Origin of the sequence: Nonomuraea coxensis DSM 45129 (assembly GCF_019397265.1) — a bacterium.
Classification (GTDB): domain Bacteria; phylum Actinomycetota; class Actinomycetes; order Streptosporangiales; family Streptosporangiaceae; genus Nonomuraea; species Nonomuraea coxensis.
Genome location: NZ_CP068985.1, coordinates 6214007 through 6327028, shown reverse-complemented (window position 1 = coordinate 6327028; position 113022 = coordinate 6214007). Strand labels below are relative to the sequence as shown.

The 113022-nt window shown below is 73.1% G+C and carries 104 protein-coding genes (2 of these 104 only partly in view); 58 read left to right on the top strand and 46 right to left on the bottom strand.

The genetic code is table 11. From position 1 onward, the window contains the following. The 3 genes in view from Nocox_RS29640 to Nocox_RS29630 are tightly spaced (each overlapping or abutting the next) and all read left to right on the top strand, a layout consistent with a single transcriptional unit that may run on beyond the window. Nucleotides 1-1425: the 3' portion of a hydantoinase/oxoprolinase family protein gene (locus tag Nocox_RS29640; RefSeq protein ID WP_026213830.1), read on the top strand. Its footprint begins 594 nt before the window's first position; only the last 1425 of its 2019 coding nucleotides appear in the window; the start codon falls outside the window, past its left edge; it ends in the stop codon at nucleotides 1423-1425. Beyond that, complete coding sequence (locus tag Nocox_RS29635) at nucleotides 1418-3226, top strand: hydantoinase B/oxoprolinase family protein (protein ID WP_020540704.1); 1809 nt, start codon at nucleotides 1418-1420, stop codon at nucleotides 3224-3226. Before Nocox_RS29640 ends, Nocox_RS29635 begins: the two co-directional genes overlap by 8 nt. Continuing rightward, the gene (locus Nocox_RS29630; RefSeq protein WP_020540703.1) at nucleotides 3223-3897 is read left to right on the top strand and encodes a histidine phosphatase family protein; all 675 of its coding nucleotides are present in this window, start codon (nucleotides 3223-3225) and stop codon (nucleotides 3895-3897) included. The genes Nocox_RS29635 and Nocox_RS29630 overlap by 4 nt, the downstream gene beginning before the upstream one ends. 4 nt (nucleotides 3898-3901) lie before the next feature. Here Nocox_RS29630 and Nocox_RS29625 read toward each other — a convergent pair whose 3' ends face one another. Beyond that, nucleotides 3902-4432: a uridine kinase family protein gene (locus tag Nocox_RS29625; RefSeq protein WP_020540702.1), complete on the bottom strand. Its 531-nt coding sequence runs from the start codon at nucleotides 4430-4432 to the stop codon at nucleotides 3902-3904. Between the two features lie 39 nt (nucleotides 4433-4471). Here Nocox_RS29625 and Nocox_RS29620 point away from each other — a divergent pair, with 39 nt between their 5' ends. Then, nucleotides 4472-5665, top strand: coding sequence for a CaiB/BaiF CoA transferase family protein (locus Nocox_RS29620; RefSeq protein ID WP_051112414.1), 1194 nt, complete (start codon nucleotides 4472-4474; stop codon nucleotides 5663-5665). Nucleotides 5666-5675: 10 nt separating this feature from the next. Continuing rightward, the gene (locus Nocox_RS29615; RefSeq protein ID WP_157382777.1) at nucleotides 5676-7223 is read left to right on the top strand and encodes a carboxyl transferase domain-containing protein; all 1548 of its coding nucleotides are present in this window, start codon (nucleotides 5676-5678) and stop codon (nucleotides 7221-7223) included. Between the two features lie 28 nt (nucleotides 7224-7251). Here Nocox_RS29615 and Nocox_RS29610 read toward each other — a convergent pair whose 3' ends face one another. From Nocox_RS29610 to Nocox_RS29585, 6 genes are read right to left on the bottom strand one after another with little or no spacing between them, the layout of a single operon-like run. Further along, complete coding sequence (locus tag Nocox_RS29610) at nucleotides 7252-7803, bottom strand: GNAT family N-acetyltransferase (protein ID WP_026213828.1); 552 nt, start codon at nucleotides 7801-7803, stop codon at nucleotides 7252-7254. 5 nt (nucleotides 7804-7808) lie between these two features. Then, entirely contained in the window at nucleotides 7809-8204 is a 396-nt protein-coding gene (locus Nocox_RS29605) for a hypothetical protein (protein ID WP_020540698.1), read from the bottom strand. Continuing rightward, nucleotides 8201-8647: a hypothetical protein gene (locus tag Nocox_RS29600; protein WP_245774846.1), complete on the bottom strand. Its 447-nt coding sequence runs from the start codon at nucleotides 8645-8647 to the stop codon at nucleotides 8201-8203. Before Nocox_RS29600 ends, Nocox_RS29605 begins: the two co-directional genes overlap by 4 nt. Before the next feature lie 26 nt (nucleotides 8648-8673). After that, a complete protein-coding gene (locus Nocox_RS29595; protein WP_020540696.1) occupies nucleotides 8674-9450 on the bottom strand; it encodes a carbon-nitrogen hydrolase family protein in 777 nt (258 codons plus the stop codon). Continuing rightward, nucleotides 9410-10339 carry a DUF418 domain-containing protein gene (locus Nocox_RS29590; RefSeq protein ID WP_020540695.1) on the bottom strand — a complete coding sequence of 310 codons (930 nt, stop codon included), beginning with the start codon at nucleotides 10337-10339 and terminating at the stop codon, nucleotides 9410-9412. The genes Nocox_RS29595 and Nocox_RS29590 overlap by 41 nt, the downstream gene beginning before the upstream one ends. Continuing rightward, nucleotides 10336-12042: an alpha/beta hydrolase gene (locus Nocox_RS29585; RefSeq protein ID WP_157382776.1), complete on the bottom strand. Its 1707-nt coding sequence runs from the start codon at nucleotides 12040-12042 to the stop codon at nucleotides 10336-10338. Before Nocox_RS29585 ends, Nocox_RS29590 begins: the two co-directional genes overlap by 4 nt. A 25-nt stretch (nucleotides 12043-12067) precedes the next feature. Here Nocox_RS29585 and Nocox_RS29580 point away from each other — a divergent pair, with 25 nt between their 5' ends. Continuing rightward, nucleotides 12068-13234: a pyridoxal phosphate-dependent aminotransferase gene (locus Nocox_RS29580; protein ID WP_211212513.1), complete on the top strand. Its 1167-nt coding sequence runs from the start codon at nucleotides 12068-12070 to the stop codon at nucleotides 13232-13234. A gap of 4 nt (nucleotides 13235-13238) precedes the next feature. Here Nocox_RS29580 and Nocox_RS29575 read toward each other — a convergent pair whose 3' ends face one another. Further along, the gene (locus Nocox_RS29575; protein WP_020540692.1) at nucleotides 13239-14321 is read right to left on the bottom strand and encodes an FUSC family protein; all 1083 of its coding nucleotides are present in this window, start codon (nucleotides 14319-14321) and stop codon (nucleotides 13239-13241) included. Nucleotides 14322-14526: 205 nt separating this feature from the next. Here Nocox_RS29575 and bar point away from each other — a divergent pair, with 205 nt between their 5' ends. The 10 genes from bar to Nocox_RS29525 all read left to right on the top strand — a co-directional run bounded on the left by bar (nucleotide 14527) and on the right by Nocox_RS29525 (nucleotide 22008). Next, on the top strand, nucleotides 14527-15627 hold the full coding sequence (gene bar, locus Nocox_RS29570; protein ID WP_020540691.1) for a barbiturase: 1101 nt from the start codon (nucleotides 14527-14529) through the stop codon (nucleotides 15625-15627). A gap of 33 nt (nucleotides 15628-15660) precedes the next feature. After that, the gene (locus tag Nocox_RS29565; protein WP_211212512.1) at nucleotides 15661-16002 is read left to right on the top strand and encodes a PadR family transcriptional regulator; all 342 of its coding nucleotides are present in this window, start codon (nucleotides 15661-15663) and stop codon (nucleotides 16000-16002) included. Further along, nucleotides 15999-16808, top strand: coding sequence for an HD domain-containing protein (locus Nocox_RS29560; protein ID WP_020540689.1), 810 nt, complete (start codon nucleotides 15999-16001; stop codon nucleotides 16806-16808). Before Nocox_RS29565 ends, Nocox_RS29560 begins: the two co-directional genes overlap by 4 nt. Nucleotides 16809-16818: 10 nt before the next feature. Beyond that, the gene (locus tag Nocox_RS29555) at nucleotides 16819-17346 is read left to right on the top strand and encodes an SseB family protein (RefSeq protein ID WP_020540688.1); all 528 of its coding nucleotides are present in this window, start codon (nucleotides 16819-16821) and stop codon (nucleotides 17344-17346) included. A 90-nt stretch (nucleotides 17347-17436) separates the two neighbouring features. Continuing rightward, nucleotides 17437-18027, top strand: coding sequence for a prepilin peptidase (locus Nocox_RS29550; RefSeq protein ID WP_157382775.1), 591 nt, complete (start codon nucleotides 17437-17439; stop codon nucleotides 18025-18027). A gap of 46 nt (nucleotides 18028-18073) precedes the next feature. After that, on the top strand, nucleotides 18074-19255 hold the full coding sequence (gene aroC / locus Nocox_RS29545; RefSeq protein WP_026213824.1) for a chorismate synthase: 1182 nt from the start codon (nucleotides 18074-18076) through the stop codon (nucleotides 19253-19255). After that, the gene (locus Nocox_RS29540; RefSeq protein ID WP_026213823.1) at nucleotides 19252-19755 is read left to right on the top strand and encodes a shikimate kinase; all 504 of its coding nucleotides are present in this window, start codon (nucleotides 19252-19254) and stop codon (nucleotides 19753-19755) included. Before aroC ends, Nocox_RS29540 begins: the two co-directional genes overlap by 4 nt. Then, nucleotides 19752-20825, top strand: coding sequence for a 3-dehydroquinate synthase (aroB, locus tag Nocox_RS29535; protein WP_020540684.1), 1074 nt, complete (start codon nucleotides 19752-19754; stop codon nucleotides 20823-20825). The genes Nocox_RS29540 and aroB overlap by 4 nt, the downstream gene beginning before the upstream one ends. Next, complete coding sequence (aroQ, locus tag Nocox_RS29530; RefSeq protein WP_020540683.1) at nucleotides 20822-21256, top strand: type II 3-dehydroquinate dehydratase; 435 nt, start codon at nucleotides 20822-20824, stop codon at nucleotides 21254-21256. Before aroB ends, aroQ begins: the two co-directional genes overlap by 4 nt. After that, nucleotides 21253-22008, top strand: coding sequence for an SGNH/GDSL hydrolase family protein (locus Nocox_RS29525; RefSeq protein ID WP_020540682.1), 756 nt, complete (start codon nucleotides 21253-21255; stop codon nucleotides 22006-22008). The genes aroQ and Nocox_RS29525 overlap by 4 nt, the downstream gene beginning before the upstream one ends. A 9-nt stretch (nucleotides 22009-22017) precedes the next feature. Here the strand turns inward: Nocox_RS29525 and Nocox_RS29520 are convergent, their stop codons facing one another. Beyond that, nucleotides 22018-24039 carry an ATP-dependent DNA helicase gene (locus Nocox_RS29520; RefSeq protein ID WP_026213821.1) on the bottom strand — a complete coding sequence of 674 codons (2022 nt, stop codon included), beginning with the start codon at nucleotides 24037-24039 and terminating at the stop codon, nucleotides 22018-22020. A gap of 230 nt (nucleotides 24040-24269) precedes the next feature. On the opposite strand from Nocox_RS29520, the gene Nocox_RS29515 reads away from it, so the two are divergent. Then, the gene (locus Nocox_RS29515) at nucleotides 24270-25529 is read left to right on the top strand and encodes a hypothetical protein (RefSeq protein ID WP_157382774.1); all 1260 of its coding nucleotides are present in this window, start codon (nucleotides 24270-24272) and stop codon (nucleotides 25527-25529) included. Between the two features lie 76 nt (nucleotides 25530-25605). Further along, nucleotides 25606-27189, top strand: a complete 1584-nt coding sequence (locus Nocox_RS29510; RefSeq protein WP_020540680.1) for a Na+/H+ antiporter — start codon at nucleotides 25606-25608, stop codon at nucleotides 27187-27189. A 12-nt stretch (nucleotides 27190-27201) separates the two neighbouring features. Here Nocox_RS29510 and Nocox_RS29505 read toward each other — a convergent pair whose 3' ends face one another. The 3 genes from Nocox_RS29505 to bla are packed head-to-tail and all read right to left on the bottom strand — an operon-like array spanning nucleotide 27202 to nucleotide 30575. Beyond that, a complete protein-coding gene (locus Nocox_RS29505) occupies nucleotides 27202-27459 on the bottom strand; it encodes a UBP-type zinc finger domain-containing protein (RefSeq protein WP_026213819.1) in 258 nt (85 codons plus the stop codon). Between the two features lie 54 nt (nucleotides 27460-27513). Further along, complete coding sequence (locus Nocox_RS29500) at nucleotides 27514-29646, bottom strand: transglycosylase domain-containing protein (protein WP_020540678.1); 2133 nt, start codon at nucleotides 29644-29646, stop codon at nucleotides 27514-27516. Further along, nucleotides 29646-30575 (bottom strand): class A beta-lactamase, encoded by a 930-nt coding sequence (gene bla / locus Nocox_RS29495; protein ID WP_020540677.1) that lies wholly within the window; start codon nucleotides 30573-30575, stop codon nucleotides 29646-29648. Before bla ends, Nocox_RS29500 begins: the two co-directional genes overlap by 1 nt. 174 nt (nucleotides 30576-30749) lie before the next feature. Here bla and Nocox_RS29490 point away from each other — a divergent pair, with 174 nt between their 5' ends. From Nocox_RS29490 to Nocox_RS29470, 5 genes are all read left to right on the top strand, one after another. Next, nucleotides 30750-31142 (top strand): hypothetical protein, encoded by a 393-nt coding sequence (locus Nocox_RS29490; RefSeq protein ID WP_063711588.1) that lies wholly within the window; start codon nucleotides 30750-30752, stop codon nucleotides 31140-31142. 57 nt (nucleotides 31143-31199) lie between these two features. After that, on the top strand, nucleotides 31200-31526 hold the full coding sequence (locus Nocox_RS29485; protein WP_020540675.1) for a YidH family protein: 327 nt from the start codon (nucleotides 31200-31202) through the stop codon (nucleotides 31524-31526). Nucleotides 31527-31538: 12 nt separating this feature from the next. Next, nucleotides 31539-31883, top strand: coding sequence for a DUF202 domain-containing protein (locus tag Nocox_RS29480; RefSeq protein WP_020540674.1), 345 nt, complete (start codon nucleotides 31539-31541; stop codon nucleotides 31881-31883). A 74-nt stretch (nucleotides 31884-31957) separates the two neighbouring features. After that, nucleotides 31958-32260, top strand: coding sequence for a hypothetical protein (locus Nocox_RS29475; protein ID WP_157382773.1), 303 nt, complete (start codon nucleotides 31958-31960; stop codon nucleotides 32258-32260). 146 nt (nucleotides 32261-32406) lie between these two features. After that, nucleotides 32407-32805 carry a hypothetical protein gene (locus tag Nocox_RS29470; RefSeq protein WP_157382772.1) on the top strand — a complete coding sequence of 133 codons (399 nt, stop codon included), beginning with the start codon at nucleotides 32407-32409 and terminating at the stop codon, nucleotides 32803-32805. Between the two features lie 4 nt (nucleotides 32806-32809). Here the strand turns inward: Nocox_RS29470 and Nocox_RS29465 are convergent, their stop codons facing one another. From Nocox_RS29465 to Nocox_RS29455, 3 genes are all read right to left on the bottom strand, one after another. Continuing rightward, the gene (locus tag Nocox_RS29465) at nucleotides 32810-34651 is read right to left on the bottom strand and encodes an ABC transporter ATP-binding protein (RefSeq protein WP_020540671.1); all 1842 of its coding nucleotides are present in this window, start codon (nucleotides 34649-34651) and stop codon (nucleotides 32810-32812) included. Next, nucleotides 34648-36372: an ABC transporter ATP-binding protein gene (locus Nocox_RS29460; protein ID WP_020540670.1), complete on the bottom strand. Its 1725-nt coding sequence runs from the start codon at nucleotides 36370-36372 to the stop codon at nucleotides 34648-34650. The genes Nocox_RS29465 and Nocox_RS29460 overlap by 4 nt, the downstream gene beginning before the upstream one ends. 194 nt (nucleotides 36373-36566) lie before the next feature. Beyond that, nucleotides 36567-37361, bottom strand: a complete 795-nt coding sequence (locus Nocox_RS29455; protein ID WP_020540669.1) for an MBL fold metallo-hydrolase — start codon at nucleotides 37359-37361, stop codon at nucleotides 36567-36569. A gap of 73 nt (nucleotides 37362-37434) precedes the next feature. Here Nocox_RS29455 and Nocox_RS29450 point away from each other — a divergent pair, with 73 nt between their 5' ends. After that, nucleotides 37435-38037 (top strand): TetR/AcrR family transcriptional regulator, encoded by a 603-nt coding sequence (locus tag Nocox_RS29450; RefSeq protein ID WP_020540668.1) that lies wholly within the window; start codon nucleotides 37435-37437, stop codon nucleotides 38035-38037. Here Nocox_RS29450 and Nocox_RS29445 read toward each other — a convergent pair. Then, on the bottom strand, nucleotides 38034-39152 hold the full coding sequence (locus Nocox_RS29445) for a ferritin-like domain-containing protein (RefSeq protein WP_020540667.1): 1119 nt from the start codon (nucleotides 39150-39152) through the stop codon (nucleotides 38034-38036). The genes Nocox_RS29450 and Nocox_RS29445 overlap by 4 nt on opposite strands. Before the next feature lie 85 nt (nucleotides 39153-39237). On the opposite strand from Nocox_RS29445, the gene Nocox_RS29440 reads away from it, so the two are divergent. Beyond that, nucleotides 39238-39900 carry a TetR/AcrR family transcriptional regulator gene (locus Nocox_RS29440; protein ID WP_020540666.1) on the top strand — a complete coding sequence of 221 codons (663 nt, stop codon included), beginning with the start codon at nucleotides 39238-39240 and terminating at the stop codon, nucleotides 39898-39900. A gap of 22 nt (nucleotides 39901-39922) precedes the next feature. On the opposite strand, the gene Nocox_RS29435 is transcribed toward Nocox_RS29440, so the two are convergent. Both Nocox_RS29435 and Nocox_RS29430 read right to left on the bottom strand, forming a co-directional pair. Continuing rightward, complete coding sequence (locus tag Nocox_RS29435; protein WP_020540665.1) at nucleotides 39923-40408, bottom strand: aggregation-promoting factor C-terminal-like domain-containing protein; 486 nt, start codon at nucleotides 40406-40408, stop codon at nucleotides 39923-39925. Between the two features lie 337 nt (nucleotides 40409-40745). Beyond that, nucleotides 40746-41141 (bottom strand): aggregation-promoting factor C-terminal-like domain-containing protein, encoded by a 396-nt coding sequence (locus Nocox_RS29430; protein ID WP_020540664.1) that lies wholly within the window; start codon nucleotides 41139-41141, stop codon nucleotides 40746-40748. 201 nt (nucleotides 41142-41342) lie between these two features. On the opposite strand from Nocox_RS29430, the gene Nocox_RS29425 reads away from it, so the two are divergent. Then, on the top strand, nucleotides 41343-41831 hold the full coding sequence (locus Nocox_RS29425; RefSeq protein ID WP_020540663.1) for a glutathione peroxidase: 489 nt from the start codon (nucleotides 41343-41345) through the stop codon (nucleotides 41829-41831). 93 nt (nucleotides 41832-41924) lie between these two features. Then, nucleotides 41925-43196 carry a 2,5-dihydroxypyridine 5,6-dioxygenase NicX family protein gene (locus Nocox_RS29420; RefSeq protein WP_020540662.1) on the top strand — a complete coding sequence of 424 codons (1272 nt, stop codon included), beginning with the start codon at nucleotides 41925-41927 and terminating at the stop codon, nucleotides 43194-43196. On the opposite strand, the gene Nocox_RS29415 is transcribed toward Nocox_RS29420, so the two are convergent. Next, nucleotides 43165-44220 carry a LacI family DNA-binding transcriptional regulator gene (locus Nocox_RS29415; RefSeq protein ID WP_020540661.1) on the bottom strand — a complete coding sequence of 352 codons (1056 nt, stop codon included), beginning with the start codon at nucleotides 44218-44220 and terminating at the stop codon, nucleotides 43165-43167. The two genes, Nocox_RS29420 and Nocox_RS29415, sit on opposite strands and share 32 nt — an antisense overlap. A 181-nt stretch (nucleotides 44221-44401) precedes the next feature. On the opposite strand from Nocox_RS29415, the gene Nocox_RS29410 reads away from it, so the two are divergent. Further along, nucleotides 44402-45616 (top strand): ABC transporter ATP-binding protein, encoded by a 1215-nt coding sequence (locus Nocox_RS29410; protein WP_020540660.1) that lies wholly within the window; start codon nucleotides 44402-44404, stop codon nucleotides 45614-45616. A 109-nt stretch (nucleotides 45617-45725) separates the two neighbouring features. Here the strand turns inward: Nocox_RS29410 and Nocox_RS29405 are convergent, their stop codons facing one another. Together Nocox_RS29405 and Nocox_RS29400 are read right to left on the bottom strand one after the other, a co-directional pair. Then, nucleotides 45726-46475: an SDR family NAD(P)-dependent oxidoreductase gene (locus Nocox_RS29405; protein ID WP_020540659.1), complete on the bottom strand. Its 750-nt coding sequence runs from the start codon at nucleotides 46473-46475 to the stop codon at nucleotides 45726-45728. A gap of 17 nt (nucleotides 46476-46492) precedes the next feature. Continuing rightward, nucleotides 46493-46828, bottom strand: coding sequence for a carboxymuconolactone decarboxylase family protein (locus Nocox_RS29400; protein WP_246649588.1), 336 nt, complete (start codon nucleotides 46826-46828; stop codon nucleotides 46493-46495). Between the two features lie 246 nt (nucleotides 46829-47074). Between Nocox_RS29400 and Nocox_RS29395 the strand changes: the two genes are divergently transcribed. Together Nocox_RS29395 and Nocox_RS29390 are read left to right on the top strand one after the other, a co-directional pair. Then, nucleotides 47075-47752 carry a hypothetical protein gene (locus Nocox_RS29395; RefSeq protein WP_157382769.1) on the top strand — a complete coding sequence of 226 codons (678 nt, stop codon included), beginning with the start codon at nucleotides 47075-47077 and terminating at the stop codon, nucleotides 47750-47752. 10 nt (nucleotides 47753-47762) lie between these two features. Next, on the top strand, nucleotides 47763-50780 hold the full coding sequence (locus Nocox_RS29390; RefSeq protein ID WP_020540656.1) for an AAA family ATPase: 3018 nt from the start codon (nucleotides 47763-47765) through the stop codon (nucleotides 50778-50780). A gap of 36 nt (nucleotides 50781-50816) precedes the next feature. Here Nocox_RS29390 and Nocox_RS29385 read toward each other — a convergent pair whose 3' ends face one another. Then, complete coding sequence (locus tag Nocox_RS29385) at nucleotides 50817-51992, bottom strand: TerC family protein (RefSeq protein ID WP_026213817.1); 1176 nt, start codon at nucleotides 51990-51992, stop codon at nucleotides 50817-50819. A gap of 155 nt (nucleotides 51993-52147) precedes the next feature. Here Nocox_RS29385 and glnII point away from each other — a divergent pair, with 155 nt between their 5' ends. Next, entirely contained in the window at nucleotides 52148-53167 is a 1020-nt protein-coding gene (glnII, locus tag Nocox_RS29380; protein WP_026213816.1) for a glutamine synthetase, read from the top strand. Nucleotides 53168-53219: 52 nt separating this feature from the next. On the opposite strand, the gene Nocox_RS29375 is transcribed toward glnII, so the two are convergent. The 3 genes from Nocox_RS29375 to Nocox_RS29365 form a co-directional block, all read right to left on the bottom strand. Continuing rightward, nucleotides 53220-54773 (bottom strand): aldehyde dehydrogenase family protein, encoded by a 1554-nt coding sequence (locus Nocox_RS29375; protein ID WP_020540653.1) that lies wholly within the window; start codon nucleotides 54771-54773, stop codon nucleotides 53220-53222. A 135-nt stretch (nucleotides 54774-54908) separates the two neighbouring features. Beyond that, complete coding sequence (locus Nocox_RS29370) at nucleotides 54909-55178, bottom strand: DUF1876 domain-containing protein (protein WP_020540652.1); 270 nt, start codon at nucleotides 55176-55178, stop codon at nucleotides 54909-54911. Further along, entirely contained in the window at nucleotides 55175-55783 is a 609-nt protein-coding gene (locus tag Nocox_RS29365) for a hypothetical protein (RefSeq protein ID WP_020540651.1), read from the bottom strand. The genes Nocox_RS29370 and Nocox_RS29365 overlap by 4 nt, the downstream gene beginning before the upstream one ends. A 170-nt stretch (nucleotides 55784-55953) precedes the next feature. Between Nocox_RS29365 and Nocox_RS29360 the strand changes: the two genes are divergently transcribed. The 9 genes from Nocox_RS29360 (at nucleotide 55954) to Nocox_RS29320 (ending at nucleotide 67108) form a co-directional block, all read left to right on the top strand. Further along, a complete protein-coding gene (locus Nocox_RS29360) occupies nucleotides 55954-56805 on the top strand; it encodes a universal stress protein (protein WP_020540650.1) in 852 nt (283 codons plus the stop codon). 85 nt (nucleotides 56806-56890) lie between these two features. Next, nucleotides 56891-57547: a CBS domain-containing protein gene (locus Nocox_RS29355; RefSeq protein WP_026213814.1), complete on the top strand. Its 657-nt coding sequence runs from the start codon at nucleotides 56891-56893 to the stop codon at nucleotides 57545-57547. Between the two features lie 136 nt (nucleotides 57548-57683). Further along, nucleotides 57684-58214, top strand: coding sequence for a hypothetical protein (locus Nocox_RS29350; RefSeq protein ID WP_020540648.1), 531 nt, complete (start codon nucleotides 57684-57686; stop codon nucleotides 58212-58214). A gap of 293 nt (nucleotides 58215-58507) precedes the next feature. Then, entirely contained in the window at nucleotides 58508-59428 is a 921-nt protein-coding gene (locus tag Nocox_RS29345) for a sigma-70 family RNA polymerase sigma factor (RefSeq protein WP_020540647.1), read from the top strand. A 203-nt stretch (nucleotides 59429-59631) separates the two neighbouring features. Next, nucleotides 59632-60915 carry an SWIM zinc finger family protein gene (locus tag Nocox_RS29340; protein ID WP_026213813.1) on the top strand — a complete coding sequence of 428 codons (1284 nt, stop codon included), beginning with the start codon at nucleotides 59632-59634 and terminating at the stop codon, nucleotides 60913-60915. Between the two features lie 115 nt (nucleotides 60916-61030). Continuing rightward, nucleotides 61031-62425: a DUF5691 domain-containing protein gene (locus tag Nocox_RS29335; RefSeq protein WP_063711587.1), complete on the top strand. Its 1395-nt coding sequence runs from the start codon at nucleotides 61031-61033 to the stop codon at nucleotides 62423-62425. Beyond that, the gene (locus Nocox_RS29330) at nucleotides 62422-63486 is read left to right on the top strand and encodes an ATP-binding protein (RefSeq protein ID WP_020540644.1); all 1065 of its coding nucleotides are present in this window, start codon (nucleotides 62422-62424) and stop codon (nucleotides 63484-63486) included. Before Nocox_RS29335 ends, Nocox_RS29330 begins: the two co-directional genes overlap by 4 nt. Next, nucleotides 63483-65945: a DUF5682 family protein gene (locus tag Nocox_RS29325; protein WP_020540643.1), complete on the top strand. Its 2463-nt coding sequence runs from the start codon at nucleotides 63483-63485 to the stop codon at nucleotides 65943-65945. Before Nocox_RS29330 ends, Nocox_RS29325 begins: the two co-directional genes overlap by 4 nt. A gap of 11 nt (nucleotides 65946-65956) precedes the next feature. Then, complete coding sequence (locus Nocox_RS29320; RefSeq protein WP_020540642.1) at nucleotides 65957-67108, top strand: VWA domain-containing protein; 1152 nt, start codon at nucleotides 65957-65959, stop codon at nucleotides 67106-67108. Nucleotides 67109-67112: 4 nt separating this feature from the next. On the opposite strand, the gene Nocox_RS29315 is transcribed toward Nocox_RS29320, so the two are convergent. Together Nocox_RS29315 and Nocox_RS29310 are read right to left on the bottom strand one after the other, a co-directional pair. Then, entirely contained in the window at nucleotides 67113-67661 is a 549-nt protein-coding gene (locus Nocox_RS29315) for a hypothetical protein (protein WP_020540641.1), read from the bottom strand. Between the two features lie 53 nt (nucleotides 67662-67714). After that, the gene (locus Nocox_RS29310; protein WP_020540640.1) at nucleotides 67715-69163 is read right to left on the bottom strand and encodes an MFS transporter; all 1449 of its coding nucleotides are present in this window, start codon (nucleotides 69161-69163) and stop codon (nucleotides 67715-67717) included. A 106-nt stretch (nucleotides 69164-69269) separates the two neighbouring features. On the opposite strand from Nocox_RS29310, the gene Nocox_RS29305 reads away from it, so the two are divergent. The 6 genes from Nocox_RS29305 (at nucleotide 69270) to Nocox_RS29280 (ending at nucleotide 75068) form a co-directional block, all read left to right on the top strand. Continuing rightward, nucleotides 69270-70010: a TetR/AcrR family transcriptional regulator C-terminal domain-containing protein gene (locus tag Nocox_RS29305; RefSeq protein ID WP_020540639.1), complete on the top strand. Its 741-nt coding sequence runs from the start codon at nucleotides 69270-69272 to the stop codon at nucleotides 70008-70010. A 78-nt stretch (nucleotides 70011-70088) separates the two neighbouring features. After that, entirely contained in the window at nucleotides 70089-71585 is a 1497-nt protein-coding gene (locus Nocox_RS29300; protein WP_063711592.1) for an MFS transporter, read from the top strand. A 22-nt stretch (nucleotides 71586-71607) separates the two neighbouring features. Then, complete coding sequence (locus Nocox_RS29295; protein ID WP_026213812.1) at nucleotides 71608-72612, top strand: enolase C-terminal domain-like protein; 1005 nt, start codon at nucleotides 71608-71610, stop codon at nucleotides 72610-72612. A 117-nt stretch (nucleotides 72613-72729) separates the two neighbouring features. Next, complete coding sequence (locus tag Nocox_RS29290) at nucleotides 72730-72945, top strand: hypothetical protein (protein ID WP_026213811.1); 216 nt, start codon at nucleotides 72730-72732, stop codon at nucleotides 72943-72945. Between the two features lie 199 nt (nucleotides 72946-73144). Further along, nucleotides 73145-74146 carry a hypothetical protein gene (locus Nocox_RS29285; RefSeq protein ID WP_020540635.1) on the top strand — a complete coding sequence of 334 codons (1002 nt, stop codon included), beginning with the start codon at nucleotides 73145-73147 and terminating at the stop codon, nucleotides 74144-74146. 322 nt (nucleotides 74147-74468) lie between these two features. After that, nucleotides 74469-75068, top strand: coding sequence for a hypothetical protein (locus Nocox_RS29280; protein WP_020540634.1), 600 nt, complete (start codon nucleotides 74469-74471; stop codon nucleotides 75066-75068). Nucleotides 75069-75191: 123 nt separating this feature from the next. Here the strand turns inward: Nocox_RS29280 and Nocox_RS29275 are convergent, their stop codons facing one another. From Nocox_RS29275 to Nocox_RS29255, 5 genes are all read right to left on the bottom strand, one after another. Next, a complete protein-coding gene (locus Nocox_RS29275) occupies nucleotides 75192-75971 on the bottom strand; it encodes an ABC transporter ATP-binding protein (RefSeq protein ID WP_051112420.1) in 780 nt (259 codons plus the stop codon). 57 nt (nucleotides 75972-76028) lie between these two features. Further along, nucleotides 76029-76802 (bottom strand): ABC transporter permease, encoded by a 774-nt coding sequence (locus Nocox_RS29270; protein ID WP_020540632.1) that lies wholly within the window; start codon nucleotides 76800-76802, stop codon nucleotides 76029-76031. 5 nt (nucleotides 76803-76807) lie between these two features. Then, a complete protein-coding gene (locus tag Nocox_RS29265) occupies nucleotides 76808-77608 on the bottom strand; it encodes an ABC transporter permease (RefSeq protein ID WP_020540631.1) in 801 nt (266 codons plus the stop codon). Next, nucleotides 77605-78579 carry an ABC transporter substrate-binding protein gene (locus tag Nocox_RS29260; protein WP_020540630.1) on the bottom strand — a complete coding sequence of 325 codons (975 nt, stop codon included), beginning with the start codon at nucleotides 78577-78579 and terminating at the stop codon, nucleotides 77605-77607. The genes Nocox_RS29265 and Nocox_RS29260 overlap by 4 nt, the downstream gene beginning before the upstream one ends. 170 nt (nucleotides 78580-78749) lie before the next feature. Further along, complete coding sequence (locus Nocox_RS29255) at nucleotides 78750-80261, bottom strand: LCP family protein (protein WP_020540629.1); 1512 nt, start codon at nucleotides 80259-80261, stop codon at nucleotides 78750-78752. Between the two features lie 141 nt (nucleotides 80262-80402). Here Nocox_RS29255 and Nocox_RS29250 point away from each other — a divergent pair, with 141 nt between their 5' ends. Both Nocox_RS29250 and Nocox_RS29245 read left to right on the top strand, forming a co-directional pair. Next, nucleotides 80403-81263, top strand: coding sequence for an enoyl-CoA hydratase-related protein (locus Nocox_RS29250; protein ID WP_020540628.1), 861 nt, complete (start codon nucleotides 80403-80405; stop codon nucleotides 81261-81263). Between the two features lies 1 nt (nucleotide 81264). Further along, entirely contained in the window at nucleotides 81265-82224 is a 960-nt protein-coding gene (locus Nocox_RS29245; protein WP_020540627.1) for an alpha/beta hydrolase, read from the top strand. On the opposite strand, the gene Nocox_RS29240 is transcribed toward Nocox_RS29245, so the two are convergent. After that, nucleotides 82197-83696 carry an alpha/beta hydrolase family protein gene (locus tag Nocox_RS29240; RefSeq protein WP_020540626.1) on the bottom strand — a complete coding sequence of 500 codons (1500 nt, stop codon included), beginning with the start codon at nucleotides 83694-83696 and terminating at the stop codon, nucleotides 82197-82199. The two genes, Nocox_RS29245 and Nocox_RS29240, sit on opposite strands and share 28 nt — an antisense overlap. A gap of 107 nt (nucleotides 83697-83803) precedes the next feature. On the opposite strand from Nocox_RS29240, the gene Nocox_RS29235 reads away from it, so the two are divergent. Genes Nocox_RS29235 through Nocox_RS29225 form a run of 3 tightly spaced genes read left to right on the top strand, consistent with a single transcriptional unit; the run spans nucleotide 83804 to nucleotide 89379 of the window. Then, a complete protein-coding gene (locus tag Nocox_RS29235; RefSeq protein ID WP_020540625.1) occupies nucleotides 83804-84913 on the top strand; it encodes an exonuclease SbcCD subunit D in 1110 nt (369 codons plus the stop codon). Next, nucleotides 84914-88447, top strand: coding sequence for an AAA family ATPase (locus Nocox_RS29230; protein WP_020540624.1), 3534 nt, complete (start codon nucleotides 84914-84916; stop codon nucleotides 88445-88447). 41 nt (nucleotides 88448-88488) lie between these two features. Next, a complete protein-coding gene (locus Nocox_RS29225) occupies nucleotides 88489-89379 on the top strand; it encodes an NAD-dependent epimerase/dehydratase family protein (protein ID WP_020540623.1) in 891 nt (296 codons plus the stop codon). Between the two features lie 4 nt (nucleotides 89380-89383). Here the strand turns inward: Nocox_RS29225 and Nocox_RS29220 are convergent, their stop codons facing one another. Then, a complete protein-coding gene (locus Nocox_RS29220) occupies nucleotides 89384-90223 on the bottom strand; it encodes a class I SAM-dependent methyltransferase (RefSeq protein WP_020540622.1) in 840 nt (279 codons plus the stop codon). A gap of 94 nt (nucleotides 90224-90317) precedes the next feature. After that, entirely contained in the window at nucleotides 90318-90953 is a 636-nt protein-coding gene (locus Nocox_RS29215) for an HAD family hydrolase (protein WP_020540621.1), read from the bottom strand. A gap of 94 nt (nucleotides 90954-91047) precedes the next feature. Between Nocox_RS29215 and Nocox_RS29210 the strand changes: the two genes are divergently transcribed. Together Nocox_RS29210 and Nocox_RS29205 are read left to right on the top strand one after the other, a co-directional pair. Beyond that, a complete protein-coding gene (locus tag Nocox_RS29210) occupies nucleotides 91048-92340 on the top strand; it encodes an MFS transporter (protein ID WP_026213808.1) in 1293 nt (430 codons plus the stop codon). Nucleotides 92341-92433: 93 nt separating this feature from the next. Further along, entirely contained in the window at nucleotides 92434-93747 is a 1314-nt protein-coding gene (locus tag Nocox_RS29205; RefSeq protein WP_020540619.1) for an NAD(P)/FAD-dependent oxidoreductase, read from the top strand. Between the two features lie 4 nt (nucleotides 93748-93751). Here the strand turns inward: Nocox_RS29205 and Nocox_RS29200 are convergent, their stop codons facing one another. Beyond that, nucleotides 93752-94975 carry a LeuA family protein gene (locus tag Nocox_RS29200; RefSeq protein WP_020540618.1) on the bottom strand — a complete coding sequence of 408 codons (1224 nt, stop codon included), beginning with the start codon at nucleotides 94973-94975 and terminating at the stop codon, nucleotides 93752-93754. A gap of 73 nt (nucleotides 94976-95048) precedes the next feature. Here Nocox_RS29200 and Nocox_RS29195 point away from each other — a divergent pair, with 73 nt between their 5' ends. After that, nucleotides 95049-96353 (top strand): citrate synthase, encoded by a 1305-nt coding sequence (locus tag Nocox_RS29195; protein ID WP_020540617.1) that lies wholly within the window; start codon nucleotides 95049-95051, stop codon nucleotides 96351-96353. Here Nocox_RS29195 and Nocox_RS29190 read toward each other — a convergent pair. The 3 genes from Nocox_RS29190 to Nocox_RS29180 form a co-directional block, all read right to left on the bottom strand. Continuing rightward, on the bottom strand, nucleotides 96346-99375 hold the full coding sequence (locus Nocox_RS29190; protein ID WP_211212511.1) for a coiled-coil domain-containing protein: 3030 nt from the start codon (nucleotides 99373-99375) through the stop codon (nucleotides 96346-96348). The genes Nocox_RS29195 and Nocox_RS29190 overlap by 8 nt on opposite strands. Before the next feature lie 72 nt (nucleotides 99376-99447). Next, nucleotides 99448-100836: a hypothetical protein gene (locus Nocox_RS43345; RefSeq protein ID WP_020540615.1), complete on the bottom strand. Its 1389-nt coding sequence runs from the start codon at nucleotides 100834-100836 to the stop codon at nucleotides 99448-99450. Beyond that, a complete protein-coding gene (locus Nocox_RS29180; protein WP_020540614.1) occupies nucleotides 100833-102032 on the bottom strand; it encodes a hypothetical protein in 1200 nt (399 codons plus the stop codon). The genes Nocox_RS43345 and Nocox_RS29180 overlap by 4 nt, the downstream gene beginning before the upstream one ends. A gap of 102 nt (nucleotides 102033-102134) precedes the next feature. Here Nocox_RS29180 and Nocox_RS29175 point away from each other — a divergent pair, with 102 nt between their 5' ends. Then, complete coding sequence (locus tag Nocox_RS29175; protein WP_020540613.1) at nucleotides 102135-102902, top strand: Clp protease N-terminal domain-containing protein; 768 nt, start codon at nucleotides 102135-102137, stop codon at nucleotides 102900-102902. Nucleotides 102903-103006: 104 nt separating this feature from the next. Here Nocox_RS29175 and Nocox_RS29170 read toward each other — a convergent pair whose 3' ends face one another. From Nocox_RS29170 to Nocox_RS29155, 4 genes are read right to left on the bottom strand one after another with little or no spacing between them, the layout of a single operon-like run. After that, the gene (locus Nocox_RS29170; RefSeq protein ID WP_020540612.1) at nucleotides 103007-103744 is read right to left on the bottom strand and encodes a hypothetical protein; all 738 of its coding nucleotides are present in this window, start codon (nucleotides 103742-103744) and stop codon (nucleotides 103007-103009) included. 11 nt (nucleotides 103745-103755) lie between these two features. Further along, nucleotides 103756-104874: a magnesium and cobalt transport protein CorA gene (locus Nocox_RS29165; protein WP_020540611.1), complete on the bottom strand. Its 1119-nt coding sequence runs from the start codon at nucleotides 104872-104874 to the stop codon at nucleotides 103756-103758. Nucleotides 104875-104891: 17 nt separating this feature from the next. Then, nucleotides 104892-105365 (bottom strand): nuclear transport factor 2 family protein, encoded by a 474-nt coding sequence (locus tag Nocox_RS29160; protein WP_020540610.1) that lies wholly within the window; start codon nucleotides 105363-105365, stop codon nucleotides 104892-104894. Nucleotide 105366: 1 nt separating this feature from the next. Beyond that, complete coding sequence (locus tag Nocox_RS29155; RefSeq protein WP_026213806.1) at nucleotides 105367-106251, bottom strand: amidohydrolase family protein; 885 nt, start codon at nucleotides 106249-106251, stop codon at nucleotides 105367-105369. A 34-nt stretch (nucleotides 106252-106285) separates the two neighbouring features. Here Nocox_RS29155 and Nocox_RS29150 point away from each other — a divergent pair, with 34 nt between their 5' ends. Beyond that, the gene (locus Nocox_RS29150; RefSeq protein WP_020540608.1) at nucleotides 106286-106984 is read left to right on the top strand and encodes a M50 family metallopeptidase; all 699 of its coding nucleotides are present in this window, start codon (nucleotides 106286-106288) and stop codon (nucleotides 106982-106984) included. A gap of 7 nt (nucleotides 106985-106991) precedes the next feature. On the opposite strand, the gene Nocox_RS29145 is transcribed toward Nocox_RS29150, so the two are convergent. Next, nucleotides 106992-109211, bottom strand: a complete 2220-nt coding sequence (locus Nocox_RS29145; protein ID WP_020540607.1) for a thiamine pyrophosphate-dependent enzyme — start codon at nucleotides 109209-109211, stop codon at nucleotides 106992-106994. Between the two features lie 216 nt (nucleotides 109212-109427). On the opposite strand from Nocox_RS29145, the gene Nocox_RS29140 reads away from it, so the two are divergent. After that, entirely contained in the window at nucleotides 109428-110780 is a 1353-nt protein-coding gene (locus tag Nocox_RS29140) for a hypothetical protein (protein WP_026213805.1), read from the top strand. Nucleotides 110781-110833: 53 nt separating this feature from the next. Here Nocox_RS29140 and Nocox_RS29135 read toward each other — a convergent pair whose 3' ends face one another. Further along, nucleotides 110834-111298, bottom strand: a complete 465-nt coding sequence (locus tag Nocox_RS29135; protein ID WP_169576992.1) for a hypothetical protein — start codon at nucleotides 111296-111298, stop codon at nucleotides 110834-110836. 149 nt (nucleotides 111299-111447) lie between these two features. Continuing rightward, nucleotides 111448-112050 carry a TetR/AcrR family transcriptional regulator gene (locus tag Nocox_RS29130; RefSeq protein WP_020540605.1) on the bottom strand — a complete coding sequence of 201 codons (603 nt, stop codon included), beginning with the start codon at nucleotides 112048-112050 and terminating at the stop codon, nucleotides 111448-111450. A 79-nt stretch (nucleotides 112051-112129) separates the two neighbouring features. Between Nocox_RS29130 and Nocox_RS29125 the strand changes: the two genes are divergently transcribed. Next, nucleotides 112130-113022: the 5' portion of a carboxyl transferase domain-containing protein gene (locus Nocox_RS29125; RefSeq protein ID WP_246649910.1), read on the top strand. It continues 661 nt past the right edge of the window; 893 of the gene's 1554 nt are visible here — the first part of the coding sequence; the start codon lies at nucleotides 112130-112132; its stop codon lies off the right edge, out of view.

Genomic DNA, 113022 nt, shown 5'->3' with positions numbered 1-113022 from the left:
CGCGAGTACCGCGAGTACGAGCGCTCGGTCACCACGCTGGTGGACGCCGCCGTCAAGCCCGCGATGCGCGGCTACCTCGCCAACCTGTCCACCCGGCTCGGCCGCCCGTTCTCGGTGATGAAGTCCAACGGCGGCATCCTGTCGGCCCGCGAGGTCGTCAACCAGCCGATCACCACGGTCCTTTCGGGCCCGGCGGCCGGCGCGCTCGGCGCGGCGCTCATCGCCTCAACCGCCGGCCACAAGTCGGTGATCACGCTGGACGGCGGCGGCACCTCGACCGACGTGGCCGTGGTGATCGACGGAGAGCCGTCCATCACCACCGAGGGCTCGATCGGGCGCTACCCGTGCAAGATCCCGATGATCGACATCGCGACGGTCGGCGCGGGCGGCGGCTCGGTCGCGTGGATCTCCCCGGAGGGCACGCTCAAGGTCGGCCCGCGCTCCGCCGGGGCCGACCCCGGCCCGATCTGCTACGGCAAGGGCGGCACCGAGGTCACGGTCACCGACGCGCACGTCTTCCTCGGCCGCGTGCCGCCGCACCTGCTGGGCGGCGAGATCCCGCTGGACGCCGAGGCCGCCCGCGCCGGCGTCGAGGCCCTCGCCGACAAGCTCGGCCTCACCCCCGAGCGCACCGCGACCGGCATCCTGGAGATCAGCGCGTTCAACCAGAGCAACGCGATCCGCCGGCTCACCGTCAAGCGAGGGCTGGACGTGCGGGACTTCCCGCTGGTGACCTTCGGCGGGTCGGGGCCGCTGCTGGCGTGCCGGCTGATCGACATCCTGGGGCTGCCCTCGGTCGTCGTCCCGCGCGACCCCGGCAACGTCTCGGCGTTCGGGCTGCTCACGGTGGACGTCAAGAACGACTACGTGCGCACGTACGTCACCCGCGACCTGTCGCTCGACAGGGCCGCGGAGATCTTCCACGACCTGGAGCATCAGGCGGCGGAGGCGCTGGAGCGCGAGGGCTTCGACGACCCCGTCCACATCCGCAGCGCCGACCTGCGCTACTACGGCCAGGGCTACGAGGTGAGGGTCCCCGCCCCGGCCGGGGAGATCGACGCCGGCTGGCAGGCCGAGGTCGTCGAGCGCTTCCACGAGGCGCACGAGAAGCTGTACGGCTACGCCTACCGCGACGACCCCCGCCACGCCGTCGAATGGGTCAACCTGCGCGTCTCGGGCGTCGGCCCCATCACCCGCCCGGCTCTCCGTCCGCTGGACAAGCCGGGGGCGGGCGCGACCTCCGTACGGGCCGTGCACTTCGACGAGACCCGCGACACGCCGATCCACCAGCGCGCCGCGCTCGGCCCCGGCGCGACGGTGAAGGGGCCCGCGGTCATCGAGGAGTACGGCTCGACCATCCCCATCCACCCCGGTTTCACCGCCACCGTGGACGCCTACGGCAACGTGGAGGTCAAGCGTGACTGATCCCATCCTCGTCGAGATCGTCGAGGGCACGCTCGCGTCGGTCGAGAAGGAGGTCGAGACCGCGATCGCGCGCACCGCCCGCTCGCCGATGATCCGCGACGCGCACGACTTCCGCGCCGGCATCCACGACGCCCGCCTGCGCAAGCTGACCGGCCGCTCCTACAGCGCGCTGGTCCAGCCGGTCGTGCGCGACTTCCCGATCGAGACGATGCGGCCCGGCGACGTCTACTTCCACAACGACGTCTACCTGTCCGAGGGCGGCATCGGCCACCTGCCCGACCTGTGCGTCACCGTGCCGGTCTTCCACGACGGCGAGGTGGTGGCGTTCGTGCAGGCGTTCGGCCACCACGACGACATCGGCGGCAGCGTGCCGGGGTCGATGCCCTCGCACGCGCGCTCGGTGTTCGAGGAGGGCCTGATGGTCCCGCCGATCAAGCTGTGGGACCAGGGCGTGCCGAACGAGGCCGCGCTGCGCATCATGACCCGCAACTCGCGCATGCCCGACTCGCTGGCCGGCGACCTCGACGCCGAGTGCTCCGCCTGCCTGATGGGCGCGCGGCGGCTGGGCGAGCTGTTCGAGCGCTACGGCCGTGAGGCGGTCCAGGAGTGCTTCGACGCCATCATCGGCAAGACCACCGAGACCTTCCGCCGCGAGCTGCTGTCGAAGATCCCCGAGGGCACGTACGTGTGGGAGGACTACGCCGAGCACGACGGCGTGGACGAGCCCCGCCTGCACGCCCAGCGCATCACGCTGTCGGTGGACCACGCGGCCGAGGCGCCGCTGACCATCGACTTCACCGGCACCTCGCCGCAGGCCAAGGGCCCGATCAACCACGCGGGCGACTACGCCGACGGCGTGTTCCTCAAGAAGTGGCTGGCCCCGATCCTGCGCAACCTGGCCGACACGCCCGAGCGCATGGCCGAGCTGGACGTCAACGAGGGCGTCGTGCCGCTCATCAAGATGATCTTCCCGGAGAAGGGCACGCTCCTCACGCCCGTCTTCCCCGCCCCGACGAACGCCCGCACGTTCGTCATCCTGCGCCTGCTCGGCGTGCTCGCCGGCGTGCTGGCCAAGGCCACCGGCGGGCGGATGCCGGCCGACCAGGAGACGATCCGCTACACCGGCGTGTACGGCACCGACACCGACGGCCGGCCCTACCTCATGCGCGAGGTCCTGGGCGGCGGCTCCGGCGGGCGCTGGTACGCCGACGGCGAGGACACCATCCACGTCGTGCCCGACTCGCGCAACATCCCGGTCGAGTTCGCCGAGGCGCGCTGGCCGTTCCGGGTCGAGCGGCTGGGGCTCGCCTGCGACTCCGGCGGGCCCGGCATGTTCAGGGGCGGGCTCGGCTACGACAAGCACATCCGGGTGCTGCGGGACGCCTCGTACATGTCGATCGCCGACCGCTCGATCCTGTCGTGCTGGGGCGTCAACGGCGGCCTGGCCGGGCGGCCCTTCCGCGTCGAGGTCAACGGCAAGGAGATGGACGGCCTGGTGGACGACTTCCCGGTGCACGCCGGGGAGATCATCCGCATCCGCACCACCGGGGGCGGCGGCTGGGGCTCCCCCTACGACCGCGATCCGCGCGCGGTCGCGGCCGACGTCCGCGACGGCAAGGTCTCGATCGCCGGCGCGCTCGGCGACTACGGCGTGGTGCTGGACGGCGACCGCATCGACGAGCGGGGCACCGCCGAGCTGCGCGCCACGCTGCGGCCCCCGTCCAACCGCTTCTTCGACCGGGGGCCGGGCTACGCCCGGCTGTCGGGTGGCCGGGCCCAGGCGGACGTGGACGAGCTGTGACCGGGCCCGGCTCGGGACCGTCGCGGATCATCGCCGTACGCCACGGCGAGAGCGAGGCCAACCTCGCCCACCGGGAGGCGGGCGAGCGGCCGCTGGTCTACGGGCGGGGCGACGACGAGGTGCGGCTCACCGCGCTGGGCCGGCGGCAGTCGGCGGCGCTCGGGCGGCTGCTCGCGGCGCTGCCCGACGGCGAGCGGCCCGAGGCGGTGTGGTGCTCGCCCTACCTGCGGGCCCTGGAGACGTGGGAGGTCGCGCGGGACGCCTGGGGGGTCGTGCTGCCGGTCACGGTGGACGAGCGGCTCAGGGACCAGGAGCAGGGGGCCTTCGACCGGCTCAACCCGGCGGCGGTCCGCGAGCGCTTCCCCGAGGAGGCGGCGCGGCGGGAGGCGGCCGGCGTCTACGCCTTCCGCCCGCCCGGAGGTGAGTCGCTGGCGGACGTGGTGGCGCGGCTGCGGGCGTTCGTGGAGGACCTGGACGGGCAGGCCGCCGACCGGCGGGTGCTGATCGTCGCGCACGACTCGGTGGTTCTGGGCCTGCACCAGGTCCTGACCCGCGATCCTCATGCCGGCCCGCGCCTCGCGCCGGTGCTCAACGCCTCCGTGTCGGTCTGGCGTGCGGGGCAGGGGTCCTTCGAGGTGGTGCGCTTCAACGACGTCGGGCACCTGGCGTGAGCTCTCAGGTGCGGACGATGAGGTCGGCGCGCTCGCGGGTGCCGTCGGCGGCGAACCACGCGCGCTCGGCCGCGAACCACTCCCTCCACCTCGGGGCCAGCGCGGGCCCGTCCCGCTCCAGCACGCGGGCCAGCCGCACCGGCTCCGCGGCCTCCACCCACACCGTGTACGCCACCAGGTGCGCGGCCGAGGCGCGGGCGGTGCCGACGCCCTCGACGACGAGCGCCGGCGCGGGCGGCACCGTCACCTGCTCGGCGTACGCGCCCCGCACCCAGTCGTAGCGCGGGAACCCGCCGGCCCGCCCCTCCCGCAGCGGCCTCAGCACCTGCTCCTCCAGCGCGTGGAACCAGCCGCCCGGCCCCTCCTCCCACGGCACGGGGAAGTCGTCGCTGTGGACGACCTGGCAGCCCAGCGCCCCCGCCAGCCGCCCGGCGAACGTCGTCTTGCCCGACCCGGCGGGCCCGTCCACCGCCACCAGGCGGACCAGGCCGCACGAGGGCGGCAGGCTCCGGATGCGGGCGGCCAGCGAATTCACGGACCCAGGGTAGGTGACGGAGGAGCGGCAACTGAGAGAATGTTCTCTCACCCGGACGCAAGCAGGAGGTTGACCGTGCTCGGACCCCTCGGCGACATCGTCGTGCTGGATCTGTCCAGGGCGCTGGCCGGGCCGCACGCCGCGCAGATGCTGGGCGACCTGGGCGCGCGGGTGATCAAGGTGGAGCATCCCGACGGCGGCGACGAGTCGCGGGGCTGGGGCCCGCCGTTCGTCGGTCCTGATCACGAAATATCGACCTATTTCCTGGCGGCCAACCGCAACAAGCAGTCCATCGCCCTCGACCTCAAGTCCGCCGCGGGCAAAGCCGTCATCGAGCGCCTGGTCCGCCAGAGCGACGTCCTCGTCGAGAACTTCCGCCCCGGCGTGCTCGACCGCCTCGGCTTCTCCGTCGAGCGCCTGCACGAGCTCAACCCCCGCCTGGTCGTCCTGTCGATCACCGGGTTCGGCCACGACGGCCCCGAGGGCGGACGGCCGGGCTACGACCAGATCGCCCAGGGCGAGGCCGGGCTGATGTCGCTGACCGGCCCCTCGCCCGAGGAGCCCTACCGCGTGGGCGCCTCGATCGCCGACCTGCTGGCCGGCATCCACGGCGCGTACGGCGTCGCCGCCGCCCTCTACGAGCGCGAGCACACCGGCAAGGGCCGCGTCGTGCGCACGTCCCTGCTGGCCGCCGTCACCGGCGTCCACTCCTACCACGGCACCGCCTGGACGGTCGGCGGCCAGGTCTCCCGCGCCGCCGGCAACCACCACGCCTCGATCACCCCCTACGGCTCGTTCCGCTGCGGCGACGGCATGCTGCAGATCGCCGCCGCCAACGACGGCCAGTGGCGCAAGGTCGCCGTGCTGCTCGGCATCGACCCCGACGCCCCGCGCTACCGCACCAACCGCGACCGCCGCGCCCACCGCGAGGAGCTGGTCGCCGAGATGGAGAAGGCGCTGTCCGCCCACGACCGCGCCCACTGGCTGGCCGAGCTCGGCGCGGCCGGCGTGCCCGCGGGCGCGATCCGCTCCATCGACGAGGTCTACACGTGGGAACAGACCCGCTCGCAGGGCCTGGTCGTGGAGGTCGACCATCCGGTGCTCGGCCGGGTCGAGCTGCCGGGGCCGCCGCTGCGCTTCGACGGCCTGCCCGCCCGCGAGCACACCGCGCCCCCGATGCTCGGCCAGGACGGCGAGGCGGTGCTCGCCTGGCTGGAGGAGCGCGAACGATGACCGGCACGCGATGCCACCCGCCGCGGCGCTCGCGCGTCAACTCTGCAGGGCCGACCACGAGGGAGCGAGAGTGAGCCGTCCGGACGCGCGCACACTGATCGAAACGGTCCTCGACCCGGGGTCGTGGAAGTCGTGGGACGCTCCGCCCGCCGACCCGGCCGAGCCGGGCTCCTCCTACGCCGACGAGCTCGCCGCCGCCCGCGCCAAGTGCGGCTACGACGAGGCCGTGATCACCGGCGAGGGGCTGCTCGACGGCTGCAGGGTGGCGGTGGTGGCCTCCGAGTTCTCGTTCATGGCGGGCTCCATCGGGGTGGCCGCGGCCGAGCGGATCACCGCCGCGGTCGAGCGGGCCGGCCGCGAGCGGCTGCCGCTGCTGGCCGCCCCCGCCTCGGGCGGCACCCGCATGCAGGAGGGCGCGCAGGCGTTCGTGCAGATGGTGAAGATCACCGCGGCGATCCAGGGGCACCGCGCGCTCGGCCTGCCGTACATGGTCTATCTCCGCCACCCGACGACCGGCGGCGTGCTGGCGTCCTGGGGGTCGCTCGCGCACGTCACGGCCGCCGAGCCGGGCGCGCTGATCGGGTTCATGGGGCCGCGGGTGTTCGAGGCGCTGCACGGCTACCCGTTCCCCGAGGGGGTCCAGGTCGCCGAGAACCTCTTCCAGAAGGGCCTGCTCGACGCCGTGGTGTCGGCCGACGCCCTGCGCCCGGTCGCGATCCGCGCGCTCGGCGTGCTGGCCGCCGACCGGAGCGCGGTCGAGGCGGGCGAGCCGCCCGAGGAGGACCTCCGCCCGGCCGAGGCGTGGGAGGCGATCACCCGCTCGCGGCGCGACGACCGGCCCGGCGTGCGCAGCCTGCTCAAGCTCGCCGCCACCGACACCACGCCGCTCAGCGGCACCGGCACCGGCGACAACGAGCCGGGCCTGCTGCTCGCGCTGGCCAGGTTCGGCAGCGCGCCGGCCGTGGTGCTCGGCCAGGACCGGCGGATCCAGCGGGTCAGCGCGCCGCTCGGCCCGGCCGCGCTGCGGGTCGCCAGGCGCGGCGTGCGGCTGGCCGGCGAGCTGGGCCTGCCGCTGGTCACCGTCGTCGACACCGGCGGGGCCGACCTGTCCAAGGCGGCCGAGGAGGGCGGGCTGGCCGCCGAGATCGCCCGCTGCCTGGCCGAGCTGGTCATGCTCGACGCGCCGACCGTCTGCCTGCTGCTCGGCGAGGGCGCGGGCGGCGCGGCGCTGGCCCTGCTGCCCGCCGACCGGGTGCTGTGCGCGCAGCACGCCTGGCTGTCGCCGCTGCCGCCCGAGGGCGCCTCGGCGATCCTCTACCGCTCGGTCGACTTCGCGCCCGAGATCGCCAGGCTCCAGCGCATCCGCGCCACCGACCTGCGGCGCGACGGCATCGTGGACCGGGTCATCCCCGAGGTGCCGGACGCCGCCTACGAGCCGCGGGCGTTCTGCGAGCGGGTGGGGCGGGCGCTGGAGCACGAGATCGCGGGGCTGCTGCGGCAGGACCCGGCCGACCGCCTCGCCGCCCGCCTGGCCCGCTACCGCACCCTCGGCACCTGACCGCCGCCGGCGCGCGAGGTCTCCAGGCTCAGCGGGCGGCGCGCCACTCCGGCGCGAGCACCGACCAGATCTCCATGTCGAGCCGCCGCCCCCGGTGCGGATAGTGCTCCCGCAGCACGCCCTCGCGGGTCATGCCGAGCCGCCTGGCCACCGCGACGCTGGCGGTGTTGTCCGCCGCCGCCCACCACTCCACGCGGTGGATGCCGCGCTCCTCGACCGCCCAGTCGATGATCACCCGCACCGCCCGGGTGATCAGGCCCCTGCCCACGGCCGCGGGCTCCAGCCAGCAGCCCGCCTCGGCGATGCCCCTGGGGACGTCCATCGTGCGGAACAGCACCCCGCCGACCAGCAGCCCGTCCAGCCAGATGCCGTAGAGGCGGCCGGTGTCGGCGGCGGCCTTGTCGGCGTAGGACCGCAGGAACGCCCGGCCGGACTCCAGATCGGTCACGAGGTCGGGGAGACCGATGTAGCGCCCGATGTGCTCCCGGCCGCGCTCGATGTGCGCCAGGAACTCCTCCGCCCGCCACGGCTCCAGAGGCCCCAGCAGCGCGCCGTCATCGCCGAGCTCGACCGCGAACAGGTGCTTCACGGCACCGGGATCCGCTCGACCCGGATGGAGAAGACCTCCTCGCGGGGCACGACCACTTCGTACGCCCCATGATCCACCATCCAGTAGCCCAACGCCTCCGCCTTCATCCCGCTGTGCCCGGTGTAGGCGATGTGCAGGCCGTCCTCGTCCTCGTCGAGGATGACGCACGGCTCGCCGCCGAAGGCCCCCACGGTGCGGATGAGCACCAGCCACTCGACCTCGGCCCGCGTCACCTGCCGCCGCCAGTAGCCGGCGGCCGGCTCGAACCCCGGCAGCTCGGACTCGCTGAACAGCACCACCTGGCCGTCGTCCGGCCCCACGGCCGCGGGCAGGGTGTGCTCGCCGAAACGGGCGACGAAGCCGGAGGCGACCGGCGTGATCTCCTCGCTCATGCGGCGGGCCGCCAGGTCAGCCCGTCGTAGCCGGCGAAGGGCCGCTCGCCGTCGCGGGTGACGTGCACGATCTCCGCGCCGGCCGGGATCGGCATCGGCACGGTGTGGAACTGCGGCACGACGTGGTCGGGCGAGGTGGTGAAGCCGTTGCCGGCGAACGGCGGGGCGTCGCTCCAGTCGCCGCCCATGTGCGGTCCGTACGGCACCGCGTAGGTGTCGACGTCGCGGGCGTACCAGCGCATCACATACACCTCGGGCACCTCCGCGAACAGCTCCGAGCCGTCGAACGACAGATCGAGGCCCCAGTAGAGCGCCTCGGGGGTGGTCAGCCTGACGCAGTCCTGCACCCGGTAGACATATCCGGAGATCACCGTGCGCTTGCCCGACAGGTAGGGGACGAGCAGACGCGGCGGGATCACTTTCTGCATCTGCGTTCCGCTCACGGTACTACTTTACGGTCGGTTGACCCCTACAAGACCCGGTGCTGAAGGCAGGGCAGCGTCGCCCGCGCCGACTCGGCGTACGCGCGGTCGATCCTGACCACCTCGACCCCCGGCGCGGTGCCCAGGTCGGCGCGGACCACGCCGAGCGGGTCGACCAGCATGCTGCGGCCCACGCCGTAGCCGTCGGAGGACTCGCCCGGGTTGGGGGCCTGGCCGACGGCGGCGGTCCACATGGTGTTCTCCAGGGCCCGCGCGCGGACCAGGGTCGTCCAGTGGTCCTCCTTGAGCGGCCCCGACCCCCAGGCGGCGATCACCGCGAACAGCTCGGCCCCCCGGTCGACCAGCGCCCGGCCCAGCTCGGGGAAGCGTACGTCGTAGCAGGTGATCAGCCCGACCCTGAGCCCGGCCAGCTCGACCACGGTCGGCTCGGCGCCCGGCTCGACCAGGTCGGACTCCTTCGCGCCGAAGGAGTCGAACAGGTGGATCTTGCGGTACGCGGCCACCAGCGCCCCCTGGGCGTCGAGCGCCACGGCCGTGTTGCGGACCCGGCCGTCGCCCGGCTCGAACGTCCCGGCGATCACCGCCAGGCCGTGCTCGCGCGCCGCGTCGGCGAGGCCCGACACGAACGGCCCGTCCAGCGGCTCGGCCAGGTCCGTGATGCGCCGGCCGTAGCGGGTCAGCGTCGCTTCGGGGAAGATCGCGAGGTCGGCCCCCTCGGCGCGGGACAGCGCCTCCCTGGCCCTCTTGAGGTTGGCGGAGGGATCAGGGGAGACCGGGATCTGGCAGAGGGCGATTGTGGTCACGGCCCGACTCTAACCGGTTGGGCACCCGGCGAAACCAGGTCAGGCACCGCCAGACCCACTCCAGGGGGCCGTACCGGTAGCGGGCCAGCCACCACCGGCTCACCAGTACCTGCGCGGCCACGGTCACGGCGGCGAGCGCCACGACAGCCCAGCGGGTCGGGTCGGCCCTGACCAGCGGCAGCGTCAGCACGATCACGGCGGTGCCGGTCACGTAGTTGGTCAGCGCCATGCGGCCGAGCGGCTCCAGCACCGCCGACAGCCCCGGCCGCAGCACCAGGAGCAGCCCCAGCGAGTACGCCAGCGCCCCCGCCAGCGCGGCTGCGCTGTAGGCGTTCCAGTCGCCGGTGGTGAAGGCCGCGTAACCGAGCAGCGCGGAGGCGAGCGCGCTGACCGCGAACCCCGGCAGCAGCAGCGACCGGGGCAGGTTCAGCCGCCACAGCCCCATGCCGGCCAGGAGCAGGCCGGGGATCAGCCACGAGCCGCCGCCCTTGGCCAGCAGCCCCCACGCCAGCGCCGCCACGCCGAGCACGAGCTGCGCCCAGCCGCCGGGCACGAACGAGGCGGGCAGCAGCGCCACCGCGCCCCAGAGCGCGTAGTCGGTCAGCACCTCGCCCGCGTAGAACAGCCCCTGCGCCAGCCCGATGCAGTAGAGCCAGAACAGCCGGCTGAGCAGCGCCCACCTGCTGTGGCCGCGCAGGAACAGCAGGAAGCTGATGCCGAACAGCGCCGAGAAGATCGGGTAGAACCGGCTCTGGAAGAGGTCCTCCACGACGACGTCCACGGAGGTGGACGGCACGTGGGCGACGCGCGTGTGCTGCCAGGTGTTGACCAGCATGATGCCGCACACCGCGAACCCGCGGAGCGCGTCGAGCTCTCTGATGCGCGTCATGTCACCCAGAGCACCCACCATACGAGGAATCCGCCGCCCACGGCGGTCGCCGCCCAGCCGGGCCACCGGCGCCACCGGACCGCCGCGCCGGCCGCCGTGAGCGCGACCGAGGCCACCGCGAGCCACGTGTAGAACATGACGTCGGCGGGCAGGCCGACGGCCGGCGCCGCCGCGTTGCGCGCCGCGAGGCCGTGCACCGCCTGGGCGGTCAGCCCGGCGAAGGCCACCCCGCACAGCCCGCCGAACGCCGCGAGCGCCCGGCCCTTCAGCGCGGACGCCACGAGCTGCGCCAGGGCGACGAGCGCGAACACCGCGAACGGCGCGGCCAGCCAGGGCGCCCGCGCGATCGCGTACGGCGCCGCCGTCACGCGCAGGTCCACCGGCCGGTCGCCGGCCGCGTCCAGGCAGGGGGCGGCGGCGCGGGCCGCCGGGTCGGCGACGAACTCGGCGATCATGCGGCGGGCGCACGCGCTCGACAGGAAGACGGCGTGGGAGGCGTGCGGGATCTCGGCGAAGCGCGCCCCGGGCAGCGCCTCGGCGGCCGGTCTGCTGGTCCTGACGGGGGTGGTGGGGTCGTACTGGCCGCCGAGCACGAAGGCCGGGGCGCGCGGGACCGCCCCCGAGGGCTGCGAGCGCGGCAGGTCCCAGGCGTCGCAGACCGCCTGGTCGGCCCTGTGGGTGAACAGCCGGGAACGGCCCGCCGAGGAGTTGAACGGCAGCTCGTCCTGGCACTGCACCGCGTGGTAGAGCCCGAGCTCGTGCGTGACCAGCCCCTCCCCGGCGGCGTCGGCGAGCGGCCGCAGCAGCTCGTCGTGGCCCTCGGCGAGCGCGGGCAGCAGCGCGGGGGCGACCGCCGCGACATCCGGTTCGGCCAGCCCCTCGAACAGCAGGGCGGCCACGTCGTCGCCGCTCAGGCGCGCGGTGAACTCCCGGCCGAGCAGCGGGTCGGTGGCCGGCACCCGGGCGGGGGAGGCGTTGAGCCGGGCGGTCATGGCCGCGTAGGCGTCCTTCACGCCGAGCCTCGCCACCGTGTCGGCCAGGTTGCGCTCGGCGTCGTCGTACCAGGCGACGCCCTCGGGCAGGAACGAGTCCAGCACCAGCGACCTGGTGCCCCCGGGGTCGGCCGCGGCGGCCTCGACCATGACGCGGGTGGAGTAGCTGACGCCGAACAGGTTCCAGCTCGGGTAGCCGAGCTCGCGGCGCAGCGCGACGACGTCGGCCGCCATCTCCTTGGTGGTGTAGCCGCGCAGGTCCACGCCCTGCTCGCGGAGCCGGTCGCGGCAGGCGACGGCGGCGGCGGCCACGTCCGCGGGCGGGCGGCGGAGCTGCCCGAGCAGCGCCTCGGCGGTCTCGGGGCAGCTCAGCGCCGGCTCGGAGTAGCGGCCGCCGCGCTGCTCCAGCGCCACCACGTCCCGGTCGGGGAACATCTGGGCGAGGAAGCCGGTGAGCCGCAGCGACGCCGAGCCGGGGCCGCCGCTCATGAAGACCACGGGGTCCGGCCTGCGCCCGCGCGCGGCCGAGTGGCGTACGGCGTAGCCGACCTGGATCGTCCGGCCGGGGGCGTCCCTGCGCTCGGGGACGAGCAGGAACCCGCACGTGGTGCCGGCCGGGACGGCGACAGGACAGGGCCGCGCGGGCGGCGCGGAGGAGGTCATGACCGGCGGCGCGGACAGGGCGAGAGCGAGCACGACCCGAGTGATCACGCGACGAGACTAATAGTCTGGGACCGTGACGGAACCACTGGTGTCCAGGATGCGTGCCTTTGGCACGACCATCTTCGCGGAGATGAGCGCGCTCGCCGCGCAGACCGGCTCGATCAACCTCGGCCAGGGGTTCCCCGACACCGACGGCCCGGCCGGCATGCTCGACCGGGCGGTCCAGGCCATCGGCTCGGGCGCCAACCAGTACCCGCCGGGGCCGGGCGTGCCCGAGCTGCGCCGCGCGGTCGCCGAGCACCGGGCCGACCACTACCGGCTCGACTACGACCCGGCCCGCGAGGTCCTGGTCACGGTGGGGGCCACGGAGGCGATCGCGGCGAGCGTGCTGGCGCTCTGCGAGCCCGGCGACGAGGTCATCGCCTTCGAGCCCTACTACGACTCCTACGCCGCGTCCATCGCCCTCGCCCAGGCCCGCCTGGTGCCCGTCACGCTGCGGCCGGTCGAGGGCCGCTTCACCTTCGACCCCGACGAGCTGCGCGCCGCCGTCACGCCGCGCACCCGCGCCGTCCTGGTCAACTCGCCGCACAACCCGACCGGCACCGTCTTCACCCGTGAGGAGCTGGAGGTCGTCGCAGAGCTCTGCCGCGAGCGCGACCTGATCGCGATCACCGACGAGGTCTACGAGCACCTGACCTTCGACGGGGTCGCGCACGTCCCGATGGCGACGCTGCCCGGGATGCGCGAGCGGACGGTGATGATCTCCTCCGCCGGGAAGACGTTCTCGGTCACCGGGTGGAAGACCGGCTGGGTGTGCGCGCCCGCGCCGCTGGTCACGGCGGTGCAGACGGTCAAGCAGTTCCTCACGTTCACGGCGGGCGCGCCGTGGCAGCTCGCGGTGGCCCACGGGCTGCGGCACGAGCTGGAGTGGGTGTCGGCGCTGCGTTCCGGGCTCCAGGACAAGCGCGACCGGCTGATGGAGGGGCTGGCGGCGGCCGGGTTCGAGGTGCTGCGGCCGGCCGGCACCTACTTCGTGCAGACCGACATCAGGCCGCTCGGCTTCACCGACGGGCTGGAGCTGACGCGGCGGCTGCCCGAGCTGGCCGGGGTGGTCGCCATCCCGACCCAGGTCTTCTACGACCGCCCCGAGCGCGGCCGCCACTACGTCCGCTTCGCCTTCTGCAAGAAGGACGAGGTCATCGACGAGGCGGCGGCCCGGCTCAAGCGCCTGTCGGCCTGAGCGGTCAGGCCGCGCCCTCGTCGAGCGGCGTCAGGGTGGCGGTGGCCGCCTCGTGCTCCATGCCGGTGGCCTCCAGCAGGTCGACCACGACGGACCGGAGCTGGGCGATGATCACGTGCGCGGAGAACCCGAGGTGCTCGGGCCGCTCGCGGGCCGCCACGGCGAGCAGCGCCTGCCTGGCCAGCGTCGGCTCCCGGCCCGCGCCGAGTTCGAGCTGGAGCAGCAGGGCCGCCTCCGACACCTCGCGCATGGCCTCGGCCAGCGCGGCCGGGGGCGGGCTGGCCTCGCCGAGCGAGGCGAGCGTCCGCCTGCACAGCACCCGGACGTTGCGCATCGCCAGGTCCACCGGGAGCACGGCGGCCTCGTAGCGGGCCAGGCGGGCGCGCCGGTGCCAGTGCATCGGCGAGATCGTGGTGATCTCCTTGCTCGTCTCCAGCGCCTTCTCCAGCTCCTCCACCAGCGCCTGGGTGCCGCGCGCCGCCTCCAGGGCGTCGGCGGCGAGGTCCACGTCCCGCTTCTCGATGGCCTCGGCGGCGCGCTCCAGCGCGGTGGACAGCGCGTCCAGCACGTCGGACAGGTGCTTGCCCGCGATGGTGAACGGGCTCGCGGGCATCAGCGCGACCGCCGCGATGCCGATGACGCCGCCGGTCAGCGCGTCGGCCATGCGGTCCAGGCCGCCGGCCCCCTCGACGGGGACGAGCGTGGCCACCAGCACCGCCGACGAGCCGGCCTGCGCCACGAACAGCGCCCCGCCGTCCAGCAGCACCGCGATGGCCATGGCGAGGGCGACCACGAGCGCGATCTGCCAGGGCCCCGACCCGATCCAGGCCACCAGCAGGTCGCCCACCCCGACCCCGAGGCTCACCCCGACGATCAGCTCCGCCACCCGGCGCAGCCGCTGCCCGAGGCCGACGCCGACGCAGATGAGCACGGAGATGGGGGCGAAGAACGGCCTCGGGTGGCCGAGCAGCCGGACGGCCACGATCCAGGCCAGCGCCGCGCCGACCGCGCACTGCGCGATGGACGGCCACGTGAGGGCGAACGTGCCCAGCCGATCCTTGACATGCTCGGTGAGCCTCGTACGCACCCTTCCACCATGGCGGATCTTTATGACGTTCGGATCACTTTTCGCCCGTTCTAGCCCATTTGTGCGTCCGGCGTCCACCGGGTTGCGGCGGCCGTCGTACGGCGCGCGTTGACATGGCGCGCGCCCTTCATGGGCAGACATTGCCCATGAAGGCCGGTGGCGGGCTCGGCTAGCGTCGCCAGGGGTGCAGAGAAAGGGTGGTCGCATGCCGGAACCCATCGAGGTCCGCAAGGTGCCGATCGAGAGCGTGACCGACGCCTCCGGGCTGTCGAGGCTCATCGCCGAGGGCGTGATCGAGGCCGAACGGGTGCTCGCCGTCGTCGGCAAGACCGAGGGCAACGGCGGCGTCAACGACTACACCCGCATCCTGGCCGACCGCGCCTTCCGTGAGGTGCTGGCCCGGCACGGGCATCCGGCGCCGGAGAACGTCCCCCTGGTGTGGTCGGGCGGCACCGACGGCGTTCTCAGCCCGCACGCGACCGTCTTCGCCACCACCCCGGCCGAGCGCGCCCCCGTCACCGACGAGCCGCGCCTGTCGGTCGGCGTCGCGATGAGCGAGGTCATCCTGCCCGAGGACATCGGCCGCCCCGCCATGGTGGAGAAGGTCGCCGCCGGGGTGCGCGAGGCCATGAAGATCGCCGGCATCGACGACCCGCGCGACGTCCACTACGTCCAGACCAAGACGCCCCTGCTCACCCTGGCCACCATCACCGACGCCCGCAGCCGCGGCAAGGACACCGCCATCGAGGAGACCGGCCCCTCCATGGACCTGTCCAACTCGACCACGGCGCTCGGCATCGCGGTGGCGCTCGGCGAGATCGACATGCCGCGCGCCGAGCAGATCCACAAGGACCTGTCGCTCTACTCGTCCGTGGCCTCGTGCTCGTCCGGCGTCGAGCTGGACCGGGCGCAGATCGTGCTGGTCGGCAACGTACGCGGCATCGGCGGGCGCTACCGCATCGGCCACAGCGTCATGAAGGACGCCCTCGACGCCGACGGCATCTGGGCCGCCATCCGCGACTCCGGCCTGCCGCTGCCCGAGCGCCCGCATCCGTCGGACCTCGGCGGGCGGCTGGTCAACGTCTTCATGAAGTGCGAGGCCGACCCGTCAGGACGGGTACGCGGCCGGCGCAACATCATGCTGGACGACTCCGACGTGCACTGGCACCGGCAGATCAAGGCGGCCGTGGGCGGGGTGGCGGCGTCGGTGACCGGCGATCCCGCCGTGTTCGTGTCGGTGGCGGCCGTCCACCAGGGCCCGTCGGGCGGCGGCCCGGTCGCCGCCATCGCCGACCTGGGAGGGTAGCCTGCGTTCTTCTACCTATGTAGAGTACGAGCTATGAAGAGCGACGCACCCCGGATGACCCTGCCGACCCAGGCCGTCCTGCGCGCCCTGCTCGCCGACCCCACCCGCGAACGGTACGGGCTGGAGCTGTGCGACCTCGCCGGGCTGCCCGGCGGCACCGTCTACCCGATCCTGGCCAGGCTGGAGCGGCTCGGCTGGGTGGAGAGCCGCTGGGAGGACCCCGGCGCCCACGAGGAGGCGGGCCGCCCCCGCCGCCGCTACTACCGCATCACCCCCGGCGGGGCCGAGCGCGGCCGGGACGCCGTCGCCCGCGCCTACCGCTCCCGCCGCCAGCCGCTCCCGGCCTGGCTGCCGCACCCGGGAGGCGCCTCGTGAACCGCGGCGACCCCCTCCGCCCCCTGCTGCGGGCCGTAGGCGAGGGGCCGGGCGCCGACGGGCTGGACGGCGAGCGGCTGCGCCTGGTCCGCCGCGCCTACGAGGTCGCCGCCCACTGGCACGACGGGCAGCGGCGTCACAGCGGCGACCCCTACGTCACGCATCCGCTCGCCGTCGCCGTGATCCTCGCCGAGCAGGGCGTGCGCGACCACGAGGTCCTGTGCGCGGCCCTGCTGCACGACGTGCTCGACGACACGGCGTGCCCCGAGGCGGAGCTGGCCGAGTTCGGCGGCACCGTCCTGGGGCTGCTGCGCGGGCTCCGCGCGCTCGGCGACCCCCGCCGCGCCCCGGAGGACCGGCGCGACTCCGCCGACGCGCGCGTCCTCGCGCTCAAGCTCGCCGACCGGCTGCACAACCTGCGCACCGCCCGCTTCCTCCCCGAGGCCAAGCGGCGCCGCAAGGCGGCGGAGACCCTGGAGCTGTACGTGCCCGCCGCGGGCAGGGCGGGCCTGGAGCGGGTGGGGGAGGAGCTGCGGCGGCTGGCCACCGCCCACCTGCCGGGGAACGGGCCGTACCGGATCGTCAGGGCGGGCGCGGTGCTGCTCCCGCCGCACGCCCGCGCCCGCTACCTGGAGGAGTGGCTGGCGGAGCTGCACGCCATCCCCACCCGGCGGGAGCGCAGGCGTTTCGCCGCCGGGCTGCTGCTCGGCATGCCCGCCATGGCCGCGGCCCTCGGCCGATGGGACGTCGCCGGGTGGGCCCGGGAGCTGCGGGGCAGGATCGGGACCGGACCGGGGCGCGGGTAGTCTCGGCGCTGTGCCGAGCATTCCGCAGCCCCTCGTCCCTGACGACGACGGCGGCGCCCCGCCCGCCGTCGCCGCCGCCCTCGCCGCCCACCGGGACGGCACGGGCGACGTCGCCGCCGTGCTCAACGCCCTCGCCGGGGCACGGCTGCTGGTGCCCGTGGTGGCGCTGCTGACCCGCTCCGAGGTGGGCGAGCACGGGCTGCGGCAGGAGAAGGAGAGCGAGATGGCCCTGCCCAAGCTCGTCGGGCAGGACGGCCGGCACGCGGTCCCCGCCTTCACCGGCACCGACGCGCTCACCAGGTGGCGGCCGGACGCCCGCCCCATCCAGAGCACCACGCTCCAGGTCTGCCGGGCCGCGGCCCAGGAGGGCGCGGCGGCGGTCGTGATCGACGTGGCCGGGCCGGTGCCGTTCGTGATCGAGGGCGCGGTGCTGGAGGCCCTGGCGGCCGTCGAGGCCGGCACCGCCGCCCAGCTCGACCGCGCCACCGTCGCCCGCGTCGAGCCCGCCCCCAGACGCCGCTGGTTCTCCCGCCGCTGACCACCCCGCCCCGGGTTCCGCCGCCTGCCGATCGGGACCGGTGTGGGCGAACGGGGCGCCGGGCGGCGCGCCGCGCACTAGGGTCGGCTCGTGGTCGCACTCATGGCGCTGGCCGGCCTGGTCTGCGGACACCGCATCAGGGCGCTGGCCGACGCCTACGAACGCCTCCACACGACCCGCGCCCCCGGCCCCGCCCCAGGACCGGCCGTCGAACTGCTGACCGCCGCCGTGGCGGCGCTGGCCGCCTGGCGCATGGGCCTGCCGTACGTGCCGTTCGCGGTGATCGGGGTCGCGCTGGCCGTGATCGACCGGCGCACCACGATCCTGCCCGACGCGATCACGCTCCCCGCCTACCCGATCACCGCCCTGGCGCTCTGGCCCACGGGGGAGCTGCCGCGCGCGCTGGCCGGAGCGGCGGCGCTGACGGCACTCTACGGGCTGCTCTGGTTCGCCCGCCCGGAGGCGATGGGGCTCGGCGACGTCAAGCTGGCCGGCCTCATCGGCCTCCACGCCGCCGCGGCCGGCTGGCCCGCGTGGGTCGTCGCGGCCTTCGCCGGGCAGGCGCTCGGCGCGCTCTACGCCCTCGCGCTGCTCGCCACGCGGCGCGGCACCAGGCACACGCAGTTCCCGTTCGGGCCGTTCATGCTGATGGGCGCGTTCACCGTGCTGTGTCTCGACTGACGAACGTGGGACAGTCCACTCGACGGCACGTGGAAGACTTGTACGCATGTTGCGCTGGTTGACCGCCGGAGAGTCCCACGGGCCCGAACTCGTCGCCGTCATGGAGGGCCTGCCGGCCGGGGTCGAGGTGACCACGGCCGCCATCGACGAGGCCCTGCGCCGCCGCAGGCTCGGCTACGGCCGCGGCGCGCGGATGAAGTTCGAGGAGGACAAGGTCACCATCGTGGGCGGCGTCCGCCACGGCCGCACGATGGGCAGCCCGGTCGCCATCCGCGTGGGCAACACCGAGTGGCCCAAGTGGGAGAAGATCATGGCGGCCGACCCGGTCGACCCGGCGGAGCTGGAGGGCCTGGCCCGCAACGCGCCCCGGTCCCGCCCGCGCCCCGGCCACGCCGACCTGGCCGGCATGCAGAAATACGGCTTCGACGACGCCCGCCCCGTGCTCGACCGGGCCAGCGCCCGCGAGACGGCGGCCAGGGTCGCGCTCGGCGAGGTCGCCCGCCGCTTCCTCAAGCAGGCGCTCGGCGTCGACATCGTCAGCCACGTGACCTCCATCGGCGGCGCCGAGAGCCCGTCGGACACCCTGCCGGGCCCCGGCGACCTGGCCCGCGTCGACGCCGACCCGGTGCGCTGCCACGACCCCGAGGGCAGCGCCGCCATGGTCGCGGTCATCGACCAGGCGCACAAGGACGGCGACACGCTCGGCGGCGTCGTCGAGGTCCTCGCCTACAACCTGCCGCCCGGCCTCGGCAGCTACACCCACTGGGACCGCCGGCTCGACTCCCGGCTGGCCGGCGCGCTCATGGGCATCCAGGCGATCAAGGGCGTGGCGGTCGGCGACGGCTTCGAGACCGCCAAGCGGCCCGGCTCCCGCGCCCACGACGAGATCGCCTACACCACCGACGACGGCGTCCGCCGTCTCACCAACCGCGCGGGCGGCGTCGAGGGCGGCATGACCAACGGCGAGATCCTGCGCGTCAGCGCGGCCATGAAGCCGATCTCCACGGTTCCGCGGGCCCTCGCCACGATCGACGTCAAGACCGGCGAGGCGGCCAAGGCCCACCACGAGCGCTCCGACGTCTGCGCCGTCCCGGCGGCCGGCGTCGTGGCCGAGGCCATGGTCGCGCTGGTCCTGGCCGACGCGGCCCTGGAGAAGTTCGGCGGCGACTCCGTCGAGGAGGTCGCGCGCAACCTGTCCGGCTACCTCTCTTCGATGGTGATCAAATGACGGCCAAGGCAGTGCTGATAGGGCCTCCCGGCTCCGGTAAGACCACGCTCGGGCGCCTGCTCGCCGAGCGGCTCGGCGTCGGCTTCCGCGACACCGACGCCGACGTCGAGGCGGTGGCGGGCAAGCCCGTCTCCGACATCTTCGTCGAGGACGGCGAGGAACACTTCCGCGAGCTGGAGCACGAGGCCGTACGCCGGGCTCTGGCCGAGCACGACGGCGTCCTGTCCCTGGGCGGCGGCGCCGTGCTGCACCCCGAGACCCAGGCCATGCTGGCCGGCCACCACGTGGTCTACCTCCAGGTGGGGCTGGCCGACGCCGTCCAGCGGGTCGGCCTCGCCTCCGCCCGGCCGCTGCTGGTGCTCAACCCGCGCAGCCGGCTCAAGAAGCTCATGGAGGAGCGGCGGCCGGTCTACGAGCGGCTCGCCGCGGTGACCGTCACGACCGACCAGCGCGAGCCCGCCGAGATCGCCGACGAGATCATGAAGGGGCTGCCGGCATGAGCGCCGCGACGAGGATCACCGTACGCGGTGACAGCCCCTACGACGTGGTCGTCGGCACCGGCGTGCTGGCCGAGCTGCCCACCCTGTTCAGGCCCGGCGTCTCCACCGTCGCCGTCATCCACCCGGAGACCCTGCCGGAGATCTCCCGCCCGGTGTGCGAGGCGATCGCGGCGGCCGGGCACGAGGTCGTCGCCCTGCCGGTGCCCGACGGCGAGCGGGCCAAGACCGTCGAGGTGGCCGCCCGCCTCTGGTCCGAGTTCGGCCGGCACGGCGTGACCCGCTCCGACGCCGTCGTCGGCGTGGGCGGCGGCGCCACCACCGACCTCGCCGGCTTCGTGGCGGGCACGTGGCTGCGCGGCGTGCAGGTCGTGCTCGTGCCCACGACGCTGCTGGCCATGGTCGACGCCGCCGTCGGCGGCAAGAACGGCATCGACACGCCCGAGGGGAAGAACCTCGTGGGCACGTTCCTGCCGCCCGCGGGCGTGCTGTGCGAGCTGTCGACCCTCGGCGGCATGCCGCGCGACGACTACCGGGCCGGGCTCGCCGAGGTCATCAAGGGCGGCTTCATCGCCGACCCCGAGATCCTGCGCCTGATCGAGGCCGACCCCGAGGGCGCGACCCGGCCGGACGGCCCGCACACCCGCGAGCTCATCGAGCGCAAGATCCGGGTCAAGGCCGACGTCGTGGGCGCCGACCTGCGCGAGGCGGGCCTGCGCGAGATCCTCAACTACGGCCACACGCTGGCCCACGCGATCGAGCGCGACGAGCACTACCGCATCCGCCACGGCGAGGCCGTCGCCATCGGCATGGTCTACGCCGCCGAGCTGTCCAGGCTCGCCGGGCGGGCCGACCTCGTGGCGCGCACCCGGGCCGTCCTCACCTCCGTCGGGCTGCCCGTCTCCTACCGGGCCGACGCCTGGCCGCGGCTGCGCGACCACATGCGGCTCGACAAGAAGAACCGCGGCGCCAGGCAGCGGTTCGTGGTCCTCGACGGCCTCGCCGAGCCCGGCCGGCTCGAAGGCCCGCCGGAAGAGCTGCTCGAAGCGGCCTACAAGGAGATCTCGGCATGATCCTCGTGCTCAACGGGCCCAACCTGGGCCGGCTCGGCACCCGCGAGCCCGACGTCTACGGCTCCGACACCTTCGAGGACGTCGCCGCGCTCTGCCGCGACACCGGCAGGAAACTGGGCGAGCACGTCGAGGTCCGCCAGACCGACGACGAGGCCGAGCTGATCGGCTGGCTGCACGAGGCCGCCGACGGCCGCATCCCGGTCGTGCTCAACCCGGCCGCGTTCACCCACTACTCCTACGCGGTGCGCGACGCCATCGCCCAGCGCACGGCCCCGCTCGTCGAGGTCCACCTCACCAATCCCGCGGCCAGGGAAGAGTTTCGGCACACCTCCGTCGTCGCCGGGGTGGCGACGGGCACCATCGCCGGCTTCGGACTACAGTCGTACGTCCTTGCGCTGCACGCTATCGCGGAGATGGACACCACCTCATGAGGCACTACAAGTCCTTCGTCGCGCTCGGCGACAGTTTCACCGAAGGACTGAACGACCCGGGCCCCCACGGTCACTACCGTGGCTGGGCCGACCGGGTCGCCGAGCGGCTGGCCGCCGACGACCCCTCCTTCCGCTACGCCAACCTCGCGGTCCGCGGCAAGCTGCTCGACCAGGTCATCGCCGAGCAGGTGCCCGTGGCCGTCGGGATGGCGCCCGACCTGGTCAGCTTCTGCGCCGGCGGCAACGACCTGCTCCGGCCGGGCTGCGACCCCGACGTGATGGCGAAGAAGCTCGCCCACGCGGTGCGCGACCTGCGGGCGGGCGGGGCCGACGTGCTGCTGTTCACCGGCGTCGACCCGCGCGACACGCCGCTCATGCGCCGGCTTCGGGGCCGTTTCGCGATCTTCTACCTGCATCTGCGCTCGATCGCCGACCTCTACGGGTGCCGGCTGGTCGACCAGTGGTCCATGCAGGGGCTGCGCGACTGGCGGGCGTGGAGCGCCGACCGGCTGCACATGAACGAGGACGGGCACCGGCTGGTCGCCGCCCGGGTCCTCGACGTGCTGGGCGTGCCGTTCGACGACTGGCGCAAGGACTGGCCCGAGCGGTCGGTCGACCCGCGCGCCCGGCGGCGCGAGGACGCGCAGTGGATCCGCGAGCATCTGGTGCCGTGGATGAGCCGCCGCCTGCGGGGCGTCTCCTCGGGCGACGGCCTGTCCCCGAAGCGCCCCGAACTCACCCCCTGGGGCTGACCCTCCGCCTCACGCCGTGGCCGGGTCGGCGGCTTCGGCGGACTCGGCGGCGAGGCGCTTCAGGGCGGCGCGGGGGATCGCCGGGTCGGTGGTGCGCCAGAACGGCGGCAGCGAGTTCAGCAGGAAGCCGCTGTAGCGGGCCGTCACCAGGCGGGGGTCGAGGACCGCGATGACGCCCTTGTCGTGCTGGGAGCGCAGCAGCCGCCCCGCGCCCTGGGCCAGCAGCAGCGCGGCGTGGTTGGCGGCCACCGCCATGAAGCCGTTGCCGCCCCGCGCGGCCACGTGCCGCTGCCGGGCGGAGGTCAGCGGGTCGTCGGGGCGCGGGAACGGCACCCGGTCGATGATGACCAGCCGCAGCGACGGCCCCGGCACGTCGACCCCCTGCCACAGCGACAGCGTGCCGAACAGGCACGTGGGCTCGTCCTCGGCGAACTGCCTGACCAGCAGCATCGTCGAGTCGTCGCCCTGGCACAGCAGCGGCACGTCGAGCCGGTCGCGCAGCGCCTCGGTCGCGGCCTTGGCCGCACGCATCGAGGAGAACAGGCCGAGCGTGCGCCCTCCGGCCGCCTCGATCAGCTCGGTGATCTCGTCGAGGTACTGCTGCGGCAGGCCGTCGCGGCCGGGCTGGGGGAGGTGCTTGGCGACGTAGAGGATGCCGGACCTGGGGTGGTCGAAGGGGGAGCCGACGTCGATGCCCTGCCACTCGCCGGGCCCGCTGAGCCCCCACTGCGCGGCCAGCGCGTCGAACGTGCCGCCCAGCGCGAGCGTGGCGGAGGTGAGGACCACCGTGCGCTCGCCGAACAGCTTGTCGCGCAGCATGCCGCTGACGGTCAGCGGGGCGACGCGCAGCGCGGGCGGCCGGCGGTCGGTGCCCGCGTCGAGCCAGACCACCTCGGCGCGGTCGGCCTCGGAGGCGTGCCCGTAGGCGTCCAGCATGCGCACCGCCGTGTCGTGCACCTCGTCGAGGGCGGTGAACGCGGCCTTGCGCTGGCCCGCCTTGTCGGGGTCGTCCTTGTCGGCGTTGCGCGGGCCGAGCGCCGTGACGCAGCGCCACGCGGTGTCGCGGATGAGCTGGAGGGTCAGCCCCAGCACCTGCGGCAGCTCGTCGACGCGCCCCGGAGGGGCGGCGGCGAGCAGCGCCTTGAGGTCCTCGCCGGCCTCCTGGAGCTGGTCGGCGACCGACTGCTCGATGAGCCGGCCGACGCGCCGCACGGCCAGCGACACGGTCAGCTCCGACAGCTCGCCGGTGACGACGGAGGTGACCCGGTCGACCAGCTCGTGCGCCTCGTCGACGACCACGACCTTGTGCTCGGGCAGCACCGGCAGCTCGCCCATGGCGTCGATGGCGAGCAGCGCGTGGTTGGTGACCACGACGTCGACCTCGCCGGCCCGCTGCCGGGCCAGCTCGGCGAAGCACTCGGCCCCGCTGGGGCAGCGGTTGGCGCCCAGGCACTCCTGGGCGCTGACGGAGAACTGCCGCCACGCCTGCTCGCTCACGCCCGGCACCAGCTCGTCGCGGTCGCCGGTCTCGGTCTCCTCGGCCCACTCCTGGATGCGCTGCACCATGCGGCCGGTGGCGCTCACCTCGCGCGGGTCGAAGAGCTGGTCCTGCTCGTCGTCCTCGGGCCAGCCGGCGGTCGCCTTGTAGCGGCACAGGTAGTTGCGCCGGCCCTTGAGTATGGCGAACGTCGGCTCGTGCGGCAGCTCCTTGCCGAGCGCCTCGGCGAGGCGGGGCAGGTCGCGGTCGACGAGCTGGCGCTGCAGCGCGATCGTGGCCGTGGAGACGACCACGGGCTTGTCGCTGTCCATGGCGTGGCGGATCGACGGGACGAGGTAGGCCAGCGACTTTCCGGTGCCCGTGCCGGCCTGCACGGCCAGGTGCTCGTCGGCGTCGATGGCCTGCTGCACGGCGCGGACCATGGTGACCTGGCCCTGCCGCTCGCTCCCTCCGACGGCGTTGACGGCGATGCTGAGCAGTTCGTCGACTGACGGGAGATGGGAGTCCGGCACGGCAGTAAACGCTACCCGCATTTGCCGGGTCGCCGCGCCGAACGCGGCGTGATCGGCCAGACGCATCCCGGCATTCCCGAACACGTGCGGCGGCGGGCGTGGCACACTGGGCGATCGGGACGCCGGCTCGTCGGACACGGACTCAGAGTGGTTGACGAGAGGGGCCTGGGGTGTGTATGGGAAGGCCGGTTCAGTAGGGTTTTCCGGGGTTGAGTGGACGCATAAAGGCTGGTTAATACAGTATGTCTGCCATGTCGGAAGTTGTCCCGTTGCCGTCGTTCGGCGAAGTCTTCTTCGATGCACGAGGTCAGGAGCGCTGCCTCCGGGTCACGTGGCACGAGGGCACCTTGGTGCTCAGCCTGTGGCGTGGGGAGATGTGCACAGCGAGCTTCCGCATGCCGATGGAGGACGTCGGCCGGCTGCTCGACACCCTTGACGAGGGCTTCGCCGAGGCCACGGGCGAGCAGCCCGCCGTCCCCGCGCACGACCCGGGCACCGAGGTCATGCCGGGCACCGGCCAGTACCAACGCCCGGCGCCGCCCGTCCACCAGCAGCAGCCGCCGCTCGACGAGCGGCCGGTCGCGCTGTCCCCGAACGACGTCCTCGTGGCCCGGGGCCCCGCGCCCCAGGACAAACTCGTGGCCGGGTTCGGCGAGACGACGGGATCGAGGGAGCAGACCCCCGCCTACGGCGAGCGGGCGCCCTTCACCGGTCCTCAGTACGTCGAGAGCACCGGCCCGCAGCCCCGCTACACCGGCGACCCCTACAGCGGTCCCCAGTACACCGGCGACCCGGCGAGCGGCCCCCACTACTCCGGCGACCCCGCCAGCGGCCCCCAGTACACCGGCGACTCGTTCAGCGGGCCGCAGTACACCTCCGACCGGCCGTCGTACCAGCCGCAGCAGCAGCCCGACCGCTTCACCGGCCCCCAGTACGCCGAGCCCCAATACGCCGAGAACGAGCCGCTCTACCAGATGCCCGGCACCGACCGGCGCCGCCAGGCGCCGCTCAGCACCGACCCCCTCGGCTTCCCCTCCCAGGCCGCCGGCACGTACGCGGGGAGCGGGCAGCAGGCCCAGCCCTACCCCGTGGACCCGTACGCGGCCGACTCCTACGGGCCGGACTCCTACGGCCGCCGGGACTCCTACGCCCAGCAGCCGGCCCAGCAGCAGCCCGCGCAGCAGCAGAGCCAGGGCGGCTCCGCCGGGGCCGGGCTCGGCACGCCCATGCACGGCATCCCCGGCGCCGGCCGCCGCCGCACCGCCCCCCAGCAGCCGGCCGCCGACTACGGCGCCGACTACCGTGACGACTACGGCGCGTACCAGCAGCCGCAGCAGCAGCCCAACCCGGTGGACCCGCTGCTCGCGCTCGGCCGCCAGGAGCAGTACACCCAGCAGCCCGACCCCGGCATGACCCGCCCGTACGTCGGGGACCCCATGTTCTCCACGGGCGAGCGCCTGCGCCCCGACCAGCCCGACTACCACGAGCGGAGCGACCGCAGGGACTGGTGAGCGCCCGGCCGCGCCCGCGCGGCCGGGTACGCTCTCGTCGGCGAGCCTGATCGGCCGACGGGGGGAGGCGCGCCCGATGAGTCCCATCCTGGGCCTGCAACTGCTGCTGGTGGCGGGCGGCGCGATCGCCGTCGCCGCGGTCGCCAGGCGCAAGGGCTGGCCCGCGCCCCTGCTGCTGGTGGCGGCCGGGCTGCTGGCGTCCCCGCTGGTGCCCGCCGTGCCGCTCGACCCGGAGCTGGTCCTCTACGTCTTCCTGCCGCCGCTGCTCTACTCCGCCGCCCTCGACAGCTCCTACCTGCGCCTGCGCGACGCCAGGCGGGCGGTGGGGCTGCTGTCGATCGGGCTGGTGCTGTTCACCGCGGCCGTGGTGGGCTTCGTCGTGCACCTGCTGCTGCCCGGCCTGCCGCTGCCGCTGGCGTTCGCGCTGGGCGCCATCATCGCGCCGCCCGACGCGGTGGCCGCCGTGGCGGTCGGTCGGCGGCTCGGGCTGCCGCGCCGCACGCTGACCCTGCTCATCGGCGAGAGCCTGTTCAACGACGCCACCGCGCTGACGGCCTACCGGGTGGCGATCGGCGCGTTCCTGGGCGGCACGGTCGAGCTGCTGCACAGCGTCGGCGCGTTCGTGCTGGCGGCGGCCGGCGGCGTGGCGATCGGGCTGGGGCTGGCCCTGGTGTTCGCCTGGCTGTTCACGCTGACCCGCGACTCGCTGGTCGAGAACACGCTCACGCTGCTCATCCCGTTCGCCGCCTATCTCGCGGCGGAGTCGGTGCACGCCTCCGGCGTGATCGCGGTGGTCATCGTCGGCCTCCACCTCGGCTCCCGCATGCACCTGCGCGGGTTCGGCACGCGGCTGGTGTCCGACGCGGTGTGGAAGGTCACCGCCTTCTTCCTTGAGACGATCGTGTTCGCGCTGATCGGGTTGCAGCTCGTCACCGTGATCCGCGGCATCTCGGGCTACGGCCCGTGGGAGGTGGCGGGCTACGCCGCCGCGGTGCTCGCCGCGACCATCCTGACCAGGTTCGTGTGGGTGTTCGCGGCCTCGTTCCTGCTCAAGGTGGTGCGGAGGGGCGGTCCGCAGGCGCCCGGCAGGCAGCAGAGCGTCCTGCTGGGCTGGGCGGGCATGCGCGGCGTGGTGTCGCTGGCGGCGGCCTTCGCCATCCCGCCCGAGGTGCCGCCGCGCGAGCGGGCGATGCTGCTGTTCCTGACGTTCACCACCGTCATCGGCACGCTGCTCATCCAGGGCACCACGTTCCCCGCGCTGATCAGGCGGCTCGGCGTGTCCAGCGAACAGGAGCGCTACGAGGACCGGCTGGCCGAGGCGGCGGCCCAGCAGGCGGCGCTGGAGGCGGGTCTCGCCGAGCTCGACCGGCTGGTGGCCGAGCAGGGGCACGAGCCCGACGAGATCCAGAAGCAGGTCATCGACCAGCTCAGGGAGAAGTCGTGGCGGCGCTCGCTCACCGCCTGGGAGCGGCTGGGCGGCGGCACCGGGCCGGGCGGCTCGGAGACGCCGAGCGCGCTCTACCGGCGGCTGCGCCGCGCCATGCTGCAGGCCGAGCGCCAGGTGTTCGTCCGGCTGCGCGACGAGCGGCGCCTCGACGACGAGGTGCTGCGTGAGGTGATGGCCCAGCTCGACTTCGAGGAGGCCATCCTGGAGCGCTGAGGCCGCAGGGCCTCAGCCCATCTGGTCGTCCAGGTAGCACCAGCGCCAGTTCTCGCCCCGCTCGAACGACTGCACCACCGGATGCCTGGTGTCGTGGAAGTGGGCGGTGGCGTGCTTGCCCGGCGAGGAGTCGCAGCAGCCGATGTGGCCGCACTCCAGGCAGCGCCGCAGATGCACCCACCGGCCGCCCGCCGCCAGGCACTCCTCGCAGCCTTCTGGGGTGCGCGCCGCCGGGTCGCCGGACTGGGAAAGATGCTCGCACATAGCCATGTGAATCATCCTAGTACGCGGCGCCAAGAGCGATCTTCAGGGCGTTTCCCCTGGTCATCGCCCTTGTGGCCGATCTTCCGCAGGCGTCTCCTCCGGCTCGGGACCGGCGTCGTCATCGGGGCGGCAGTGGGCGGCGCAGCCTTCGAAGCGGGCCCGGTCGATCGGGGTGAAGGACGTCGGGGGGACGTTCTTCAACGCCCCGATCATCGTCGCCTTCCAGATCGGCCCGGGGAGGCTGGCCCCCGCGACGACCCCGTAGGAGCGCCCGCCGATCGTCACTCCCACCAGCTTGTGCCGCTGCGAGCCCCGCGGGTCCCCGATGCTCACCGCCGCCGCCAGGTCGGGCGTGAAGCCGGCGAACCAGGCGGCCGCGTAGCCGTCGGTGGTGCCGGTCTTGCCGGCCGCGTCCCGGCCGATGCCGCCGACGCCGCGCATCGTGCCCTCGGTGAACACGCCGGACAGCACGTCGGCCGTGGCGTCCGCGATCGCCGGTTCGAGGGCTTCGCGGCACTTCGGGCGATAGCGGGTGGTCTTGCCGTTCCGGTCGGTGATGGCGGTGATGGCCATCGGCGCGCAGTACGTGCCGCGGGCCGCGATCGCCGCGTACGCGGTGGCCACGGTGACCGGGTCCATCTCGTTGATGCCGAGCGTGAACGTCTCGTACTCCTGGAGCGGGCGTCCGTCCGCCCGGCGGATGCCGAGCGACTTGGCCGTGGTCACCGTCTCGCAGAGGCCGGCCCGGCGCTCCAGCTCCATGAAGAACGTGTTCACCGACCCCCACGTGCCCGTCCTGAGGGTCTTCCAGCCGGGGGAGCCCTCGTCGTTGGTGACCGTGTGGGTCGGGTCGCCGATGTTCTTGCCCGCGCAGTTCTTGAACGTCGCGTACGACGGCGCGCGGTAGCCCGCGCCCACGGTGAACCCGTCGTCCACCTTCATGCCCTGCTTCAGCGCGCTGATCAGGGTGAACGTCTTGAACGTCGAGCCCGCCTGGAAACCGGTCCCGCCGCCGTGCGCCGCGTCGGCGACCACGTTGTAGGAGATCTCGTGGCGGGCCGCGCGGTTGCCGTACGGGCGGCTGGCCGCCATCGCCTCGATCGCCCCGGTGCCCGGCCGGACCAGGGCCTCGGCGGCCACCGGGTGGTCGGAGGCGTGGACGTACGCGCGGATCGCCCGCTCGGCGGCCGCCTGCTTGACCGGGTCGAGGGTCGTCCTGATGGTGAGGCCGCCGCGGTTCAGGGTGGCGAGGCGGGCCTTGGCGGTCCGGCCGAAGTCGGGATTGTTGAGGATCTCCTGCCGTACGTACAAGCAGAAATAAGGATATTTGCTGGCTTCGCAGCCTCCGGGAAGCTTCGTGCCCTTGTAGCCGAGCTTGGTGCGCTTGGCCCGGTCGGCCGCCGCCTGCGTGATCTTCCCCAGCTCCGCCATCCGGTCGAGGACCACGTTGCGCCGCTTCAGCAGGCGGGCGCGGTGCCCGGCGCCCAGGTTGGGGTCGGTCGCGTTCGGGTCCTGGACGGCGCCGGCCAGCGTGGCGGCCTGCGGCAGCGTCAGCCGGGCGGCGTGGACGCCGAAGAAGCGCCTGGCCGCCGCCTCGACGCCGTACGCACCGGCGCCGAAGTACGCGATGTTCAGATATTTCTCCAGGATCTGGTCCTTGGTGTATTTCTTCTCGACGCCCATCGCGTACCGCAGCTCGTTCAGCTTGCGCGCGTAACTGGCCTCCAGGGCGGCCTCACGCTCGGCGTCCGTGCCGGCGGAGTTGAGCAGCACCTGCTTGACGTACTGCTGGGTGATGCTCGAACCGCCCTGCGCGACCTTGCCCGCCGCCAGGTTCGTGGCGAGCGCGCGCAGCGTGCCCTCGACGTCGATGGCGCCGTGCTCGTAGAAGCGGTAGTCCTCGATCGCCACGATGGCCGTCTTCATGACCTCCGCGATGGCGTCGAACCCGACCACCTCGCGGTACTCCTCGTAGAAGCGCGCGATCTCGCGGCCCTTCGCGTCCCGCACGATCGTGACCTCGGCGGGCGGCGGCTCGACCAGGTCGACCGGTTTGAGGTCCACCTCGTCGGCCGCCGCCACCAGCCCGAACCCGGCCCCGCCCACGGCCGGGACGGTGATCCCGGCCACGAGCACGCCCGCCGCGGCCCCCGCGGCGGCCAGGCGCACGATCTTCGTCCCCCGGCCCGCCATCAGAGCTTGCCGAGTCCGCGGGCGAGCACGGTCGCGGTCTTCGCGAGCACCTTGTCGTCCACCGAGGGCGTCGACCGGGTGGTGTAGACGGCCATGATGATCGGCGCGGACCCCTTGTCCGGCCAGATGACGGCGATGTCGTTGGCCCCGCCGATCTCGGCGTTGGTGCCGGTCTTGTCGCCGATCGTCCAGCTCTTGGGCAGGCCGGCGCGGATGCGCGCGTCGCCGGTCTGGTTGGCGCGCAGCCAGCCGTTGAGCCGTCGCCGGTCCTGGGCGTTCAGCGCGTCGCCCCAGGTGAGCAGGCGCAGGTCGCGGGAGATGGCGGCGGGCGTGGTGGTGTCCCGCCGCTCCTTGGCGGTCCAGTCGTTGAGCTCGGTCTCCCACCGGTCGAGCCGCGAGACCGGGTCCTTCAGCGACCGGAAGTAGCGGGTGAGGCCGGCCGGGCCGCCGACCTGCTTGAGCACCATGTTGCCCGCGGTGTTGTCGCTGAGGGTGATGGTCGCCTCGCAGAGCTGGGCGACGGTCAGGCCGTCCTCGACGTGCTTCTCCGTCGTCGGCGAGTGGGGCTTGAGGTCGGCCTTCGTCCACTTGACGACCTTGTCCATCAGTCCGGGCGAGGTCGTGCTGGCCTTGTGCAGCGCCGCCGCGCAGACGGGCGCCTTGAACGTGGACAGCAGCGGGAACCGCTCGCCGGAGCGGTAGCCGACCGTCCGTCCGGTGGCGGTGTCGATCGCGTACGCCCCGATCCGTCCCTTGTAGGACTTCTCCAGCGCCCGCAGTTCCTTCGTCACCTGAGCCTGCCCGCCCTTGACCTGCGAGACGGCGGCCTCCGTCGTCGAGGCCGTGGCCGTCCCCGTCCCCACGGCGCTCCCGGCGAGGAACGTGGCCGCGAGGGCGGCGGCGAGGCGGCTGGCGGAGGTGTGTCGCATGTGACCGGTCCCAACTGTCGTCCGTCAGAGGGCAGCAGCACACCAGACCGGATCACGTGATGTCTAATAGCGATATCGCCAATCAGCCGATATCTCAACCGATATCGCTGCTGGTCGGAGGCATGGTCGATCGCGGGAACCGCGCGCGGGCAAGGGCTTGGGTAGGGTCGGGTCATGCGACTCCACAAGAGCCGGTTGCTGTCCCTCGCGGGCCTCTCCGCCGTCGCCTTCGCCCTCGCGGGGTGCGGCGAGGTCAACCAGACCATCGACAAGGCCCAGGCGTGCCTGGAGGCGCCCAAGATCGTCGCGGATCTGGGCGCGCAGATCACCAAGCTCACCGACGACCCCCAGGCCATGGACAAGGCGCTCGACGACGCCGCGGCCAAGCTCAACGACGTGGCAGGCAAGGCCGCCAACACCACGCTCAAGGAGGCGTCCGACAACCTGGCCGACACGCTCAGCGGCATCTCGGTCCAGGACGTCAATGACGCCGTCGACGCGGCCCAGAAGGTGGGCAAGGAGACGGTCGCCTATCTGGAGACGGTCCGGCAGGCCTGCGCCAACTGAGCTGACCGGCAATCCCGCCTTCTCTAGGGGAAAAGTGGACGAACTATCGTTTTTCCCATGGAACCCGACCCGCGTTTCACCTTGGCCAACGAACGGACCTTCCTCACCTGGCTGAGCACGGCGCTGGCGCTCAGCGCGGGCGGGGTGGCCATGGCGGCGCTGCCTTCCGACGTCTTCGTGCCGTGGATCCGCACGACGCTGGCCGTCGTGCTCGTCGCGCTCTCGGCGCTGGCCGCGGGCATGGCCTATCCCCGCTGGCGCCACATCCAGCGCGCCCTGCGCGCGCAGGCGCCGCTGCCGCCGCCCGCGCTCGCCGCCGTGTTCGGCTACGGCGTGGCGCTGGTGGCGGTCATCGCGCTCGTCCTCGTCATCCTCGCGGCCTGACGGGCGCGGGCGATGGGAGCGGCCCCGGAGGAGGAGGTCTGGGACAGCGGCCTGCAGAGCGAGCGGACCCGGCTGGCCTGGGTGCGCACGGCGGTGCTGCTGGCCACCGGAGGGCTCGGCGCGGCCGGGCTGGCGCTGCGCCACGACCTGCCGGTCCCCGCGGGGGTGGTGTTCGCGATGGCCTCGTTCTGCGGCGGTCTGCTGCTCATCAGGACGCGCGCCCGCTACCGCCGGGTGCAGGCGGCGCTGCACGGCGGCCGGCCTCTCGACCACGGCGCGGACGTGCTGGTCGCCTGGCTCGGCACGCTCTGCGTGGTCACGGGGGCGATCGTCTTCGTCTGGTCGCAGGCGCTCTGACCTGCGCGGAAGCGGCGCACCGGTTTGCGTGACGCGGCGCCCAGGGCGGAGACTCGAGGGAGGGGGTGATTTCGGTGGAGGAAGAACGCAGAATCGTGCCCTTCGAGTGCCGCCGCTGCTGGCACGTGTGGGAGGAGGAATACCTCGTCCGGCACATCGAGGACGCTCACGGCAACGAGGCGACGCTCTGGCTGCTCGACGGGGTCGCGGTCCCGCCGCCCGCGCCGGGGGCGAGGTGCCCGAGGTGCGGCTGCGAGCAGGCGACCACGTTTCCCGAGGGCTATCTCCTGCACCATCCTGAGCTGATCCCGCGGGAGGACGCGGGGAAGCCCGACGCGACGCCGCTGCTGAGCCCGGTCCCGAAGCCGCTCTACTAGGGCAAAACCTGACAGTTGGTGAGCTTTCCCTGACGTCGGGTGTCACAAGACCGCCTTGCCGGTCCGGAGTGACCGGGCGGACACTGAGGGCGAACGGCGATCCGCGGCCGGGGGTGATCTTCGTGCCCGAGGGGTTCGAGACCCGAGTGTCATGGCCTTTCGAGTGCCTGCGCTGCCTGCACGTGTGGGAGGAGGAATATCTCCTCCGCACCTTCACGGACGCGCGCGGCAACGAGCGGCAGATCTGGCTGAGCTCCGGCGTGGCGGTGCAGCCGCCCTGGTCGGGGCCGTGCTGCCCCGGCTGCGGCGCCTACCGCGTCACCTCGTTCCCGTCCGGCTACCTGAGCCGCCACCCCGAGCTGGTGGCGGCGCAGGACCCGGACCCCGGCCCCGTACGGGTGCCGGGGGTCACGCCGCCGGACCGGGTGCCCGCCGTGGAGCGGGTCACCCTGCCCGGCCGGCTGCTGGTGGCGATCGGGGCGCCGATCGCGTTGTTCGTCGGCTACGAGCTCTGGGCCGCGATCGTGGCGCCCGTGCACCACTGACGGCTCAGCTCAGACTGTCCAGCCACGCCTGGTGCAGGCCGGCGAACCGGCCCGCGGCGGCGATGAGCCGGTCCGGCGGACCGTCCTCGACGATCTCGCCGCGCTCCATGACCAGCACCCGGTCGGCGATCTCGACGGTCGACAGCCGGTGCGCGATGATCAGCGCCGTACGGTCGGCCAGGATTGTCCGCAACGCGCGCTGCACCAGCCGCTCGCTGGGCACGTCGAGGCTGGAGGTCGCCTCGTCGAGGATGAGCACCGCGGGGTCGGCCAGGAACGCCCGCGCGAACGCGACGAGCTGCCGCTGCCCCGCGGACATCCGGCCGCCCCGCTTGCCCACCTCGGTGTCGTAGCCGTCGGGCAGGCCCGCCACGAACTCGTGCGCGCCGATCGCCTTGGCGGCCTCGCGCACCTCCCGGTCGGAGGCCCCCGGCCGGCCGAACCTGATGTTGTCCGCGACCGTGCCGCTGAACAGGAAGTTCTCCTGCGTGACCATGACCACGGCTCCGCGCAGCGTCGGCTCGTCCAGCGTGCGCAGGTCCACGCCGTCGAGCAGCACCCGGCCCTCGGTCGGGTCGTAGAAGCGGGAGATCAGCTTGGCGAGCGTCGTCTTGCCCGCGCCCGTCGAGCCGACCAGCGCCACCGTCTGCCCGGCCGGGACCGTCAGGTCGAGGTCCGGCAGGATCGGCATCTCCTCGACGTAGGCGAACCTGACGTGCTCGAAGCGGATCCTGCCGCGCGCCCGGCCCTGCGGCAGCGGCTGCGGATCGCGCGGCTCGGGCACCGACGGCTCCTCCTCCAGCACGCCCGACAGCTTCTCCAGCGCGGCGCTCGCCGACTGCAGCGTGTTGTAGAACTGGCTGACCTCCTGCATCGGCTCGTAGAACTGGCGCAGGTAGAGCAGGAACGCGGCGAGCACGCCGACCTTGACCTCGTCGTGCAGCGCCAGGTAGCCGCCGTAGAGCAGCACCCCGCCGACCGTGAGGTTGCCGACCAGCCTGATGCCGGTCATGAACGTCGCGCCGAGCTTCATGCCGCCGGCGTTGGCGTCCCGGTAGTCGTCGTTGAGTTGCTGGAAGATCTCCTGGTTGCGCGGCTCCCTGCGGAAGGCCTGCACCGCGCGGATGCCGGTCATCGACTCCACGAAGTGAACGATCACCAGGGCGACCGTCTCACGGGTGCGCCGGTAGACGATGGCCGACTGCCGGCGGAACCAGCGGGTGAACAGCAGCAGCAACGGCAGCGGGACGAGCGCCATCAGGCCGAGGTGCGCGTCCAGCACCAGCAGCAGCACGGCCGTGCCGATCATGGTCAGCAGGGCCCGTACGAGGGCGTCGAAGCCCGACTGCAGCAGCTCGGCGATGTTCTCGATGTCCGAGGTGAGCCGCGAGATGACCCGGCCCGAGGTGTACTGCTCGTGGAAGCTCAGCGACAGGCGCTGGAAGTGGTCGAAGACCCGGCGGCGCAGCTCCAGCAGGATGCTCTGGCCGATCCGGCCCGACATGTTGAGGAACGCCTGCCTGGTCACCGCCTGCACGAGGGCGGCGGCCAGGATCACCCCGACCACGGTCAGCAGGACGGTCGCGCCGTCGCCGCGGGCGAGCGGCGGGATGCCCTCGTCGATGCCGATCGAGACCAGGAACGGGATCGACAGCCCGGCCGCGCTGGAGACCACGATGGTGGCCACGAGCACCGCGATCCGCTTGCGGTAGGGCCGCAGCAGCGCGCCGAGCAGCCGCCGCGACCGGTCGCGCAGCAGGACGGAGACCTTGTCCGGCAGCGCGTCCTGGTCCTCGGAGGCGACCCCGCGCCAGGACGTCCGGGAGGGCTCGGTGGTGGCGCTCATCGCAGCGCTCCTTCCGAGGCGTCGTCGAGGTCGGCGTCCTGGGCCAGCAGCTCGCGGTACTCGGGCACCTCGGCCAGCAGCTCGTGGTGCTGCCCGATGTGCGTGATCGTGCCGTCGCGCAGCAGCGCCACCTTGTCGGCCAGCAGCACGGTGGAGGCGCGGTGGGCGACCACGATGCCGGTCGCGTCGCGCAGCACGTGCCGCAGCGCCTCCTCCACCAGCGCCTCGGTCTCCACGTCGAGCGCGGACAGCGTGTCGTCGAGCACGAGGATGCGCGGCCTGCTGAGCACGGCGCGGGCGAGGGCGAGCCGCTGGCGCTGGCCGCCGGACAGGGACAGGCCCTGCTCGCCGATGCGGGTGTCGAGCCCCCACGGCAGGTCGTGGACGAACATGGCCTGCGCGGTGCGGATCGCCTCGGCCAGCTCCTCCTCGGTGGCGTCGGGCCGGCCCAGCATGAGGTTCTCGCGCACGCTCATCGAGAACAGCGTCGGCTCCTCGAACGCCGTGGCCACCACCGTGCGCAGGGCGGTGAGGTCGAGGTCGCGCACGTCGTGCCCGTCGATCGTGACGCGGCCCTCGGTCGGGTCGAGCAGGCGGGGCACCAGCGCCGTCAGCGTGGTCTTGCCCGCGCCGGTGGGGCCCACGATCGCCACCGTCTCGCCGGGCCGCACCTCCAGCCGCACGTCGCGCAGCACCGGCCGGTCCGCGCCGGGGAAGCTGAACCCGACGCCCTCGAAACGCAGGTGGCCGCGGGGCTGCTCGATGGTCTCGGTGCCGCTCTCGATGGACGGGACGGTGTCCATGACCTCCATGAGGCGGTCGGCCGAGGTCATCGCCTCCTGGGCCATGGCCAGGATGTAGCCGAGGCTCGCGATCGGCCACACGAGCTGCAGCATCAGCGTGGTGAAGGCGACCAGCGCGCCCAGCGTCAGCCCGCCCCCGCCGACCGCGAGCGCGCCGAGCAGCAGCACCAGGGCGAGCGTGACGTTGGGGATCACCTCCAGGAAGGAGAAGAAACGGGCCGACATGCGCACCTTGGCCAGCGAGGTGCCGTACACCTTGAGCGCGGCGTCGTCGAAGCGGTCGTAGACGTGGTGGCGGCGGCCGAAGGCCTTGATGGTGCGGATGCCGAGCGCGGACTCCTCCACGAGCGTGGCGAGGTCGCCCTGCTCGTCCTGCACCTGGCGGGAGATGCGGATGTAACGCTTCTCGAAGCGCAGCGACGTCCACACGATGGGCACGGCCGAGGCCAGCACCAGCAGCCCGAGCGGCCAGTACATGTTGAGCAGCAGCACGGTGACGGTGATGAGCTGCAGGATGTTCATGACCAGGAACAGCAGGCCGAAGCCGAGGAAGCGGCGGATGGTCGACAGGTCCGTGGTCGCCCGCGACAGCAGCTGGCCGGACTGCCAGTCGCCGTGGAAGCGCATGGGCAGGCGTTGCAGGTGCTCGTAGAGGTCGTCGCGGATGGCGGTCTCCAGGCCGAGCACCGGTTTCACCTGGGCCCACCTGCGCAGCCAGATCAGCATGGCCTCGACCACGCCGACGCCGAGCGCGAGCAGCCCGAGGGGGAGCAGCGCGTCGGCGTCCTTGTGGTAGACGGGGCCGTCGATGACCTGCTTGCTGATCAGGGGGAGGGCGATGCTCGCGCCTATGCCGACGATCGCCGACAGCCAGATGAAGACCAGTCTGACGGCGTAGGGGCGGAGGTAGGACTTCATCCGCCACAGGGAGTTGGAGGAAAGTGAGGAGAGCAGGGGACGGCGAGGTACGTGTGTATCGGGAGGCATCCCCTCAAGGCTAATACCGGCGATCAACCGAATTTTTGTGGCCCGGAGGTGCGTTTCACGTATGTGACGTGGGAAAACGTGAACGATCATGCACGAAGCGCGACGTCGCCGCTCCCGCCACAGGACTACAGGGTGACGTCCTCGCCCTGCTTGAGCGCGGCGACCTCATAGGTCTCGGCGGCGGCCGCCTCCTGGAAGCGGGCCAGCTCGCCGGGCCTGGTCTCGTAGAAGCCGTCGACGTGGAACCCGTCGTAGTGGATCGGCACCGCGATCCGCGCTCCGAGCAGGCGCGCGGCCACGGCGGCCTGGCCGGCGTCGAGCGAGGCCGGATAGGGGCTCGGCGGCAGGCAGTGCGGGAAGCACACGGTCGGCCCGTTGACGGGGACGAGCACCGCGTCGAACGGCCCGAACCGGTGGGCGGCGCGCCACCAGTAGCCGTGGAACATGCTGTCGCCGAGGTGCAGCACCCGCTTGCCGCCCGCCTCGACGGCCCACGACACCTGCGGATCGCCCAGGGTGTCGACGGCCGGCACGGCCGAGATCGTGAAGGGGCCGATCGTGACGGTCTCCCACAGGCCCATGGGACGCCGGGACAGCCCGTGGCCGTCGAGCTCGCGGTCGGCCTTGAGCGTCCACAGGTTCTCGTGGTCGTCGCCGCCGAAGGAGGCGGGATGCAGCACCAGCCCGTCCGGGCGGAGCGCCGTGGCCAGGGCGCCGGCGTCGGTGTGGTCCCGGTGCAGGTGGGTGCACAGCCCGGCGAGCACGTCGCCCTCGGTGCGCGGCCGGACGACCTCCGGGAGCGGCGCCGACAGCGGGGTGCCCTCCAGCACCCCCTCGGGACGGCCGAGCAGGTCGATCACCACGCTGTGGCCCCCGGACTCGATCTCGGCCCCGGCCCAGCCCAGCCATCGGACGCGCATCTGCGGCCTCCCTTTAGCAAACGATCGTTCGTTATCGAGGTGAGCGTACGATCGTTTGCTAAACTCGTCAACCATGAGGAACTCCGCCGAGGCGGCCCAGGCGACCCGCGAGCGCATCGTCGCCACCGGCGTGCTCAGGGCCTCCGCCGACGGCCTGCACGGGCTGACCATCGGCTCCCTGGCCGGCGACGTCGGCATGAGCAAGGCCGGCGTCGTCGGCCCCTTCGGCTCCCGCGCCGCGCTGCAGCTCGCCGTGCTGGCCAGGGCGGCCGACCTGTTCGCCGCCGCCGTCGTCGAGCCGGGCCTGCGGGCCGAGCCGGGACTGCCGCGCCTGCGCGCGGTCGTCGAGCGCTGGTGCGACTACCTGGAGAGCAGCCCGTTCCCCAACGGGTGCTTCATCACCGCCGCGTCCTGTGAGCTGGACGCCCGGCCGGGCGAGCTGCGCGACCTCCTCCTCGCCACGGTCGTCCGCTGGCGGGCCTTCCTGCGCGAGCAGATCGTGCTCGCGCAGGAGGCGGGCGACCTCGCCGCGACGCCCGGCCCCGACGACCTCGTGGCGACGCTGACGGGCATCGCGATGGCGGCCAACCAGGAGATCCAGCTCCTCGCCGACCCCGCCGCCCCGGCCCGCGCGCGCCGCCTCATGCTGGCGGCCCTGGAGCGCGCGCCGGGTTAGGCGCCGGCCTCACCGAGGGCGATGGTGCCGGCGACCTCGGCGTGCCGGTCCGCCTCCTCCCGGGCGAAGCGCTCGGCGTCGACCTGGTCGGCGATCTCCTCGTCCTGGCGCATGAGCGCCTCCAGCGACTGGCCCGCCATGTCCAGCACGCCCATGTCCGCGTACGCCTGCCGCAGCCGCGGGCTCCACAGCCCGATGTCCTTGACGCACGGCACGATCCTGCTGAACAGCAGCGAGCGGAACAGCCGCAGGTACTCCGAGTGCTCCGTGGCCTCCATCGCCTCGGCGACCTCCGACGGCGACAGGCCGAGGCGTTCCCAGGTCTCCTCGCCGCGCAGCCGGTCACGCATGAGGTAGCAGCCCTCGATGACGAAGTCCTCGCGCTCGCGCAGCTCGCTCTCCGACAGGTTCCTGTAGTAGTCGCGCAGGGCCATCCGGCCGAAGGCGACGTGCCGGGCCTCGTCCTGCATCACGTACGCGAGGATCTGCTTGGGCAGCGGCTTGGTCGTGATGTCGCGCATCACCCCGAACGCCGCCAGCGCCAGCCCTTCGATGAGCACCTGCATGCCGAGGTAGGGCATGTCCCAGCGCGAGTCGCCGAGGGTGCTGTCCAGCAGCGCCTTCAGATGCTGGTTGATCGGGTAGGCGAGCCCCACCTTCTCCTGGAGGAACCGGGCGTAGGTCTCGGCGTGGCGGGCCTCGTCCATGGTCTGGGTGGCGGCGTAGAACTTCGAGTCGAGGTCGGGCACCGACTCGACGATCTTGGCCGAGCAGATCATCGCGCCCTGCTCGCCGTGCAGGAACTGGGAGAACTGCCAGGCGGCGCCGTGCCGGCGCACCTCCTGGCGGGTCCGCTCGTCCATCCGCTCCCAGAGCGGCGTGCCGTGGATGGCGATCGTCTCGTCGGGGATGCCGAGCACGTTGTACGGATCGACCTCAAGGTCCCAGTCGATGCGCTTGACGGAGTCCCACTGCTTGTCCTTGCCCTTCTGGTACAGGGCGAGCATGCGGTCGCGGCCGTCGTCGTACTCCCAGGTGAACCGGCTGGCGCCGGACATCTGGACGTCCCAGGTGGAGAGGCCGGCGGGGATGGTGTAGAGATCGTGGGTCGACATCTGACCTCCGCGGGGGGATGACGTACGCCGTACGTCCTTCCGTGAGAGTTGCACGTACGCTGTACGGCGGTCAATAGAATGAGCCATGCCCACGAAGCCGCTCTCCCGGGCCAGGATCGTCGCGGCCGCCATCGACCTCATCGAGCGCGAGGGCGCCGACGCGGTCTCGATGCGCCGCCTCGCCGCCGAGCTGGGCGTCGGCGTGATGTCCCTCTACAACCACGTGCCCAGCAAGGACGCGCTGCTCAACGGCGTGGCCGAGGCGGTGCTGAGCGAGATCGAGTTCACCGACGACCCCGGCGCCCACTGGAGCGACCGGGTGCGCGTGCAGGCGCGGGCCTTCCGGCAGATCGCCGGCCACTACCCGCGCTCGACGATGCTGGTGGTCAGCAGGCAGCTCCACTCCGCCGCCGGGCTGCTGCCGGTCGAGCGGGCGCTGGCCACGCTGCGCAGCGCCGGGTTCGACGGCGCCGAGGCGGTCAGCATGCTGCGGGTGTTCATCGCCTACATCGTGGGGTCGCTGCTGCGCGAGGTCGGGGTGACGCCGGCGTTCGCGCCCGGGAGCGCCCCCGCGGTCCCGTCGGCGGGCGTGGATCCCGCGCTGTTCCCCGAGGTGGGGGCGATGGCGTCGCTGCTCGGCACGTGCGATCACGAGGAGGAGTTCGAGTTCGGGCTGGACATGCTCATCCAGGCCGCAGCGGCCCGCGCCACGGCGGTCGGGCAGGCCGGCCGGGAGGGCGTCCGGTGAGCGGGCGCCCTCCCGGTCGCCGTCAATACCAGTTGTGCGACCTCCAGTGTCCCCATGCGCCGCACGGCCTGCCGTAGCGTCCCTTGATGTAGGCGAGGCCCCAGCGGATCTGCGTCTCCGGGTTCGACCGCCAGTCGCGGCCGGCGCCGCTCATCTTGCCCCCGGGCAACGCCTGCGGGATGCCGTACGCGCCGGACGAGCGGTTGTAGGCGTGATGGTTCCAGTTGCTCTCCCTGGTCCAGAGCTGGTCCAGGCAGCGGAATTCCCTGAGGTTCCACGATCGCTGGACGACGTGGCCGAGGGCGATCCGCTTGTTCTTGTTGGCCGGCACGACGGCCGGGATCCTGGGTTGCGCGGATGTCGTCCACGTCCTGGTCCTGATCGGGATCGGCGACTCCGCCGCCTCCGCCCAGGCCGTGGGTGCGGTGATCGTGCTGAGCACGATGACGGGCGCGGTGAACGCGGTCAGGCCGATGATCGTGCCGCCGCGCGCGCGTTTGCTGTCCAAGGTGATCCTTGCTTCCGGGCCGCGCGCGGACGGGCGCCCCGCCGAAGGGGGCGCCCTGCCGCTCCGCGTACGTGGCGCGCACGCGAAGGGGTCCGCCGGCTCTCCGGGATCCTGTTCCGCCCGATCCTGCTGGGCGGCCCGGAGGGCACCGCGACGTGTCCTTTAGCACGATTCCTATTACGCGGTGTCACCACGGGTCATACATCGGGACACGCGAAGGACAGTCCTTTGTGTGATCGTTGCGGATAAAAGGCGGCCTCGCTGGACCGCCGTTGCCGGGCCGGTCGCGGTGCTGACGGGGTCTTGCCGCAAAGAGCGGACAAGCCTGGGGTTTGGGTCAGTACCAGTTGTGGGAGAGGAAGTGTCCCCACGCGCCGCACGGCGTGCCGTACCGCTGTTTGATGTATCCGAGGCCCCATTTGATCTGGGTGCGGGGGTTCGTGCGCCAGTCGCGACCGGAGGAGGCCATCTTGGCCCCGGGGAGCGCCTGCGGGATGCCGTAGGCGCCGGAGCCGTTCGCGGCCCGGTGGTTCCATCCGCTCTCGCGGGCCCAGAGCCTCTCCAGGCACCTGAACTGGGTGATGTTCCAGCCGCGCGCGGCCACCATGGGCTTGGCGATCGACTTGTTCCTGCTGGTCGCGCTCGTCTGGGAGCTCTGCGCCTGTGCGGCCGAGGCGCCGCCCGCCGCCACCAGGGTGGCGGTCAGGACGAGGACGCCGGTACGGCGGAGCATGGGCATGGATTCCCTTTCGAAGGGGACATGGACCGCGCCACCCTGCCCGATAAGAACCTTTCGTTGCGAATTGACGATGAAAATGTAGATCGTTGGTAAAGGGTGCCATGTCTCGCTGTTCAGGGGTTTTGTCAGCTAAATGAGGGCTGCGTCACATTTTTCCGTGACTGATCACTTAGCGGGGTTCTGTATCGTCGGATCATGAGCCTCAGTGACATCCCGCTCCGCACCCTCGCCGACGCCCCCACCACGCTCCGCGAGCTCACGGAGGGCCGGCCCGCCCTCATCGTCAACGTCGCCTCCCGCTGCGGCCTCACGCCGCAGTACAGCGGCCTGGTCAAGCTCCAGGAGCAGTACGGCCCGCGCGGCCTCACCGTCATCGGCGTGCCCTGCAACCAGTTCGCCGGACAGGAGCCGGGCACGGCGGAGGAGATCCAGACCTTCTGCGCCACGACGTACGGCGTGGACTTCCCGCTCCTCGCCAAGACCGAGGTCAACGGCCCCGGCCGGCACCCGCTCTACGAGGAGCTCACCCGGCTCGCCGACGCCGAGGGCGAGGCCGGCGACGTGCAGTGGAACTTCGAGAAGTTCCTGGTCGACGGCGAGGGCGCCCCGGTCGCCCGCTTCCGTCCCCGCACCACGCCCGAGGACCCGGCCGTCACCTCGGCCATCGACAAGCTCCTGAGCTGACCAGGGCGGTAATCGAACGGACACGGTACGCGTTTTCCGGCACGGGGTATCGATCTAGCACATGTCGGCCATGACGCTAGGAGCCCTTGCCCCATGACCATCAACCCGTACGCAGGATCGCCCTTCAGCTATGTCGCCGAGCCCGCCGTCGCGCCGTACTCCATCGTCGAGCTGATGCCCGGCGTCCGCAACGCGCTGGACTACCTGCGGCTGCGGGCCGGCGAGCGGGTGTTGCTGATCATGGAGCACACGGTCGACCCGGTCGTGGTGCAGGCGTTCGCGGCGGCGGCCGCGTTCCGTGACGCGGACGTGCGGATCCTGTCGGTGCCGCCGTTCAGTCCAGGCGGGTGGGACAGGGAGGCGCCGCTCGCCATCGAGACCGCCGCCTTCCGTGAGGCCGACGTCGTCATCGCCGGGACGTGGTGGGGCGAGGTGCACACGGCCCCGCTCTTCTTCGACCAGATCAAGGCGCGCTCCTCGCGCTGGCTGTCGCTGCACATGACGGCCACCGCCGGGGCGCTGCTGACCGGCGGCCGGCTGCCCGCCGAGGTCTTCTACGCCCTGCTGCGGCGGACGCTGGCGCGGCTCTCGCCGGCCCGCGCGATCCGGGTGACCTCCGAACGGGGCACCGACGTGACCTACTCCGGGTTCACCTTCGACCCCGATCCCGGCGCGATGCGCCCGGGTGACTGGCGGCCCTTCCCGTACGGGGGCGCCAACTTCTGGCCCACGGACACCGAGGGCGTGATCGTCATCGAGGAGTCCACGGTCACCGGCGTCCCCGAGGAGCCGCTGCGCGTCACGCTGGAGGGCAACCTGGTCCGCAAGATCGAGGGCGGCACGGCGGCCGAGCAGCTCCGCCGCTACGCCCCCGGCGGCTACTACATGCGCCACGGCCTGCTCGGGCTCAACCCGAAGGTGCGCGTGGCGGGCGGCACCCAGTTCGAACGGGAGAAGCACGCCGGAGCCTTCTACTGCGGCCTCGACGGGCTGACCGACGGCGTGCCGGTCACCACGGGGCCCGGCTTCGCCCACTGCGACATCCAGGTGGACCGGCCGACGATCGTGGTCGACGGCGAGCTGTTCGTGGAGCAGGGGCGGCTGCTGCTGCTCGACGATCCGGAGATCAGGGAGGTGGCGGCGCGGTTCGGGCCGCCGGAGGTCATCCTGGACGACAACCCGACGATGATCCTGCCGCGCCGCTACACCGGAGCCGGGCCGGAAACGGGCGCCGGCCCGGGTTCTGGCGTGGGCGCGGGCCCGGGCGCCGCGGGCGCGGGGCCGGGTGCGGCGGGCGCGGGGCCGGGTGCGGCGGGCGCGGGGCCGGAGCCGGTCAACGGCGCGGGGCGCAGCTTCCCCGGATGATCAGCTCGGTCGGCAGCACCACCGCGCGCGGCCGGCGGCCCCCCGGCCGCAGCACCAGCTCGGCGGCCCGGTAGCCCATGTCGCGCCCCGGCCGCGCGATCACCGTGAGCGGCGGGGAGCAGAGCTCGGCCCACGGCACGTCGTCGTACATGACGAGCGAGACGTCCCGTGGCACCCGCAGGTCCAGCTCCCTGGCCGCCAGCACCGCCGCCTCGCCGAGCACGTTGCCCCCGGCCACCACCGCCGTCAGGTCGGGGCGGCTCTGGAACAGCCCGGAGGCCGCCGCGTAGGCGGAGTCGCGGCTGCCGGTGGCGAAGACCACCAGGTCCTCGTCCACCGGCGCGCCCACCGCCTCGCGGAAGGCCGCCACCCGCCGGTCGTGCCCGGGGCCGCCGAGGAAGGCGATGCGCCGGTGCCCGAGGCCGCGCAGGTAACGCACGGCGGTGCGGATGCCCGCGCGGTCGTCGGCGAGCACCGACGGGGCCTCCGGCGCGTGCGGGCGCGGGGCGGGGGAGAGGCCGTCGAGGCGCATGAGGTCGTCCACGGCCTCCTGCTGCTCCTCCTCGGCGGGCCGGGCGGGCAGGCGGTCGGCGAAGACCACCGTCATCCCCGCCCGTACGGCCGGCGCCCACGTCTCGGCGTCGCCCGTGGGGACCGCGATCAGCCGGTCCACGCTCTGCTCCAGCAGCATCCCGATCAGCTCGGACTCCTGTTCGGGGTCGTCGCCCGTGGAGCCGACCACCACCGGCTCGCCGGTCGAGCGGGCGCAGGCGAGCACGCCCTCGGCGAGCTGGCCGTAGAAGGTGTCGGTGAGGTCGGGGACGAGCAGGCCCATGCCGCCGGTGCGGCGCTGGCGCAGGTTCCGGCCGAGTGCGCTCGGCCGGTAGTCGAGCTGCGCGGCGACGGCGAGCACCCGCTCGCGGGTGCGGGGGCTGGCCGAGCCGCCGGACAGCACCCTGGAGACGGTCGCGACGCCCACGCCGGCCGCCTCGGCCACATCTTTGATCGTCGCCCGCTTGTCCATGGAAACGATTCCATCATGGTTTCCACGGAGAGGGAAGCCGCACGCGCCGACAACGCCTGTTCACACGGGAACTCTTGACAGCGATCACCCTTTCGGGTGAGATGTTTGAAAACGTATCCACGTACGTGGGGACACGCTACCCATCCGGGCCCTAGCGCGCCCCGGATCACGAAGGAATGTCATGGCATCCATCGTTCTGAGCAACGTCGACAAGATCTACGCCGGTGGCGTGAAGGCCGTGAACGGGCTCAACCTTGAGATCAAGGACGGCGAGTTCATGGTGCTGGTCGGTCCGTCCGGTTGCGGCAAGTCGACCGCGCTCCGGATGATCGCCGGCCTTGAGGACATCAGCGGGGGCGAGATCTCCATCGGCGAGAAGGTGGTCAACCACCTGCCGCCCAAGGACCGCGACATCGCGATGGTCTTCCAGAACTACGCGCTCTACCCGCACATGACGGTCGAGGAGAACCTCGCCTTCGGCCTCAAGCTGCGCAAGATGCCGAAGCCGGAGATCCAGAAGCGCGTCAACGAGGCCGCCAAGATGCTCGGCCTGGAGCAGTACCTCAAGCGCAAGCCGGCCGCGCTCTCCGGCGGTCAGCGCCAGCGTGTCGCCATGGGCCGCGCCATCGTGCGTGAGCCGCAGGCCTTCCTCATGGACGAGCCGCTGTCCAACCTCGACGCCAAGCTGCGCGTCTCGATGCGCGCCTCGCTCAACCAGATGCACGAGCGCCTCGGCGTCACCACCGTGTACGTCACCCACGACCAGGTCGAGGCCATGACCCTCGGCGACCGCGTCTGCGTGCTGCGCGACGGCATCCTGCAGCAGGTCGACACCCCGCAGAACCTGTTCGACAAGCCGGTCAACCTGTTCGTGGCGGGCTTCATGGGCTCCCCGGCGATGAACTTCGTCACCGCCGAGCTGGTCCGCGACGAGGGCGGCGCCGCCGTGGCCTTCGCCGGCTACAAGCTGCCCATCCCCGACTCCACCTTCAGCGACAAGCCGGGCCTCGACCGGTACGTCGGCCAGAAGATCATCCTCGGCATCCGCCCGTCCGACTTCGAGGACGCGAACTCCGCCGGCAACCACGCCAACGGCTGGGCCACCCTGCCGGCCCGCGTGGAGGTCACCGAGGAGCTGGGCTCCGAGATCAACGTGCTGTTCCTCATCGACGCCCCGCCGGTCGAGCACAAGGACACCGTCGCCGCCGCCGACACGGGCGACGACGAGGAGGCGACGCTGCCGCTGGCCGGCGACAAGTCCCTGTGGACCGCCCGGGTCAACGCCCGCAGCCACGCGCGCTCCGGCCAGACCATCGACCTGGTCGTCGACACGCACAACCTGCACTTCTTCGACCCGACCTCGGGTCTGGCCATCGGCCACGAGGCCAACCGCTGAGCGGGTTTCCCGTCTCCTGAATCCCGGCCGTGAGCCTCGCTCACGGCCGCTGGGCCCCCACCGCGACCCCCTCCCGCGGCGGGGGCCCGTTCTCATTCCGGGTGAGCCGTCAGCGTCCGATGCGGGACGAGACGTAGCGCTGCAGGCCGCGCGGCACCAGCCGGCCGACCGCCACGATCACCTTGTAGCGCAGGTCGGGCACGGACACCCGCTTGCCCAGCGCCAGGTCGCGCAGCCCCTCGCGCACCACGTCGTCGGCCTTGAGCCACAGGAAGCCCGGGATGCCCGCGGTGTCCATGCCGGCCCGCTGGTGGAACTCGGTGCGCACGAAGCCGGGGCAGAGCGCCATGATCTTGATGCGCGGGTTGCCGACCTCGTTCGCGGCCGACTCGCTGAAGTTGACCACCCACGCCTTGGACGCGCTGTAGGTGCCGCGCGTGAAGAACGCCGCCACCGACGCGACGTTGACGATCGCGCCCCGGTCGCGCTTACGCATGCCGGGCAGCGCGGCCAGGGTGAGCCGCAGCACCGCCTCGCAGTGCAGCCGCAGCATGCGCACCTCGTCGGCGGCCGGCACCTCGGGGAAGTGCCCGCGGTTGCCGAAACCGGCGTTGTTGACCAGCACGTCGACGCCTTCGCGGACGCGCGACTCGACCGCCGCGAGACCCTCCTCCGTCGTCAGGTCGGCGGGCAGCACCTCGACGCTCACGCCGTACCTCAGCTTGAGCTGGCCCGCGATCTCGGCGAGACGGGCCTCGTCCCGCGCGACCAGGACGAGAGAGCAGGACTCGCCGGCCAGGCGGCGGGCGAAGGCGGCGCCGAGGCCCGCGGTGGCGCCGGTGATCAGAGCGGTGGGCATGCCCGCAACCCTAACGCCTACCCCGCGTGGCCCGCGGCACCGGAGCGGGACCGGGCGGCGCGCTCGATCAGCGTCTCCACCTGGTCGTTGAGCCGCGCGCCCCGCGCCCATCCGGCGTAGTGGGACAGGAACACCACCACCTCGCGTAGCTCGGTCTCGGTGAGCTCGCCGGTGCGCAGCGCGGCGTCCAGATGCGTCTCCACCTGATCGTCCAGGCCCTGGGCGACGAGCAGCCCGAGCAGGAGCAGGCGGCGCTCCCTGACCGGCAGGACGGTCCTCGCCCACACGTCGGCGAACCGGCGCTCGGCCATGATGCCGAAGGAGTCGACGATCTGCATTGCGGGTTCGGTCATCAGGGGCTCCGGATCGATAGGGATCCTCATATCTTTCGCTACTTCCTGAGTTGAACCAATGGGGGTTGCATGAACGTTGTAGTGGCCGCCGCGCCACCCGAGGCTCGGCGTTCCGGCTGATCTGTAACAAATCGAGCCAAGGTCCGGGCAAGATTTGGTCAAGATTTCTCATTCCGCCACGGGCTCGTTCCCTCTCGAAAGCGGGCACAACAACTCCGTCGGTCCGTAAAGCGGAGGTAAGCCCTGGTGATCAAGACACGGGCTTTGATCGCGCTCATGGTGACGGTGACCCTGTTGTCCGCCTGCGGGCAGCCGGAGTTCACCTACGTCCGTGACCGCGAAGGGACGACGTACTTCAAGGTGCCGTCCTCGTTCAAGCAGCTCGACGCCAATCCCATCGAGCTGTATCTGTCGGGCGACCACCCCAGCTCGGCGGCCGCGGCGCTGCGGGCCCAGCGGGTCTGGTCCACGGCCTTCGACCAGTCCGCGGATCCCACGGTCGACCACCTGCTGGGCTCCAAGGACCCCTTCGTCTACGCCACCGTGCACCAGCTCACCGAGGAGCAGCGGGACGCGGTCTCACTCAACCGGCTGCGCGACTTCGTGCTGCCGGTCACCGAGCAGGTGCGGGAGCTCTACGCGCAGCAGGCCGCCGCCACCGGGCAGCCGCAGGTCTTCAAGAACTTCGAGCTCCTCGACGACCAGGTCCTGAGCTTCGACGACGGCGCCAAGGGCGTACGGGTGCGGTTCAACTACCAGATCGGCGCCGACGTCCAGACCTTCGACCACACCGCCATCCTCAACGAGAAGGGCGACACGGTCTCCGTCATGCTCCTCAGCTGCCAGATGGCCTGCTACCGGCAGCGCGCCGGCGAGTTCGACAAGATCGCGAGTTCCTTGAAGCTGCTCCGGCTGCCTGGATGAGGGAGCACCATTGACCACGACCGAACACCATGAAGGGCTGCGCGCACCCGGCAGCGGGCCCTCCGACCCCGACTCCGTGACCAGGAAGAAGATGCGGCTCTGGGACCGGAGCAAATTCCTCATCGCCCTGGTGCTCGCCTTTCTCGTCCTGGCGTGGAAGGAGACGGTCGACTTCACGGGCATCATGCCCTTCTACGACGGCATGCGGACCATCGCCCAGCACTATCCGTGGATCTTCTGGCTGCTGGGCGTCGAGCTCGCGCGTCAGCTGCACTTCCTCGTCAGCGAGCACTGGTCCGGCTACCACCGGTTCTGGAGCCAGGGAGTCTTCGGCGGCTTCGAACGGTGGACGCACCGGCGCTTCGACGACTGGACGCGCTACCGGCTCTCCCGCGCGCTCAAGATCGCCTTCCTGGTCGCGCTGGCCGCCCTGGTGCTGGGGGCGGTGCTGGACGTCAGCCCGTTCGCCGCGCTCATGCAGGCGCCCGCGCTGATCTGGCAGGCGCTGCCGTTCTTCCTCCAGATCGTCTTCCTGTTCTTCTTCGTCATCATCCAGTTCGTCGGCCTGTTCTGGTTCCTGTCGCGCGGCGGCGTCGAGACGTACTTCCCCGACGACATCAAGACCCGCTTCCACGACGTCTGGGGGCAGGACCACGTCGTCGAGCGGGTCCGCGAGAACATCGTCTTCCTGGAACGGCCCGACGAGATCGAGCGGCGCGGCGGGTACGTCCCGAGCGGCCTGCTGCTCTGGGGCCCGCCCGGCACCGGCAAGACCCTCATGGCCGAGGCCGTGGCCGGCGAGACCGGCAAGCCGTACGTGTTCGTGGATCCGGGCGCGTTCACGAACATGTTCATGGGCATCGGCATTCTCAAGGTCAAGACGCTGTTCAGGAAGCTGCGCAAGCTGGCGCTGCGCTACGGCGGCGTCATCGTCTTCTTCGACGAGGCCGACTCGCTCGGCAAGCGCGGCCGGCTCGCCCAGCAGGGGCCCAACGTGCCCGGCGGCGGTTTCTCCGCGATGACGGACGCGCACGGCTGCCACGGCTTCGGCTACCTGTCCGAGCCGACCCGGCAGGTGCTCACCTTCCGCTCCCGGCGCGAGGACAGGGACGAGCCCGGCGGGCGGAACCGCTTCATGATGGGCGGCGGCATGATGGGCGGCGGCGACGCCGGAACCCTCCAGGCGCTGCTCACCGAGCTGTCCGGGCTCAAGAAACCACGCGGCTTCTTCAACCGGTTCGTCCGGCGGCTGCTCGGCATGCGGCCCAAGCCGCCGCCGAAATACCGCATCCTCGTCATGATGGCCACCAACCGGCCCGACGCGCTGGACGAGGCGCTGCTGCGGCCCGGCCGCATCGACCGCATCTACAAGGTCGGCTACCCGTCCAAGGCCGGGCGGGTGCGCACCTACCAGGGCTACTTCGACAAGGTCTGGCACCAGCTCACCCCGGAGCAGATCGACAAGCTCGCCACCATCACCCCGTACGCGACGGGCGCCACGATCAAGGACCTCGTCAACGAGTCCCTGATCACCGCCATCCGCGACGGCAGGGAGATCATCACCTGGTCCGACGTGCTGCGCGCCAAACGGCTCAAGCAGCTCGGCCCGCCCGAGGACGTCGAGTACATCGAGCGCGAGCGGCACGCCGTCGCCGTGCACGAGGCCTGTCACGCCGTGGTGGCGTACGCGACCAGGTTCCACCTGGAGATCGACATCGCCACCATCGAGAAGGGCGCCGACTACCTGGGCATGGTCGCCTCGATCAAGCCCGAGGACCAGTTCACCCGGTGGAAGTCCGAGCACGAGGCCGACATCATGGTGTCGCTGGCGTCGCTCGCCGGCGAGCGCATGTTCTTCGGCGAGGACAACTCCTCCGGCGTCTCCGGCGACCTGTTCTCGGCGACCTACCTGACGGCCATGATGGAGTCGTACTGGGGGATGGGGTCGGGCGTCACCTCGCTGCCCGCGCTCCAGGAGCTGGAGATCATGGGCGGCAAGGCGGTGCGCAAGCAGCCGCCCGGCGCCGGCGGCGGCATCGGCATCACCGACCGGGAGCCGGCCCGGCGCGAACCCGACCTCACCCCCGACGTGCTGGGGGAGCGGATCGAGTTCAACCTCGTGCGGCTGCTGGAGAAGACCGAGCGACTGCTGCAGGAGCACCGCAGAGAGGTGCTGTGCGTGGCGCACGCGCTGGAGACGCACAAGACCCTCAACGGTGACGACGTCGTGGCGATCATCCGGCGCGAGCCCGGCCCGCTCATCGACGGCACCGTCTACGCCTCCGACACCCTGTACGAGGAACTGGAGGAGTACCACGCGGAGGCGGCGCGGGCGCACCGGGAGCACAGCCGGGTCGAGCGCGAGCTGCCGGGGCCGGCGTACCCGCCCGTGCCGGCGGCGGCGTACGCCGGCGACACGATCACGACTGCCGTCCAGATCGTGCCCCCGCCCGGCACCCCAGGCGGCCCCGGCGGACCGCCACCCCCACCGGCGCCCGCCGCACCCCCGCCCGCCTCGCTCCCTTCGGCGGCATCGGGGGCGGTGGAGCGGCCGGAGTTCGTGCCGTGGGCGGCTGAACCGTCGGCGCCGACGCCGACGCCGGCGCCCGCGCCCGCGCCCGCGCCTGTGGTGGTGGGGCCGGCGGCCACGGGGCCGGGGCCGTCGCGGAGGCGGCGGATCGCGGGCAGGGTGTGGCTGGTCATCGCCAGCCTGCTCGGCCTCGTGGTTCTGTCCGTCATCGCCGCGCTGGCGGTGACGGGCGCGGGCGGCGACCTGTTGAACGCCGCCGGCTCTCCGGGGATCGCCTCGCCGGGGCTGCTGCTGGTGCTGTTCGTGGTGATCGTCGCGGTCATCGTGGGCGGCGGGCTCGCGCTGGTCGCGGTCAAGGGCGTACGCGCGGCCCAGGCGAAGGCCGAGCGCGAGCGCGACGAGGCGCACGCCAGGGCCCAGCTCCTCGCCGCCGCCATGGACCCGGACACCGCGCTGCGGCTGCTCGGCTACGACGGCAACGGAAACGGCCGCACCTGAACGAAGCGGCGTGCCGGAGGAGCACGGCCGGACCTGTCAGCAGCTCCGGTCGTGCTCCTCGTGCACCCGGCGCAGCAGCGCCCTCAGCTTGTCCTCGTCGTGGATGCGCGTGCGGTACTTCTCCGGCAGCTCCCCCAGGTCCCGCTCCTTGGCGCAGACCTTCACGAACAGCTCCTCGCGCCGCTGCGGGTCGTGCTCGACCTCCAGGTACTCCTGGGCGTACCGGCGCGCGGCCGAGACGGTGCTCTGCGCCCGGCCCTTCGCGCTGGCCAGCGAGGCGACCACGGTGACCAGCAGGACGGCGATGATCACCGTCAGGGACAGGCCGGTGCTGATCTCGACGACCGGCACCGGCTCGCCGTCGTTGATGAACGGCACGTTGTTCTCGTGCAGCGCGTGCAGGATCAGCTTGACCCCGATGAAGCCCAGGATGACGGCCAGGCCGTAGGCCAGGTAGATGAGCCGGTCGAGCAGGTCGTCGATGAGGAAGTAGAGCTGGCGCAGCCCCAGCAGCGAGAACGCGGTGGCGGTGAAGACGATGTAGACGTTCTGGGTGAGGCCGAAGATCGCCGGGATCGAGTCGAGCGCGAACAGGATGTCGGTGCCGCCGATGGCGACCATCACCAGCAGCATGGGCGTCATGACCCGCCGCCCGTCCTTGACGGTGAACAGCCGGTCGCCGTCGTAGACGTCCGTCGCGGGGAAGACGCGCCGGGCCAGGCGCACCATGAGGTTGTCCGGCGAATGGCTCTCCTCGCTCTCGGGTTTGAGCAGGTTGCCCGCGGTGAGCAGCAGGATCAGGCCGAACAGGTAGAACACCCAGGCGAAGGTGTTGATCAGCGCCGCGCCCACCAGGATGAACAGCGTCCGGGCGACGAGCGAGAACACGATGCCGAACAGCAGCGCCTTCTGCTGGTCGGCGCGCGGCACCTTGAAGCTCGACATGATGACGAGGAAGACGAAGAGGTTGTCGACCGACAACGCCTTCTCCGTCACGTAGCCGGCGAAGTACTCGGCGCCGGGGTCGGAGCCGCCGAAGATCCACACGCCGGCGCCGAAGACGAGCGCGATGCCGACGTACAGGGCCGACCAGAACGACGCCTCGCGCAGCGTGGGGATGTGCGCCTTCCGCACGTGGAAGAAGAAGTCGAACAGCAGCAGCGCGACGATTCCGGCGATCGTGAGACCCCAGACCAACGGCGAGACGCTCATGGGTAACGTCTGTCCCACCTGCCGCTGGTTATGCCTTCCGCGACCGCCAGGTCAGGCGACCTGCTCCTTAACACGGCGTTCACATGCGGGCAAAAACCGGGAAACGGCCGTCCGCAAGACTCGGCGTGGCTGGAAGAGACGTGAAAGGGACCACCGTGAGCTACAAGGCTGAGTACATCTGGATCGACGGCACCGAGCCCACCGCCCTGCTGCGCTCGAAGACCAAGATCGTGGCTGACGGGGTCGAGCCGCCGGTGTGGGGCTTCGACGGCTCCAGCACCAACCAGGCCGAGGGCCACGCCTCGGACCGCGTGCTCCGTCCGGTGTTCGTCTGTCCCGACCCGATCCGCGGCGGCGACCACAAGCTCGTGCTGTGCGAGGTCGAGGAGATCAACGGCGAGCCGCACGTCAGCAACACCCGCGCCCTGCTGCGCCCGATCGCCGAGCAGTTCGCCGACCAGGAGTCCTGGTTCGGCATCGAGCAGGAGTACACCTTCTTCAAGGGCAGCCGCCCGCTCGGCTTCCCCGAGGGCGGCTTCCCCGCCCCGCAGGGCCACTACTACTGCGGCGTGGGCGCCGAGGCCGTGTTCGGCCGCGAGATCGTCGAGCTCCACCTCGACCGCTGCCTCGCCGCCGGCCTGAAGATCTCCGGCATCAACGCCGAGGTCATGCCCGGCCAGTGGGAGTTCCAGGTCGGCCCGGCGGGCCCGATCGAGGTCGCCGACCACCTGTGGGTCGCCCGCTACCTGCTCTACCGGACCGCCGAGGAGTTCGGCGTGGAGGCCACCCTCGACGCCAAGCCCGCCCGCGGCGACTGGAACGGCGCCGGCGCCCACACCAACTTCTCCACCAAGGCCATGCGCGAGGGCTACGAGGCCATCATCACCGCCTGCGAGGCGCTCGGCGAGGGCGACAAGCCGATGGAGCACGTCAGCCAGTACGGCGCCGACATCGAGCTCCGCCTCACCGGCCACCACGAGACCGCCCCGTGGAACAAGTACACCTACGGCGTCTCCAACCGCGGCGCGTCGGTGCGCATCCCGTGGCAGGTCGAGGTCGACAAGAAGGGCTACATCGAGGACCGCCGCCCCAACGCCAACGTCGACCCGTACGTCGTCACCCGCCTGCTGGTCAACACCTGCTGCGCCGCGCTGGAGAAGGCCGGCCAGGTCTGACCCGGGCCCGGCACGAAGGGGCTCCCGCCCGGCGGGAGCCCCTTCCACGCGTTCAGGGCAGGCGGGTCTCGGCGAGCCGGAAGCCCAGGTCGGGAACGATCTCCGCGACGTCCATCTGCGCCTTCTGCAGCCGGCCCGAGTGGTCCCAGTTCATCGCCTGCCAGCGGGTGAACTGGTCGAGCACCCACATGCCCGACTGGCGGCTGCCGTTGCCCGACCTGCCGTTGCCGCCGAACGGCAGATGCGCCTCCGCGCCGGAGGTGGAGTTGTTGACGCTGACCATGCCGGCGGAGACGCCCTCGCGGAAGCGGAAGGCGCTGCGCGCGTCGCCCGTGTAGATCGAGCTGGACAGGCCGTAGCCGGGCAGGTTGGCCAGCTCGACGGCCTCGTCCAGGGTGCGGAAGGTCGTGACGCCCACGATCGGGCCGAACGTCTCCTCCATGAACAGCCGGTCGCCGGGGCGCACGCCGTCCACGACCACCGGGTGGTAGTAGAGGCCCTCGCCGCCGTCGAAGCCGCCGCGCGGGTTGTCCTTCGTGATGCGCCCCACCGGCCCCGACACCACGGTGTGGTGCGGCTGGATCCAGGTGAGGTACTCCTCGTAGCGGTCGGCGAACTTGCGGTCGAGCAGCGGCCCGGCCAGCACGTCACCGGCCGGGTCGCCGATCGTGGCGGACGCCAGCGCCCGCACCAGCCGCTCGACGAACGCCTCGTGGACGCTCTCGTGCACGATCGCCGTGCCGAGGCTGGTGCAGCGCTGGCCCGCGGTGCCGAAACCGGAGAACAGCGCGCCCTCGGCGGCGAGGTCGAGGTCGGCGTCCGGCATGATCACCATCGGGTTCTTGCCGCCCAGCTCCAGGCAGGCCGACTGCAGGTGCCGGCCGGTCAGCTCGCCGACGCGCCGGCCGACCTCGCTGGAGCCGGTGAAGCCCACCTTGTGCACGGTGCCCTCCCCGAGCGCCCGCTCCAGGCCGGCGAACGTCTCCGCGCCCTCGGCGAAGACCACGTTGAGCACGCCGTCGGGCAGGCCGGCCGCGGCGAAGAGCTGGAACATCGCGTGGGCGGAGGCGGCGGCGTACTCGGCGGGCTTCCACACCACCGCGTTGCCGCACAGCAGGGCCGGGACGAGGTACCACGACGGGACGGCCACCGGGAAGTTGCCCGCGGTGATGACCGCCGCCACGCCGACCGGGTTGCGGAAGGTGAACAGGTTCTTGTCCGGCATCTCCGACGGCACCGTCTGGCCGTAGAGCCGGCGGCCCTCGCCGAGGAAGAAGTCGCAGGTGTCGACGATCTCGCGGACCTCGCCCAGCGCCTCCGCGTACGGCTTGCCGATCTCCTCCGTCACCAGCCGGGCCAGCGCCTCGGCGTTGGCCTCCACCAGCCGCCCGATCGAGGCGATCACCCGGCCGCGCACCGGCGCCGGCACCTTCGCCCACTCGCGCTGCGCCTCCGCCGCGGTGCGGCAGGCGGCGGCGAACGTGGCCGCGTCCGTCAGGCCGACCCGCGCCACGACCTCGGCCGGCCGCGCGGGGTTGGTCGAGTCGTACGTGGCCGTGCTCGCGGTCTCCTTGCCGCCCACGACGGACATGATCTGTCGGCTCACCGGGCCTCCTCCGTAAGTGTTGCGGTAGACGCTAGCCCTCCAGAGCCAATTTACGTAGCTCCGCCCCTTGACCGGGATCGGCGGGCGAGGCGGCGGACCGCGTCCCCGGAGCCGGCGTGCCGCAGATCGGCGGCATCACCAGGAGCGGCCCGGTGCGGGGGTCTCGGCGGAGGCGGCGATGTCCCGCTGGGTGGTCAGCGCCAGCCGTTCTGCCAGGTCGGCGAGGGCCCGCGAGACCGCCAGCTCGTCCCCGATCAGCGGTACCGCCGGGTCCGAGGGGTTGCGCCGCGCGCGCCCCTGCCCCTCCATCTCGACGCCGTCGTCCGTCACCAGCTCCGCCCGCGCCGCGGTGTCGTCGCCGTCCTCGGTCAGCTCGATGCGTACGGTCCATTCCTTGGCTCTCATGGCACCCGGCTGCCCGCCCGGGGCTCGAGGAAACTCCGCCGGAACTCGCGCTCGGCCAGCGTCTTGACGGCGGCCAGCCGGCCGCGGACGGCGAGGAAATCGGCCGACTGCGACAGCAGCAGGTAGACGAACCCGGGCACGCCCGGCCGGCACCGCACCCGCTGCCGGGACACCAGCCGGGTACGCCCCCCGCCGAGGTCGCGCAGCGCGATCGTCCACGACAGCGTGACGTAGAAACCGCGGATCGACAGCACCAGCAGCCGATCCGGCTCCGCCCGCTCCACCCGGAAGCCGGCGTCGCCGCGCCCGGCCGGCAGCAGGTCGCCGACCCCGAACTTCCGCGGCTCCGGCGCGAGGCGCTCGTCCGGCCCGCTCACCTCCGCCAGCCACGGCCACACCGCCTCAGGCGGGGCGGCGATGGTGACGGCGCGGGTCGCGACGACGTGCGCGCGCGGCATCAGCTCGTCGCCCGGCAGCGCGGCGCGGGCCTCCTCGCGGGTCGCGCCCCAGCGCAGCAGCAGGGGACGGACGAGCAGCAGGTACGCGACCGGCACGGCCGCCGACCAGAACAGGACCCGCCGCAGGCGGTCAGGGAAACCTCTCATGCCTTCAGTGTCCGCGCGGCCTCCCCGCGGCGGCCAGTGCCGAAGGGCGGTGCCCGCGTGGACGTTCGGGCGGACGTTCTGAAGGTCCTTCGGCCCTCGCCTGATGGACCTCCGGCCCTGCGCCCGGCGCCCGCCCGCACGCTGCGATGGAAGGACGAGAGGAGGCCATCATGATCGTGGTGGGTGTGGACGGGTCGATGACCGCGCGGGCGGCGGTGGACTGGGCGGCCGCGGACGCCTTCCGCGCGCACCTGCCGCTGCGGATCGTGTACGCGGTGGACCGGTCGCCGTACCAGGTGGACAGGTTCGGCGCTTCCGGGGGCAGCGACACGCTGGTGCGGGAGGGGCAGCGGGTGCTGCGCGAGGCCGTCGCCCTGGCGCGCGAGCGGCAGCCCTCGGTCGAGGTGACGACGCGGGACATCGAGGGCTCGCCCGTCGTCGTGCTGCGCGAGCAGGCCGAGCGGGCCGCCGAGATCGTGCTCGGCAGCCGCGGCCTCGGCGGCTTCGCCGGGACGCTGCTCGGCTCCGTCAGCGCGCAGGTCGCCGGGCAGGCGCAATGCCCCGTCGTCGTCGTACGCGGTGAGCGCCGGCCCAGGCAGGGCCGGATCGTGGCCGGCGTGGACGACTCGCCCGCGTCCGAGCCCGCGCTCGCCTACGCCTTCCAGCAGGCGGACCTGCGCGGCAGCGCCCTCCAGGTGGTGCACGCCTTCGCGCCGGAGATCGCCCGCGACCTGGACGAGGTGCGCGCCAACCAGCACCAGGTCGTCCAGAGGCGCCTGCGGGCGTTCCGCGACCGCTACCCGGACCTGGAGGTCGAGGAGATCGTGAAGTTCGCCCACCCGGTGGACGCGCTCACCGCGGCCTCCGCCGAGGCCGACCTGGTCGTCGTGGGCTCCCACGGCCGCGGGCCGTTCGGCGCGGCGGTGCTCGGCTCGGTCAGCAGGGGCGTCCTGCACCACGCCCGCTGCACGGTGGCCGTCGTACGCGCTCCCGCGGCGGACGTTCCCGCGCAGAGGACTTAAGCCACCACCGGTCGGTGACGTTCGCCGGTGACGGGTACGCCCGCGGGTAGCGGAGCGTAGGAGGGGAAAGCGAGGTGGGAAGACCATGGCAATCGAAGTCAAGGACCTCATGGGACGTGTGGCCATCGCCGTCATGCAGGACGCGCCGTTCGCCGACATCGTGGCCGCGATGAAGCGGTTCGCGGTCTCGGCCGTCACCGTCATCGACGCCGAGCGGCGTCCCGTGGGCGTGGTCACCGCGGACGATCTCCTGATGAAGGAGACCGACCCGGTGCGCCACAGCGTCTCGATCTACGAGTCGCGCCGGCAGCGGGCGGAGCACGCGAAGGCCGCGGCGGTCACGGCCGCCCAGCTCATGACGTCGCCGGCGATCACCGTCGCGCCCCGGGACCCGGTGCGGTCGGCGGCCCGGCTGATGCACGACAAGCACATCAAACAGCTTCCCGTGGTCGATCCGGACACGGGCCGGATCGTCGGCACCCTGCACCAGCGGGACGTGCTGCGCGTCTTCACCCGGCCGGTCGAGGAACTGGCGGCCGAGGTGCGGGCCGTGCTGTCCGAGCACGGGACGTACACGGTCGAGATCGACCGGGGCGTGGTGCGCATCTCGGGGGAGGCCGAACGGCGCTCGCAGGTGATCGCGCTCGTGGAGCGGGTGCGGGCGGTGGAGGGCGTCATCGACGTGGTCGCGGACGTGCGCTGCGGCAGGGACGACCTGGTCGCCGTGCCGCCGTTGCTGTAGCGGGCGCCTGCCCGGCCCGAGGTGAGGACCAAAGGCCCGGACGGGGCGGGCCGTACGGCTCTGCGTAAAAACCGTGTAAAGCGGTGTTCTTGAGGTACGAGAAGCACGACGCACCATCCACGGAAAGGAAGCCGTCATGACCGCCACAGTCAGCAAGCACGCCGCCCAGACCTACGTCGCCGAAGAAAGAGCGCGCCGCCCCGTCGACTACGTCTGGGCCGCCGCCCGCATCTCGATCGGCTGGGTCTTCCTCTGGGCCTTCCTGGACAAGACCTTCGGCTGGGGCTTCGCCACCCCGGCGGCCAAGGCGTGGATCAACGGCGGCAGCCCCACCACCGGCTTCCTCAAGGGCACCGGCGAGAACGCCCTCGGCGGCTTCTTCAGCGCGCTGGCCGGACAGGTCTGGGTGGACTGGCTGTTCATGCTCGGCCTGCTCGGCGTCGGGACCGCGCTCGTCCTCGGTGTCGGCCTGCGGATCGCGGCCGTCGCCGGGAGCCTGATGCTGGTGCTCATGTGGGCGGCCGAACTGCCCCTCACCACCAACCCGTTCATGGACGACCACATCATCTACTCGATCGTCCTCGTCGGCCTGGCCCTCGCGAACGCCGGCGCCACCCTCGGCCTCGGCAACCTGCCGATCGTCCGCCGGAACGCGTGGCTCAGGTAGCCGGGCCGCCCGCTCCGCTCCCGGAGCCGGCCTCCCGCAGGACCGAGATCCCCGACAGAACGTGGCCGACCACATGGTCGGCCACTTTCGCGTTCACCGGCCGGCCGCCGGCCGCCAGGTCCGCCGGCGCCTCGCGGCCCCCCGGAGCATCGCCGCCGCACCCCGTCGAAGAACCCGCCGGCCCACGACCCGGCCGCGCACTTGCCGGAGGTCCCTGACGAAAGGGACTTTCGCCGCTAGGCCCGCCCCCCGCCCCGGCGATGTCATGGGAGCCGGAGTGATCAGGAGGCGAGATGAGCATCGTGGGGTCGAACGGCTCACATACGGCGCGCGAGGCCGGGCCGCAGGCCGACCACCTCGGCGACTACCTGGCGCGCATCGGCCGCACGCCGCTGCTGACCGCCGAGGAGGAGATCGCGCTGGCCGAGCGCGTCGCGGCCGGCAGGACCGCCGCCCGCCTGCTCGCCACGGACGGCGCCCGGCCCGGCCTGGAGGAGCTGGCCGCCGACGGCCAGGCCGCCCGCGAGCACCTGATCAGGGCGAACCTGCGCCTCGTGGTCGCCGTCGCCAAACGGTACGCCTACCGCGGCATGTCCTGGGCCGACGTCGTCCAGGACGGCAACCTGGGCCTCATCGAGGCCGTCGAACGCTTCGACCACACCCGCGGCCACCGCTTCTCCACCTGCGCCACCTGGTGGATCCGCAAGTACATCCAGCAAGGGCTGGAGCACGCGCACACCATGCGGCTGCCGATCGGCGTCCAGGACGAGCTCGGCAAGCTGGCGCAGGCCGAGAGCGTCGTCACCCAGCGCCTCGGCCGCACCCCCACCGAGGAGGAGCTGGCCGCCCACCTCGGCGAGAAACCCGCCAAGCTCGTCCTGCTGCGCCGGGTCTCCCAGGGCTGCGTCAGCCTCGACCTCGCGCCCGGCGACCTCGTCGAGGACCCCGGCGGCCTGACGCCCGTGGAGACCGCCGAGCGGAAGGCGCTGAAGGAGACGCTGGCCACGCTGGTGGCGGGGCTGGCGCCGCGCCAGGCGATGATCGTACGGATGCGCTTCGGCCTGGACGGCCAGGACGAGCACACCCCCCGCCAGGTCGCCGACCGCATGGGACTGACCTCGCACTGGGTGCGCCAGCTCGAACGCGAGTCGCTGGCCCGCCTGTGCCGGCGCGGCGCGAGCGCGGGCCTGACGGCCTGGATCGGCCTCGGCTGAAGCCGCCGCGGTGCCACAGCCAGACCTCGTCCGACCTGACCACGTGGGGCAGGAACCAGCCGCCCTCCGGATGGGGGAGGAGGTCCGGGGCGGCGGCCTCGTCGGCGACGTGGACGGACGGCCCGTCGGGGTAGGTCCTGAGCTCCACCCGGCCGAGTCCAGGGGCCCGCGAAATGTCGGTCGGAGTGGCTAGTCTGCGGCAGGTGATCGAACGGTGGAGCCGTGATCAGGTGCTCGCCCTCGCCCCCGACGCGGCCTCGGCGAAGGCCGCGCAGGGCGTGGCGTCGCCGGGTCGATGGCAGGTGCGCGGCGTGGCCGGCACGCTGCTCTACGGCGCGTGCGGAGGCAGCGGGGCCCAGCCCTACCTGGCGTGCGTCGACCTGAGCGAGCCCGCCTACCGCTGCACCTGCCCCAGCCGTAAGTTCCCCTGCAAGCACGCGCTCGGGCTGTTGCTGCTGTGGGCGGGCGACGGGGCGCCGGAGGGCGACCCGGCCCCGGCCTGGGCCGCCGAATGGCTCGCCGCCCGCACCCGCCGAGCGAGCCGGCAGCGGCCCACCCGCACCCCGGACCAGCACCCCGCCCCAGCCGGCCTGACGGGGCAGACCGGGGCGGAGTCGGTGCGGCACGGGCGGGTGGGAGCCGGGCTGGCCGAGGTGGAGCGGTGGCTGGCCGACCAGGTGCGGCAAGGGCTCGCGGGGGCGGCCGAGCACGAGTGGGACGGCCTGGCCAAGCGCCTCATCGACGCCCAGGCCCCCGGCGTCGCCGGCATGGTGTCGAGGCTGGCCCAGGTCCGGGCGGGCGACGACTGGCCGGGGCGGCTCCTGGCCGAATACGCGCTGATCAACCTGCTCGCCGTCGCCTACCGCCGGCGTGCCGAGCTGCCCGCTCCGCTGGCCCGCACCGTCCTCGTCCGCGCCGGGTTCCCCGTCACGCGGGACGAGGTGCTGGCCGGCCCGGCCCTCCGCGACCACTGGGACGTCCTGGGCCGCCGCGACGAGACGCAGGACCGCCTGACCGCGCGCCGGGTGTGGCTGCGCGGGCGGAAGAGCGGGCGGGCGGCGCTGGTGCTGTCGTTCGCGCCGCCGGGCCAGCCCTTGGACGCGACGCTGGTCACCGGCGTCACCCTCGACGCCGACGTCACCTTCTACCCTGGCGCGGCCCCCCTGCGGGCGCTGGTCGCCGACCGGCACGGCACCGTCCCCGCCGCCGGCCCGCCGCCGGGCAGGTCGCCCGAGGAGGCGCTGGAGGAGGTCGCCCGCGCCGTCGGGGAGGACCCATGGGTGGAGTCGTGGCCGTTGGTGCTGGCGGACGTCGTCCCCGAACGGGCCGCGATCGGCGGGCTCCCGCTGCATCCCGCCGCCCGCGACCCCTGGCGACTCCTCGCGGTGTCGGGCGGCCGTCCGCTGACGGTGGCGGCCGAGTGGACACCTCGGGGCCTACGCCCCCTCACCACCTGGGACGACGACGGAGTGGCGGTGATCCTGTGATCCCCGTACGAGCGACGACGCCACCCCGCGACCGCGTGAAGCCCCCGGCTGAGTGGGCGGGGCGAGCGGCGGGGGGCGGCGTGGTGAGTGGGCGGGGCGAGTTGCGGAGGCTGGTGTGGTGAGTCGGTGGGAGGAGTTGACGTCGGCGGCGCTCGTGGGCACCGATCGGCGGCCGTACCACGGCGTCCTGCTGGAGGACGCGGCCGTCGAGGTGGCGCGGCTGCGGGCCGGGCGGCGGCTCGGCCCGGTGGCGCCGCCGGAGCCCGCCCCCGCCGAGGACCGCCCGGCGGTCGGGCGGCGGGCGGCCGAGCGGCTGGCCCGGATCCTGGGCGGCGAGCACGAGCGGCTGCTGCCCGAGTGGCTGGCCGCGGCGGCGGCGACAGGCTGCCGCGTCCCCCCGCGCATGCTGCCCGACCTGCTCGACCGCGGCCGCCGCGACGGCTCCATCCGGGCACACCTCGGCGTGCTGGCCGGCCGGCGCGGCAGGTGGCTGGCCGGCCTCAACCCGGCGTGGGCCTACCTGCTGGCGGAGCCCACGGGCGAGACGTGGGAGCTCGGCGGCCCCGCCGACCGCCGCGCCCACCTGCGGGCGCTGCGCGCGGCCGACCCCGGCGAGGCCAGGCTGCTGCTGGAGAGCACGTGGGAGCGGGAGACGCCGGACGACCGGGCCGAGTTCGTCGCGCTGCTGTCCGACGGGCTGAGCATGGCCGACGAGCCGTTCCTGGAGGCCGCGCTCGACGACCGCCGCCGCGAGGTGCGCCAGACGGCCGCCAACCTCCTCACCCGCCTCCCCGGCTCCCGCATGGCGCGGCGCATGGCCGAGCGGCTGCGGTCGTGCGTCACCGTCACCGGCGACCTCATCCTCATCGAGGCCCCCCAGGCGTGTGACAAGGCGATGGAACGCGACGGCATCCGCCCCAAGGCGCCGCGCGGCCTCGGCGAGCGCGCCTGGTGGCTCCAGCAGCTCATCTCCCGCGCCCCGCTCGCGGCATGGGGCCATCCGCCCGAGCGGCTGCTGGCCATGCGCGTCCCCGACTGGGACGCCGACGTCAGGACCGCCTGGGTACGCGCCGCCGTGCTCCAGCGCGACCCCGGGTGGGCGCGGGCGATGTTCGGCTGGGACCCGATCGCCGACCTGCTGGTGTCGCTGCCCCCGCAGGAGCAGCAGGACCTGGCGGCCGGTTTCGTCCGCGGGCACGAGCCCGACAGCCAGCTCATCATGGTGCTCGGCGGCGTGTCGTCCCCGTGGAAGGAGGAGCTGGCCACGGCCGTCCTCCACAAGATCGTCAAAGTGGCGGCCACGCAGCCGTGGAACCTCGGCGAGCTGGTCAAGCTGGCCGGCGAGCACATCGACCCCGCGCTGTTCCCGCTGGCCGAGAGCTATTCGCCGGTCGAGCCGATCCAGCAGGTCGCGGCCCTGCTGCGGTTCCGCGCCGACCTGCACAAGGAGTTGTTGCCCGAGATGTCCGACAGCGCCCCGGTCATGAGACCGACGAAGGAGCACCCATGACCGTCCTGCGCCCGCACGCGGAAGACCAGTACGCCGAGGAGCTCGCCCTCCTCGCCAAGGACGACGACCGGCCGCGCCCGCCCGGCTGGCGGCTGTCGCCGTGGGCGGTCACCACCTACGTGCTGGGCGACGGCGACCGCGTCACCCCCAAGTACATCGGCCCCCGCCGCATCGTCGAGGTCGCCGTCGCCACGCTCGCCACCGACCGCGCGCTGCTGCTGCTCGGCGTGCCCGGCACCGCCAAGACCTGGCTGTCCGAACACCTCGCCGCCGCCGTCAGCGGCGACTCCACGCTGCTCGTGCAGGGCACGGCCGGCACCGCCGAGGAGGCCGTGCGCTACGGCTGGAACTACGCCCGCCTCCTCGCCGAGGGCCCCTCGCTCGACGCGCTCACCCCGTCGCCCGTCATGCGGGCCATGGCCGAGGGGCGCGTCGCCAGGGTCGAGGAGCTGACCCGCATGCCGTCCGACGTCCAGGACGCGCTGATCACCGTGCTGTCGGAGAAGACGCTGCCGATCCCCGAGCTCAACCGCGAGGTGCAGGCCGAACGCGGCTTCAACGTCATCGCCACCGCCAACGACCGTGACCGCGGCGTCAACGAGCTGTCCAGCGCGCTGCGCCGCCGCTTCAACACCGTCGTGCTGCCGGTGCCGGCGACCGCCGAGGAGGAGGTCGACATCGTCGCCCGGCGCGTCGCCCAGCTCGGGCGTTCGCTGGAGCTGCCGGAGACGGTCACGGGGCTGGAGGAGATCCGGCGGGTGGTGACGGTCTTCCGCGAGCTGCGCGCGGGCGTCACCGAGGACGGGCGCACCAAGCTCAAGTCGCCGAGCGGCACGCTGTCCACGGCCGAGGCCATCTCCGTGCTGACCAGCGGCATCGCGCTGGCCGCCCACTTCGGCGACGGCGTCCTGCGTCCGGCCGACGTCGCCGCCGGGATCGTGGGGGCCGTGGTGCAGGAGCCGGTGTCCGACCGGGTGGTGTGGCGCGAATACCTGGAGACCGTGGTCCGCGAGCGCTCCGACTGGCGCGACTTCTACCGAGCCTGCCGCGAGGCCACATGACCACGTCCGGAGCGTTCGCGGCGGGGGAGCCGCGGGTGACGGTGCTCGGCGTGCGCCATCACGGGCCGGGCTCGGCCCGGGCCGTGCGCGCCGAGCTCGAACGCCTGCGTCCCGACGCGATCCTCATCGAGGGGCCGCCCGAGGCCGACGCGCTCGTCCGGCTCGCCCCTGGCCTTGAGCCGCCCGTCGCGCTGCTGGCGCACGTGCCGGGGGCGCCGTCCCGGGCGGCGTTCTGGCCGTTCGCCCGGTTCTCGCCGGAGTGGCAGGCCATCCTGTACGGCGTGGCGGCCGGCGTGCCCGTGGGTTTCTGCGACCTGCCGGCCGCGCACACCCTGGCCGAGGACCCGCGGGACGGCGAGGGCGAGCCGCCCGACGCGCGGCGGGCCGACCCCATCGGCGCGCTCGCCGCCGCGGCCGGCTACGACGACCCCGAACGCTGGTGGGAGGACGTCGTCGAGCACCGCTCCGAGCCCGGCGGCGGCGGGCCGGCGGACGGGCCGGCGGGCGGGCCGGTGCGGTGGTTCGAGGTGATCGCCGAGGCCATGGCCGCCGTACGCGAGGGTCACGTCCCCGACGAGCGGGAGGCCAGGCGCGAGGCCCACATGCGCAGGACCGTACGCGCCGCACTCAAGCAGGGCCACACCCGCGTCGCCGTGGTCTGCGGCGCCTGGCACGTGCCCGCGCTGGCCGGCCCACTGCCGTCCGCCGCGGCCGACAACGCGCTGCTGCGCGGCCTGCCCAAGGTGAAGGCGGAGCTGACCTGGGTGCCGTGGACGTACGGCCGGCTCGCCTCCCGGAGCGGCTACGGCGCGGGCGTCACCTCGCCGGGCTGGTACCACCACCTGTTCACCGTGCCCGACCGCCCGGTGGAGCGGTGGCTGGCCGAGGCGGCCAGGGTGCTCCGCGACGAAGGGCTCGCGGTGTCGTCCGCGCACGTCATCGAGTCCGTACGGCTCGCCGGGAGCCTGGCCGCGCTCCGCGGCCGGCCCCTGGCCGGGCTGAGCGAGGTCACCGAGGCGGCGAGGGCCGTCCTGTGCGAGGGCGACGACCTCGCGGTGGAGCTGATCCAGCGGCGGCTGGTCGTCGGCGACCGGCTCGGCCACGTCCCCGACGGCGTGCCGATGGTGCCGCTCCAGCGTGACCTGCGCGACCAGCAGCGGCGGCTGCGGCTGCGGCCGGAGGCGCTCGACCGCGAGCTCGACCTCGACCTGCGCAAGCCCCTCGACCTCGAACGCAGCCACCTGCTGCACCGGCTGCGGCTGCTGGAGGTGGGCTGGGGCACGCCGGGGCAGGCGCGCGGCAAGGGCACCTTCCGCGAGACGTGGACCCTGCGGTGGCGGCCGGAGCACGACCTCGCGCTGATCGAGCACGCCGCGCTCGGCACCACCGTCGCCGCGGCGGCCGTCCGGCGGGCCGCCGACCTCGCCGGGACCGGCTCGGCGGCGCTGGCGGAGCTGACGGCGCTGGTCGAGCAGTGCCTGCTGGCCGGGCTGCCGGAGGCGCTGCCCGCCGTGCTCGCGGCCCTGTCGGCGCGGGCCGCCCTGGACACCGACGTCACGCACCTCATGGCGGCGCTGCCCGCGATGGTCCGCGCCCACCGCTACGGCGACGTGCGCGGCACCCCGGCCGAGGGGCTGGCGGTGATCGTCCGCTCGATGCTGGACCGGATCAGGATCGGGCTGCCGGTCGCCGTGACCGGCCTGGACGACGACGCTGCTGCCGACCTGCTCAAACACGTCGACGCCGTCCACTCCGCCGTCGCCCTCCTCACCGAACACACAGGACCCGCCGCACGGGCCGAGGACCTTCAGGAGGAGAAGAGGCTGGCCTCAGACACCCAGCGGGAGCCGGGGCGGGCCTCAGGCGTCCAGCCGGAGTCGGCACGGACCGAGGACCTTCAGGGGGAGAAGGGGCGGCCCTCAGACACCCAGCGGGAGTCAGGGCGGGTTGAGGGGGTGGAGGGTGGCCGGGAGCGGGAGCGTTGGGTGGCGACGTTGCGGGGGCTCAGTGATCGGCGGGATCTGCACGGGCTCGTCGAGGGGCGGCTCACCCGGATCCTCCTCGACTGCGGGGAGCTCGACGACGCCGGCGACCGCATGTCCCGGGCCATGTCGCGCGGGCAGACGCCGGCACGGGCGGCGTCCTGGGTCGAGGGCTTCCTGAGCGGGGGCGGGCTGCTGCTGGTGCACGACGCGCGGCTGCTCGCCCTGGTGGACGGCTGGCTCACGGGGCTGTCCGCCGAGCAGTTCACCGACGTGCTGCCGCTGCTGCGCCGTACGTTCGGCGCGTTCGCCGCCCCGGAGCGCCGTTCGATCGGGGAGCGCCTGCGCTCGGCGGGACACGAACGCGGCGGGGACGACGCCCACGACCTGGACGAGCGCCGCGCGGCCGGCGCCGTCGCCACCGTCCTGTCGATCATCGGCCGCCCGGCGGCCCGCGCAACAGAGGGGGATCGTTGAGCGACGAGCGGATGCGGCGCTGGCGGCTGGTGCTGGGCGGTGGGGACGCCGACGGGGTCGGGTACGGGTTGCAGGGCGACGACGCCCACATGGACGCGGCCCTGGCCGCCGTCTACGACAGCGGCGAGGGCGGCGGCGGGGCCGGGACCGGCGGCGGCAGGGAGGGCGGGCTGGGGGCGTCCGCGCCGCGCGTGGCCCGCTGGCTCGGCGACATCCGCACGTACTTCCCCGCCACGGTCGTCCAGGTGATGCAGAAGGACGCGATCGAACGGCTCAACCTCACCAGGCTCCTCCTGGAGCCGGAGATGCTGGAGGCCGTGGAGCCGGACGTGCACCTGGTCGGCACCCTGCTCGCGCTCAACAAGGTGATGCCCGACCAGGCCCGCGAGTCGGCGCGGGCGGTGGTCCGCACGGTGGTGGCCGAGCTGGAGCGCCGGCTGGCGCAGCGGACGCGGGCGGCGGTGACGGGCGCGCTCGACCGTTCGGCGCGCACCCACCGCCCGAAGCGGGTGGCCGACGTCGACTGGGACCGTACGATCCGGGCGAACCTCAAGCACTACCTGCCGGACCGCAACACGGTGGTCCCGTCCCGGCTGGTCGGCTACGCCCGGCGGAGGCGGGCGGTGCAGCGCGAGGTGGTGCTGTGCGTCGACCAGAGCGGGTCGATGGCGGCGTCGGTGGTGTACGCGAGCGTGTTCGGGGCGGTGCTGGCCTCGATGCGGTCGTTGAAGACGTCGATCGTGGTGTTCGACACGGCGGTGGTGGACCTCACGGACCAGTTGCAGGACCCGGTGGAGCTGCTGTTCGGCACCCAGCTCGGCGGCGGCACCGACATCAACCGGGCCATCGCCTACTGCCAGGGGCTCGTCTCCCGGCCGGGCGACTCGATCTTCGTCCTGATCAGCGACCTGTACGAGGGCGGCGTCCGGCAGGAGATGCTGCGCCGGGTGGCGGCGATGAAGGAGGCCGGCGTCCAGGTGATCGTGCTGCTGGCGCTGTCGGACGAGGGGGCGCCGTTCTACGACCACGAGAACGCCGCGGCGCTGGCCGCGATGGGGGTGCCGGCGTTCGCCTGCACTCCCGACGCCTTCCCCGGCCTGATGGCGGCGGCGATCGAGCGCCGTGACATCGGCCGGTGGGCGGAACGCGCCTTCGGAGCCTGATGCTTCAGCCGGTGCGGTACCCCGGGGCGAACTCCCACCCGGGGTACGCGCCGGAGAGCCGGGCGCCGTGCCGGTCCCAGTCGCCGGCGGTCAGCTTCTCCGGCCCCTGGATCTCGATGTGCCCGGACCGGATGGTGAATCCCCAGGAGAATCCCGTGACCGCGCACACCGTCCGCGTCGCCAGGTCCGGCGAGTAGCACAGGAAGCTGTGCGCCACCCAGACGAGGTCGTCGCGCGTGTCGCGGGACGGTGCGTCGAACAGCGTCGGCCGTACCCCGAAGAACCCGTAGGGCACGTCGAGGTCGCCGTAGAAGCCCAGCGGGTCGGGATCGAACCCGTCCTCGCCCGACTCGCCGTCCGTGCTGCTCACGAGTTGCACCCACCCCATCAGCCCCGTGTAGCCCCGCCCGGGGTGCTCGATGACGGCCGTGCAGGTGGCCAGGTCGCGGGCGCCGCCGGGGAAGCGGCAGCCCAGAGCCTCTGGTTCGTCGTTGGGGCCGACCTCGATCGCGACCGTGCCGTCCATGCCGCGCAGCTGGAAGGGAAGGCGCATGGCCGCGATCTTAGCCGACCGCCGGGTGGCACCCCCGCGGGCCGGCGGGGGGCTCAGTGGGCGGGGTCCTGGCCGGGGCGGGCGTGCCGCGGCATCAGGAACGACAGCGCGAACGTCAGCACCAGCAGCCCGACCTCGACCCACACCGTGACCTCCATCGAGTCGCCGAACCCCCACCGGTCGGCGAGCAGGTTGAAGAACAGCGTCCCCAGCACGGCGCTGCCGAGCGCCCCGCCGAGCTGCTGCACGGCGGTCAGCGTCCCGGACGCCGAGCCGGACTCGTGCGGCTCCACCCCGGCGAGCACGATGTCGAAGAACGGCGCCATGGTGAGGCCCATGCCGATGCCGACGAGGCCGAGGCCGGGGGCGAGCTGCCAGACGGTGACGTCGAGCCCGGCGAAGTGGATGGTGAGCGCGAGCGCGGCCGCGCCGGCCGCCATCACGGTCGCGCCGATCTGCAGCAGCCCGCGCCCGAGCTTCTCCTGCAGCCCGGACATCGCCAGGCCGAAGCCGATCACGCCGCCGATGGCCTGCGGCAGCCCGGCGAGGCCCGCCTTGAGCGGCGTGAAGCCGAGCCCCATCTGGGCGTAGAGGCTGAAGACCAGGCCGAAGCCCATCATGCCGGAGAAGAAGGCGAGGCCGGCGACGAGCCCGCCGGTGAAGGCGCGCTTGCGGAACAGGCCGGGGACGACGAGCGGGTCCCTGCCGGAGGCGGCGCGGCGGGACTCGTACCGGGCGAAGACGGCGAAGACCACGGCCGAGGCGGCCATGGACGCGAACGTCCACCAGGGCCAGCCCAGCTCGCGCCCCTGGATGAGCGGGTAGATGAGCAGCAGGGCGGCGAGCGAGACCAGGCCGACGCCGCCGAGGTCGAGCCGGGTGGCGTTGGACAGGCGGTATTCAGGCAGGAAGCGGATCCCGGCGAGCGCGGCGGCCAGGCCGAGCGGCAGGTTGATCAGGAAGATCATGCGCCAGCCGGTGCCGAAGAAGTCGGCGTCGACGAGCCAGCCGGCCAGCACCGGGCCGCCGACCGACGAGATGGTCATGACCGGACCGAACATGCCGAACGCCTTGCCCAGCTCGTGCGGCGGGAACATCTCCTTGATCAGGCCCAGCCCTTGGGGCAGCATCACGGCGCCGAACAGGCCCTGCAGCACCCGGGCGCCGATCAGCATCTCCGGGCTGCCGGCGACGCCGCACAGCAGCGAGGCCGCGGTGAAGCCGAAGGCGCCGATGAGGAACATGCGCTTGCGGCCGTACAGGTCGCCGAGCCGGCCGCCGGTGATGAGGCCGACGGCCATGGCGAGCGTGTAGCCGGCCCCGAGCCACTGCACGAGGCTGTCGGTGCCGCCCAGCTCACGCTGGATGGTCGGGGCGGCGATGGTGGTGACCAGGGCGTCGAGCAGGTCCATGACCTCGGCGGCGAGGATCACGAAGAGCGCGACCCATCTCCACCGGTAGCCCTGGGCCTCTCCCGTCTCCTGGGAGGCGGTGACGGTCATCTGGGGGACTCCTGACGGGTTGAACGGTGTTCTAAGGGACGAACGGTGTTCGTCACGAACACTGTTTTAGAGGCGAACAGTGTTCGTGTCAAGTACAGTGTTCGGTATGGACCGGACGAGGACGACCGACGGCGTGCCCGTGCCTCCCTGGCGCAAGTCACGCCGGCAGCCGCAGCCCAAGCGCCAGCTCAGCCAGGACCTCATCGTCGAGGCCGGGCTGCTGATCCTGGACGCCGAGGGGTTCGACGCGCTCAGCATGCGGCGCGTCGCCCAAGAGCTCGACACCGGCCCGGCGTCCCTGTACGCCCACGTGGCCAACAAGGAGGAGCTGCTGGAGCTGATCTACGACCGGGTGCTCGGCGAGCTCCGGCTGCCCGAGCGCGACCCGTCCCGCTGGAAGGAGCAGCTGCGCGCGTACTGCCTGGAGGTGCACCGCGTGCTCTGCCGCCACTCCGACGTGGCCCGCGCGGCGCTGGCCAGCATCCCCACCGGCCCCAACTCCCTGCGCGCGGGCGAGTTCGTCTACGGGCTGCTCATCGAGGCCGGCATGGATCCGAGGGAGGCGTCGCTGGTCATGGACCGCCTCTCGCTCTACCTCATCGGCGACGCCTACGAGGGCTCCCTGCACCTGGCCCGCATGCGCGCCTCCGGGATGAGCGACCCGCGGGAGTACTTCGAGCGGTTCTCCGGCCAGATCGCCACCTACTACCGCGCCCTGCCCGCCTCCACCTTCCCGCACCTGCACCGGCACATCGACGAGCTGATCGCCGACGACGGCGAGAACCGCTTCCTGTACGGGCTGGAGCTGATGCTCGACGGCCTCGAGAGCCGCATGCCGGGGGCCTGATCTAGGACCAAGTGCCGAGAGCCTCCTAGGCCCAGCGGCCGATGCGCTGAGCTGCGCCGTCGCCCTAGCGTGACCGGCATGACGACGACTGTTGGCAAGGCGCCGGCCGCGGGCGGCGTGGTGTCGGCGCCGTACCGGGCGCTGAGTTTCGGGCTTGTGGCCATCGTGACCCTGATGGCGTTCGAGGCGATGGCGGTGGCCACGGCCATGCCGGTGGTGGCCCGCGAACTGCACGGCATGCGCCTGTACAACCTGGCCTTCAGCGCCACGCTGGCGGCCAGTGTGATCGCGACCGTGCTGGGCGGGCGGTGGAGCGACCGGCGGGGGCCGCTCGAACCGATCGCGGCCGGGGTGGCGACGTTCGTGGCGGGGCTGCTGCTGGCGGGGTTCGCGCCCGACATGGAGGTGTTCGTGGCCGGGCGGTTCGTGCAGGGGCTCGGGGCCGGGGCCACCCAGGTCGCCCTGTACGTGCTGGTCGCCCGCGTCTACCCCGCCGCGCTGCATCCGAAGGTGTTCGCGCTGTTCTCGGCCGCGTGGGTGGTGCCGTCGATGGTGGGCCCGGCGATCGCCGGGTTCGTGGTGGAGAACGCCGACTGGCGGTGGATCTTCCTCGGCGTCTCGCTCATCGTCGTGCCGTCGGCGCTGCTGCTCTGGCGCGGCACCACCGGCCGCGACCTCGGCGCGGACCCTGGACGGACGCCCGGTCCGGGCGCGGACCCCTCGGACCCCGGTCTGGGCGCGGACCCCTCGGACCCCGGTCTGGGCGCGGACCCCTCGGACCCCGGTCTCGCTGCGGGCCCCGTCGAGCCCGCGCCGGCCCCCGGCCTCGGCCGCAAGCTCGCCTGGGCCGCCGTGACGGCCGTGGCCGCCGCGCTCATCCAGTACGGCAGCGCGATGGAACTGGCCGGCCTGCCCCTGCTCGCCGCGGGCGTCGTCCTGCTGGCCGTGGCCCTGCCCAGGCTGCTGCTGCCCGGCTCGCTGCGGGCCGCGCCCGGCCTGCCGACCGCGCCGGTGCTGCGCGGACTGGCGTTCGGCTCGCTCACCGCCGCCCAGGTGCTGATCCCGCTCATGCTCATCAACGAGCGCGGGCTCAGCGCCACCGCCGCCGGCATCGTCCTCACGATCGGCGCCCTCGGCTGGTCCACCGGCTCCTGGCTCAAGGGCCGCGGCCGGATCAGCAACCTGCTCGCCGTCCGCGGCGGGGCCGCCCTGCTCGCGACCGGCCTCGCGCTGGTGACGCTCGTGCTGGTGGACGCGGTGCCGCTGGCGCTCGCGCACGTGGCCATGGCGCTCGCCGGGCTCGGCATCGGCATGCTGCACCCGACGGTCTCGGTGCTGGTGCTGGAGATGTCCGCGCCGGGGGAGGAGGGCCAGAACAGCGCCGCCGTGGGCGTCGGCGAGTCGGTCTTCACCGTGGTGGCCGTGGCGGCCAGCGGAGCGGTCTTCACCGCCTCCGGCGGCAGCTACGCGGCCGGTCTGCTCACCGCCGTGGCGCTGGCGGTGCTGGCGTTCGCGCTGGCCCCCCGTTTGGTCCGGTCCCGTACAGCAGGCACTATGGAAGTGTCCGCGCCCTGAACGGGCCGTAAGAGGGGGGTACATGCCGCGAGTGCGTGAGCTCGAGGTCTTCCGGCTCGTCCTGCCGTACGGCAGGAGGTCGGAGACCCTGCTCGTGAAGCTCACCGACCACGGCGGCATGACCGGCTGGGGAGAAGCGCTCTCCCCCCAGCCGAAGACCTGGTCGAAGCTGGAGGAGACGCTGGCCGCCCTGATCATCGGCGTCGACTGGGAGCACCCCGACGCCGTGCCGAGCGGCGACCCCGCGGTCGACATGGCCTGCTGGGACCTGTGGACGAGGATGCGCGGCGTGCCGCTCGCCGAGGCGATCGGCGGCACCCGCACCTCGCTCATGGCCACCGTCCGCCTGTCGCCCGACCCGTCCACGGAGAGCCTGGTCAGCCGGGTCAACCAGCAGGTCTGCGCCGGCTACGGGCACGTCACGCTCGACGTGCGGCCCGGCTGGGACGTCGAGCCGGTGCGGGCCGTGCGGGCCGCCTACCCGGCGCTGACCCTCGCCGTCGACTGCGGCAACGCCTACACCGAGCACGGCCAGCTCGTCGCCCTCGACTCCTACGGCCTGGAGGTCATCGAGCGGCCCTTCGCCGCCGGCGACGTCTACGCCCACGCCGCGCTCCAGGACCAGGTGACGGCCTCCGTCGCCGTCGAGGTCGCCTCGACGGCCGAGCTCGACGACTTCCTCACCGTACGGGCCGCGCGGGTGCTGCTGCTGCGGCCGACGGCGTTCCCGTCCCTGAGCGAGGCCCGCCGCGCCCACGACCGGGCGGCGGCGGCCGGCTGGGACATCCAGTGCGCGGGCGGCCAGGGGATGGGGCTGGCCAGGGCCGCCACCGTCGCCGTCGCCAGCCTGCCCGGCTGCACGCTGCCCTGCGACGTCACCCAGCCGCCCCGCCAGAACCAGCTCGTCACCCCGATCGTGGGGGCGAACGCGGGCGTCATCGCCGTCCCGCTGACGCAGTCCGGGCTCGGCCACGACATCGACGAGAGCCGCCTGCGCCGGATGGCGAAGGAGACCTTCCACTCGTGACGCCGGCGTTCGCCGAGCGCGTACCCGCCGGGTGCTCGGCGAACGTGCCCACGTGGTGGAGTGGCCCGGAGAGCCGGGCGCGTCAAGGCGTCCGGGTCGCTGACGGAGGTGGGGCCGATGGGCAGGGACCCTGACGAGGACGCGATCCGGCTGGCCGGCGAGTCGCTGGCCGCGGGCGACCCGCTGGGCTGGTTCGAACGGCTCTACGCCGAGTCGGCCACCGGCGAGGCGATCGTGCCGTGGGACTCCCGCGCCCCGCACCCCCTGCTCGGCGAGTGGACCGCCACCCACGCCACCGGTGCGGGCCGGTCTTCGCGCCGCCGTGGCCGCTGACGCCGTCCGAGATCGCCGCGTTCGCGACGGACGGCCTGGACCGCGGCACGGTCGAGGAGCTGCGGGACGGCGGACGCCACCGCTGGCGTGCCACCTTCCACCGCTCGCCCGCCCCGGCGGCGACCCGCCCTCGAACAGGTTGAGGCTGCTCGCCCACACCCTGCGCCCCCCGTACCCTGGGCACCGACAGGAGGCGACCATGACCGAGAGCGCGGCGGACGGGCGGCTGCCCGAGGCGCTGCACGTCAGCAACGGCGACGCCACCGACGTGCCGGGCACCGGCCTCGCGCGGCGCGTGGTCTACTGGCGCGACGTCCTGCACGAGGGCCCGGTGCCGGACGTCGCCCCCGACAAGCTGCGCCGCGTCCGCGCCGCCCACCTCATGGCGCACGAGCCCGCCGGGCGCGAGGCGACGCTGCGCGTCCTCGCCGAACGCGACCGGGCCCTGGAGGACAACCGCGACGGCGAGTACGTCCTGTGGTTCGAGGCCGACCTGTACGACCAGCTCCAGATCGTCGAGATCCTCGCCCGCCTGGCCGCCCTGGGCGTCCCCGCCGGGCGGGTGACGCTGATCTGCATCGGCGAATACCCGGGGATCGCCCGGTTCGGCGGCCTCGGCCAGCTCACCGCCGCGCAGTTGCGCGAGCTGCCCGCCACGGGAGCGTGCGCCCGGCTGACCCCGGCGGCGCTGGAGCTGGCCACCCGCGCGTGGGCGGCCTTCCGCGCGCCGACGCCTGACGGACTGGCCGGCGTCGCCGCCTCCCGCCTGGGGGAGCTGCGGTTCCTGGGGGAGGCGTTCGACCGGCTCGGCCGCGAGTACCCCTCGACGCGGGACGGCCTGTCGCTGGCCGAGCGGCGGGTGCTGGCCGCCGTCGCCGCCGGCGCGCCCGACGCGGGGACGGCCTTCCACCAGGCCGCGGCGCGCGAGACACGGCCGTTCATGGGCGACAGCACGTACTACGACCGGATGGATCGGCTGGCGCGGGGGCCGTACCCGCTGCTCGACCTCGACCCGCACGGCGGCCCGGTGACCCACGCGACGGGCCTGCGCCTGACGGAGCCCGGCGCGCGGGTCCTGGCCGGCCAGGCCGACCAGATCACCCTCAACGGCGTCGACCGGTGGATCGGCGGCGTCCACCTGCGGGGCCACCAGGTGCCGTGGCGCTGGAACGAGGCCACGGAAACCGTCACCCCCGCCTGAGGTGTCACTTCCCCGTCGGCTGCTCGTGCTTCAGCCGCACAATCGCGACAATCTGCAACCTGAGTTGCCTAGAGTTCTGCAACCTGAGTAGCCTAGACTGGGTGATGAGGAAGCGGGATCTAGAACGCCGGATGCGCAAACTCGCGAAGGAGTACGGCGTGCCTGTGCACTCCACCGAAGGCGGTAGTCACACGAAGTGGCATGCCGGTTCGGAGGCGATGCCCGTCCCTCGCCATGCGGAGGTCAACGAGCGCACGGCGAAAGGAATCTTGGAGAACTGAGAGAGCATCCTCGTCGAGGCCGCGAAGGAGCAGGAGGGCCAGTGAGCGAACACGACACCTACACCATCACTGCTGGCAAGAGCGGCCCCTGGTGGGCGTTGACCGTCCGCGGGCCCGGTCTCAAGCGCGGCTACCACACCCAGGTGAAGCGCCTGGAGCACGCCGAGGAGATGGCTCGCGATCTGGTGGCCACGATGCTCGATGTCGACGTCTCGGAGATTGACGCCGATTTCGAGCTGACGGTGGCCGACGAGGACGTGGCCACCGAACTGGAGGCCACGTTGCTGGCCCGCCTCGCCGCCAGGGTGGCCAAGCAGCAGGCTGCGGAGGTGACGCAGACGACCGTGGCGGACCTGGCCCGCAGAGGCTACGTCCACCGCGACATCGGCTACCTCCTGGGCATCTCCCATCAGGCCGTCGGGAAGCTGCTCCACGAGGCGGACAAGGAGACAGCCGCGTCCGCCCTCGTCCTGAGCACACACTGCCCCGAAAACGCTTCCAGAATTGAGCTGCTGAGGTCGCTTCTCCCCGACGTGGCCGAGGACGATCCGGCGCCTGTCAGGTTGCGCAAGCTCAGGGCATGGGGGGAGCGGCTGCGCGATGGCGCCGGTTCATCGGCGGAGCCGGTCAGAGGGCGATGAGACGTGCGCGACCCCCGCACACGTCCCGCCCGTCTGAGCAGCTTCGCGGACGTCTTGGCTGGACGATGACGGGTGGCCACGCAGGCGGGGGCGAGCATGCTGCGGTGTGCCCCGGTGGGCGGGTCAGGCGGGGCGGTGGCCGGACTTGGCGAGCTGGATCAGCTCGTACACGTGGGAGCGGAGCTCGGCGAAGCGGGGCAGGGAGCGGGTGGTGAGCTGGTCGCGTTCGGCCGGCAGGTCGATCGGGACGTCCTCCAGCACCACCGTCGGCGAGTTGGACAGCACGATGACGCGCTGCCCGAGATAGACCGACTCGTCGATGTCGTGGGTGACGAACAGCACCGTGACCCCGAGACGCTGCCACAACGAGCGGACGAGGTCCTCCAGGTCGGCGCGGGTCTGGGCGTCCACGGCGGCGAACGGCTCGTCCATCAGCAGCAGGTGCGGCTCGTACGCGACCGCCCGCGCGATGGCGACGCGCTGCTGCATGCCGCCCGAGAGCTGCCACGGGTGCGCGTCCTGGGCCTCGGCGAGGCCGACGGCCTCCAGGGAGTCCTGGACGAGCCGGCGCCGGCGGTCCTTCGGGACCTTCTTCTCCTTCAGCGGCAGCTCGACGTTCTGCCGCACGGTCATCCAGGGGAAGAGGCTGCGGCCGTACTCCTGGAAGACGACCGCCATGCCGGGCGGCGGGCCGGTGACGCGCTCGCCCTCCAGCACGACCTCGCCCGCGGTCGCGTCGAGCAGCCCGGCGATGCACCTCAGCAGCGTGGTCTTGCCGGCGCCCGAGGGGCCGACGATGCAGACCAGCTCGCCGGCGGCGACTGTGAACGTCAGGTCGCGTACGGCCTCGACACTGCGGCCCCGCCCCTCGTAGACCTTCTTCAGCCCGCGTACGTCCAGCATGGCCGTCGTGGCGGACAGGGGACGGGCGGGGACGCCCGTGGGGTTGGCGGTCATGTGTCAGCCCTCTCGCTGTGCCGTGCGCAAACCGGTGTACCACCGCAGCAGCCGGGCCTCCACCGCACGGAACGCCATCGACAGGGCGATGCCGACGAGCCCGAGCAGGATGATGCCGCTCCACATCTGCGGGATGGCGAAGCTGCGCTGGAACTGGATGATGGTGAAGCCGAGGCCGTTGCTGGCCGCGAACATCTCGCTGATCACCATGAGGATGATCCCGATGGACAGCGCCTGCCGCGCGCCGGCGGCGATCTGCGGGCCGGCGCCGCGCAGCACCAGGTGGACGAGCCGGGAGCGGCGGCGCATCCGGTAGCTGCGGGCGGTGTCGCTCAGCACCTCGTCCAGGGCGCGTACGCCCTCCACCGTGTTGAGCAGCACCGGCCACACGCAGCCTGAGACGATCACGAGGATCTTCATGCCGTCGCCGATGCCGGCGAACAGCATGAGGATCGGCACCAGCACCGGCGACGGGATGGCGCGGAAGAACTCGAGCACCGGTTCCAGCAGGCCGCGCAGCGTGCGCGAGGAGCCGACCGCGGTGCCGAGGGCGACGCCGGCCACGACCGCGCCGAGGTAGCCGGCCAGCAGCCGGCCGAGGCTGGGCAGGACGTCGGTCACGAACCGGGCGCTGAACCAGGTGTCGGCGAAGGCGGCCAGGATCTCGCTGAGCGGCGGCCAGAAGAAGGAGGCGGCGCCGGCGGTCGCCAGCCACCAGGCGGCGACCAGCAGCACCGGCACGGCGAGCGCGAGGAGGGCCTTGCGGCCCGCGTTCATGAGGTTCATCCCGCGAGGTCCCTCCGGATGGACGGGTGCCAGCGCAGCGCCCGGCGTTCGGTGGCGCGGGCGGCCACGTTGACGGTGACGCCGATCAGGCCGACCACGATGACCAGGGCGTACATGGAGGCCACGGCCCCAGAGGTCTGCGCGACCGCGATCTGCCTGCCGAGGCCGGGCGAGCCGATGATCAGCTCGCCGGTGATCTCCAGGATCAGCGCCACGGCCGCGCCCAGCCGGAAGCCGGTCATGACGTACGGCAGCGCGGTCGGCCAGGTCACCGTCCGCACCTGGGTGAGCGGGCGGAACCGGTAGGAGCGGGCGGTCTCGCGGGCGACCGGGTCCACGTCGCGGACGCCGTACAGGACCTGGAGCAGCACCTGCCAGAACGAGGCGTAGACCACGAGCAGCAACGTCGAGCGCATGTCGGTGCCGAACAGCAGCACCGCCAGCGGGATCAGCGCGACCGACGGGATCGGGCGCAGGAACTCGATCGTCGAGTTCAGCGCCGCGCGCAGCGGCGGGACGCCGCCGATCACCAGGCCGAGCGCCACTCCGGCGACCATGGCGATGGCGAGGCCGGTGGCCCAGCCGCGCAGCGTCTCCAGCAGCGACTGCCAGAACTCCGCCGTCGCGGCCTGCTCGGCGAGGGCCGCGGCCATGGCGCTGAAGGGCGGCAGGTACCGCCCGTCCACGAGCCCGGCCCTGGGCGCCAGCTCCACGATCCCGACCAGCCCGGCCAGACCGGCGAGGCCGAGCAGCCAGGCGGGCGGCGGGGAGCGGCGCCCCAGGGTCGCGGCCGTCACGGAACGAGCTCCGTGAGGTCGGGGGAGGAGGTGACGAGCCCGTCCTGCCTGGCCAGCTTCGCCAGCGTCTCCAGGGAGGCGCGGTCCACCTTCGTGGGGAACGTGGGGAGCGTGAGCGAGCCGGTCAGCCCGGCGTCGATCTTCGTGTACTTCAGCAGGACCTGGCGTACGGCGTCCGGGTTGTCGGTGGCGTACCGCAGGGACTTCAGCATGGCCGCGGTGAAGCGCTTGATCAGGTCGGCCTTGCCGGTCGCGGTCTGCTGGGAGGTGAAGTAGCCGGCGATGGCGAGGCTGGGCGCGGTGTCGACGTAGTTGGAGGCGACGACCCGGTCGCCGTTCTTGACGGCGGTGGCGAGGAACGGTTCGACGACCTGGACCGCGTCCACGTTGCCCTTGTCGAGGGCGGCGAGCATGTCGGGGAAGGCCAGCTCGGTGAAGGTGACGTTCTTGGCGTCGCCGCCGGCGGCCCTGATCGAGGCGCGCACCGTGGTGTCGTTGATGTTGTTGAGCGTGTTGACCGCGACCCGCTTGCCGGCGAGGTCGGCGGCGGACTTGATCGGGCTGCCGGCCTTGACGACCACCCCGCCGAAGTCCTGGCCCGCGACCCCGGTGGAGGCCACGCCCGGCGTGATGACTTTGATCGGCAGGCCCTTGGAGCGGGCGAGGATCAGCGAGGTGAAGTTGCTGAACCCGACGTCCACCTGGCCGCTGACGACGGCGGGGACGATGGCGGCGCCGCCCTGGGCGGTCACGATCTCCAGCTTGAGCCCTTCGGCGGCGAAGAAGCCCTGCTGCTCCCCGAGGTAGATCGGCGCCACGTCCAGGATGGGGATGACGCTGACCTTCACCGGGCTGAGCTCGCCGGAGGCGGAGGAGCCGGGCTCGGGGGAGGCGCTCTGCCCGCCGCCGCAGGCGGTGAGGGCGAGCAGGAGGACGCCGGCGGCGGCCAGGGCCGCGCGTGGTTTGATCACGGTCTCTCCAGGGAGTCGTACCAGGGGGTGTGGATTCGCGACGAGATTGTTGACAATATCGGCAACATCCGTGCACCACAACCCTGGGGCTGGCGAGCCAGGCGTGATTGTTGACAATATGGCCCACAGCTAGTGAGAGCCAATGAGGTGTTCCCGGCGTCCCGGGGCGCTCAGAGGGCGCCGCCGCAGCCCTCCGTCAGGCCCTTGACCGGGTCGTCGCCGTTCTCGGCCGGCTGCTGCTTCTTCTTCGGGGTCTTCTTCCCCGGGGTCGCCGACGGGGTGGCCGTCGCGCCGCTGTCGGCGTTCGCGGGAACGGCGGGGCCGGTGGCCACGACGGCCGGGCTCGCGGCCGAGGCGTCGCGGACAGCCTTGGTCGCGACGCTCCGGATCTTCTCCCAGTCGGGATAGCCCGTGTTGATCAGCGGCGGCACGAACTGCACGCTCGACACCTTGGCGTTCTTGACCTTGAGCGCCAGCGGCACCAGGTTCTTCAGCATCGAACGCGGGATGTCGGTCCTGATCAGCTCCTTCGTGGCCAGGGCGATGCGGTTGAAGCGGGTCAGCACCGTCGCCGGGTCCGCCTGCGTCAGCAGGGCGCCGAGCACGCACCGCTGGCGGCGCATCCGGGTGAAGTCGTCGCTGTTGGTGCGCGAGCGGGCGTACCACATCGCGTCCGCGCCCTTGAGCCGGCGCGTGCCGGCCTTGACCAGGCCCTCGTTGTAGCGGCCGAACACGACGTCCGTCTCGACCGTGACCGTGATGCCGCCGATGGCGTCGATGAGGCGGGCGAAGCCCCACATGTTGACCAGGGCGTACCAGTCGACCCGGAGGCCGAGGGTGTAGCCGATCGTGTCCATCAGGACCTTGGGGCCCTGGTGCTGCCTGCCGCCGAAGATCTCCGGGTGCGCGTCGGCGTACTCCCAGACGCTGTTGAGCAGGTCGCTCCGGCCGCCGCCCGGGTCGGGCGGCAGGCGGAAGCCGGCGGGGAAGCGCTCGGCCATCGGCGTGCCGGGACGGAAGCGGACGTCCTCCAGGTTGCGCGGCAGGCTGAACAGCACGGTGTTGCCGGTCTCCACGTCCACGCTGGCGAGGTTCATGCTGTCGGTGCGGACGCCCGTCCGGTTGTCGTCGGCGTCGCCGCCCAGCAGCAGGATGTTGACCCGCTTGCGCCCCGCCCACGGGTCCTCGGGCGAGGGCGGCGCGGTGACGGGGGAACCGGCGTCGGCGCCGATCCCGGTGCCCGGGTCGGCGCCGGCCTCCGCCGGCCCCTGGAAGATGTCGTTGATCGTCGCCTGCGCGGTCCACGCCAGGTTGCCGAGCGCGCCGAACGGCACCACGACGAGCACCGCCATGAGCCCCGCCAGCGTGCCGGTGAGGATCTGGCCGTGCTGCGGCAGCCGGCTGGGCCGCAGCACCACGAACGAGTGCACGATCAGCGCGAACCAGGCCACCCCGAGCGCCATCGTCCCGGCGATGACCGCCGTCATGGCGGTGTCGTCCATCAGCGTGCCGACCAGGTCGCCGGCGTCCACCGCGAGCCACACCCCGAGCCCGGCCAGCAGCAGCGCCGCGTAACAGGACAGCAGGACCAGGCCCGTCCTGCGCCGCCCCGTGCGCAGGTGCGCCGCGCCCGGCGCCAGCGCCGACAGCGCCAGCCAGCCGAGCACCGCGCCGGTGCTCACCGGTTCCTTTGCCCGCACGACATCCCCGTTTCCCCGTAAAGGTCTCCGTAGGCCACCGGACCGAGGCGGCAGCTTACGCACCGAAGACGAATGATGTCGTTATCGGCGGGTGAACACCAATGACCGAATAAGATTCGGTTCATGGCCTTCACCGAGATCGAGTACGACGTGGCCGACCGCGTGGCCACCCTGACATTGTCTCGCCCTGAGCGGCTGAATGCGTTCACCCACACCATGCGCGTCGAGCTCATCGAGGCGTTCGACCGGGCCGACGCCGACGACGGGGTCCGCGCGGTCGTGGTGACCGGCGCGGGCCGGGCCTTCTGCGCCGGGGCGGACCTCGGCGGGGGCGGCGGCACGTTCGGTCACCGGCAGCGCGGCGAGACGGTCGAAGGCGTGCCGCGCGACGGCGGCGGCACCGTGGCCCTGCGCATCGCCCGCTCGCTCAAGCCGGTCGTCGGCGCGATCAACGGCCCGGCCGTGGGCGTCGGCGTGACGATGACGCTGCCGATGGACGTGCGGCTGGCGGCCGAGTCGGCGCGCTTCGGGTTCGTCTTCGCCCGCCGCGGCATCGTCACCGAGGCCGCGTCGAGCTGGTTCCTGCCGCGGATCGTCGGCATCGCGCAGGCCATGGAGTGGGCGGCGACCGGCCGCGTCTTCCCCGCCGCCGAGGCGCTGGCGGGGCGGCTGGTGTCGCGGGTGCTGCCGGACGCGGAGCTGCTGCCGGCCGCGTACGCGCTGGCCCGGGAGATCGCCGGCAACACCTCGGCCGTCTCCGTCGCCGCGATCCGCCGCCTGATGTGGTCCGGGCTGTCGGCGAGCTCGCCGTGGGAGGCGCACGCCGCAGACTCGCGGCTCATGGCCGAGCTGGGCGGCGGGGCCGACTCGGTCGAAGGGGTGACCGCGTTCCTGGAGAAGCGGGCGGCCGACTTCCCGATGAAGGTCAGCGAGGACCTGCCGCCGGGTGTACCGTCCTGGCCCGACAATCCTTATGGTGTCTGACATGTATGACATCACCACTCTGCGGCTTCCCGACGACTTCGAGGGCGAGGTCGTCGCGACCCTGGTGGCGAGGACCGCGGGCACCGCGTCCCGCAGGGCGGTGCTCTACCTGCACGGCTTCACCGACTACTTCTTCCAGGACCACCTGGCCGAGCACTACGTCCAGCGCGGCATCGACTTCTACGCCCTCGACCTGCGCAAGTACGGCCGCTCCCTGCTCCCGCACCAGACCAGGGGCCTGGTCAGGAGCGTCACCGACTACTTCCCCGAGATCGACGAGGCCGTCCGCGTCATCCGGCGCGACCACGACGAGCTGACGGTGAACGCCCACTCCACCGGCGGCCTGGTCGCCGTCCTGTGGGCCGACCGGGTCCGTAGCCGGGGGCTCGTGCAGGGGCTCGCGCTCAACAGCCCGTTCTTCGACCTCAACGTGCCCGCGCCGCTGCGGATGGCCGCCGACCTGCTGAAGACGCCGCTGTCGTACACCCGCAGGCCGATCCCGCTGGGCGTCAGCACCGTCTACGGGCGGACGCTGCACCGCGACCACGGCGGCGAATGGGACTACGACCTGGAGCTGAAGCCGCTCGGCGGGTTCTCGGTGCACGCCATGTGGCTGGCCGCCATCCGGCGGGCCCAGCGCCGCCTGCACAAGGGGCTCGCGGTGGACGTGCCCGTGCTGGTGCTGGCCTCCTCGAACGGCCTGCGGGTACGCGACCTCGTCCCCGAGGCGCGCTCGGCCGACGTCGTGCTCGACCCCGCCCACATGGCCCGCTGGTCCACCTCGGTCGGGCCGCACGTCACCTGCGTACGCATCCAGGACGGCGTCCACGACCTGGTGCTGTCGGCCGAGCCCGTGCGCAAGCAGGTCTTCGCCGAGCTGGACCGCTGGATGAGCACCTATGTTCACCAGGGGGACGTTCATCAGGGGGACGTTCACCAGGGGAACGAGAAGAGGCCGTAGTAGGCCGCCGCCACCATCAGCAGGCCGGTGCCGCCCAGCACGCCCGCCACCGCGACGTGCTGCCAGCGGCCCGGCCGCATGCCCTCGCGCAGCGCCGACACCACCGCCGCGACCGCCGTGACCTCCTGGACGAGCATGAGCACGGCGAGGATGCGCACCACGAGCCAGCCGGCCAGCACCGCCGGCCAGGCGCCCGCCTGGTTGATCGAGAACAGCACCAGCAGCGTGATGAACGCGACCACCGACGCCAGCAGCCCCAGGCTGGTCCACGCGATCCTGACCAGGCGGCGCCGGATCGGCGGCCACAGCCGGGCGTTGGCCTCGGCGACGACCGACGGATGGCCGCGGCCCCGCAGCCGGACGACCACCGCGGCGACCGGCCCGGCCACGTAGCCGACGGCGGCTAAGCAGATCGTCAGGCCGAGCATCGTGCCGCCCGCGTACCAGGGGGCGGCGGGGACGTCGCTCGCCTCGAAGCGCTGCACCGGCGTCGCCCCCGCCAGGTGCGCGGCCGGTTTGGCGGTGGCCGGCAGGCCGACGATCCAGTTGCCGAGGGTCTCCAGGTAGCCCTCGGCGAACGGGCCGCCGCCGACCCGCATGGCGTGGTCGCCCTGGCCGATGAAGCGGATGGTGTAGGCGTCGTTGCCGGCCCGGCCCATCGCGGTGACGAGCGCCTTGGTGGACTCCACGAAGGGGATCGACGGGTCGGCCGTGCCGTAGAACGCGAGGACCGGCACCTTGATCCCGCTCAGGGCGGGCATCGCGTCGTAGCGCAGGAACGTGAAGCCGACCCCGCCCATCGCCCTGGTCAGCAGGTCACGCGCGCCGATGGGGGCGCGCAGCCGCAGCAGCTGCTCGTTCAGCGCCCAGGCGACCTGGCGCAGCGGGGAGACGTTCGGGGACGACACCAGCACCACGAACCCGACCGCCGCGCTCCTGGCCGCCGCGATCGGCGCCACCCAGCCGCCCTCGCTGACGCCCCAGATGCCGACCCGCGCCGGGTCCACCTCCGGCAGCGCGCGCAGGTACTCCACCATGCGCAGCGCGTCGTCGGCGAGCAGGCCGAAGTCGCGCTCGCGGAAGTCGTAGCCGATCGTGCGCTTGTCGAAGGCGATCGTCACCACGCCCGCCTTGGCCAGGAACTCCGCCTGTGGCGTGAACTCGGTGCGCGAGCCGTTGCCCGACCCCGACACGAACACCATCGCCGGATGCCGCCCCGGCGTCAGCGGCGTGCGCAGCGTCCCGTAGAGGCGCTGGCCCTCCGCGGCGACCGAGATCTCCTGCCGGCGGATCGCGGCCGTCGCCGCCGGCGGCTCCAGCTCGTGCCGCGGCTGCGCGGGGATCGCCTGGAACGCGGGGTCGGCCTTCAGCGGCGGCGGGTCGAAGGCGGGCGGGAGGACGTAGCCGACCGTCGCGAGCGCCACCAGCACCAGACCGGCGGCGATGCTCAAGGTGCCGCGGCCCGTGCGCATCGGCCTCCCCATGTGCGTTGGTTTGCCCGTGGATCTTCTAGCGTACTCCCGGCTGCTGGGACCAGAGGGGCCACATTTGTCGGTGGGAGCTGTTAGCTTCCTGCGACATGCGGATCCTGCACACCTCCGACTGGCACCTCGGGCGCGCCTTCCACCGCGAGAGCCTGCTCGCGGCGCAGGCCGCGTTCGTCGACCACCTGGTCGAGACGGTGCGGCAGGAGCGGGTCGACGTCGTGGCCGTGGCCGGCGACGTCTACGACAGGGCGCTGCCGCCCGTCGACGCGGTGGCCCTGCTCGACGAGGCGCTCGCCCGGCTGACCGGCGCCGGCGCGCGGGTGGTGCTCATCAGCGGCAACCACGACTCGGCGCTGCGGCTGCGGTTCGGGTCGGCGCTGTTCGAGTCCGCCGGGGTGCACGTGCGGTGCGCGCCCGAGCGGGCCTGGGAGCCGGTGCTCGTCGACGGCGTCGCCTTCTACGGCATCCCCTACCTGGAGCCGGAGCTGGTGCGGGCGCCGTGGGAGCTGCCCGACCGCAGCCACACGGCGGCGATCACGTACGCGATGGACCGCGTGCGCGCCGACGCGGCCCGCCACCGCGCCGCCGTCGTGCTGTCCCACTGCTTCGTCATCGGCGGGCAGGCCAGCGACAGCGAGCGCGACATCAGTGTGGGCGGGGTGGCGCACGTGCCGCTGGCCGCGTTCGACGGCGTCGACTACGTCGCGCTCGGCCACCTGCACGGCCGCCAGCGCATGTCCGAGACCGTGCGTTACTCGGGCTCGCCGCTCGCCTACTCCTTCTCCGAGGCGGGCCAGGTGAAGGGCTCGTGGCTGGTTACGCTGGGGCAGGGCGCCGAGTTCGTGCCCGCCCCCGTGCCCCGCCCCGTGGGGCGGTTGCGCGGCGAGCTGGAGCGGCTGCTGACCGATCCACGGCACGCCGCCGTCGAGGACCACTGGCTCCAGGTCACCCTCACCGACGCCGTGCGCCCCAAGGCGGCCATGGACCGGCTCCGCGCCCGCTTCCCGCACACCCTCGCCCTCTCCTTCGACCCGGCCGGAGCCGCCCCGGCCGCGCAGCCCGCGCGCGTGAGCGGGCGGCCCGAGGCCGAGGTCGCGCTCGACTTCGTCCGCGAGGTGCGCGGCGAGCCTGCCGCCCCCGAGGAGGAAGAGCTGCTAAGACAGGCCATCGAGGCGTCGAGGACGAAGGAGACGATGGCGTAGATGCGGCCTCACCGGCTGACGCTGACGGCGTTCGGCTCCTTCCCCGGCACCGAGACCGTCGACTTCGAGGCCCTGGCCGAGGCGGGCCTGTTCCTCATCCACGGCCCGACCGGCGCGGGCAAGACCACGATCCTCGACGCCCTGTGCTTCGCCCTCTACGGGCAGGTCCCCGGGCAGCGCAACAGCGCCCGCAGCCTGCGCTGCGACCACGCCCCGGCCGGCACCGGGCCGTCGGTCACCCTGGAGGCGACCATCCGGGGCCGCTTACTCCGCGTCCAGCGCTCCCCGGCGTGGCTGCGTCCCAAACTGCGGGGCAGCGGCGTCACGGAGGAGAAGTCCAAGGTCATCGTCTCCGAGCGGCGCGACGGCGCCTGGCACGGCCTCACCACCCGGCTGGACGAGGCCGGCGACCTGGTGGGCGGGCTGCTCGGCATGAACGCCGAGCAGTTCTGGCAGGTGGCGATGCTGCCGCAGGGCGACTTCGCCAAGTTCCTGCGCGCCGACGGCGAGGAGCGCGGCAAGCTGCTGGAGCGGCTGTTCACCGTCAAGGTGTTCACGGCGGCGGAGGGGTGGCTCGCCGAGCAGCGCAAACTGGCCTGGCGGGAGGCGCAGGAGCTGCGGCGGCAGGTGGACTTCGCCGTCGAGCGCGTCGAGGAGGCCACCCTCGACCCCCTGATCCCGCTGCCCGCCGCCCCCGAGGAGGCGCCCTCGCGCGACGACGATCCCCTGAGCTGGGCGGGGGCGCTGCTCGCCGCCGCCAGGGAGGTCGCCGCCCGCGCGGAGGAGGAGCACGAGGCCGCCACGCGGGCGGTGCGGGAGGCCCGCCTGCGCTTCGACCAGGCCGCCGCCCTGGCCGAGCGGCAGCGCAGGCACGCCGACGCGCTCGCCGCCCGCCGCGCGCTGGACGAACGCGCCGACGAGCGCGCCGACCTCCAGGCCGTCCTCGACGACGCCGCCCGCGCCGACCGGGTCATCCCGCTCGTCACCGCCGTACGCCAGCGCGAGGAGGCCGCCGCCAAGGCCCGCGCGCTGGCCGCCGACGCCCTCGCCCGCGCCCGCCCCCTCCTGCCCCCGTCCCCCTCGCCCCTGCCGAGGGAAGGGGGAGCCTCGGCGGACGCGCCGGCCGCGCTGGAGCGGGACCGGCGGGCCGAGATCGCACGCCTGTCGGAGCTGCTCACCGAGGAGGCCAGGCTCTCCGTCGTACGCCGTGACCTGCTCCGCGTCGAGGAGGAGCTGACCCGGCTGGTGGCCGAGGACGAGCGGGTCGCCGCCCGGCTGGCTGCCCTGCCCGCCCTGATCGAGGAGGCCGAGGCCGAGCTGGCCCGGTGCCGCGCCCACGCCGCGCGCATCCCGGCCGCCGAGGCCGTACGCGACGCGGCCACCGACCTCATCGGCGTCGACGGCGAGCTGGCCGGGCTGGCGGCGGAGCTGGAGACCCTGGAACGGCGCGAGGCGGAGGTGTCGGCCGCCGAGGCCGGGCTGCCCGCCCGCCTGGCCGAGGCGAGCGCCGCCCTGGAGGAGGTGCGCGCCCAGGCCGCGGCCGTCCCCGCCGCGTCCGCCGGGCTCGACGCCGCGCGGGCGGCACTGGAGTCCGTACGCCGCCGCGACGCCCTGGCCGCCGAGCTGGAGACCGCCACCGCCGCCCATCAGGTGCTGGTGGACCGCGCCCAGGCGCTCCGCGAACGCTGGCTCGACCTGCGTCAGGCCCGCATGGACGGGATGGCGGCCGAGCTGGCCCGCGACCTCGCCGACGGCCGCCCGTGCGCGGTCTGCGGCTCCGAGCACCATCCCGATCCGGCGTCCCCGGCCCCGAGCGCCCCGTCCGCCTACGACGAGCGGGCCGCCGAGGACGCCCACGAGAGCGCCCTGGCCGAGCGGGAGGCGTCCGAACGTCACCTCGCCTCCCTGGAGTCCCGGCACGCCGACGCAGTCGAGGCCACCGGCGACCTCGACCTGGGCACCGCCGCCGCCTCCGTGCTCCGGGCGGAGGAGGAGCTGTCCCGGCTGCGCGCGGCAGCCGGGCGCGAGGCCGCGCTGGCGGCGGCGCTGGAGCGGGTCGAGGCCGAGCGCGAGCGCGTACGTGACCAGGCGGCGGCGATCGCCGAGGAACTGGCCGCCCACCACGCCCACCGCACCCGCCTGGAAGCCGACCGCGCCCGCCTCCGCACCCGCCTGGAGACCGATCACGCCCGCCTCCGCACCCGCCTGGAGACCGATCACGCCCGCGCGTCCCTTGCGTCGGGCGGCGGCGCGGGGGCCCTCGCGGCCGAGGGCGCGGTGGCCGTGCTGGCGGAGGTCGAGGGGGAGCTGCGGCGGCTGCGGCGGGCGGCGGAGCTGGAGGAAGGGGCGGCGCGGGAGGTGGCGCGGCGGCGGGAGGAGTCGCGGGAGCAGGAGGAGCGGGCTCGCGTGGTCGCCGCGCGGGTGGCGGCGGGCCGCACCCGGCACGAGGAGCTGAGCGCCGACGCCGCCCGGCTGGCCGCGCGGCTGGACGCGGCGCGCGGCGGCGACGCGACGCTGACGGCCCGCCTGTCCCGGCTCGCCGACGAGGCCGAGCTGCTGCGCGAGGCGGCGGAGGCCGGCCGGGCCGCGCTCGCGGCCGACGACGAGCTGGCCAGGGCCAGGAGCCAGGCCCGGGAGGCGGCGGCCGAGGCCGGGTTCGCGGACGTCCCGGAGGCCGAGGCCGCCTACCGCGGCCCCGCCGAGCGGGAGCACAAGACGGAGGCCCTGCGGCGGCTGGACGATGAGCACGCCGCCGTCACCGCCGCCCTCGCCGATCCCGAGCTGGCCGCCGCCGCGGCCGAGCCCGCCCCCGACCTGGCCGGGGCCGCCGCCGCGCGGGAGGCGGCCGAGCAGGCGCACACGAGGCTGGCGAGCCTGCGCGACCGGGCCGCCGCCCGTGCCCGGCGGCTGGCGGAGCTGGAGGCCGAGCTTTCCGCGTGCGTCGAGCGCTGGCGTCCGGCGGCGGAGCGTCATCGCCTGGCCGAGCGCATGGCGGCCCTCGCCGGCGGCACCTCCGGCGACAACCGGTGGAGCATGAGCCTGTCGTCGTACGTGCTCGGCGAGCGGCTGCGCGCGGTCGTCGAGGCCGCCAACGAGCGGCTCGACCACATGTCGGCCGGCCGTTACCTGCTCCGGCACGACCTGGGCAAGACGGCGGGCTCGCGCGGCCGGTCGGGCGGCGGGCTGGGCCTGCGCGTGTCCGACGGCTGGACCGGCGTCGACCGTGACCCGGCGACCCTGTCGGGCGGCGAGAGCTTCATCACCTCGCTGGCCCTCGCGCTCGGCCTGGCCGACGTGGTCACCGCCGAGGCGGGCGGCGCGGAGATCGGCACGCTTTTCGTGGACGAGGGCTTCGGCACGCTGGACGAGGACACCCTCGACGGCGTTCTCGACATCCTCGACGGGCTCAGGGACGGCGGCCGGGCGGTCGGCATCGTCAGCCATGTCGCCGAGCTGCGGTCCCGGATCACCGCCCAGCTCAAGGTCACCAAGACCCGCGGAGGTTCGACGCTCGCCACCTCCGGGGTGGGATGATCAGCCGTGATCCACCACTATGCGGCGAAGGAGACACACTCATGCGCGTCGTCGTCACGGGGGCCCACGGCAAGGTGGGGCGGGCGGCCGTCCAGGCGTTGCTGGCGGCCGGTCACGAGGTGACCGCCTCCGATGTCACCCGCCCCGTCTGGGAGCGGGAGGATCCGGGCGCTCCCCGCTACCTCCAGGCCGACCTGACGGACGCCGGTCAGGCGTTCGCCGTGGCGCGCGAGGCCGAGGCGGTGGTGCACGCGGCGGCCATTCCCGACCCCACGCACAATCCGCCGCACGTGGTGTTCCAGAACAACGTCATGGCGACGTTCAACCTGGTCGAGGCGGCCGTGCGGTTCGGCGTGACCCGGTTCGTCAACATCTCCAGCGAGACGGTGCCCGGGTTCTTCTTCGCCGAGCGGCCGTTCCTGCCGGACTACGTGCCGGTGGACGAGGAGCACCCGATCAAGCCGCAGGACCCGTACGCGCTGTCGAAGCACGTCGGCGAGCAGCTCATGGACGCGGCCGTGCGCCGCTCCGACCTCAGGTGCATCTCCCTGCGGCCGAGCTGGGTGCAGCACGAGGGCAACTACGAGCGCAACCTCGGCCCGCAGGTGCGCGACGTCCGCCAGGCCGGGGCGGGGCTGTGGAGCTACACCGACGCCTACGACCTGGCGGACGCGATCGTCCTGGCCGTCGAGTCGGACCTGCCGGGGCACGAGGTGTTCTACATCGCCGCTCCCGACAACGCGGGAGGGCACGACTTCGCGTCGGCGCTGCGCGAGCACGTGAGCGAGACGATCGAGTTGAGGCCGCTCGCCCGTCCCGACGCCTCGGGCGTCTCCTGCGCCAAGGCCCACCGCCTGCTGGGCTGGACCCCGAAGCGGTCGTGGCGCGACTACCTGGACGACAACGGCCGCGCCCGCGTCCAGGAGGGCTGACGGCTCAGGCGGGGGTGGCGACGACCAGGCGGCACAGGTCCACGCTGACCGGCGTGGCCGCCGCCCGGCCGGCCACGGCGGGGAGGTCGGGCTGGCGCACGTGCTCGACCACTCGCAGCCCGTGACCGGCCAGCAGCGCGGTGATCGACTCGGGCGTGTGGAAGGTCAGCCAGGGCTCGCCGCGCTCGGCGGCGGCCGGCAGGGCGTAGCCGGCCATCTCCTCGCTCAGCGCGTCCCTGGCCTCGGGCGGCAGGGCGTACTCCATGACGAGCTCCGAGCCGGGCGCGAAGGCGGCGAACGCGGCGAGCGTGGCCGACACCGCCTCCGCCGTGAGATACATGCTGACGCCGAGCCAGCTCACGAACGCGGGCCGGCCGGACGCGAATCCCTCCGCGCCGAGCCGGGAACCCAGGTCGTCCTTCTCGAAATCCACGCCGACGAAGGTGAGAAATTCGGGAACGGTCATCCCGGCGTCGGCGAGGAGCCCTTTCTTCCATTCCTGGGTGGCCGGGTGGTCCACCTCGAAGACGCGGATTTCGCCGCCCGCCCGGCGGTAGGCGAAGGTGTCGAGACCGGCGCCGAGAATGACGTACCGGGGGAGGCCGGAGCCGAGCAGGCGGTCCTCGGCGTGCCGGCTGCGGGCGGTGACCTGCGCGCGGGTGCCGGACAGGATGAGATGGCCGCCGTGCAGCCGGTGGTAGCCGAGCAGCTCCCCGGCCCGTGCGCCGAGCAGCGGCGCGGCCAGCTGGTCGGTGAAGATGTGCGGGGGATCGTCGACCACGAGATGTGCGGCGCGCGCGGCGGCGGCCATCATCGCCGTCTGGCTGGGTTTCTCGCTGAACACGCGGCGATATTAGCCACGGCATTTATGGGAATGCAAACAGCATAACACATTAAAGTCAATTCCCGATAACAATTCGCGGTCGTGGGAAAAGCGTTCAGTCCAGGCGGGTGAGCAGTTCGGGGATGCCGGCCGGGTCGTGGAACAGCCGGGTGGCGCCCGCGCCGGTCAGGCGGGTGGCCGGGGTGAGCCCGCCCGCGTACGCCAGGCACCGCATGCCCGCGCTCACCGCCGCCATCACCCCGAACGGGCTGTCCTCCACCACGACGCACCGCTCGGGGTCGGCTCCCAGGGTGGCGGCGGCGTGCAGGAACAGATCGGGGGCCGGCTTGCCCTGCGGGACGTCCTCGGCGCTGAACACCCGGCCGGTGAACCGCTCCGCCAGCCCGGTGAGCTCCAGGCTGCGGCGGATCGCGCGGTGGCGGCCGTTGGAGGCCACGCAGCTCGGCACGTCGAGCCGGTCGAGCGCGGCCTCGATGCCCGCGATGACGCGCAGCTCTTCCGCGATCGCGGCCTCGTACTCGGCGTCGAGCCGTTCCCGCCAGCCGGGCGGGGTCTCGCCGACCTGCTCGGCCCAGAACTCGGTGGTGCAGCCCACGAAGCGCTCGGCGTACTCCGCCTCGTCGATCGACCAGCCCAGCCGTCGCAGCGCGGCGGTGCCCACGCGGACCGAGATGGGCTCGCTGTCCACCAACGTTCCGTCGCAGTCGAAGATGACCAGTTCGATACCCAAAGCGCCTTACCTCCCCATGGTTTTCGTTCCGACCCTACCGAGGAGCAGTGTTGACTAACTGATTTGCGGCGAGTCAGCCCGCATAGTTGGCGTCATGAAGACAGCCCCCCGGGAGGTCGTGACCGCCCCGAGCCGGTCCAGGATCGCCGTCGCCGCCCTCGCCGGCACCGCGATCGAGTTCTACGACTTCTACATCTACGGCACCGCCGCCGCGCTGGTGCTCAACACCGTGTTCTTCCCCGAGATGGACCAGGTGGCGGGCACCCTGGCGTCCTTCTCGACGTTCGCGGTGGCGTTCGTGTCACGGCCGCTCGGCTCGGCCTTGTTCGGCCACTGGGGCGACCGCGTCGGCCGCACGTCCATGCTCGTCGTGTCGCTGCTGGTGATGGGCCTGGCGACGGTGCTGATCGGGCTGCTGCCCGGCTACGCCGCCATCGGCGTCGCCGCGCCCGCGCTGCTGGTGCTGCTGCGCTTCGCCCAGGGCGTCGGCCTCGGCGGCGAGTGGGGCGGCGCCGCGCTGCTCGCCACCGAGCACGCGCCGCCCGGCCGGCGCGGCTGGTACGCGATGTTCCCGCAGCTCGGGCCGGCGGCGGGGTTCGTGGCGGCCAACGGGCTCTTCCTCGTCCTCGGCGAGGCGCTGAGCGAGGAGCAGTTCGGCGAGTGGGGGTGGCGGCTGCCGTTCGTGGCCTCTTTGCCGCTGGTGGCCGTCGGCCTGTGGGTCCGGCTCAGGATCGCCGAGACGCCGGTCTTCCGGGCCGCGATGGACGAGCGGCGCCTCGCCAGGGTGCCGTTCGCCGGGCTCGTGCGGCACCAGTGGCGGCGGGTGCTGCTCGGCGCCGGGGCCATGACGGTCGCGTACACGCTGTTCTACACCGCCACCACCTACTGCCTGTCGTACGGCACGGGCACGCTGGGGATCCCGCGCACCACCATGCTCGGCCTGACCATGGCCGGCGTCCTGTTCATGGCGGCGGGAACGATCGCCTCCTCCCTGGTGTCCGACCGACTCGGCCGCCGGCGCACGCTGATCATCGGGTGCGGGCCGGCGATCGTGTGGGGGCTGGTGATGTTCCCGCTCATGGAGACCCGGTCGGTGGCCCTCGTCGGCGTGGCGCTGGCGGGCACGCTCGGCCTCATGGGACTGGTCTTCGGCCCGATGGGCGGCTACCTGCCCGAGTTGTTCCGCACCGAACACCGTTACAGCGGCGCCTCCGTCGCCTACAGCCTCGGAGGGGTGCTCGGCGGCGCGGTGCCGCCGCTCGTCGCGACCGGCCTGCAGGCCGGCGGGCTCGGGACGGCGGCGGCCGGCGCGTACGTCTCCGCGACGGCCCTGCTGAGCCTGCTCTGCCTGCTCGCCCTGCCAGAGACCGGCGACCGGACCCTGTGAACCGCACCTGTGAGCCGCCCCTGTGAGCCGCCCCTGTCACATCCGGCGGCGCTGCCCCGTCCTCCTGGTGAGACCCGAGAGGAGTTGGGGACAGTGAGCAAGCACATCCTGATCGTCGGTGGCGGATATGTCGGCATGTACACCGCTCTGGGGCTGCGCAAGCTGATCCGTTCGGGAGAGGCGAGCGTCACCGTCGTGGACCCGCGCGGCTACATGACGTATCAGCCCTTCCTCGCCGAGGCGGCCGGCGGCGCGGTCGAGCCCCGCCACGTCGTCGCCCCCCTGGCCCCGGCGCTGCCCGGCGCGCGGGTGCTGACCGGTCACGTCACCCGGGTGGACCACGCGGCCAGGACCGCCGCGTTCCAGCCGGTCCAGGGGCCGGCCAGGACTCTTGCGTACGACATCCTCGTGATGGCGGCCGGCTCGGTCACCCGCCTGCTGCCCATCCCCGGGCTGGCCGAGCACGCCGTCGGCTTCAAGACCGTCGGCGAGGCCGTGCACCTGCGCAACCGCGTCCTCGCCCAGCTCGCCGCGGCCGTCTCGACCGACGACGAGCGGGTACGCCGCCGGGCGCTGACGTTCGTGGTGGCCGGCGGCGGGTTCTCGGGCGTGGAGGCGCTGGCCGAGATGCAGGGCCTGGCCGACGAGGCCGTCCGGCACCACGCCGGCGTCGAGCCCGCCGACCTGAGCTGGACCCTGGTCGAGGCCGGCGAGCGCATCCTGCCCGAACTCGACGCCTCGCTCGGCGAGTGGACCGCCCGCGCGCTGCGCGCCCGCGGCGTGGACGTCCGCGTCGGCGTCCGGCTTGTCTCGGCCGCGGGCGGCGTGGCCGAGCTGAGCGACGGCACCCGCCTGGACGCCGGCACGCTGGTCTGGGCCGCGGGCGGCCGGCCGAACCCCCTCGCCGCGGCCACCGGCCTGCCCGTGGACCGGCTCGGGCGGATCGCCGCCACCGAGTACCTGACGGTGGCCGGGGTGCCGGACGCGTTCGCGGCCGGCGACGGGGCCGCGGTGCCCGACCTGACCCGGCCGGGCGAGTTCACCGCCCCCAACGCCCAGCACGCGGTCCGGCAGGCCAAGCTGCTCGCCCGCAACGTGGTGGCCCACGTGCGGGGGCGGCGGATGCGGCCGTACCGGCACGCCTACCTCGGCTCGGTCGCCGGGCTCGGGCACCATCAGGGCGTCGCCCAGGTGTACCGGCTGCGGCTGACCGGGTTCCTGGGGTGGCTGGCGCACCGGGCGTACCACCTGGCGTGGGTGCCGACGTTCGGCAACAAGGCCCGGGTGCTGACCGACTGGGCGCTGTCGGCGCTCTTCCGCAGGGAGACCGTGCCGCTCCAGGCGATCGAGCACGCCGACGCCGACTTCCGCGCCGCCGCCGCTCTCGACCTGCCCCGGGCGGCCTGACCGCCTACTCCGTGAGGCCGGGGAAGAGCAGGGACAGCTCGCGCGGGTACGCGGCGATCAGGCGGAGCTCGTCGTCCGTGAGCGGCTTGCCGGTCATCGCGTTGCAGAGCTGGACCAGGCGGAAGGCCGGCTCCTCGTCCCCGGCGGCCACCTCGGCGCCGAGGCCGTCCATGACGTGCCGGAAGCCGGCCTTGCCGCCGTACTCGCCGGTCAGGACCACCCGCCCGGACCGGGCGTGCCAGTCCTGTGGGAACGGGCCGAGCGTCGCCTCGTCGTACAGCTCGTAGTTGCCGTGGTCCTTCAGCGCGCCGTCGGCGTGGATGCCCGACTCGTGCGCGAACGCGTTCCGCCCCGCCCCGACCTGGTTGTACGGCAGCGGCTGCCCGAACGCGTACGCCGCCCACAGCGCGAAGCGCCGCGCCCACGACAGGTCCAGGGCGTCGCCGATCTCGGCCTCCAGCCCGAAGCCGTGGCGGAAGGCCAGGATGGTGGACAGCAGGTCGGCGTTGCCGGAGCGCTCGCCGATGCCGTTCACGCAGGTGTTGATCCAGGCGTCCTGGCCGGCGTCGAGGTCGCCGAGCGCGCCGGAGACCGAGTTGGCCACGGCCAGGCCGAGATCGTTGTGGCAGTGCGTCTCGACGGGCATCGCGGCGGCGGAGGCGAGCTTGGCGAACCGCTCACGGATCCGGTCGGGCGTGTCGCCGCCGATCGTGTCGCAGTAGCGCACCCGGTCGGCCCCGGCCTCCTTCGCCGCCAGCGCGAACTCCAGCAGGAAGGCGTCGTCCGTCCGCGAGCCGTCCTCCGCGTTCACCCCGATGGTCAGCGCGCCCGCGGCCTTGGCCGCCCGCACGGCGGCGGTCATCTCCCTGATGATCGCTTCCCGGTCCAGCCGGCCGCGGAACTTGTTCTGGATCATGTAGTCGGACGTCGAGATGGACAGGTTGTAGTGCTTCAGGCCGAGCGGGGCGGCCCGCTCCACGTCCTGCGGCACGCCCCGGCACCAGCCGGACAGCCGCAGCTCCCCGAACGCGCCGGCCTCGGCGAGCGCGAGCTGCGCCCGTACGTACGGGACCTCGTGGAACAGGAACGGGAAACCGATCTCGGACTGCGCCACCCCGAGCCTGGCCAGATAGAAGTTGACCATGGTCTTGCCGAACTTCGACAGGCCGGTACGCGCGGTCTGCACGCCGTCCCGGTTGGTCACGTCGAGGAAGTGAACTTTGGGCATGCGCTCACGTTGACATGCTGGCTCAATATGGATCAATATTGATTTTCGTCAACGTGGAGGCGGGAGGGGCCCGATGGAGTGGATCGACGCGGCCACAGCCGCCGAACGGCTCGGGGTGAAACCGGCCACCCTGTACGCGTACGTGAGCAGGGGAGTGCTGCGTCGTCGGCACGCCGACGACGGGCGGCGCAGCCTCTTCTCCGCCGAGGAGGTCGAACGCCTCGCCCGCCGCGGCCGGCCGCGCAGCCAGCCGCCGGAGCTGGTCATCGAGTCGGCGGTGACGGCACTCGGCGTGGACCGGCACTACTACCGCGGCGCCGACGCCCTCGAACTGGCCAGGACACACCCTTTCGAAACCGTCGCCACCTGGCTCTGGACCCCCACCCCCACCACCCTCTCGGCTTCGGCCGACCCCGCCACCCTTTCCTGCCCTCCCGCCACCCTCTCGGCTTCGGCTGACCCCGCCACCCCTTCCCGTCCTCCTCACTCCGACGGCCGGGAGAGCGGCGGCGACGGAGGGCCGTGGCGGTGCGAGGAGGGGGCGCTGCGGGCGGCGGCCGAGGCACAGCGAGCGCTGCCCGCCGACCTCCTCCCGCTCGACCGCCTCCAGGTCATCACCACGGTCCTCGGCGCGTCCGACTCGCTGCGCTTCCAGCTCGACCGCGCCTCGGTCGCAGCCACCGGCCGCCGCCTCGTCGCCGGCCTGGTGGACGCCCTCCCCGAGCTGAGCGAGCCCACCGGCGAGACGATCGCCGCCCGCCTCTGGTCCCGCCTGTGCCCCAACCCCGCCACGCCCGCCCTGCTCGACGCGCTGCGGGCCGCGCTCGTCCTGCTCGCCGACCACGAGCTGGCCGCCTCCACCCTGGCCGCCAGGGTCGCCGCCTCCGCCAAGGCCGACCCGTACGCGGTGGTGCTGACCGGCCTCGGCGTGCTGGGCGGCCCGCTGCACGGCGGCGCGTCGTACGGGGCGGAACGGCTGCTCCGCGAGGTCGCCGAGCCCGGCCAGGCCGCCCGCGCCGTCGCCGAGCGGGTCCGGCGCGGCGAGCGCGTCCCCGGCTTCGGCCACAGCGTCTACAAGAACGGCGACGGCCGCGGCGCCGTCCTGCTCGACCTGGTCGAGCGGGCCGTCCCCGGCAACGACAGGATCGCCGCGGCGGAGGCGCTGGCCGCCGAGATGCGCCGGCGCAGGCTCCCCGAGCGCAACGTCGACTTCGCCCTCGCCGTCCTCACCGCCGTCGCCGGCATGATCCCCGGCGCGGGCGAGGCGATCTTCGCGGTCGCGCGGGTGGCCGGCTGGCTGGCGCACGCCATCGAGGAGTACGAGCGCGGCGCCCTCCTCCGCCTGCGCGCCTCCTACACCGGCCCGCCGATCAGGTAGCGGCCCGCTCGACGTACGCGGCCAGCGCCCGGACCCGCTCCGCGTGCTGGTCGTGGCCCACGATCACCGGCGGCTCGTTGTACGGCATCGCGTCCGACGACCGGCGCAGCTTGACGTACTGGCCGCAGGCGTCGATCGCGTACGGCTCCATGTCGTCCTGCAACGCCCCGATCACCGTGATGCCGTAGGTCTCCCCGATCCGCCGGAACAGCGCCACCGCCTCCCGCCGGTGCTCCTTGCCCAGGTTGCGGCCCAGCTCGTCGAGCACCAGGCACAGGTGCCCGCCCCCGGACGAGGCGATGGCGGCGGCGCACACCAGCTTGACCGCCTTCTCGTCCATGAGCGCGGTGTTGGCCCGCCGGTTGTACGGCACGAAGCCCTGCCCCTCGCCGCGCCGCCACTTCGGCGTCACCCGCCACTGCCAGCGCTGCTCGGGATCGGCGGGCGCGGGCGGCACCGGGAACTCCAGGGTCGCGCCGTAGCCGCCGTAGGAGGTGTCGAGCTTGTCGAACTCCTCCGCGACCCGCGTCAGCCGCGCCCTGATCGCGGCGGTGAGCGCGGCCCGGTGCACCGCCGTGGACTGCGCCGCCTCCTCCGCGCCCCGGGCCGCCGCCGACAGGTCGCGCTGCCGGGAGCCGAGCTGCGCCTCGATCTGCCGCCGCTGGTGCCGCTCGTACTCCTCCTGGGCGCGCAGGTAGGACGCGAGCGCCCCGCACACCGCCGAGAACGTCGCCTGCTCGCGCGCCGTGCTCCCGCCCCGCTCGTTGAGCAGGAAGGCCAGCTCCTCGGGGATCTCGGCGTCCTTCTCCGGGAACGTGTCGCGCAGCGCCTGATCGAAGTGCCGCTCGGCGACCCGCCACCACTCGTCGGCGGTGCGCGGCCGTTCCTCCTCCGGCAGCGCCTCCAGCCACTGGCGGGCGCTCTCCGCCGTGCCGCCCCAGTCGGCGGCGAGCGCGTCCAGGCGCAGCGCCTCCCGCTCGGCCGCGACCTTCGCCTCCTGGTCGCGGGCCTGCGCGCGCTCGCTCTCGTGCCGCTGCCTGCGGCCCTCCAGGCGTTCGATCTCCATGTCCCTGGTGCGGGCGCGGAAGTCGAGCGCGCCGGCCAGCCGCTCGGCCTCGGCGACCTTGGGGGCCAGCTCCTCGACGGCCGCGTTGAGCTCGGTCAGGCGGGCCCGCCGCTCGGCCAGCCTCGCCTCCACCTCGGCCAGCCGCACCCCGGCCTGGGCGCCGTCCAGCCGCCGCTGCGCCTCGGCGACGGCCTCCTCGGCGTCGCGGACGGCCTGGGCCGCCGTCTCCTGCGCGTCCTTGGCCCGGTGGAGGCGCTGCTCGGCGGCCTTGATCCGGGCCTCCCGCCCGGTCGCCACCCCCTCGAACGCCCCCACCACGCTCACCCCGGCCGCGCTGACCAGCACCGACCCCGGCAGCCCCGCCAGCGCCTCGGCCGCCTCGCCGAGCCGGGCGGCGTCCACGATCACCGCGTGCTCATGCGGCCACCCCCGCGCCCCGGCCGCCTGCCCGACCGGCCCCCCGCGGGCCTGCTCGGCCACGTCGAGCGCGTCGAGGAGGCCGGTCGCGCCGACGCCCGCCGCGGCGAGCGCGTTGAGCTGCGCCGCCGCCGGGCCGCCCTCGGCGTCGTCCAGCGCCGCCTGCGCCGACGCCGCCTCCTGGTCGGCCACGCCGAGCGCCTTCAGCGCCTCGTTGAGCCGGAGCCGCGCCTCGCGCAGCTCCCGTTCGGCGGCGGGCACGTCCCGCCCGTCGGCGAACCTGCGGCTCTGCTCCAGCGCCGGGATCCGGCCGCGCAGCTCGTCGGCGGAGTTGTCGGCCACGGCCCGGTCGGCGTCCAGCTTGGCGGCCCTGGCCTGCAGCGCCGCCAGCTCCTTGCGGGCCTCGGACACCTGCCGGTCGAGCGTGTCCTCGCGCAGCGTGCCGATCTCGGCCCTGACCAGGGCGATGGCCTCGCCCGCCGCCTCCCCGGCCGCGCGGTGCCGGCCGAGCTCGGCGGCCAGCGCGTCGTCCTTGGCGGCGGCGTCGGCCAGTTTGCGCGCCTGCCGCCCCCGCCAGCACCGCAGCGCGTCCGCCAGCCGGACGCGCGCCTGGTCCCGCCGGTCGAACGTGGCCAGCAGCGCCTTCGACTCCGCCTCGAACTCCGCCAGCCGCTCGCCGGCCTGCGCCGCGCGCACCCGCTTGGCGTGCTCGTCCCTGCGGGCCTCCCGCTCCTGCTCCAGCTCGGCGTCCAGGCCGGTCAGGGCGGCGATGGCCTCGAAGACGCGCTCCGGGGAGATCTCGTTGAGCGGCTGCGAGAGCAGGTTCGTCGCGACCTTGCTGCGTACGGACGTGGACAGGAACGACACGCACCGGACCCGGTCGCCGTAGAGCGCCTTGGTCAGGTCGCGCGCCACGACGTCGCGCTTGCCCGCCGACTTCGGCAGCGACGCCCAGATCTCGTCGGCCCGCGCCACCCGCTCGGCCTCCGACGGCGACGCCGCCAGATGGACGCCCTCGCGCCAGCGGATCTCCAGATGGGGCGCCTCCTGGTTGACGCGCAGCCACACCGTGAGGGCGCCGCCGGAGGTGTCGGGCACCTCGAACAGCTCGCCCCCCGCCTCCCCGGAGTCCACCAGCAGCAGCTCGTCCGCGTCCCCGCCGCCGAGGGCCGGCGCGGGCGCCTGCGGGGCGTCGTCGGCGGGGAACCCGTTCATGCCGGGCGGGGCGAAGACGCCCACGATGTAGCCGTGACCCGCGCTCGCCCACTGCCGGCCGCCCGCGCCGCTCGCCAGCTCGGCGTTGAACAGCAGCTCCGAGACCGCCTTCGCGCCCGAGGCGAACCGCCACTGCTCGTCACCCAGCAGCGCGGTGATCGAGGCGATGAACGACGACTTGCCCGCCCCGTTGGAGTCCTTCGGCCCCGCGCCCGCCACCACGATGAGCGTGCCGGGGACCGTGGGCACCGGATGGGTGGACAGCCGCGAGATGTTGACCGCCTGCACGGCGATCAGCACCCGGTCTCCGACGACGTTCTCCACCTGCGACACCTGTGACCCCCGTAACCCTTCCGCCCGTTGCGGCTGCTCTGGCTCTGCCTGCGTCTGCTTGTCTCATCTGGCCGACCTGCGCGACCGTACGGCCGCCGCGAGCGGCGTGTCGGGCCCGGCCGCGAGGATCAGCTCCTCCTGCAGCCGCCGCCGCGCCGCCGGGGTGAGCCGGTGGAACTGCGGGCCCGGGACGTAGCCGCCCGCCTCCTCCCCGGCCTTCACCTGCGCCAGCAGCCCCGCGTGACGCAGGGTGCGCAGCGCCGCCTCCAGCTCCCCGATGGGCAGCTGTGTGTGCCTGCGCAGCTCGTCGGCGGGGGTGGGGTGCGGCGACAGCCAGGAGTCCTCCGGCAGCAGCCCCTCGGCGCGCGGGATCGCCACCGAGTGCACCAGCACCAGCGTCAGCACCGCCCGCTCGGCCACCCCGAGCCGCCCCCCGCCCGCGGAGTCCTCGTCCGTGGCGCCGGCGGGAGGCGCGTTCCCGGCGCCGGTCCCGGCCCGCCCGGCAGCGGCGGGAACCGTCACGCAGGCGTCGTCGTACGCCGAGATCCAGCGGTCGCGGTGCTGGACGAGAACCCGGCCGCGCCGGGCCAGCATCTCGCTCAGCGTGTGACGCAAGGCCGGGTCGCGCAGGGCGGCGAAGCGCACCTCCTGCACCGGCTCCGCCGCATGCTCCACCACCATGTACGCCGCCACCAGCTCCGCCCGCCGCCGCTCGTCGTAGGCACCGAGCAGATCGTCGAACCCGGCGGCCCCACCTTCAGCCCGCCCCCCGCTCCCGGCGGCCGCGACGGACGTGGCGGGGATGGCGGACTCCGCGGACGTGGCCGGCATGGCGGCGGCGACGATGTCGGCGTCGCCTACCACGGTCAGCTCCGCCCGCTCCGGCGAGGGCAGCCGCCGCACCAGCTCCTGGAGCTGCGCGTGCGCCTCCACCGGCCACAGCGCGCACCTCGGCCCGAGCACGACCACGCCGTCGTCCACGACGACCCAGGCCGAGTCGTGCAGCCGGCGCAGCGCCCCGACGGCCCAGTTGCGCATCAGGTCGTCGGTGCGCCCGATCAGCGCCCGGTAGGTGTCCAGCACCAGCTCCACCGGCGCGGGCGACCCCGGCCACGGATCGGCCGACAGGTCGGTCCAGCAGCACTTGAGCACGGCCGCCAGCACCCGCCGCGTCTCCCCGGCCCGCTCCACGGGCGCGGGCGCCACCTGGTGCTCCTCCAGCAGCGCCGGCGTCACACCGTCGGGCCACACCGGTAGCGCCTGCCCGGTGGAGTCGGGCCAGGTCAGCCGGACCATCCCGTCCGGTGCGGGCACCCCGGGCCCGAGCGGCAACGGCCCACCCGACCGCGCCCGCACATGCGCGATCGCCCCCGCCACGGCCGTGTCCTTGGCGTGCGCGGAGCCCGTCGCGGCCCGCCCTTCCCCGGCGGCCCCCTGCTGACCGGTGCTCATCGCGTACGCTCCAGGTGGCCGTGGGACAGCCAGGCCGGCTCGCGCCCGGGATCCACGGACAGCCCGTCGCCCCAGGTCAGCCGGTAGGGCAGCTCAGGCCGCAGATCGATGCTGGTCAGGTCGGCGAGCACCCGCCGGGCGGTCACCCAGTCGGGCCCGAGCACGTCGGCGAGCGCGACCCGCGCGGACCCGCCGAGCAGCGACTCGGCCATCTCCCGCAGCCGCTCGACGGCGGCTCCCGGCGAGGTGTCGAGCGAGTCGGACGGCCCGGGATCGGGCAGGGTGGAGCGCGGCGGCGTCGGCTGCGCGGGGGCCGGGCGCGGCGCCTCGTCCACGGCCCGCGCGAGGGCGGCCGGATCGTGCCACGGCGCGGGCGCGTCGAAGACGAACCCGTCGAGCACGGCGGCCAGCCGCTCCTTGGAGGCGGTCTGCGCGAAGGTGCGCCATGTCTCGGTCGGCAGCAGCGTGAGGTTGCGGGTGGTGCCCGCCGAGTCGGCGAGCCGCCCGGCCGCCCGCCGGGAGGCGTCGCTGTAGGCGTAGATGGCGGCCCGCAGGTCGGTGCAGACGCGGTCGAGCTCGGGCCAGCGGGTCAGGATCGTGCCGTGCAGGCCCTGCGCCCGCCGCGCGATCTCCTCGGTGCCCCACAGCTTGGGCGCCTGCTCGCGCAGTTCCTCGATGGTGCCGGTGGTGAGCGTGATCAGCTCCAGCGCCCACAGCCGGAACGCCCGCGCGAGGTTGGCCGCGCTCTGCCGCGCCTCCTCCATGGTGGTGCGCGGGTCGGCGACGTTGAGGTCTTCGAGCGCGAGCAGCCGGTGCATCTCCGACTGCCCGCCGTCGTCCATCATGCGCCGGATGAACATCAGCCCGACGACGCTGGTGAACGAGGCGCGGTAGCGGAGCTGGTTGGGCTTGGGGAACACCTCGCGGATCGCGCCGAGCCCCTTGAGCACCCGCAGCCGGTTGTCGAACTGCTCGCCGGGATAGGCGCGGCAGGCGAAGCGCATCTGCTCGTGCGTCAGCCACTCCTCGCCCGCCTCCGCGAACGCCGCGAACAGCGTCTCGGCGATGTCGACCAGCACCGGGTCGTCGACCACGGCTCCGCTGTCGCGGGCCAGCGCGGCGAACATGCGGCGGTAGGTGGACAGGACCGCCTCGTCGGTGAGGACGGCGTCGAGGGTCAGGGGCTGTTCTGGCACGCGCTCTAAGGTACGGCTTCCCACCGACAGTCGGAGAACCCGACGCCGCTATGGGCCGGTACGCCCCTGGACGAGTAACCCCATCGGGGTTACAGTGGGGGCATGCCGAAGATCAACGTATACCTGCCCGACGACCTCGCCGAGGCCGTCAAGGAGGCCGGGGTGCCGGTGTCCGCCGTCTGCCAGCGGGCGCTGGAGCAGGCGGTCCGCCGGGTGACCGCGATCAGGGAGACGTCTCTCGGGGATCTCGACCTGGAGACGCCGACCGGCGCGCTGACCCACCTGACCGCCCGGATGCGCAACGTGCTCAAGCTCGCCGCCGACGCCGCCCGTGCGCAGGGGGACGCCGAGGTCGGCACCGGGCACCTGCTCGGAGCCATGCTCGCCGAGGGCGCCAACCTGGCCCTGCACGTGCTGCGCGCCATGGAGATCGGCCTCGACCAGGTGCGCCGCGACCTCGACCGGCACGTCCGTCCCGCCACGGCCCCGGCCGTCCCGAGTGCCGCGGCCCAGGGCGGTTCGCGGAGTTTCAGCTCACACGCCGCCAACGCCCTCGAACTCGCCGTGACCGAGGCGATCGCGCTCGGCCACAACTACGTCGGCTGCGAGCACCTCCTGCTCGGCCTGGTCGCCGAGCCCGACGGCACGGCCGGTCAGGTGCTGCGTGCCCTGGGCGCGGAGCCACGCCTCACCCGCCGCGCCGTGTCGGCGGCCCTGGCCGGATACGTGCACCTGCGCGCCGAGACCCAGCAGTCCGCCGCCCCCGCTCCGGGGCAGGCCGAGCTGCTGGCCGCCGCGCTCAAGGCCGAGCTGCGGCCGATCGTGGAGCGCCTGGAGCGCCTCGAAACGCACGCCGGCCTGCGGCCCTGACCACCATGGACGGCAACCGGCGCACGCTCGCCGCGTTACGCCTCGTCCTCGTCGCGCTGATCCTCGCCGGCCTGGTGGTCGCGGCCCTGTGACGGCCTCGGACGTCAGGCCACCTTGGCCGAGCTCGCCTTCCAGGTGTTGCAGGCCCCCGGCTTGCCCGCCTGGTATCCGGCCCGCGCCCACGACACGCGGTTGGCGGTCCTGCCGTGGAACCGGTTCTTCCAGATGTCCGGGATGCCGAGGACCGGCTTCCAGTCCTTGACCGTCCGGCCGAGGCTCTTGGCCGACACCCCGAAGAGGCAGTCGAGCTGCAGGTAGTAGCGGCGGTTGTGCTCGTCCATGACGGTCTCCACGCCGCCGTTCTCCAGCGCCCACCAGGCCCGGCCGATGCCGGTCTGGCCGGTCACGACGCCGCTCCACGTCCTGACCACGGACGTGAACACCTTCCGGTCGTCCTTCGCCTTGATCCAGTCGTCGGCGAGGCGCACCCGGATGGCCGTGGCGCAGATCTCCGAGAACGAGCCGGACACCTCCAGGCCCGTGGAGCAGGACGTCTTGTCCCCGGACTCCTTGAACTGCACCTCCACGGGCGTGAAGTCCTTGATCGCCGGCTTCCACGCCTTGTTCAGGCAGCCGACGAGCGTGGTGACGTATTTCCTCGTGGCGGCGGCGGTCGTGCCCTTCTTCGGCGCGCAGCCGACCTTGGGCAGCTTGGCCGCCTTGTAGAGGTCGTTGTGCGTCAGCTCGGGGGCGCCCGTCACGGGCGCGGCGTACGCGGCGGTCGCGCCGGACAGCAGGGTGAGGGCGGCGGCGAGCGCGGCCGCCGGTAAACGAGTGATCATGACGTGGGATACTAGAGCCAGTCGCGCCGCTTGAAGACCATGTAGAGCACCAGGCAGACGGCCGCCATCAGCAGGACGGCGAACGGATAGCCGAGCGCCCAGTGCGTCTCCGGCATGAAGTCGAAGTTCATCCCGTAGATCGTCCCGACCAGCGTGGGCGCGAAGAGGATGGCCGCCCACGCGGAGATCTTCTTCACCTCCTCACCCTGCTGGATGCTGGCCTCGGTCATCCGGGCCATCTCGGCGTTCTGCGCCTGGGTGACCAGCGTGGAGTTGACGACCAGGATGTTCTGGAGCATCTGCCGGAAGGACGACACCCGCTCCGACACGGTGATCGCGTGGTCGGCCACGTCACGCAGATAGCTCTGCAGCTCGTCGTTGAGGCCGTACTTGGGGGCTCCGGCGATGAAGCCGTGGATCATGCCGACCAGCGGCGCGGTGGCCCGCTGGAACTCGATGACCTCGCCGGACAGCTCGTAGACGCGCCGCGAGACCGAGGGGTCGCCGCTGAAGACCTGGGCCTCGATCTCCTCGATGTCCTTCTGCAGCCCTGCCACCACGGGCGCGTAACCGTCCACCACGGCGTCGACGATCGCGTAGAGCACCGCCTGCGGGCCCTGCCGCAGCAGGTCGGGCTCGGACTCCATGCGCTTGCGCACGCCCTGCAGGTCGGGGGCCTCCGCGTGGCGTACGGTGATCACGAAGTCGGGGCCGACGAAGACGTGCAGCTCGCCGAACGCGACCTCCTCCGCCTCGTCGAGGTAGCGGGCGGCGCGCAGCACCACGAAGAGCGTGTCGCCGTAGCGGTCGGCCTTCGGGCGCTGGGAGCCGACGATGGCGTCCTCCAGCGCCAGCTCGTGCAGCTTGAACTCCTCGCCGAGCTTGACCAGCTCCCACTCCTTCGGCCGGTAGAGGCCGATCCAGGCCATGCTGCCCGGCATGTCCTTGAGCCGTTCGAAGGCGTCGGCGAGCGAGCCGGGATTGTCGGCCCGCTCGCCGTCGCGGTAGATGGCGTTGTCGATGACGGTGGGCTGGTAGGGGGGCTCCTCGGTGGCCCGCGGGTCCATCGAGTGCTCGGGCGGCTCCTCGCGCGCGTCACCGCCGCGGCGCAGACTCCTGACCCTGGCCATGCCCCTCCGTTCCTTCCTCAGGCGAGCGCGTCGAGTTGCTGCGTCGCCCGGTCCCTGATGGTCTTGCGCCACATCGGCGTCCAGCCGAACAGCAGCCCCTGCGGCCGGCCGAGCGCCATCCTCGACCAGCGCTTGAAGTCGTAGTCGTCGTGATGGCGCACGATCAGCCCGTCCTCGAACCTGAACAGCGCCTCCACCTCGTTGACCACCTCCCGCCCCGTGCTGGAGAAGGTGTAACGGGCGGTCCAGTGCGCGGTGCCGGTGTGGTCGTCGGCCCGCACCTCCTTGTAGGCGGACCGCAACCCGTCGCGTACGCCGAGCTGCAGCCGCCACATCCGCATCACCCGGTCGCGGCCCTCGATCTCCTGGAAGATGGGGTCGCCGAAGCTGACCTCGGGGTGGTAGCAGCTCTCCATCGCGGTGAGGTCGTTACGCCCCAACGCGTCGTAGAAAGCGCTGATCAGCGCCATGTGACGTTCGTTCACCTTCATATCAGATCACGGCTTGCCCATTGCCCCAGCACACGGCCCTGAGCCAGTCCTCGCCGAGGTCCAGGCGGGCGAGCGCGTCGAGCTGGTGCGCGTAGGGGTAGGGGATGGTCGGGAAGTCACTGCCGAGGATCACCTTCCCCGCGAGCCCCAGATCAAGCAACGCGGGGCGCAGCCGGCCGGGGAATGGCATGCCCCGCTCGCTGAAGTCGGTGAACGCCATCGTGGTGTCCAGCGCCACGCGCTCGTACCGCTGGGCCAGCTCGAAGAACGGGTCGTACTCCGGCATGCCGAGATGGGCGATCACCAGGCGCAGCCGGGGATGGCGGCGCAGCACCTCACCGATGGGCTCGGCGCCGACATGCCCGCCGGGCACCGGCACCGAGCTGGCGTGCACGACGACGGGCACGCCCGACTCCGCCAGCAGCCCCCACACCTCCGACAGCTCGGGGGCCCGCGGATCGAAACCGCCGACCTGGAGGTGCACCTTGAAGACGCGGGCCCCGTCGTCCAGGGCGCGCCGCACGTACGCCACCACCCCAGGCTCCGGGTAGAAGGTCGCCGACGGGAGACACCCCGGTGTACGCCGGGCGAACTCCATGGTCCAGGCGTTGAGGTCGGCCGCCATGTCCGGCCTGTGCGCGTACGCCAGCGCGGGGAAGCTCCGCACCCCCATCGCCCGCAGGTGCGCCACCCGCTCCGCCACCGGCCACGCGTACGCGATGTGCCAGCCGTCGCCCATCAGCGGCCCGCCGTGACGGAAGTGGTGCCAGACCCGCCGCTCCATCCGCTCCGGCAGGAAGTGCACGTGCAGGTCGACCAGGCCGGGCAGGCCGAGCCGCCGCCACCACTCCGGCACCCCCTGGTCAGAATGTTGTTCCGTGACCACGGCCGTGACTTTACCTCGATAGGGTTCTGTCTCGATGGACAAGCTCTGGGCCCACCTGATCAAGGTTCAGCCCGACCCTCACCCCTGGGTCGTGGCGGTCGCGGCTCTGGTCGCGCTCGTGATCGTCGGCTTCCGCATGCCCTGGCAGCTCTCCAGGGGCCTGATCACGATCGCCCACGAGGGCGGCCACGCGCTCATGGCGCTCGTCACCCGGCGCAAGCTGGAGGGCATCCGCCTCCACTCCGACACCTCCGGCGTGACGCTCACCAGGGGCAGGCCGACCGGGCCCGGCATGGTGCTGACCGCGATGGCGGGCTACCTCGCGCCCTCGCTGCTCGGGCTGGCCGCCGCCTGGCTGACCGAGCAGGGGCGCATCACGCTGCTGATCTGGACGGTCCTGCTGTTCCTGGTCTGCATGCTGCTGCTGATCCGCAACCTCTACGGCGCGCTGATCCTCCTCGCCACCGGCGGGGCGGTGTTCGCGCTCATCATGTACGCCCCCGCCGCCGTCCAGCAGGGCGTCGCCTTCGTCGCCGTGTGGTTCCTGCTGCTCGGCGGCATCCGGCCGATCATCGAGCTGCAGCAGAAGCGGCGCCGCAGGCAGGCCAGGGACTCCGACGCCGACCAGCTCGCCCGGCTGACGATCCTGCCGGGCGGCTTCTTCGTGTTCTTCTTCTTCGTGGTGGCGGTGACGGCGGCGGTGTTCGGGGCCTACCTGATGAACCCGCTCTGAGGAATCCCTATCCCAGGAGCTTGCGGGCCGCCTGCTCGATCTCGGCCTCCGACAGCAGCACGTGGTCGGCCGCCCCGCCCAGCGGGATGAAGCTGTCGTCCGACGTCACCCGCGCCACCGGCCCGGTGAACCCGGCGTCCGCCAGCTCCGCCAGCACGCCCTCGGACACGCCGCCGGTGTGCCGGGTCTCGTCGGCGATCAGCACCTTCCCGGTCAGCTCGGCCGCCCGCACCAGGTCCTCCACCGGCAGCGGTGCCAGCCAGCGCAGGTCGAGGACGCGGCAGCCGTAGCCCTCCTGGGTGAGCCGCACCGCGGCCCGCAGGCTCATCCGCACCCCGTTGCCGAACGTCACGATCGTCAGGTCGCGCCCGTCGCCGTAGGAGCGGGCCCGCCCGATCGGCACGTGCGTCTCCGCCCAGCGGGACGGCGGCGCGTACGGCGCCAGCCAGCCCCCGTCGCCCTCCTCGAACAGGTCGCGCGTGTGGTAGAGCGCGATCGGCTCCAGGAACACCGCGACCGTCCCGCAGGCGCGCGCCGCCGCGAGGCAGGTGCGCAGCATCGCCGAGGCGTCGTCGGGCCGTGCCGGCGAGGCGATGACCAGGCCGGGGATGTCGCGCAGCGCCGCCACCGAGTTGTCGTTGTGGAAGTGCCCGCCGAACCCCTTCTGGTAGGCGTAGCCCGCCACCCGCACCACCATCGGGTTGCGGTAGGCGCCGCGCGAGAAGAACGACAGCGTCGCCCCCTCGCCGCGGATCTGGTCGAGCGCGTTGTGCAGGTAGGCGAGATACTGGATCTCCGGCACCGGCAGCAGCCCCGACACCCCCGACCCGAGCGCGAGCCCGAGGATGGTCTGCTCGTCCAGCAGCGTGTCGAACACCTGCCCCGCGCCGAACCTCTTCTGCAGCCCGCGCGTCACCCCGTAGACGCCGCCCTTCCTCGCGACGTCCTCGCCGAACACCATCATCTCGGGGTGGACGGCGAGCGCGTCGGCGAGCGTGCGGTTGATCGACTGGGAGAGCGTGAGCGGCTTGTCGAGCTCGGGCAGCGCCCCGGCGAACGCCTTCTCCCTGGCCGCGGGCGGGGCCGCCGCCGGGCTGATGCGGGCGATCAGCTCCGGGTCGCGCGGCGCCAGCGGCTCCTTGATCTCCCTGGCGGTGCTGAGCCGCGGATGACGGGTGGTCTCCAGGGCGATGCGCAGCACGTGCTCGCGCGCGCTCTCGTACTTCTTGAGCAGCTCGCCCGGGGTCTCCAGACCGGCCTCGACGAGCATCGCGGCGGTGCGCACCAGCGGGTCGCGGGCCAGGTCGGCGCGGATGTCGCGCTGGGTGCGGTAGGCCACCTCCACGTCGGACCCGGCGTGCCCCATGAGCCGCACCGTGGACAGGTGCAGGAAGGCGGGGGAGCGGCGGGTGCGTACGTGCTCGACCGCGCGCGTGGCGGCGTCGTAGGCGTCGGCCAGGTCGCACCCGTCGGCCGCGAAGTACTCGATGCCGGGCCGCCGCGCGGCCGCCGCCACCCAGCCCTTGGGCGTGCGCACGCTGATGCCGAGCCCGTTGTCCTCGCACACGAACAGGATCGGCAGCGCCTGCCCCTGGAAGGTGGCGTAGGAGGCGGTGTTGAAGCCGGACAGCGCGCTCGCGTGGTTGATCGAGGCGTCGCCGAAGCTGCACACGACGACCGCGTCGGACTCCCACGGGCCGGACGTGCCGAGCGTCCTGGCGCGTTCGACGGCGAAGGCCACGCCGACGGCCCTCGGCAGGTGGCTGGCGATGGTCGAGGTCTGCGGGATGACCGCCAGGTCGGGATGGCCGAACACCTTGTGCCGGCCGCCCGCGATCGGCTCGTCGGCCGCCGCGCTGAGGCCCATGAGCACGTCGCGCAGCCCCTGCTCGGGCAGCCGGCCCTTCTGCTCGGACCGGGTGAGGTAGAAGGCGCCGGAACGGTAGTGGAGCAGCGCGGGGTCGGTGGGCCGCAGCGCGGCGGCGACGGCGGCGTTGCCCTCGTGGCCGGCCGAGCCGATGGTGTAGAAGCCCTCGTCCTGCTCGCGCAGCCAGCGGGCGGCGATGTCGAGCAGCCGGCTGTCGAGCTGGCGCCGGAACAGCGCCCTGCATCTCTCGCCGGTCAGCGTCGTCCCCTCGCGGACCGGCTGGGCCGGATCTCTCGGGGGGCCCGCTTCAAGGGTCGCGACGGCTTCGGTGAAATGTGTCTCAACAGTGTCCCGCGCCACACCCCGATTATGTCTGGCATCGGGCCCGGCGTCTGCCCGACGCGAGGGGACGGGTTGCGGTCCGTCCGTAATAGACCCGCGCCTATAGCCATTTGTCAGTATTTCGAACTTCGCCGGTCACTCGCGCGTCTATCAAAGTGACACACGTGGCACCCTCAATGCCGCGTTGAAGCACTGGGTCTCCAGAAAGGAACCCGCATGTTACAACGCATTCGTGTGACCGCCTTCGCCGTGATGATCGGCGCAGGGGCTCTGGTGGCCCTCGCGCCGGCAGCCGCGTCGGCGGCCCCGCAGAAACCCGTCGAACTCGGCCGGGTGCTCATCAGCCCCGCATCGCCGATCGACGTGACCAGCGGGCCGGTCACCGCCACCTTCACCGTCTTCACGAAGAACGCGGACAAGGCCACGCTCCAGCTCAAGCCGCCCGTCGGGGTCCACACCTCCATAGGCGAGCTGACGAGGACGCCGGTACGCGACTGGGTCAAGTGGACCGGCACCAAGAAGTTCGAGACCTCGCCCACCGGCACGTGGAGCTACCTCGCCACGGCCACGGGCGGCGGCCAGGAGAAGTCGTCCTCCGGGACCTTCGAGGTGGTCGTCAAGAAGGCGCTCGACACCAAGTTCACCTCCTTCGGCGTCCGGCCGCGCGTGGCCGACCGCGGTGACGTGGTCAAGGTCTTCGGGCGCCTGCTCGCCGACGGCAAGGGGTACGCGGGACAGAGCGTCTCCCTCCAGTTCCGCGGCCGCCACTCCGGCGACTTCCGCGAGGTCGCCAGGACCACGACCGGGAAGGACGGCTGGTTCGGCGACGGAGTGCGGGTCAGGACCAGCGGCACCTTCCGGGCCGTGTTCACCGCCACCGCCGCCGCCAAGGGCTCGGTCAGCGACCTCGCCAGGATCGCCGTCAGGCCCCGCAACGCCGACAGCAGGATCGACGGCTTCGACGCCCGGCCCGAACCGGTCGACAAGGGCGACCGGCTGACCTTCACCGGCACCCTCAAGGCCGAGCGCCGCGACGGGCTCGCCGGGCAGCGCGTCAACGTGTCCTTCAGGGCCGCGGGCTCCTCCCGCTGGGAGGACGTGACCAGCACGGTCACCGGCAGGGACGGCCGCTTCTGGGCCTCCGCCACCGCCGTCGCCTCCGGCTGGTGGCGCGCCGAGTACGCGGGCACCCGCGGCGTGAACGGCAGCGTCAGCGACGCCGACTGGGTGACGGTCGAGCAGCCCGCCCCGCCGCCCGCGGTGAGCAGGGCGGACAGCCGGATCGTCAAGTTCAACGCCTACGCGGAGCCGGTGAAGCGCGGCAAGTACCTGAGGTTCAAGGGCAAGCTGCAGATCGCCGACGACGACGGCTGGGAGGGCTACAGCGGCAAGGTGGCGCTGTACTTCAAGAAGGCCGGGTCGAAGAAGTGGGAGTACGTGAAGGTCTTCCACTCCAGCGACAGCGGGCGGCTCTACGTGAAGGCCAGGGCCTGGGACTCCGGGCGCTGGAAGTTCGTGTTCAAGGGTGACGGCGACACGTACGGGTCCTCCAGCCGTACGGACTATGTCCGCGTGACCCGCAGGTAACCAGAACCAGAACCAGAACCAGGCCCGGAGCTCCGGCTCCGGGCCTTTTCTGGCTAGTTGAACAGCTTGCTCTCGATCCGCCCGAGAATCGACTCCAGCCGATCGAAGCGATCGTCATGGGAGTCGAGCCGCTTGTCGATCCTCTCAAGCTTCTCGTCCACCTTCGCGAACCGCTCGTCGATCTTGACGAACCGCTCATCGATCTTGATGAACTGCGCGTCGATCTGGGCGAACCGCTCGTCCATCTGGGCGAAGCGCTCATCGATCTGGGCGAACTGTTCGTCGACCTTGAGGGACCTCTGGTCGATCCTGGCGAAGCCCGCCCTGATCTCGGACCTGAGTGCGCCGACCTCGCGGTCGATCTTGTCGAGAAGGTTGTCGGCGACGTCGTCCACGCGCCGGTGCAGCGTGTCGATCCGGTCGGCGATGGTGAGCTGTGGCACGCCGCTCACATTAGCCGCTTCCAGCGCCGTGACCCGCACTTCCAGGTCATCGTACTTCTTCTGGAGATCCAACACTCGGTGCGCTCCTTACTGCGGAGGGAGGACGGAGGGAGGCCGCGCGGCCGCATCGGGAAAGCTACCCTCCGTGCGTGATCGAGCGCAGGGCGAATGCGAAAGTCAGTCCTATTGGGCGCGGCGCACCAGCGCAACGCAAGCGGGCGTTGTTAGCGAGCGTTAACCGCGGCATCGATCGCCGCGCGGGCCATCGCGCGCAGCAGAGGCCGCATGTCGCCGCCCGGCAGCTCGCCCGCGCTGTGCGGGGTCGAGTTGAGCAGCCCGAAGACCGCGTGCATGGCGGCACGCAGCCGGGCGGCCGGGCAGGCGGGGTGGAGCTCGGCCAGCACGGTCACCCACTCCTCGACGTACAGCCGCTGCAGCCGCCTGATCTGCCGCCGGTGCGGCTCGGGCACGTTGCCGAGCTCGCGGTCGTGCACGGTGATCAGCGCGGGCTGCTCGATGGCGAAGGTGATCTGCACGTCGAGCAGCGCGTCGAGCGACTGCTCCGGCCCGGTGGAGGAGGTCACGACGGCCACGGCGGACTCGCGCAGCCGCGAGCTGACGTCGAGCAGCATCTCGGCCAGCAGCGCCTCCTTGCCGCTGAAGTGCCGGTAGAGCGCGGGCCCGGAGACGCCGACCGCGCCGCCGATCTCCTCGATGGGGACGCCGTGGAAGCCGCGCGCCGCGAACAGCCGGGCGGCCGCCTCCAGGATCTCCGCGCGCCTGTTGCGCCGGGAGGAGCGGGCAGGGGTGGCGGAGGCGCTGGTCACGTCTCACATACTAGACGATGACGTTAACGCTCGCTAACATTCGAGCCATGGGAGGGGACGCATGAGCAGCGAATGGCCGGTGCTGGGCTCGGCCGCCGACCCGGCGGGGGAGGCGTACAAGCACAACGCCGAGGTCAACGAGCGCCTGTCCGCCGACCTGCTCGACCGCCTCGCCGCCGCCGCGCTCGGCGGCCCCGAGCGGTCGCGGCGGCGGCACGTCGAACGCGGCAAGCTGCTGCCGCGCGACCGCGTGGACGGGCTGCTGGACCCCGGCTCCCGCTTCCTGGAGCTGTCGCCGCTGGCCGCGAACGGCCTCTACGACGACGAGGCGCCCGCGGCCGGGATCATCACGGGCGTCGGCCGGGTCTCGGGCCGCGAGTGCGTGATCGTCGCCAACGACGCCACGGTCAAGGGCGGCACCTACTACCCGATGACCGTCAAGAAGCACCTGCGCGCGCAGGAGGTGGCCCTGCACAACCACCTGCCCTGCGTCTACCTCGTGGACTCCGGCGGCGCGTTCCTGCCCCGGCAGGACGAGGTGTTCCCCGACCGCGACCACTTCGGCCGCATCTTCTACAACCAGGCGACCATGTCGGCCCGCGGCATCCCGCAGATCGCCGCCGTGCTCGGCTCGTGCACGGCGGGCGGCGCGTACGTCCCCGCGATGAGCGACGAGGCGGTCATCGTCCGCGGCCAGGGCACGATCTTCCTGGGCGGCCCGCCGCTGGTGAAGGCGGCCACCGGCGAGGAGGTCACGGCCGAGGAGCTGGGCGGCGGCGACCTGCACGCCCGGGTCAGCGGCGTCACCGACCACCTCGCCGAGGACGACGCGCACGCCCTCGCCATCGTCCGCGACATCGTCTCCACGCTCGCCCCGCGCGCCGGGCGGCCCTGGCCGGTGATCGCGCCCGAGCCGCCCCGCCACGACCCGCGCGACCTGTACGGCGTCGTCCCGGCCGACACCCGCCGGCC

Bases quoted from the DNA above. Each gene is read 5' to 3' on its own strand.
- Nocox_RS29620 (WP_051112414.1), top strand. From the start codon at position 4,472: ATGTTCTCTCACCCGGACGCAAGCAGGAGGTTGACCGTGCTCGGACCC.
- Nocox_RS29615 (WP_157382777.1), top strand. From the start codon at position 5,676: ATGCCACCCGCCGCGGCGCTCGCGCGTCAACTCTGCAGGGCCGACCAC.
- Nocox_RS29605 (WP_020540698.1), bottom strand. From the start codon at position 8,204: ATGAGCGAGGAGATCACGCCGGTCGCCTCCGGCTTCGTCGCCCGTTTC.
- Nocox_RS29590 (WP_020540695.1), bottom strand. From the start codon at position 10,339: ATGACGCGCATCAGAGAGCTCGACGCGCTCCGCGGGTTCGCGGTGTGC.
- bar (WP_020540691.1), top strand. From the start codon at position 14,527: ATGCCGGAACCCATCGAGGTCCGCAAGGTGCCGATCGAGAGCGTGACC.
- Nocox_RS29565 (WP_211212512.1), top strand. From the start codon at position 15,661: ATGAAGAGCGACGCACCCCGGATGACCCTGCCGACCCAGGCCGTCCTG.
- aroC (WP_026213824.1), top strand. From the start codon at position 18,074: ATGTTGCGCTGGTTGACCGCCGGAGAGTCCCACGGGCCCGAACTCGTC.
- Nocox_RS29540 (WP_026213823.1), top strand. From the start codon at position 19,252: ATGACGGCCAAGGCAGTGCTGATAGGGCCTCCCGGCTCCGGTAAGACC.
- aroB (WP_020540684.1), top strand. From the start codon at position 19,752: ATGAGCGCCGCGACGAGGATCACCGTACGCGGTGACAGCCCCTACGAC.
- aroQ (WP_020540683.1), top strand. From the start codon at position 20,822: ATGATCCTCGTGCTCAACGGGCCCAACCTGGGCCGGCTCGGCACCCGC.
- Nocox_RS29525 (WP_020540682.1), top strand. From the start codon at position 21,253: ATGAGGCACTACAAGTCCTTCGTCGCGCTCGGCGACAGTTTCACCGAA.
- Nocox_RS29520 (WP_026213821.1), bottom strand. From the start codon at position 24,039: ATGCGGGTAGCGTTTACTGCCGTGCCGGACTCCCATCTCCCGTCAGTC.
- Nocox_RS29515 (WP_157382774.1), top strand. From the start codon at position 24,270: ATGTCGGAAGTTGTCCCGTTGCCGTCGTTCGGCGAAGTCTTCTTCGAT.
- Nocox_RS29510 (WP_020540680.1), top strand. From the start codon at position 25,606: ATGAGTCCCATCCTGGGCCTGCAACTGCTGCTGGTGGCGGGCGGCGCG.
- Nocox_RS29505 (WP_026213819.1), bottom strand. From the start codon at position 27,459: ATGGCTATGTGCGAGCATCTTTCCCAGTCCGGCGACCCGGCGGCGCGC.
- Nocox_RS29500 (WP_020540678.1), bottom strand. From the start codon at position 29,646: ATGGCGGGCCGGGGGACGAAGATCGTGCGCCTGGCCGCCGCGGGGGCC.
- bla (WP_020540677.1), bottom strand. From the start codon at position 30,575: ATGCGACACACCTCCGCCAGCCGCCTCGCCGCCGCCCTCGCGGCCACG.
- Nocox_RS29490 (WP_063711588.1), top strand. From the start codon at position 30,750: ATGCGACTCCACAAGAGCCGGTTGCTGTCCCTCGCGGGCCTCTCCGCC.
- Nocox_RS29485 (WP_020540675.1), top strand. From the start codon at position 31,200: ATGGAACCCGACCCGCGTTTCACCTTGGCCAACGAACGGACCTTCCTC.
- Nocox_RS29480 (WP_020540674.1), top strand. From the start codon at position 31,539: ATGGGAGCGGCCCCGGAGGAGGAGGTCTGGGACAGCGGCCTGCAGAGC.
- Nocox_RS29465 (WP_020540671.1), bottom strand. From the start codon at position 34,651: ATGAGCGCCACCACCGAGCCCTCCCGGACGTCCTGGCGCGGGGTCGCC.
- Nocox_RS29460 (WP_020540670.1), bottom strand. From the start codon at position 36,372: ATGAAGTCCTACCTCCGCCCCTACGCCGTCAGACTGGTCTTCATCTGG.
- Nocox_RS29455 (WP_020540669.1), bottom strand. From the start codon at position 37,361: ATGCGCGTCCGATGGCTGGGCTGGGCCGGGGCCGAGATCGAGTCCGGG.
- Nocox_RS29450 (WP_020540668.1), top strand. From the start codon at position 37,435: ATGAGGAACTCCGCCGAGGCGGCCCAGGCGACCCGCGAGCGCATCGTC.
- Nocox_RS29445 (WP_020540667.1), bottom strand. From the start codon at position 39,152: ATGTCGACCCACGATCTCTACACCATCCCCGCCGGCCTCTCCACCTGG.
- Nocox_RS29440 (WP_020540666.1), top strand. From the start codon at position 39,238: ATGCCCACGAAGCCGCTCTCCCGGGCCAGGATCGTCGCGGCCGCCATC.
- Nocox_RS29430 (WP_020540664.1), bottom strand. From the start codon at position 41,141: ATGCTCCGCCGTACCGGCGTCCTCGTCCTGACCGCCACCCTGGTGGCG.
- Nocox_RS29425 (WP_020540663.1), top strand. From the start codon at position 41,343: ATGAGCCTCAGTGACATCCCGCTCCGCACCCTCGCCGACGCCCCCACC.
- Nocox_RS29420 (WP_020540662.1), top strand. From the start codon at position 41,925: ATGACCATCAACCCGTACGCAGGATCGCCCTTCAGCTATGTCGCCGAG.
- Nocox_RS29415 (WP_020540661.1), bottom strand. From the start codon at position 44,220: ATGGACAAGCGGGCGACGATCAAAGATGTGGCCGAGGCGGCCGGCGTG.
- Nocox_RS29410 (WP_020540660.1), top strand. From the start codon at position 44,402: ATGGCATCCATCGTTCTGAGCAACGTCGACAAGATCTACGCCGGTGGC.
- Nocox_RS29405 (WP_020540659.1), bottom strand. From the start codon at position 46,475: ATGCCCACCGCTCTGATCACCGGCGCCACCGCGGGCCTCGGCGCCGCC.
- Nocox_RS29400 (WP_246649588.1), bottom strand. From the start codon at position 46,828: ATGACCGAACCCGCAATGCAGATCGTCGACTCCTTCGGCATCATGGCC.
- Nocox_RS29385 (WP_026213817.1), bottom strand. From the start codon at position 51,992: ATGAGCGTCTCGCCGTTGGTCTGGGGTCTCACGATCGCCGGAATCGTC.
- Nocox_RS29370 (WP_020540652.1), bottom strand. From the start codon at position 55,178: ATGAGAGCCAAGGAATGGACCGTACGCATCGAGCTGACCGAGGACGGC.
- Nocox_RS29365 (WP_020540651.1), bottom strand. From the start codon at position 55,783: ATGAGAGGTTTCCCTGACCGCCTGCGGCGGGTCCTGTTCTGGTCGGCG.
- Nocox_RS29360 (WP_020540650.1), top strand. From the start codon at position 55,954: ATGATCGTGGTGGGTGTGGACGGGTCGATGACCGCGCGGGCGGCGGTG.
- Nocox_RS29355 (WP_026213814.1), top strand. From the start codon at position 56,891: ATGGCAATCGAAGTCAAGGACCTCATGGGACGTGTGGCCATCGCCGTC.
- Nocox_RS29350 (WP_020540648.1), top strand. From the start codon at position 57,684: ATGACCGCCACAGTCAGCAAGCACGCCGCCCAGACCTACGTCGCCGAA.
- Nocox_RS29345 (WP_020540647.1), top strand. From the start codon at position 58,508: ATGAGCATCGTGGGGTCGAACGGCTCACATACGGCGCGCGAGGCCGGG.
- Nocox_RS29330 (WP_020540644.1), top strand. From the start codon at position 62,422: ATGACCGTCCTGCGCCCGCACGCGGAAGACCAGTACGCCGAGGAGCTC.
- Nocox_RS29325 (WP_020540643.1), top strand. From the start codon at position 63,483: ATGACCACGTCCGGAGCGTTCGCGGCGGGGGAGCCGCGGGTGACGGTG.
- Nocox_RS29320 (WP_020540642.1), top strand. From the start codon at position 65,957: ATGCGGCGCTGGCGGCTGGTGCTGGGCGGTGGGGACGCCGACGGGGTC.
- Nocox_RS29315 (WP_020540641.1), bottom strand. From the start codon at position 67,661: ATGCGCCTTCCCTTCCAGCTGCGCGGCATGGACGGCACGGTCGCGATC.
- Nocox_RS29310 (WP_020540640.1), bottom strand. From the start codon at position 69,163: ATGACCGTCACCGCCTCCCAGGAGACGGGAGAGGCCCAGGGCTACCGG.
- Nocox_RS29305 (WP_020540639.1), top strand. From the start codon at position 69,270: ATGGACCGGACGAGGACGACCGACGGCGTGCCCGTGCCTCCCTGGCGC.
- Nocox_RS29300 (WP_063711592.1), top strand. From the start codon at position 70,089: ATGACGACGACTGTTGGCAAGGCGCCGGCCGCGGGCGGCGTGGTGTCG.
- Nocox_RS29295 (WP_026213812.1), top strand. From the start codon at position 71,608: ATGCCGCGAGTGCGTGAGCTCGAGGTCTTCCGGCTCGTCCTGCCGTAC.
- Nocox_RS29290 (WP_026213811.1), top strand. From the start codon at position 72,730: ATGGGCAGGGACCCTGACGAGGACGCGATCCGGCTGGCCGGCGAGTCG.
- Nocox_RS29285 (WP_020540635.1), top strand. From the start codon at position 73,145: ATGACCGAGAGCGCGGCGGACGGGCGGCTGCCCGAGGCGCTGCACGTC.
- Nocox_RS29275 (WP_051112420.1), bottom strand. From the start codon at position 75,971: ATGCTGGACGTACGCGGGCTGAAGAAGGTCTACGAGGGGCGGGGCCGC.
- Nocox_RS29270 (WP_020540632.1), bottom strand. From the start codon at position 76,802: ATGAACGCGGGCCGCAAGGCCCTCCTCGCGCTCGCCGTGCCGGTGCTG.
- Nocox_RS29250 (WP_020540628.1), top strand. From the start codon at position 80,403: ATGGCCTTCACCGAGATCGAGTACGACGTGGCCGACCGCGTGGCCACC.
- Nocox_RS29245 (WP_020540627.1), top strand. From the start codon at position 81,265: ATGTATGACATCACCACTCTGCGGCTTCCCGACGACTTCGAGGGCGAG.
- Nocox_RS29240 (WP_020540626.1), bottom strand. From the start codon at position 83,696: ATGCGCACGGGCCGCGGCACCTTGAGCATCGCCGCCGGTCTGGTGCTG.
- Nocox_RS29235 (WP_020540625.1), top strand. From the start codon at position 83,804: ATGCGGATCCTGCACACCTCCGACTGGCACCTCGGGCGCGCCTTCCAC.
- Nocox_RS29230 (WP_020540624.1), top strand. From the start codon at position 84,914: ATGCGGCCTCACCGGCTGACGCTGACGGCGTTCGGCTCCTTCCCCGGC.
- Nocox_RS29225 (WP_020540623.1), top strand. From the start codon at position 88,489: ATGCGCGTCGTCGTCACGGGGGCCCACGGCAAGGTGGGGCGGGCGGCC.
- Nocox_RS29210 (WP_026213808.1), top strand. From the start codon at position 91,048: ATGAAGACAGCCCCCCGGGAGGTCGTGACCGCCCCGAGCCGGTCCAGG.
- Nocox_RS29200 (WP_020540618.1), bottom strand. From the start codon at position 94,975: ATGCCCAAAGTTCACTTCCTCGACGTGACCAACCGGGACGGCGTGCAG.
- Nocox_RS29195 (WP_020540617.1), top strand. From the start codon at position 95,049: ATGGAGTGGATCGACGCGGCCACAGCCGCCGAACGGCTCGGGGTGAAA.
- Nocox_RS43345 (WP_020540615.1), bottom strand. From the start codon at position 100,836: ATGAGCACCGGTCAGCAGGGGGCCGCCGGGGAAGGGCGGGCCGCGACG.
- Nocox_RS29175 (WP_020540613.1), top strand. From the start codon at position 102,135: ATGCCGAAGATCAACGTATACCTGCCCGACGACCTCGCCGAGGCCGTC.
- Nocox_RS29170 (WP_020540612.1), bottom strand. From the start codon at position 103,744: ATGATCACTCGTTTACCGGCGGCCGCGCTCGCCGCCGCCCTCACCCTG.
- Nocox_RS29165 (WP_020540611.1), bottom strand. From the start codon at position 104,874: ATGGCCAGGGTCAGGAGTCTGCGCCGCGGCGGTGACGCGCGCGAGGAG.
- Nocox_RS29160 (WP_020540610.1), bottom strand. From the start codon at position 105,365: ATGAAGGTGAACGAACGTCACATGGCGCTGATCAGCGCTTTCTACGAC.
- Nocox_RS29150 (WP_020540608.1), top strand. From the start codon at position 106,286: ATGGACAAGCTCTGGGCCCACCTGATCAAGGTTCAGCCCGACCCTCAC.